This window comes from Streptosporangium sp. NPDC000396 (genome assembly GCF_042898655.1).
Classification (GTDB): Bacteria; Actinomycetota; Actinomycetes; order Streptosporangiales; family Streptosporangiaceae; genus Streptosporangium.
Genome location: NZ_JBIAZA010000009.1, coordinates 1 through 114,057, shown reverse-complemented (window position 1 = coordinate 114,057; position 114,057 = coordinate 1). Strand labels below are relative to the sequence as shown.

The following is a 114,057-nucleotide window of genomic DNA, read 5'->3' as shown; positions in this document are numbered from 1 at the left end:
CCTCCATGTTGAAGTAGAAGGCGCCCTGCAACTGCATGAGGTTCTGGAACAGGTCCATGTCGGGACTGGTGCCCGGCTTGTTCAGCCCGGTCAGGAAGACGCCGGTGGACGCCTTGATCTTCTTACCCGCCTCGATCAGGTCGGCCCAGGTCGCGATGGACTCCGGGTCGACCCCGGCCTTGTCGAAGTAGTCGTCCCGGTAGAACAGGCCGAGGGGGTTGACCTCCCACGGCATCGCGTAGGCGCCGCCGTCCTTGCCGGTGACCGTCGGCCACAGGCCCTTGGAGAAGGCGTCCTTGTGCTTGTCGGCTCCCAGCTTGCTCAGGTTGGCGAGCCCGCCCGGGAACTTCTCCATGTAGCCGGGCAGGTAGTCCACTCCGATGTGGAGCACGTCCGCCAGCCCCTTGCCGCCCGCGGCCATGCCCACCGTGATCTTGTCCCAGATCGCGGGGTTGCCGACGTCCTGGACGTCGACCTTGATGCCGGGGTTGTCCCGCTCGAAGTCGGGCACGACGCCGCGCAGCGCCTCGGCCGCGGTGGTCCAGCTCCAGACGGTGATCTTCGTGGGGCCGCCGCTAGCCTTCTCTTCCCCGGCGCCGCACGCGCTCGCACCGAGCATGACGGCGCCCGCCGCCGCGAACCGCATGAGGTCGCGGCGGCTCATGGTGAAGTCGGTCATTTCCTGTTCCTTTCGAGGGATGAACGCCGCCCCCGACGGCAGTGAACCAAGGTGATTTCTGCTGGTGCTCCCTGCCATCTCGCATGGGCGTGCCGGTGACAGGCGGCGCCCGATGAGAGGAAGCGGTGTTCGACGAAGGGCACCGAAGCCGGAACGGATCGTTCAGCCGGTGAACCGGGCGGTCCCGGTGGGGGCCGCCAGCCGTGGTGAGGAGCGCCGGCGGTTCGCCGGCCGTGGTGGGAGGTGCTGCGGGTCCACCTGCCGCGCACGTGGGGGGAGCGTTCATGACTCACCCACCGTGCGCAGTCCGAAGGCGAGGCGCTGGGCCGCCTCATTCGGGGTGGTGGCGTGCGGGGAGAGACGGACCCAGCCGTTGCGGGCCGTGGTCACGAGCCCCGCGTCGGACAGCGCCCGCTGGACCTCGAGCGGGTCGCGCCCGGGGAGCCGGAAGGAGCCGATGCCGCCGCGTTCGGTGGCGGGCAGGTCGTCCAGCAGCACCTGTGCCCCGGCGCTGCGGGCGGTGTCGAGCATGACGCCCAGGGTTTCCGTGATCTGGTCGCCGATCGCCGTGGTCCCCACGCCCAGCACGAGGTCGATCGCGGTGCCCAGGGCCGCGACGGCGGGGAAGTCGGGGTTGGTGAAGGTGTGGGCGATCGCCCCGGGCAACGGCGGGCGAGGGTGGTCTGCCGTGCCGAGTGGGGAAGGACCTGACGTGTCGCGCGGGGAGTGGCTTTCCGCGCCGGGCGGGAGACCGTCCTGGGCGCCGCCGGTGCCGAACGGATTCTCGACGCCGGACCAGCCGCCGAGCCCCGGCAGGAGCCTGCCGGCCACCCGGTCGCGGATGAGCAGCAGCGCCGCGCCCCAGCCGGCCCGCAGCCATTTCTGCCCGCCGCAGACGAGTATGTCGGCGGCCTCGACCTCCAGCGGTACGGCGCCGAGCCCCTGGATCGCGTCCACGATCAGCAGGCGATCGGGGCCGAGCACCTCCTTCAGGGCGCCCAGCGGGGCCCGGTATCCGGTCAGCGCGTCGACGGCGCTGACCGTGAGAGCCCCCACGGAGTCGTCGAGGTGTTCGGCGATGATCTCCGGGGTGACGCGAAGGGAGTCGATCCAGCGCACCTGCGGGCCGCCGCGTTCCGCCAGGCGTAGCCAGGGGTAGACGTTGGCGGGGAACTCGCCGCGGGGGACGAGGATCGCGCCCCCCGCGGGCAGCGCCGCCGCGGCGGCGAACAGGCCGTGGCTGGTGGAGGAGACGAAGGCCACCTCGTGTTCTTCCGCTCGCAGCAGCCTCGCCGCCGAGGAACGCGCGTCGGCCGTGACGCCCTCGAACCAGGTCAAAGCCACTGACGAGTCGCCCCTGCTCAGCCGGGCGGTCTCGATGACCATCATCGCGACCTCGTGCGAGGTCGGGCCGACCCTGGCGAAGTCGACGTAGCCGGGAGGCTCGCCGAACTGGGCCAAATAGCTGTCCCAGCTGATTTGAACGTTCAAATTCACTGCAGGGGGCACCCTGGAAAACCTCCGGAAGGAGAATGTGTTTCGTGGATTCGGGCAGGTGAGAGCCGCGGCCTTGCCCGGGAACCGGATCTCGATCCTGTCGGGCGCTACTGGCGGCGGGAGAATTTTGTTTGAACGTTCATATCACGCCGAATGGGACTCTCGGCAAGATAGGGACAGGACAAAATTCGATAACGGCACATGAAGGTCACCCCGGATGCGTACGGCGTGCGGCACGCTCCACGCACCCGGGGTGTCATTCACGCGTCGCGCGTCCGGAACAGCAGGCCGCCGCCCAGGAGCGCCGCAGCGGCCCACGCGGTGAGCACGCCGAGGCCTGCCCACGGGCTGAGGGGCAGGGTGTCGAGGTGGGTGGTGGCCTGGACGGCGAGCCCCGCGTTCATCGGCGAGATCCGCCACAGGAGCAGCTGCCAGTCCGGGTCGGAGACCATGAAAGGAAGGGCCGACAGGACATAGACCAGGCCGAACACGACCCCGACGGCCGCCGCCGAGTTCCGTACGGCGGTGGCGACGCCGAGGCTGAGCAGGGCGATCAGCATGAGGTAGAGCACCGAGCCGGCGGCGGCGCGGAACGTCGGCCCGTCGGCCAGGGAAAGGAGCGGGTAGCCGTGCGCGGGAGTGAAGCCGTTGCCGGGCAGGATGAGCCGCCCGGCCAGCACGGACCCGAGTACGGCGACGCTCCCCGCGACCAGCGTCAGGCCGGTGAGGACGGCCGCCTTGGCGGCCAGGACGGTGATCCGGCGCGGCATCGCCGTCAGGGTGGTGCGGATCATGCCGGTGCCGTACTCGCCGCTGATCGCCAGCACGGCGAGGACGGCGACGACCGCCTGGCCCGCCTGGACCCCGATGAGGCTGAGTTTGACGGCGTCGTGATTGCATCCCGTCGACGGGCAGGAAACGGTCGCGGTCGCCGCGGTGCTCGCGGCCGCGGTCAGCGCGACGAGGGCGAGCAGCATCCAGCCGGTTCCGGCCGTGGTGCGCAGCTTGGTCCACTCCGCGTGCAGTCCCCGTCTCATGCGTCCCTCCGGCGCAGTCGGACGACGGCCAGGCCGAGGGCGAGCGCGGCATAGCCACAGGACACGGCGAAGCCGGCCCACGGCGCCAGCGGGTAGTAGCCGCCTTGAGGGGAGTGATAGCCGAGCACGTGCGCGTACTCCGGGATGCTCTGCTGGATCGCGAAGCCGGCGGCCGGGGTGAGCCGCAGCAGCCACTGTGCCACACCCACGGGCAGGACGGAGGCGGTCGCGAGGATCTGGGGCAGGATGACCGCCGCGAGGGCGATGGTGATCGCCACGGGGCCGCGCCGCAGCAGGGAGCCAAGGGCGAGGGCGAAGACGGCGGCGACCGCGAGCAGCGCCGCGACGCCGGCCACCACGCGCACCTCGGTGAGCGTGCTCACCGGAAGGACGTAGTTGCCGTTGGCGCGCAGGATACGTGTGCCGAGCGGGACCGCGACGCCGGCGGCGGCCAGCCCCGCGACGAAGGTCACCGCGGCGATCACCACGGCCTTCGCCACCAGCACCCGGCCGCGCCGCGGGCTGGCCAGCAGGCTGGTGCGGATCAGGCCCCGCCGGTATTCGGCGGTGATGAACATCACCGCTATCACGATCACCACGATCAGCCCGGCCAGCACACCGGAAAGGGTGCTCTCGATGGTCCTGCCCTCGTCGCCCGGCCCGATGTCCCCGACTCCGGTCACGCTGAACGTGCCGCCGGACTGTTCGAACCTGCCTGGATGATGGGATCCCTCAGGGCCTTTGGTGACTCCGATGTCGTCGTGGCGCCACGCATCGTTCGCCGTACCTTCCACGCCGACCTGGTCGAAGACGGCGGTGGCCTCGGCGAAGCGCCCCGCCACGATGACCCCGCCGAAATCGCCCTGGGTCACCTTCAGATCACCCGGGGAGGCGGTGAACATCCCGATGCGCACGGTGGACGGCAGTCCGGGCAGGCGGACCGTACCGACCTTGGCCCATCGCGCACCGTCGGCCGACTCGTAGCCGGTGAGCGTGTCACCGGAGCGGATCAGCCGCAGCCAGCGCGGGGACGCCTTCGAGACGCCGCCCGGGCGGCCGGCCATGTCGTGGACGAAGTTGTGCTGCATCCGCACCCCGTGCTCGGCGGTGACCATCACCGCCGCGTAGGGAGAGCCCTGCCGGGTGCCGTCCTTGATGATGACCCCGGCCTTCGCCCACGGGGTGAGGCCGGAGACCTCGTTTCTGACCCCCGGGGTGACGTCGGGCAGGCGAATCCTGCCGGTCATGGAGGTCACGCGGACGGTGATGCCGCCGTCTTCGGTCAGCGGTCTGTGCACGAAGTAGAACTTGTCGTTCACCGCTCCACCCTCCGGCCCCACCGGAGGGACAGGACAGGCGATCTCGACCGGGCCGTTGCCGCACGATGTGTGGTTGCCTGACGCGGTGACCACCCCGAGCAGCACGGTGACCAGCGCCGCGACCACCATGCCGATCACCCAGCCGCGGACCGTCCGGAACTTGGTCCACTCCGCGTGCAGCAGGTTCGTGAAGCGGTCGCGCCCGGCTCGCAGGTCCGAGCGGTACGGGGTGACGGTACCGGCGGTCATCGCGCCGCCTCCCGGCCCACGGTCGCGCGGAACTCGACCGCGTCCCGGGTGAGGTCCATGTAGGCCTCCTCCAGCGTCGCGCGATGGGCCGCCACCTCGGAGAACGGCACCGCGTCCGCGTTGAGGAGCGCCACGACGCGCTCTGCCGCCAGCCCGGAGACGGTGAGCGTGTCGCGGTCGGCGGTGGCCACGGTGGCGCCGGCGTGCGCCAGCGTCGCCATCGCCTCCGACCGCGCCGTGGTGCGCAGCGTGACCCGGCCGTTGGACGCGGTCGCGATCAGGTCGGCCACGCTGGTGTCCGCGACGACCCGGCCGCGGCCCACCACCACGAGATGGCCGGCGGTGTCCTGCAGTTCGCTCATCAGGTGGCTGGACACCAGGACGGCGCGGCCCTCCGCGGCCAGCGACCGCAGGAAGCCGCGTATCCACACGATGCCCTCGGGGTCCAGGCCGTTGACCGGCTCGTCGAGCATGAGCACCGGCGGGTCGCCGAGCAGCGCCGCGGCGATCCCGAGCCGCTGGCGCATGCCCAGCGAGAAGCCCCCCGCCTTGCGGCGGGCCACCGATCGCAGGCCGACCTGCTCGATCACTTCATCGACCCGCTTGGCGCCCAGCCCCTGGGAGTGGGCCAGCCACAGCAGATGGTCACGGGCGCTGCGGCTCGGCTGCAGCGCGGCGGCGTCCAGCAGCGCCCCGATATGACGCAGGGGGGTGTGCAGGCTTTTGTACGGCTGTCCGCCGATCAGCGCGCTGCCCTCGTCGGCCGCGTCCAGGCCGAGGATCACCCGCATCGTGGTGGACTTCCCCGCGCCGTTGGGGCCGACGAAACCGGTGACCTGCCCCGGCCTCACGGTGAAGGACATCCCGTCCAACGCCGTGGTCTGGCCGAACCGCTTGCGCAGCCCGATGACTTCGATGGTTGCTTGCATGCCAAGCAGATTAGGCAGCGGCAGGGGTGCGGGTCGTCCCGCCGCCGAGCGATCTTCGCCGTCGCTGGCATGAGGGAGACCTCGTCCCTCACGCGAGGGATGCCGGAACGCCGGGCGACCGCGAGAATGTCCTGCGTGGATCAGACGTACGGCCGTCACGGCGGATGGGCCGCCAGATGGCGGCGTGTCGCCGCGGTTCCCCACGTGCCCATGGCGGTCGGCGTACTGCTGGCACTGCTCGCGCTGGCCGAATCGATCGCCCATGCCCGGGGCGCGTCGCCGGCGTATTCGTTCGGGTACGTCGTGAGCGCGCCGGTGGGTGAGACGATTCCGCACGACGGAAGCGCGCCTCCGCCCGGAAACACCGGCACCGCGCTGTACCTCGTGGTGTCCGGTCTGCTGGGCCTGGCCACCACGCTGCCCGTCGCGTTCCTGTGGGGGCAGCCGGCCGCGGCCGCCGCGATCGTCTCCGCGACGAGCCTGCTGTCACTCACGGCCTTCCAGACGCTGACCGTGGCGGGCGTGGCCGCGCAGCTGGTCGCCGGTTACCGGTTCGGCCGCGCCGGCTCGCAGGCGCCCGCCGTGCTTCTCGCCGTGCCGTTCCCGGTGCTGGCGCTTGCCGGTACGGCGGTCGGCGAGACGCGGGTGCTCACCCTGCTCCTGGCCTCCCTGGCCCCGGCGGCGGCGCTGACCGGGATCGCACGGCGGGCGCGCATCGAGGCCCTGGAGAACACCGCCGCCCGGCAGGTCGTCGCCGACACCCTGCTGGAGCACACCGCGCGCGGTGAGCGCGCGCGCATCGCCCGCGAGCTGCACGACGTCGTCGCCCACCACATCTCCATGGTCGCGGTGCAGGCGGAGACGGCGCGGCTGGCCGTCCCGGGGATGCCGGTCGCCGGCGCGGAGCGGCTGTCGGCCATCGGCGACACCGCCCGGGCGGCGCTGACCGAGATGCGGCGGCTGCTCGGCGTGCTGCGCGAAGACGCGGGGGCGGGCGCGGGAGACTGGCGGCCCCAGCCGGGCCTGCGCCTGCCGGAGCTCAACGAACTGCTCGACGCGTCACGGGACGCCTCGGGGACGGGCACCCGTCTCATCCTGAGCGGGCCGCCGGTCACGCTCGACCCGGGCATCGAGCTCGCGGCCTACCGCATCATCCAGGAAGCCCTCACCAACGCCCGGCGGCACGCGCCTGGCGCCGCCGTCGACGTGGAACTGCACTACGGCGGCGACACCCTGCGCCTGCTCGTCCGCGACAACGGACCCGGTCCTCGCGCCGCGGCGCCGGCCGGTGGTCACGGGCTGTCCGGCATGCGAGAACGCGCCGCGGCCGTCGGCGGCGAACTGCGCACCGGTCCCGCCACCGGCGGAGGCTTCCTCGTCGAGGCGCACCTGCCAGGAAAGGGAGAGACGGCCGGATGAACGACCCGTCCCCGGTGATCCGGATCGTCGTCGCCGACGACCATCCGGTGGTTCGCACCGGATTCGCCGAGCTGCTCGGCACCCAGCCGGACTTCACCGTCGTCGGCACCGCCCGCGACGGGGCCGAGGCGGTACGGCTGTGCCGCGAGCTGTCGCCCGACGTCGTCCTCATGGACGTCCGCATGCCGGTCATGGACGGCATCGAAGCCACCAGGCGGCTCGCCGGCTTCGCGACCGCCGGGCCGCGCGTCCTCATCTTGACGACCTTCGACCTGGACGAATACGTCTACGACGCGCTCCGTGCCGGAGCCAGCGGATTCCTGCTCAAGGACGTCACCGCCGAGCGGCTCTTCGACGCGGTACGCGTCATCGCCGCCGGCGAGGCACTCCTGGCTCCCGCGATCACCCGCCGCCTCATCGGCGAGTTCGCCCTCCTGCATCCCAAGCCCGACGCCTCCGCCGCGGCCTCGCTCGCCGCGCTCACCCCTCGCGAGACGCAGGTTCTGCGGCTGGTCGCCGAGGGCCTGTCCAATCCGGAGATAGCCGGCCGGTTGACGGTCACCGAGGAGACCGTCAAGACGCACGTGAGCCGAGTGCTGAACAAGCTCGGACTGCGCGACAGGACACAGGCGGTCGTCGCCGCGTACGAAACGGGTCTGGTCGTGCCGCGTTCCCGCGATCGTGCGTGAGGGAATGTGACCGCGACGCGGGTGAAACCGGCGGCGGGCGAACCTTGGGCGGAAGAATCCGGTCACCGGTTTACGGCTCCGCTTCCTTGTCTCCCTGGCACGTTCCAGCCACAGGAGGGCTTCCACGGTGAAGGCCGGTGAAAGGGATGACCGAAAATAAGGGAACGGTGCTCGATGAAGAGTGCAGAAAAGGGTGTTTTCATCTGACTCGTTCCAAAGGCGTGGGCGCGTGTGAAGGCGTGGAACAGGTGCGGGCATGCGCGTGGGGGCGCGGAACGGTCGTTCCGCGCCCCCACCGTCTATCTGTTCATCTGTTTCAGCAGCTGACCGGCACGTCCACCGAGACGGACGACGGGCCGTAGAAGCCGGCCCCGCCGGGGCCCACCGGGCCCTGCGACAGCTTGACCTCGGAGCGAACCGTCGACCCGCAGGGAGCGGTCGCGGTGACGCCCTCGACGGTCACGCTGTTGTTCCAGATGCTCACCGCCTGCCGCCGGGAGCCGAGGAACAGGCCACCGACGACCTGACCGGACACCTCCACGTCGGCGCGCTGCGGCGTGATGACGCCGCCCGGACCCGGCTCCGCGATGCCGGGAGCGCTGACGACGCCGTAGAACCGCGCCTGGGTGCCCGTGACATCCACGCAGGCCTTGGTGTTCAGGCCCGAGATCAGGACGGTGTTACTGCAGGTGGTCGTAGTCGTGGCGGCGGATGCCGGGCTGCTCACCGCGAGCGCCCCCGCCATCGCCACACCTGCTGCGAGCACTGCGGCGCCACGCTTGACGATCTGCTTCAACGAATTTCCCCTTTGGTGATCGCGAGCGGGCGGCCCCGATGCCGCCCGCTCGGTATTAGTACTATGTCACACGTGACATGTCCTAACGATGATCATCGGGGAAATGGGATGCGAATCACATGGAAAGATTAGAACGTTCTAATTGGACAGCCTAAAACCGGGGGAATGGGACGGGTGGATATAAGAAAGGTGCGGTTCGAGCGCGAAAGGTCGCGCTCGAACCGCACCGGAGAGTGAGGGGTGGATCAGTATTCGCTGGTGATGGTCACACCGCTGAAGTTGGTGACACCGTAAAGGCTGAAGTAGTTCCAGCCGTTCGTGTTGAGATCGGTGACGGTCAGTGTCTCGCTGTTACCGGAATTGGTGGATTTCGCGGTGTGGGAGTTGGTCAGCGCCCAGTTGCCCTTGTTGAAGTACAGGTCGGCGTTGCCGGTGCCGCCAGATGCGGTGATCTTGAGCTGAGTCGTGCCCTGGGGGATCCAGATGTAGAAGTAGGCGTAGTTCTGATCGGTGTGGGAGACGTTGGTGCGCTTGCAGTTCTTGTCCATGGTGCGGGTGTCCTGGCCGGGGCAGTCCGGCAGGGTGGGCGAGCCCGCGCATCCGCCCGCGGCGCAGGCGGTCAGCCAGGTGTCCCAGTCGGCGTCGTGGTTGAGCGAGGTGAGGAAGGTCCTGGCGGCGTTCCAGTTGCCCGTGCGGTAGTGGCCGAGCAGCGTGCCGACGTCGGCCCGCTGCCTTTCGAACATGTAGCGGACCGCGAGGTAACCCCAGGTGTAGATGCGCGTCTCGCCCTGGCCGTAGACGGTGTCGAAGAGCTGGCTGAGCTTGTAGGTGTGCTTGCCGGCCTCGGTGGACGCGGCGGTGTTGGGCTGGTTCCGGTAGGACCAGGACACGTATTCGGCGACGCCCTCGCCCCACCAGACCGTCGGTGTCGTCGATCCGGCGGCGAAGTCGCCGTACATGTCGTACCGGGCGTCGAGGTAGTGGGTGTATTCGTGGTTGAGGTTCCAGATCTCGAAGGCCGGGCGCGCCCAGGTGGCCTCGTAGGCGATGAACCGGGGCTGGTTGCCCGCCGCCGAGGGGTTGCCCTCGAGATACATGCCACCGTTGTTGGTGTCGATGCCGTAGATCGATCCGGCGTAGGTCTGGTAGTCGGCGGGGGAGTTGAAGACGACCACCTCAAGAGTGGTGTTGTTGTCGTCGGCCACCGGCCGGCCACCGGTGGCGAGGAGGTTGTGGAAGAAGGCGTCCTGGTTCTGCAGGCTGGCGCAGGTCGCGGAGAGCTGCTCGGAGTTGATCTCCTGGGCCAGGATGCGGAGGCTGGGGCTGCAGGTGTGGCTGACCGGCAGCGCGGCCGCCTTCAACCGGTTCGCCAGGTCGCAGACGCCGTAGTAGGAGCAGTTCGCCCGGTCGTAGTAGTCGGCCATTTCGGCGAGGCCGACCCAGAGCGGCGCCGTCCTGCCGGTGATGGAGGTCTGGTCCAGCAGGGACTTGACCTTCGGCCGGACCGTGTCCAGCAGCGTGCCGTGCTGCAGGAAGCGGGCCAGTTCGCGGCCGGCGTTCCGGGTGAGGAAGGCCGAATCGGTGCCGAGCAGGTCGAGGTGGCGGGACGCGAACGACTGGAGGGTGTCGAGCACGCTGGGGTCGGACTGCACGGCCGAGACGAACTCCGCGATCCAGTGCCCGCGGAACAGCACCGTGAAGGCGGCGTTGACCGCGTTCCGCATCCACCAGAAGTCGTTGTAGGAGCTGTTGTAGTCGTTGAGCAGCCGCTTGACGACGTCGAGGTAGCGGGCGTTCTCTCCGGCACTGTCGGCCAGGGTGACGGACTCGCCGAGGATCTCGCCGTTGGCGTTGGTGACGTCGCGGGAGTGACCGGAGGCGAAGAACGCGTCGAGGGCGGGCCTGATCGCGTTCCGCAGCGCGTCGCCGTAGGGGCCGACGTCCTCCTTGTGGTACCACTGCACGTAGTAACCGGCGCGCAGGTAGAGCACGAGCTGGGCGATGTTGTTGCTGTTGTCGCCGGTGTAGGACAGCGCGCCGGTCCTGTAGGCGTTGGCCACGGTGACCATCTGCGCCTCGCGGAAGGCACCCGCGGCGTCGGTCCCGGTCAGGGTGAACAGCGTGTTGACGCAGCTTGTGGTGGACGCCTTGATCGCGGCGACCAGGGCGTCACCCGTGTTGCCGGTGAAGTCGGAGACGTTGCAGGTCTCGGCGACCGCGGCCTCCAGCTGGGCCGCCGTCTTGGCCTTCTGGCCGCTGTCCGACGGCCTCTTCTGAGTGATCTTCAGGGTGCCCGGGACGTCGTAATCTCGCCGTAACTCGTCTTTCGACGCGGGCAGGGGCGCGCGTTCCTCAATCGGTTGCGTGGTGCGTTGCTCATGGGCCGGCAGGCCGAGGTCCCTGCCGGTGACGTCACGGGCGGGCGGTGGCTCGACGGCCTTCGGCGTGCTCTTGGGGGAGGTCACGCTGGGGGGCGTCCCGGCCGCGGCGGCCGTCGAGAGCATGCCCTGTGTGCCTGCTCCGAGCCCGAGCATCAAGGCGACAAAAGCCGCTTTCGTCGCTGATCTGCGTAAGAACGCTGTTTTTTGCACTGCCGGCTCCTGGGGGTGGGGGAGCGGCGCGACCGGCCCCCGATTCTCGGCCAGCCACTATTCGCTATATGACATGTAAAATGACATATGTGTCATGCATGTGCAAGGATCATTTTGTGAACGTTCATACAGCGCAGCGTCACGAACAACGTCGCACGAGCCGGTGATCAGGAGAAGTTTCGGACACCGCCACCGGCGTCCCTAAGCCGATCGCCGGGTGCTCCTCCACCGGCCGCCCGCACGATCGCGGCCGGGCGCCGCGGGGGGATCACATCGTGCCGGGGACACCCGCGCGGCGGATCACGCGAACCGCCGGGCTCCCCGGCACGACGCCTCGGACGGGCACGCGGACGGAGCCGAGCATGATCTGCGGGACGGGACCGGCGGTGGCGTCGCGACCGCCGGTCTTCTGATCACGCCGCGCCTGCGGACCTGATCAGAGTCGTCATGCGCTGATGCCAGGCCACGTCGTCCCACATGCCGCGGAACTGCGGGGCGCAGAAGTTACTGGTGGCCAGCGCCGTCCAGCGACCGGTCGCGAGCGCTGTGGCGATGCCGAGCTCGGCCAGTTCCTTGATCCAGCCCCAGTCGAGCCCCGGGCCGTCCTTCCAGTTGATGATCGCCCAGCACTCGGTGGTCATCAGTGGTTTACCGCTGGCGCGTGACCATGCCGCGGCGTTCTCGACCTTGGAGACCAGCTCGGCCTGCCAGCGCTCGCGCTGCTCGGCGTAGAGCGCGGGGGCCCTGTCGCAGAGGATGGCGTACTGCCTCCAGTCGAAGTAGGAGGCGCCGGCGTCGTAACCCAGCTCGGGGTAGAAGCCGGTCTGGCCGCTGTGCGCCATCCACAGGTGCGGCTCCAGCAGGTCGTAGCCGGAGACGTCCTGGTCGGCCCAGCTCGCCAGCTCGTGTGAGGCCGAGAAGCAGAGCGGGATGCCGGGGAACTCCTCGCGGATCGCCGCGAAGGCCTCCTTCGTCCAGTCGCGGATGATCGGGTCGGTCCGGGACAGCCGCTCCGGTTCCCCGCCCGACCAGTCGTACAGGAACGGGGCCCAGTCCATGTCCGGCCACTCGTTGCACAGGTCCAGATAGAACACGTTGTCCAGCAACCCGGCGTCGGCGATGGAGCGCAGGGTGGTGATCCAGACCGCCGCGTGGTCGGCGGCGGTCCGGATCTTCATGCGCGCGCCGGTGGTGTCCTGCCGGAACCAGCTGGACAGGCCGACGCGCACGCCGCGCTCCGCGCAGAGCCCGATGAACTCGTTGAGCGCGGGCTGAACCTGGACGTCGACCGGCAGCGGGCTGCCCCAGTCGTGCTCGGTCCAGATCGGCAGCAGCCGCGAGGTGGCCTCGGGGCCCTCGGCGAGCAGGTGGGGGTAGGCGTCGATGCGCACGGCGTCGTAGCCGCGTTCCACCAGCTCGTCAAGAGCCCGCGCCCAATCCTCGAACCCGGCGCCAGGCCAGCGCCGCTCCAGCCAGCAGAAGGCCCACATAGCGATCGCGTGAGGACGGGTGGAGCCACCGAGACCCATCATGAAGCCCTTCCGGTCTGTCCGGTCAGGCTGGACGCTAGATCATGAAGGGGCGGTGGTCAACGGCCTGGACTATGAACGTTCAATGCCGAGGGTGCGGCGGAGGAAGTCCAGCTCGACGGCCATCAGGTTCTCGGCCACGCCGTCCGGCGTCATATGGCTCACCCCGGGGAGCAGGAGCGTGGAGTGCGGCCGCCCGGCCCTGGTCAACGCGTCCGACAGCCGCAGGGTGTGCAGGGGATAGACGTTGTCGTCGGCCAGCCCGTGGATGAGCAGCAGCGGCCTTCGCAACCCGGGCGCGTCGGAGATCAGCGAGTCGGCCTCGTACCCGGCGGGGTTCTCCGACGGTAGGCCGAGGTAGCGCTCGGTGTAGGCGGTGTCGTACCAGCGGAAGTCGGTGGGCGGGGCGCCGGCGCAGGCCGCGTGATAGACATCGGGCCGCCGGAGTACGGCCAGCGCGGCGAAATACCCGCCGAACGACCAGCCGCGCACGCCGACCCTGGAGATGTCCAGGTCGGGATGCTTGGCCGCCAGTTCCATCAGACCGTCGACCTGGTCGTCCAGGACCACCTGCGAGAACTTGCGGAACATCGCCCGGTCGAAGTCGGCCGACACGTTCGGCGTGCCCCGGTTGTCGATCGTCACCACCGCGAAGCCCTGATCGGCCCACCACTGCTTGCGGATCCACCGGCCCGGCTCCAGGCCGATCGCCTGGTATCCCGGCCCGCCGTACACGTCCACCAGTACCGGGAGCTTTTCCCCCGCCACGTGCCCGCTGGGATAGAGCACGCTGGCGGGCAGGCCGTGCCGGGTCACGCGCTCCAGGATCGGGCGCGGCCGGCAGGGCGGCGTCGCCGACAGGTCGCGCACCTCCGTCGTGGCGGCCTCGCCGTACACGGTCCTGGAGGTCCGCATGGTCTCCAGCGATCCGCTGGTGATCAGGACCGTCGGGCCGCCGCACAGCGCGCTGTGCACCGCCTGCCCGTGGGTGATCCTGGCCAGCGTGCCGTCGGTACGCAGGCGGTAGACATGCTGCTCGGCCGGCTCGCTCTCACTGGCCTCGATCAGCAGGTCGTCGTCATACCACCCGGCCACCTTGCGGACGTACAGCGACGGCGGCGTGATCACGGTGCCGTCCAGGGCGAGGGCGCGGGTGCCGCCCGATTCCACGGTCGTCAGCGCCCGGCCGTCGGGCAGGATCGCGGGCGTGCCGGGGACGTTCTCGATCCAGAGCGGATCGGACAGCTCCAGCAGGGGCGAGGTGGTGCCGGTGACCGGGTTGACGGCCAGGAGGAGGCCGTTCTGCTGGAGCCGGTCCAGCACCGTGATCATCGGCCGGTCGGGTTCGCTCCAGTCCACGTCGGACAGGTAGGGGAACCGGGTGGCGTCCCACAGGATCTGGGTCCGGAAGCCGTCCAGCCCGAGGAGGTGCAGCTCGACGCTCGCGTTGGGCCCGCCCGCCTGGGGGTAGGGCGCCGTCGGCGTGGAGTTCTCGGGATGGGCGGGGTCGGCCAGGTGGCGGCGCGGGATGTGCCGCTCGTCCACCCGGGTGGCCAGCAGCGCGGAGCCGTCGGGCGACCACCAGTGGCCGCGGTGCCGATTGAGCTCCTCGGCGGCGGCGAACTCCGCGACGCCCCAGGTGACATGGGACTCCGAGGCGAGGATCCGGCTGCGACCGCCGTCGATCACGTGCAGCCGTCCGCCGGACACGTAGGCGATCCTGCCCGCCGAGACGCGGGGGTCGAACGCGGGCCCGGCCACGGGGAGCTCCTCGGTCCGGGCCGTGGCGACGTCGGTCCTGAACAGCCGTCCACCCAGGGTGAACACGGCGACCGAGCAGTTCGCGTCGGTGGAGTAGGAGCCGATTCCCGGAGCCCACAGGCGCAGGCGCTCGCGCAGGGCGCGCTCCTCCGGCGGCAGGCCGGCGCGGCCGTCGGCGCCGAGGTTCTCGGGGTCGGCCAGCAACCGCTCGTTTCCGGTGGCGACGTCCATCGCCCACAGCCGTTCGACCGGGTCCTCCGGTCCGGTGGAACGCAGGAACAGCACGAGCGAGCCGTCGGGGGAGACGGTCAGCGCGCGAGGGGAGCCGTAAGTGAAACGTCCGGTTCTCGTGCTCAGGGGGAGAAATTCCATAAAGTGTGAAATATCACATTATATGAAATGTCGCGAGTGGCCGGGTCCGCCGCGGGGGTGGGGCCCGTTGAGCGCGGCGGACCCGGGTTCCTTAGGAGGCCGGACCCACCTTGATGGTGGTTCGCAGGCCCTTGTTCGCTTCCTTCACCACGTCGATCCTGGTATTGGTGTCGGGCGGGATGACGCCCTGCTGGGGGTTGGTGCTGTACCAGTAGACGCCGGTGTGGTCGTTGAAGGAGGAAGCCCCCGGCAGCGCCGGGAAGATCGTCTTCGTGCCGTCCTTGTGCAGCACCACCCGGTCGGTCGGGGTCGGCCCGAAGGTCGCGTCGAACGCCTGGATCCGGCTGTTGACCTTGGTGTAGTCCTTCCAGAGCAGCGGTACGGCATGGGCGTCGATCGGCAGGATCATGCCCTCGCCGACGTGGTTACGGGTGGCGTTGTCGGTGTAGTAGGTGTCCCACAGCCAGACGAGCAGGCCGTCCTGGTAGGGGTAGCGCTCGTAGATCTCCCGTCGCGCGGGGTCGTTGGAGAAGCCCGCGCTGTACGGACCGGTCTTGAGGTAGGCGCCGTAGCCGACGTAACGCCGGTTCTCGGCGATGTAGGCGCGTGGGTGATCTTTCTTGCCGGTCTTTCCGGTACGGCTGAAGCCCACGGCGGTCCAGCCGTTGTCGCCGTTCTCGACGTCGTCCTGGACGACGCCGGTGATGGAGTCGACGAGGAAGCCGTTCTCGGTGGTGTTGGTGTCGGTGAAGTAGCGGAACCGGAACTGGATCTTCTTGCCCACGTAGGCGTCCAGGGGAAGGCTGAGGTCGGTCCAGCCGCTGCGACCGGTGATCCCGGGAACACCGTTGACGGAGGGAATCGGCTGCCCGCCGACGGTGCCGCCGACCGGTTTCCACACCTTGCCGTCCTCGGAGACCTCGGCGTAGAGATAGTCGAAGTCCTGCTCGATCTGGTACCAGACCTTGGCGTCGAGCTTGGCCGTCGTCAGCCCGGTGAGGTCGAGCTCGCGGGTGAGCGTCTCGTTGAGGTAGTCGCCCTTGCCGCTCCACCACTGGAAGGACCCCTGGGCGGGGTCGGCCAGCTCGGTGGTGACCGTGTGCGGCGGCAGGTCGACGATGACGGCCTGCGGATCGGCGGTGTTGTAGGAGCTCACCCCGAGGGTGTGGGTGGAGGCGGTGGCGGCCTTGGCCCTGTCGTAGCTGAGCCAGCCGAGCCGCAGCTTGCTCCACGCGTCCAGGTCCCCGGGGAACTCCCCGGTCTGCCCGTCCTTCTTGCCGAGGTAGGAGCCACTCGACATGAGCGACCAGAACTCGACGCTGTTGGTGCCGCCGCCGTCGTACAGGTCGGGCAGGCCCAGGTCGTGGCCGTACTCGTGGGAGATCAGGCCGACGCCGCTGTTCTCGCCCGCGGTCAGGAACTTGCCGACCCAGATGCCGGTGTCGCCGATCTGGGTGCCGCCGCGCAGGTTGCCCGCGGGGCCTGTGCGCCCGCGCTGGTCCCAGTAGGCGTCGTGGCTGACCGCCCAGAGCGCGTCGGCGCCCTGCGCACCCCCGCCCCAGGTCTGGTCGACGCCGGCGTGGATCACCTGGAAACGGTCGATGTAGCCGTCGGGCTCGTTGAAGTTCCCGTCGAAGTCGTAGTCGTACCGGTCCCAGACGTCGAAGCTCTTGAGCTCCGCCGTGATGTCCTCGACGCTGCGGCCCTTGGCGCGTTCGGCGTCGTACCAGGCGTTGGCGGAGTCCTTGACGAAGTCGAACAGGGGCGTGTCGCAGTCCAGGCCGCTGTCACAGCGCGGCGTGCCGTACCGGGACTCGTTGTAGGGGACCTTCACCCAGTCGGAGACGTAGCCGTCGAAGTCGTAACGGCCCGCGGACTGCAGTTGGTAGAAGTTGCGCAGGGAGTTGGCGCCCTCGGCGTCGTTGAAGTAGATGTCCTGGTAGTAGGCCCGGTTGAAGTCCCGCTGCCAGAGCGTGTGGTTGTCGTAGCTTCGCTGCGGCTTCGGGATCTGGTTGTGCAGCGGGCCGGGCACGCCACCGTAGCGGATCTGGCCGTTGTGCACCGTCTGGTTGTCGATCTTGTCGCCGAACTCGGCGAGGACGGTGAACATCTTGTCCTTGCGTTCGAGGGCGAGCTCGACGTACTCGCCGCCGACCTTCACCTTGCCGGAGGCGCGCGCGCTCATCGTGGGGCCCGAGAGCACCTGCTCCATGGCCTTGTCCCGCAGGGCACGCTCCTGCACGGCGATCGGGTTGAGGGTGTCCTGGTGGCGCCCCTCGCCCGGCGGGGTGGCGGTGACCTTCGTCGAGGGGGTGGGCGTCGGTCTCGGATCGGCGGAGGCGAGTCCGGGCATCGTCGAGGCGCCCAGGAACGTTCCGGCCAGCCCGATTGCGAGCATGGCGGTGAGCTTACGCACGCGGGGGGATTCCTTCCGTAATGGGCCGGAGGGTCCGGCCGCACGGGTGATCGCGCGTAATATGTCACATGTTAGTAATCTTGCGGTAGGGGTGGATGCGAAGTAATTGAACCCTTGGTGACACCCGCAGGCTACGAGTCGGTAACGCCGCTTGCTAGTGCTATTTCACATTATTATGTTACGGGTCACTCAGATCGTTTAAGCGGTCCACTTGGGGTGACATATGGCTGGAACCAAGGGCGGCGTGCGTCTGCTCGCGCTCGCCACCACGCTCGTGCTCGGGCTCGCCGCCTGCTCCGGCGGGGGAAACTCGGGGAAGAACAACGCCGCGGGAACCACGACATCGGGCGAGGGGCCGGTCAAGGGCGGAACCCTTTATGTCCTGTCCAATCAGGACTTCGTGCATCTCGACCCCGCGCGCAACTGGACCATGCGGGACATGGGCTTCGGTGCCCGGCTTCTCTATCGCACGCTGACCACCTACAAGGCGGGCAGCGCGGAGATCGTGCCCGACCTGGCCACCGACCTCGGCACGCCCTCCGAAGGGGGCAAGGTCTGGAAGTTCACACTTAAGGACGGCCTGAAATACGAGGACGGAACGCCCATAAAGGCGCAGGACATCAAATACAACGTTGAACGTTCATTTTCTCCGGAGCTTCCCGGTGGCCCCAACTACGCCATCCTCTATCTCGCGGGAGGGGAGAAGTACAAGGGCCCGCTCAAGGGCGAGCACCTGTCCTCGATCGAGACCCCGGACGACAAGACGATCATCTTCAAGCTCAAACGTCCGGTGGCCGAGTTCGGCCAGACGGTGACGCTGCCGACGTTCTCGCCGGTGCCGCAGGCGCAGGACAAGGGCGTCGACTACGACAGCCGCCCCTTCTCCTCGGGCCCCTACAAGATCGAGAAGTACCAGCGCAAGGCCGAGCTGACCCTGGTCCGCAACGAGAACTGGGACCCCGCCACCGACGAGGTGCGCAAGGCCTATCCCGACAGGATCGTCGTCAAGCAGACGGTGGGCGGCGGCACCATCGACACCCGGCTCATCGCCGACCAAGGTCCCGACCGCTCGGCGGTGGGCTACGTCGACGTCGCGCTCGCGAGCCTGCCCAAGGTCCTGTCCAACCCGCAGATTCAGAAGCGGATGGTCAGCTCGGTGGACGGCTGCACGGGCATGGTGTACCTGAACACCTCGCGCGCCCCCTTCGACAACCCGAAGGTCCGCATGGCCGTGCAGTACGCCGTCGACAAGGAGGCGTTGCAGACGACGTCGGGCGGCCCCCAGATCGCCGAGATCGCGGGCGCGATCCTGCCGCCCGGCCTCACCGGTGGCGTGAAACGCGACATCCTGCGCATCCCGCCGACCGGAGACGTGGAGAAGGCCAAGTCCCTGCTCGCCGAAGCCGGGGTCGCCAGTGGCCTGAAGGTCAAGCTGGTGACATCCACCGGTGGCAAGCCCGGAGCGGAGGCGCTCCAGGTCGCGCTCAAACGGGCCGGCATCGACGTCCAGATCGACCTGGTCGAGGCCTCGGCCGTCGGCGGCATCACCAGCGACCCCACCAAGGCGCCCGACATCCAGTTCGGTGGCTGGTGCCCCGACTACCCGTCGGGCTCGACCTTCCTGCCGATCATCTTCGACGGCCGCACGATCACCGAGAACTTCAACGGCGGCAACAACTCCTTCTTCAAGGACAAGGAGGTCATGGCCAAGATCGATGAGATCAACGCGATGACCGACGCCACGGCCGCGAACAAGGCATGGCTCGGCCTCGAGGATCTGATCATGTCGAAGTCGCCCGCCGTGCCGTACCAGTGGGCCAAGCAGAACAACCTGTTCGGCTCGAACGTCGCGGGCGCCGTGGGCCACCCGATCTGGGAGGGCAACCCCGACCTCGGCGTGATCGGCCTGAAGAACCCGAGCCTTTCCAAGTAACGAGCTTCCAGCAAGAGGACACGCATGCAGACTCCGCTCGACGTGGCGGAGACGGCCGGGGCGGCGGGAGATTCCGCCCCCCCGGCAGGGCGTTCCCCCTGGGGGCTCGTCCTTGACCGTCTCCGCGCGAACCGCGCCGCGATGACCGGCCTCGGTATCGTGATTTTCTTCCTTGTCGTCGCCCTGGCGGCCCCGCTGCTCACCGCGCTGAGCGGCTGGGACCCCGCCCAGCCCGACAAGACCGCCATCGACGCCAACCTCGCCGGGATCCCCAAGGGGGCCCTGGGCGGGATCAGCGCCGAGCACTGGTTCGGCGTCGAGCCGGTCAGCGGCAGGGACATCTTCAGCCGGATCGTCCAGGGCGCCCAGGTCTCCCTGTTCATCGCCTTCACCAGCGCGGCGGTCGTGATGGCGCTCGGCATGTTCTTCGGCATCGCGGCCGGCTACTTCGGAGGCTGGGTCGACACGGTGATCAGCCGGCTCATCGACCTGCTGATGTCCTTCCCCGGTCTCATCTTCATGATCGCCATCATGGCGGTGACCCCGGACGTCAACCGGATCGTCCTGCTCATCGCCGTGATCGGATTCTTCAGCTGGCCCGGAATCGCGCGCATCGTCAGGGGCGAGACGCTCTCGGTCAAGCGGCGGGAGTTCGTGGACGCGGCGAAGACCAGCGGCGCCCGCGACCACAGAATCCTGCTGAAAGAGATCCTGCCCAACGTCGCCGGACCGATCATCGCCTACGCGACGCTGCTCGTCCCCGGCCTGATCAGCGCCGAGGCGGCACTCTCCTACCTCGGCATCGGCATCCGGCCACCGACGCCCTCGTGGGGGGAGATGCTCTCCAACGCGGTGACGTACTACCAGGTCGACCCGATGTACTTCGTCATCCCCAGCCTGTGCCTGTTCCTCGTCGTCCTGGGATTCAGCCTGCTGGGTGACGGGCTCAGGGACGCCATCGACCCCAAGGGCGCCCGCAAATGATCCTCTACCTCGCGCGCCGCCTGGCCGCGGTCGCCGGCGTCCTGCTGGTGATCTGCGCGGTCACCTTCGTCATCTTCTACCTGCTGCCCACCGACCCGGCCATCACCGCCTGCGGCAAGAGCTGCTCCCCCGAGCGGATCGCCGAGATCCGCAACCAGATGGGCCTGGACCGGCCGATCCCCGCCCAGTTCTTCGACTACGTGACCGGCATCTTCGCCGGGCGGACCCTGGGCACCGGCCAGTACGCGATCGAATGCGGCTTCCCCTGCCTCGGCTACTCCTGGCAGAGCGGCCAGCCGGTCTGGGACCTCCTCCTGGAGAGCCTGCCCGTGACCTTCTCCCTGGCCGTCGGGGCCGCCACGCTCTGGATGATCGGCGGGCTGAGCGTCGGCGTCGTGTCGGCCCTGCGCAAGGACACCCTGCTGGACCGGACGCTGGTCGTGTCGGCCGTCGCCGCGGCGGCCCTGCCCATCTACTTCGTCGGGCCGATGCTTCTCTACGTGGTGGTCCAGGTGCTGGAGCTGATGCCGTACCCGGGCTATACCCCGTTCGGCGAGGGCCCGCTGGCCTGGGCGCAGAACCTGGTGCTCGCCTGGATCGCGCTGGCGATCCTGTCCGCCGCCATGTACGCCAGGCAGAGCCGCTCCTCCATGATCGAGACGATGGGCGAGCCGTACATCCGCACCGCCCGCTCCAAGGGCCTGCACGAGCGGACCGTCGTGGTCAAGCACGGGCTCCGGGCCGCGCTCACCCCGATCGTGACCATCTTCGGAATGGACCTCGGCGGGCTGATGGGCGGCGCGATCATCACCGAGTCCATCTTCGGCCTGCCCGGCATCGGCAAGCTGACCGTGAACAGCATCACCGCCCAGGACCACCCGGTGGTGCTCGGCACGACGCTGCTCGCCGCGTTCTTCATCGTCATCGCCAACCTGGTCGTGGACCTGCTCTACGGCGTCGTAGACCCCAGGGTGAGACATGCTTCTTGAGATCAAGGGCCTCGGGGTGGCCTTCGGCGGGCTGCGGGCGGTCGAGGGCGTCAGCTTCCGCCTGGACAAGGGCCACACGCTCGGCATCGTCGGCGAGTCCGGCTCCGGCAAGTCGGTCACCAGCCTCGCCGTCATGGGCCTGCATCGCGGGGCCGAGGTGTCCGGGGAGATCCTTTTCGACGGGCAGCAACTCGTGGGGGCCCCGCCGGAGACCCTCCGCAGGCTGCGGGGCCGCCGGATGGCGATGATCTTCCAGGATCCGCTGTCGTCGCTCCATCCCCACTACACCGTGGGCGAGCAGATCGCCGAGGCCTACCGGCTCCACTTCAAGGCCTCGCGCCGGGCCGCCAGGAAGCGCGCGGTGGAGATGCTCGCCGAGGTCGGCATCGCGTCGCCGGAGGACCGGGCGGGGGACTACCCTCACCAGTTCTCCGGCGGCATGCGCCAGCGGGTGATGATCGCGATGGCCCTGGCCTGCGAGCCGGACCTGCTCATCGCGGACGAGCCGACGACCGCGCTCGACGTGACCGTGCAGGCCCAGATCCTCGAACTGATCAAGAGGATCCAGGACGACCGCGGGCTCGCGGTCGTCATGATCACACATGACCTCGGCGTGGTGGCCCGGGTCGCCGACGAGGTGCTGGTCATGTACGGCGGGCGCGTCGCCGAGCAGGCCTCCGCCGACGAGATCTTCGACGGGTCCCGGCACCCCTACACCCGCGGCCTCCTCGACTCGTTGCCCCGCCTGGACGAAGACGACGACACGCCCATGCGCACGATCCCCGGCTCCCCGCCGTCGTTGCTGACGCCGCCGCCCGGTTGCCCGTTCCACCCCCGATGCCCGCAGCGCATGGAGGTCTGCGAGCGGGACCTGCCGCTTCTCACCCAGACGTCTCCCGGCCACCTCGCCGCCTGCCACCTTGGGAGCTCCTGATGGACGACCTGCTGCGGGTGGCCGACCTGCGCATGAGCTTTCCCCTCAAAGTCCCCTTCGCCCGCCGCCGCGGCCTCGCGGTGCGGGCGGTCGACGGGGTGTCCTTCGAGGTACGGCAGGGCGAGACGCTCGGCCTGGTCGGGGAGTCCGGCTGCGGAAAGTCCACGACAGGCCGCATGATCGTGCGGCTGCTGGAACCCACCGCCGGCTCGATCACCTTCGAGGGCAGGGACGTCACCCACCTGAGCCAGGGGGAGATGCGCCCGCTTCGCCGCGACCTTCAGATGATTTTTCAGGATCCGTACTCGTCGCTGAACCCCAGGCAGACCGTCGGCCAGATCATCGCGAACCCGCTGGTCGTCCAGGGCGTCTCAGGGGTGCGTGCGAAGGTGAGGGAACTGCTGGAACTGGTCGGCCTGATCCCCGAGCACATCGACCGCTACCCGCACGAGTTCTCCGGGGGCCAGGCCCAGCGCATCGGCATCGCGCGAGCCCTGGCCACCCGGCCCAAGCTGGTCATCGCCGACGAGCCGGTGTCGGCGCTGGACGTCTCCGTGCAGGCGCAGATCGTCAACCTGATGGAGGAGCTCCAACGCGAGCTCGGGCTGACCTACATCTTCATCGCCCACGACCTGTCCGTCGTGCGCCGGGTGAGCGACCGGGTCGCGGTGATGTATCTCGGCCGGATCGTGGAGATCGGGGACAAGCACGAGATCTACCGGCGTCCCGCTCACCCGTATACGAAGGCTCTGCTCTCGGCGGTGCCCGTGCCCGACCCGAAGGTCGAGCGCAAGAGGGAACGCATCGTGTTGCACGGAGATCTGCCCTCCCCGGCGAATCCGCCCTCGGGCTGTACTTTCCATCCCCGCTGCCCGAAGGCCACCCGGCTCTGCGCGGAGGAGAGCCCGGTCCTGCGGATCCACGAGAAACGGCAGGTCGCCTGCCACTTTCCCGACTGACCCCGGGAACCCCCCGATCGGGACGAAGGGGCGCTCCCGGTTGGCCCGGGGGCGCTTCGATCGAGATGGGAGGCGCCGCCCCGGTCGGCCCGGGACGGCATTCCCCGCTGAGGCGGGGAGTGCTCCAGGCCGGTCAGGGGCGGGATTCCCGGCCGAGGCGGGAGGGGGTGGACCTGGTCCGGGCCTCACGCTCTCCCCGGCTGCGCGCGTGGAGCCTGCGGATGCCGCCCGCCTCACTCTCAGCGGATGGCGTGCAGATCCGCGGGCACAGGGCGGGCCCAACCGCGCGGGCGCAGGGTGAACCAGCAGTAGATGAAGGCGCCGAAGGCCATCGTGGCCAGCAGCATCAGGCCGATGGCGTAGGAGCCGGTGCCCTGGTTGATCAGTCCCATCACGATCGGCGGCAGGAATCCGCCGAGACCTCCCGCGGCGCCGACCACCCCGGTCGCGCTGCCGACCATGGGGGCGGGCACAGCCCGGCCGAGCAACGCGAACACGGCCCCGTTGCCGAGCCCGAGCGCGGTCGCCATGGTCAGGAAGCCCACCGTCGCCAGCGGCATGGCCGGGGCGAAGGAGACGATGACCGCGCAGACCGACACGGTCCCCAGCGCGCCGCCCAGCACCAGCTCGCCGCCTATCCGGTCGGCCAGCCAGCCGCCGACCGGCCGGGCCAGGGTGGCGAGCAGGACGAACCCGGCCGCCCGGGCCGCGGCGTCGGTGGTGGCCAGGCCGTAGACGGACTTCAGATACAGCGGCAGGTAGACGCCGAACGCCACGAATCCGCCGAAGGTCAGCGCGTACATCCCGGCCAGTTCCCGGGTGTCGCGCCGTCGCGCGGCGGCCAGGAAACGGGTCAGGAACGGCTCGGTGACGGGCCGAGCCGGGGACGCGTCCCGGCCGATCGCCAGGAAGGCCAGGCCGATGGCGATCAGGGCCGCGGCGACCACGAAGAACGGCACCGGGCGGCCGAACCGGTCGGCGAGCCACGGGGTGGCGAACCCGGAGATCGCGGTGCCGATGTTGCCCATGCCGAAGATGCCCAATGCCAGGCCCCGGCGCTCCGGCGGGAACCAGGCATTGACGTACGGCACGCCGATGGCGAAGGTCGCCCCGGTCAGGCCCAGCACCAGGCCGCCGGCCAGCAGCGTCGAGTAGTTCCGCGCGAAAGCGAGGAACACCACGGGAGCCGCGCCGAGCAGGCTCGCCACGCCGAACATCAGACGCCCGCCGTACCGGTCGGTCAGTGCTCCCAGCGCGATCCGGCCCAGAGACCCCACCACGATGGGGACGGCCACCAGGACCGAGACCTCCAGCGGGCTCAGGGCGAGCAGTTCCTTGTACACCGGGCCGAGAGGGCTGAGCAGCGCCCACGCCCAGAAGTTCACCGCGAGGCCCGCGGTGGCCAGGACGAGCGCCGTCGTCCTGCCGCCCCGCCCTGCCGCCGTTCTCGCCTCGGGCACAGACCGTAGCGTTGTCATGCGATTCCTTCGGTTGTCCACATCACTGATCTGCTCCAATCTTTCGTGCGGGCATCCGCGCATCCCAGAGACCTTGGTCCTGAAACGCCTCGGGCCAAAGGCCCCAGGACGCCGTGTTCCATCGACGTTTCATCGACGAGAGGCACCGCGCCGCGCGAGTAGGACCGCGATCCCGGCCGGGGCGGGCGACCTTCCCCACGGCCTGGGGTCCCGCCGGGGTCAGGGGTCTCAGGAACGCCGTGTCCGGACCGTACCGGCCCAGGTCAGCAGGTCCAGATTCTTCTCCAGTGCGAGGTCGCGGGTGGCGAGGATGTCGATCACGTCCTCCTCGGGCAGCGTCTCCACCATGATGGACAGCCCGTCGCAGTCGCTGACGTGCGGAAGGATCTGCCGTGTCAGCTCGATGCCCCGCTCGGCCTGGGGCTGGTCGATCTCCGTGAGGTCGGCGAGTTCGGCGAGCTCGCGAGCGTTGCGGATGGCGCCGTCGTGATCGGCGAGCAGTTTGCCGACATATTCCGCGCCGAAGATGGGAACGAGGCGTGGATACATCGACTCCTCCTCGTAGCGGAAATGCGGTCCGGTGGCCGCGGCCACGGCGGAGACGACACGCCGGGCTCGCGTCGTGTCGAGGTCGGTGAAGGCATTGATCAGCGAGAACAGCAGATCGCGAACTTCGCGGTGCTCCTGGCGGAATGTTTCGGTGAATTGGTCGGAAATGGTCAACGGAAACGCCTCTCCGGTTGATTGAACGTCGAAAGTCGTATTTATCGAATTCCGGCTGCCCGTTAATCGAGGTCGCGCATATTGGAACAGCTGGAGTCCGGCCTTCCTAGTGACGAAAGTCCCGTTGTGGCCGACCGACGGTCCTTCGGCCGGTCAGGGCCGGCAGTCGCCGGCGGCATGTTCCACCGCGCCGGCGGCGGCCCGCGCGGGGCCGTTCGTCCCTGACATTCGTGACGAAGTCCTCGTTCCCCGGGCGCGGCTGGTCGCGAGCATGGCCGCGACGTATCGTCCAACGAAGGGAAGAGTCGATGTCCCGGCCGAGACGAGCCGATCTGCCCGTTGTCTACTCCTGCTCCGGCTGCTCCAGCGCGGCCCAGATGGCCAACGACCTGGCCGTCCGGCTCGACCGCATGGGGCTGGCGGAGATGTCGTGCATCGCCGGGGTGGGCGGAGACGTTCCGTCTCTCGTGCGGGTGGCCACCTCTGGACGGCCGATCCTGGCCCTGGACGGCTGTCGGCTGGCGTGCGTGCTGTCCACGCTCGGGCGTCATGACGTGGTTCCCGACGAGCATGTCGTGCTGGCCACGTACGGCGTGCGCAAGCGGAAGCACATCAACTACAACCCCGAACAGGCCGAGTTCCTGTTGCGGACCGTCGCCGGCGCGGCGCGGCGGATCACTCCGCCCGACGCCAAGCTCATCGACGAGATGGAGTAGGGACGGTGCCCGGTCCGCACGCGATTTCTGCAGAAGCGAGGACTTTAGTCCCGCCGATCGTGGCCTTTACGCCCGCCCGTTACCAAGGCGATGCGACCTAGCCTGCTCATGACCGTTTTGTCGCAATCGAGCGATGCAGCCGAGTCGTGACGGGGCCGTATCCGGCCGCTGTCCCGGCGTTCCCGGGGAGAGATCCGCGTTGCCGCAACAAGTGGGTGAGGCCTCACCCGGGAATGGAGGCGTGGGCGCGCGGTCCGGAGCGCGTTCGCGGGTGGCCTTCTGGCGGCTTCCGTTTCTCGCCGGGGCGGCCCTCGCCTTGCTGGCCGGCCTGTACGGCGGGCTCGCGCTGCTGGTCGGCGAACTTCCCGCTGCCGGGAGGGCGGCCGAGCATCACGGGCCGTTGATGGCGCTCGGGTTCCTCGGCACGCTGATCTGCCTGGAACGCGCGGTGGCGCTCGGCCGGGGATGGGCGTATGCCGCGCCGGCCCTGGGCCTGCTCGGCGGGCTCGCGCTGCTGGCCGCCCCCGCCGGACCGCTCGGCCCGCTGGCACTCACCGCGGCGGCGGGCTGGCTCGTCGCCGTCTACCTCACGCTGCTCCTGCGTCGCCCGGGTTGGGAGTTGCTCCCCCAGGTCGGTGGCGCGGCGGCATGGTACGCGGGCGGGCTGCTGTGGCTCGCCGGAGGCGGAGTGCCGGACCTGGTTCCGTGGCTGGCCGCCTTCCTTGTCCTCACCATCGCCGGCGAGCGGCTGGAACTGGCCCGTGTCGCCTTCCTGACGGGGAAGTCGGCGAGCGTCCTGTCCGTCATGGCCGCGGTGATCGGGGTCGGCGCGGTGGTGTCGGCCTGGAACCCGGACCTGGGCTGGCGGGTCTGCGGGGCGGGCATGCTGGCCACGGCCGTCTGGCTGGCCCGGTATGACGTGGCTCGCCGAACGGTGCGCGGTTCCGGCCTGCCCCGCTACGCGGCTGTCTGCCTGCTGGCCGGATACGCGTGGCTCGCCGTGGCCGGAGTGCTCTGGACGGCCGCGGGCCTGCCGCCGGCGGCTCACGTGTACGACGCGGCACTGCACGCGCTGTTCCTCGGCTTCGTCATGTCGATGGTGTTCGGGCACGCCCCGGTGATCCTGCCCGCCGTGCTGCGGGTGCGCCTGCCGTACCGGCGTGTTCTGTACGCGCCGTTGGCGTTGCTGCACGGGGGACTGGCCGTCCGGGTGCTGGGCGATCTGGCTGGGAGTGATTCGGTGCGCACGGCGGGTGGCCTGCTCACTCTGGCCGCGCTGTTGGTGTTCGCCGGATGTGTCGCGCTTATCGGCGCGTCGCCGGTTCGGAGAAGGAGGTAGCCGGTATGTCACCCGTCGATGTCGTGATCGGGGACAAGACTGTGAACGAGCCGCCCGGTCCGCCGCCGCGGCCCCGCGCGTCATGGCATCTGCGGGCGAACGCGATCGTGGTGGCCTGGCTGGGCCTGACCGTCGTGGTGTCGCTGGCGCAGCCGGAACTGCCGGCGCCGCGCTGGCTGGTGATTCACGTCTTTCTGCTCGGCGCGGTCACCACCGCGATCCTGATCTGGAGTGAACACTTCGCGGCGGCGCTGCTGCGCGCCCGGACGCCGAATCCGCAGTGGAGCGTTACCCGGCTCGGCACGCTCAACGCCGCGGCCGTGGCCGTGCTGTACGGGGTGGCCGCCGGGCCGTGGCAGGTGGCGGCGGTGGGGGCCACCATGGTGGTCGCGGTGGTCGTCTGGCACGCGGTCGTGCTGGCCGGGATGTTCAGACGGGCGCTGCCCGGCCAGTTCGGCCACGTCATCGGCTGGTATCTGGCGGCCGCCGGTGCGCTGGCGGTGGGCGGCACCCTGGGTGGCCTGCTGGCCGCGCACGTGGGGCAAGGCGCGATGCACGAGCGCATGCACGCCGCCCACGCCGAGGTGAACCTGCTCGGCTGGGTGGGGCTGACGGTGCTCGGCACGCTGTTCACGCTGTGGCCGACGGTCTTGCGCACGAGGCTTTCCGGGCTGACCCGTCGCTGCTCCCGCGCCGCGCTGCGGCTGGCGGGGACGGGCCTGGTGCTGGCGGTGTCCGGCCTGTTGCCGGGGATGCGGTGGGCCGCGGTGGCGGGGCTTGCGCTGTACGCGGTCGCCGTGGCGGTCGCGCTGACCCCGCTGGCCGAGACGGTGCGACGGCGCCGCCCGCACACGGCCGCCGCCTGGACGCTCGCGGCCGGCGTGGTCTGGTTCGAGATCGCACTCATCGTCGATCTCGTGCTGGTCGCCACGCATCGCGTCGAAGACGTGGGGCACGCGCTGGAGCCGCTGCTGCCGCTGGTGCTGGCCGGGTTCGTCGGGCAGGTGCTGCTCGGCTCGCTCATGCATCTGCTGCCCGCGGTGCTCGGGGGCGGACCCGCCCGTTTCAAGCAGAACGCGGCGTTGCTCGAACGGGGCTGGCCGTACCGGCTCGGGGCGGCCAACCTCGGGGTGCCGCTGCTCGCCCTGCCCGTGCCGGAACCGCTCGGGCTGCTCGGCTGGGCGCTCGTCCTCGCCTCCACGGTGGCGTTCGTCGCGCTGGCCGTGACCGCACTCATCCGAACCCGTCATCCGGAGGGCCGCCTGTCCCCGGCTTTCCTCGGCACGGTCGTCGGCTGCCTGCTCACCGCCGCCGCCGTGGCGGTCGCGGCCTCCGGAGGGGCCGGGCCGGCCCGGCTCGACATCGCGCCCGGGGCGCAGCGAACCGTTGAGGTGACGCTCTCGGGGATGCGGGTACGGCCCGGCGTGATCACGGCCGCGTCGGGCACCGTGCTGACGCTCCGCGTCACCAACGCCGACGCCCAACGGCACGACCTGCGGTTGTCGACGGGGGAGCGCACCCCGATGCTTGATCCCGGCAAGACCGCCGTGCTGAAACTCGCCCCGCTGGCCGAGACCGTGGACGGCTGGTGCACCGTGGCCGGGCACCGGGCCGCGGGCATGACCATGCGCATCGTGCCCGCCCCGGCGACAGCCACGCGCCCGTCGAACGGCGGGCACGCGAACACCGGACACGCGGGCACCGGGCATGCGGCCGCCCAGGAGGGGCAATCCCCCCTCGATCTGGCCGCGCCGATGTCGCCGGGCTGGAAGCCGTACGAGGCCGCCCTCCGGCCCGCGCCGGGAAGCGCCGAGCACAAGGTGGAGATCCGCGTCAAGGAGACCGACCTGGAAGTGGCACCCGGCGTCCACCGCCGGATGTGGACGTTCAACGGAACGCTCCCCGGCCCCGTGCTGCGCGGCAAGGTGGGAGACCTGTTCACGGTGACGTTCGTCAACGACGGGACGATGGGCCACGGCATCGATTTCCACGCCGGGGCGCTCGCCCCCGACGGGCCGATGCGCACCATCGACCCGGGACAGCGGCTGACGTACCGCTTCCGCGCCGACCGGGCCGGGGCATGGCTGTATCACTGCTCGACCATGCCCATGAGCCAGCACATCGCCAACGGCATGTACGGCGCGGTCATCATCGATCCGCCAGGCCTGCCGCGGGCCGACCGCGAGTACGTGCTCGTCCAGGGCGAGCTCTACCTCGGCCAGCCGGGCGAGGACGCCCAGGTCGCCAGAATCCGCGAGGGACGCCCGGACGGATGGATGTTCAACGGCACCGCCGCCGGTTACGACCATGCCCCGATCGCGGCCAAGGCCGGTGAGCGGGTGCGGATCTGGGTGGTGGCGGCCGGACCCGGCTCGGGAACCGCCTTCCACGTGGTGGGGGTCCCGTTCGACACCGTCTACAAGGAGGGCGCCTACCTGCTGAAGAAGAACGATCCGGGTGGCGCCCAGGTGCTGGACCTGGCTCCCGCGCAGGGCGGCTTCGCCGAGCTGGTGTTCCCCGAACCCGGGCACTATCCCTTCGTCGACCACGCCATGCAGCGGGCCGAGGCAGGCGCTCACGGAACCTTCGTGGTGAGCGCGTCATGACCTGGTGGCCGGCGAGCCCTGCGCGTGGACGGCCGCGCCTGGAGGCGCCGGACAGGGCACAGACGAGGAAATGGCCTACCGGACGTGCCAGAGGGGACTTTGGTCCCTGCCGTAAATCCCCGCGCATCGAAAGGCTGTACCCATGACCGCTGTTACCCCCGTGGCGAGGATGATCCGGTGACCGACGCACGCAAGAAGGGACCTGGTATCGACACGACCCCGGGCATGGGGCCGTTGCTCGCCGCTCGCACGTTCTTCACCAAATCCGAGGTGTCGGCCGACGGCCGTACCCTGCACCAGATAGATCCCAGCGCCTGGGACCGCTTCTACCGGGATCGGTGGGCGCATGACAAGGTGGTGCGCTCGACCCATGGCGTGAACTGCACGGGCTCGTGCTCGTGGAAGGTGTTCGTCAAGGATGGGCTGATCACCTGGGAGCACCAGGCGACCGACTACCCGTCGGTGGGGCCGGAGTCACCGGAGTACGAACCGCGCGGTTGCCCCCGGGGCGCCTCCTTCTCCTGGTACACCTACTCGCCCTCGCGCGTGCGCTACCCCTACGTGCGCGGCGTGCTGCTGGAGATGTGGCGGGAGGCCAAGGCCAGGCTGGGCGATCCGGTGCTGGCGTGGGCGGAGCTGACCGGCGATCCCGAGCGTGCCCGAGCGTACAAGCGGGCGCGCGGCAAGGGCGGTTTCGTGCGCTCCAGCTGGGACGAGGTCGTCGAGCTGATGGCCGCCGCGCACGTGCACACGGTGAAGGCGCACGGGCCGGACCGGGTGGTCGGCTTCTCGCCGATCCCGGCGATGTCGATGGCGTCGTTCGCGGCGGGGACGCGGTTCCTGTCACTGATCGGGGGCACGCTGCTGTCGTTCTACGACTGGTACGCCGACCTCCCCATCGCCTCGCCGCAGGTGTGGGGCGACCAGACGGACGTACCCGAGGCGGCGGACTGGTGGAACTCCCGCTACCTGATCATGTGGGGCTCCAACATTCCGGTCACCCGCACCCCGGACGCCCACTTCATGACCGAGGCGCGTTACCAGGGCACCAAGGTGGTCGCGGTCAGCCCGGACTACGCCGACAACGTCAAGTTCGCCGACGACTGGCTGGCTCCGCATCCCGGCACGGACGGGGCGCTGGCGATGGCGATGGGCCATGTGATTCTGACGGAGTTCTTCCGTGATCGGCAGGTGCCGTACTTCACCGACTACGTGCGGAAATTTACGGATCTGCCCTTCCTGGTGACGTTGGAGCCGCGTGGCGACGCGTATGTGCCGCGCCGGTTCCTGACCGCCGCCGACCTCGGCGACGAGAGCGAGAACGCGGCGTTCAAGACCGTCGTCATGGACGAGGAGAGCGGCCGGACCGTGATTCCCAACGGCTCGCTGGGGTTCCGGTGGGGGCAGGAGGGCGAAGGCCGCTGGAACCTCGACCTGGACGGCGCGCGGCCCGTCCTGACCCTGCTCGAACGGTCCGAACGCGCGGTCGCGGTCGACCTGCCGCGCTTCGACGAGGGCGCCACCGAAGGCGGATCGGTGATACGGCGCGGCGTGCCGGTGACGCAGGTGGGCGGCCAGCTGGTCACCACCGTCTTCGACCTGCTCATGGCACAGTACGGCGTGGCCCGTGACCTGCCCGGGGAATGGCCCGGCTCCTATCTGGACGCCGCCCAGCCGTACACGCCGGCCTGGGCGGAGGAGATCACCTCGGTCGCCGCCGGGACGATCATCAAGATCGCGCGAGAGTTCGCCCGCAACGCCGAGCGCACCGAGGGCCGCTCGATGATCGCGATGGGGGCGGGCACCAACCACTGGTTCCACTCCGACCAGATCTACCGTTCCTTCCTCACCCTGGTGCTGCTGACCGGCTGCCAGGGAGTCAACGGCGGCGGCTGGGCGCACTATGTCGGCCAGGAGAAGGTCCGCCCGGTGACGGGCTTCCAGCACCTGGCGTTCGCGTTCGACTGGCAGCGCCCGACCAGGCACATGGCGGGCACGGCGTTTTGGTACCTGGCCACCGACCAGTGGCGTTACGAGCGGATCCGAGCCGACGAGCTGGCCAGCCCGCTCGGTTCGGGCGCGTTCGCGGGCCGGGCGTTCGCCGACTGCAACGCCCAGGCGGCGCGGCTGGGCTGGCTGCCCTCGCACCCGACCTTCAACCGCAACCCGCTGACACTCGCCGACGAGGCCGCCGCCGCCGGGGTTCCCGTGGCCGATCACGTGGTGAGCGAACTGGCCGAGGGACGGCTGCGGTTCGCCGCCGAGGACCCGGGAGACCCGGCCAACTTCCCCCGCGTGCTGACCGTGTGGCGGGCGAACCTGCTCGGCTCCTCCGGCAAGGGCAACGAGTACTTCCTGCGGCATCTGCTCGGCACCGACGCCGAGGCGCGCAGCGAGGAGACGCCCGAGGAACTGCGGCCCGCCGAGGTGACCTGGCGCGAGGAGGCGGCCGAGGGCAAGCTCGACCTGCTCACCGCGATCGACTTCCGGATGACCTCCACGGCGCTGTTCGCCGACGTCGTGCTACCGGCCGCGACCTGGTACGAGAAGCACGACCTGTCCAGCACGGACATGCATCCCTTCGTGCACGCGTTCAACCCGGCGATCGCGCCGCCGTGGCAGGCGCGTACCGACTACGACGCCTTCCTCGCCCTGGCCGACCGGTTCTCCGAGCTCGCCGCCGACCACCTCGGCCGGCGCACCGACGTGCTCGCCGTACCGCTCACCCACGACACCCCCGACGAGCTGGCCCAGCCAGGAGGCCGGGTGCGCGACTGGAAGAGCGGCGAGTGCGCGCCCGTCCCCGGGCGCACCATGCCGAAGATCGTGACGATCGACCGGGACTATCCGGCCGTCGGCGAGCGGATGCGGTCGGTCGGGCCGCTGTTCGCCGAGCTGGGGCTGACCACCAAGGGCGTGACGTACCGGGTCGAACCGGAGCTGGACTACCTGCGCAGCCAGAACGGTGTCACCGCGACGGGACGGATCTCGCTGGCCACGGCGGACCGGCTGTGCGAGGCGATTCTCACGCTGTCGGGCGCCACCAACGGCCGGCTGGCCACGCAGGGCTTCGAGACCCTGGAACGGCGTACCGGTACCCGGCTGGCCGACCTGGCCGCCGAGCACGAGGGCAAGCGGATCACCTTCGCCGACACCCAGTCACGGCCGCAGCCGGTCCTCACCTCGCCGGAGTGGTCGGGGTCGGAGACAGGCGGACGCCGCTACTCCGCCTTCGTCATCAACGTCGAGCGCAGCAAGCCCTGGCACACCCTGACCGGGCGCCAGCAGTTCTTCCTCGACCATGACTGGATCATCGAACTGGGCGAACAGCTGCCCGCCTACCGCCCCCCGCTCAACATGCGGCGGCACTTCGGCGAGCAGGGGAGCGGGAACGGGGCCGAGGTCACCGTCCGCTACCTGACCCCGCATTCCAAGTGGTCCATCCATTCGGAATACCAGGACAACGCCTACATGCTGGCCCTGTCGCGGGGCGGGCCGACCATCTGGATGAGCGTGGCGGACGCCGAGTCGATCGGCGTCGCCGACAACGACTGGATCGAGGCATACAACCGCAACGGCGTGGTCGCCGCCAGGGCGGTCGTCTCACACCGCATGCCCACGGGAACCGTGTACATGTACCACGCCAAGGACCGCAACGTGAACGTGCCGCTGACCGAGATGTCAGGGCGGCGCGGCGGCGTCCACAACTCCCTCACCCGGCTGCTGCTCAAGCCCAGCCATCTCATCGGCGGGTACGCGCAGTTCACCTATGCCTTCAACTACTACGGTCCCACCGGCAACCAGCGTGACGAGATCACGGTGATCCGCCGCCGCACTCAGGAGGTGACTTACTGATGCGCGTGATGGCTCAGGTGGCCATGGTGATGAACCTGGACAAGTGCATCGGCTGCCACACCTGCTCGGTCACCTGCAAGCAGACCTGGACCAACCGGGAGGGAGTCGAGTACGTCTGGTTCAACAACGTCGAAACCAAGCCCGGCGTCGGCTACCCCAAGCGGTACGAGGACCAGACCCGCTGGCACGGCGGCTGGCGACTCGACCGCCGGGGGCGGCTCAAGCTCCGCTCCGGCGGCCGGGTCAAGCGGCTGGTCAACCTGTTCGCCAACCCCGACCTGCCGAAGCTGGACGACTACTACGAACCGGCGACCTACGACTACGACACCCTGATCAGCGCGCCCGCAGGCCCGCACACCCCGGTCATCCGGCCCAAGTCCGCCATCACCGGGAAAGACATGGCCATCACCTGGGGCGCGAACTGGGAGGACGACCTGGGAGGCGCCCCGCAGCACGCGCCGGCCGACCCCAACCTCGCGGCGATGGCGGACAAGGTGCGCCTGGAATTCGACAAGACCTTCATGTTCCACCTGCCGCGCATCTGCGAGCACTGCCTCAATCCGGCCTGCGTCTCGGCCTGCCCGTCCGGGGCGATGTACAAGCGGGAGGAGGACGGCATCGTCCTGGTGGACCAGGACCGCTGCCGCGGCTGGCGCATGTGCGTCTCGGCCTGCCCGTACAAGAAGGTCTACGTCAACCACAACACGGGCAAGGCCGAGAAGTGCACGTTCTGCTTTCCCAGGATCGAGGCGGGGCAGCCGACCGTGTGCGCCGAGACCTGCGTCGGGCGGCTGCGCTACATCGGCCTGATCCTCTACGACGCCGACGCCGTGCTGGACGCGGCCCGCGTCATCGACCCCCGCGACCTGCTTGAGGCGCAGCGCCGGGTCTTCCTCGACCCCGAGGATCCCGAGGTCATCGAAGCCGCCCGAGCCTCCGGCATCAGCGACGACTGGATCGAGGCGGCCCGCCGGTCCCCGATCTACCGGCTGGCCATGCGCTACCGGGTGGCGCTGCCGCTGCACCCGGAGTACCGCACCCTGCCCATGGTCTGGTACATCCCGCCGCTGTCGCCGGTGCTCGACGCGGTGACCGGGACGGGCGCCGACGCCGACGACCCGGACAACGTCTTCCACGCCATCACCGACCTGCGCATCCCGCTGGAATATTTGGCCAGCCTCTTCTCGGCGGGAGACACCGAGGTCGTGGCCGGGGTGCTGATGAAGCTGTCGGCGATGCGCGCCTACATGCGGGCTCGCACGATCGACGGCACCGTCACCGGTGACCTGCTGGAGGCCACCGGCATGACGGCCGGCGACATGGAGGAGATGTACCGGCTGCTGGCCATCGCCAAGTACGACGAGCGCTACGTCGTGCCCGCCGCGCACCGTGAGGACGCCGCCGCCCTGTCCGCGCAGGCCGACGGTTGCAGCCTGGACGGTGACGGCGGCCCCGGCATGAGTGACTTCCACCCGGCCGGTGTCACCGGCCGCCGCGCCGACGGCCGCACCGCCCTGCGGCTTTTCGTCAACCGGGGGGAACAGGCATGAGGCTGCTCGCACGGCGGGAGGCCGGGACGCCGCACTCCCACCAGTCCCAGGAACACAGAACGGCGCTGCTGCGGCTGGTCTCGTTGCTGCTGCAATACCCCGACGCCGAGCTGCTCGCCGCCCGCGCCGAGCTGAGCCGGGCCGTGGCGGCGCTGCCCGACTCGGTCTCGCGCGAGTCGCTCACGCGGTTCATGCGCTGGTTCTGCGATGCCGAGCCGATGGGGCTCGCCCGCGCCTATGTCGAGACCTTCGACCTGCGCCGCAAGTCGAGTCTCTACCTCACCTACTACCTGCACGGCGACACCCGCCGCCGCGGCATGGCGCTGCTGACGCTGAAGCAGCGTTTCCGGGTGGCCGGGCTCAATCCACCGGACGGCGAGCTGCCCGACTTCCTGCCCGTGGTCTGCGAGTTCGCGGCGCTGGCCGGGCCTTCCACCGGGGAGGCGCCACTGCGTCAGCACCGCAAGGGGCTGGAGCTCATCCGCACCGCGCTGCGGGATGCCGGCACGCCGTACGCGCTCGTGCTCGACGCGCTGTGCGCGGCGCTTCCCGACCTGTCGGCGGCCGAGCGGGCCGCGGTCGCCGACCTCGCGCTGGCGGGCCCGCCCGCCGAGGAGGTCGGCCTGGCCCCGTTCGCCCCGCCCGAGTACCTCACCGGATTGGAGGTGCGCCCGTGAGCGTCGCGCTCTGGGTCGTCGTCCCCTACATCGCTCTCACGATCTTCGTCGTCGGCCACGTCTGGCGGTGGCGCACCGACCAGTTCGGCTGGACCACCCGCACCACCCAGCTGCTGGAGAGCAGGCTGCTGCGGCTCGGCTCCCCGCTGTTCCACCTCGGCGTGTTCGCGGCGATCGGCGGCCACGTTCTCGGCCTGCTGGTGCCCAAGAGCTGGACGGAGGCTCTCGGCGTCTCCGAGCACCTGTACCACCTGGTCTCGGTGGGCGCCGGCACCGTCGCCGGGGTGATGGTCGTGGCGGGCCTCGCGCTGCTCCTGGCCCGCCGCTTCACCAACCCGCGGGTACGGCGCACCACCACCCGGATGGACAAGGCCCTGTTCGCCGTCATGGCGCTGGTGATCCTGCTCGGCATGGGCGAGACGGTGGGACGCAACCTGCTCGGCGGCGGCTACGACTACCGCGCCACGGTCGCCGTCTGGTTCCGGGGTGTCCTGACCTTCCAGCCCGATCCCGGCACGATGGTGAACGTGCCGCTGGTCTATCAGCTGCACGCCCTGTCGGCGTGGGTGTTCGTGGCGATGTGGCCGTTCACCCGGCTCGTCCATGTCTGGTCCGCTCCCATCGCCTACCTGTGGCGGCCCTACGTCGTCTACCGCCGCCGCACCACCCGTCCCCGGGCAGGCGCGCGGCACGTCGCGCCCGCGCCCTTGGGCCGGGCGGCCGAGGACACCGGGCAGGCCGTCACACAGGCTCACCAGCCCACGCCGTAACGGTCCTGCCCGGCGCCACCGCCGCGTTCAGGCCGGGCCGAACGGCACGCACCACCGCAGCCGGGTGCCTCCGTCGCCGGCGGGCCCGGCGGTGAACTCCCCGCCCAGCCGTTCGGCCCGATCCTGGAGGTTGCGCAGCCCGCTGCGGCGTCCGGCTTCCGGAATGCCGACACCGTCGTCACACACCTCCACGTTCAGCTCGCCGCCGGCCGCCTGGAGCAGCACGTCGGCGCTGGTGGCCTTGGCGTGGCGGACCACGTTGGACAGCGCTTCACGCAGGACGGCCAGCGCCTGCTCGGCGAGCTCGGAGGGGACGGCGTTGTCCAGCGGGCCCTCCAGGCGGATGCCGGGCATGAAGCCGAGATGACCGCGGGCGCCCTCCACCAGCTCCATCGCCCGGCCGCGCAGGCCCTGCTCACCGCCGGAGGACGGCATCTGGAGCGCGAAGATCGTGGAGCGGATCTGCCGGATCGTTTCGTCCAGCTCGTCCACGGCGTGCTGGAGCCGGCTCGCCACGGGCGGGTTGTCCACCAGCCGCACGGTGCTCATCAAACCCATGGCGATCGCGAACAGCCGCTGGATCACCACGTCGTGCAGATCCTTGGCGATGCGGTCGCGGTCCTCCAGCAGGCTCAGGCGCTCGGCGTCGCGACGGGCCTCGGCCAGCTCCAGCGCCACGGCGGCCTGCCCGACCAGCGCCTCCACCATGCGCAGGTCAGAGCCGCTGAACGGCAGCCGCGTGGCGCGCTTGGCCAGGCGCAGCACGGCGCGGACCCGTCCCTGCGGGCCCAGCGGCACCACCAGGGCGGGCCCCAGGGGCAGATCCTTCATCAGCGGCACGTCCGCGGGGCAGGCCTTGATGTCGAGCACGCTCTGCGGTGCCCCGGTCCGTACCGCGTTGCCCGCCAGCGTGTCCTGGATCGGCTCCAGCCGGCCGCGCAGCACCTGTTCGCCGTGTCCTTCGGCGATCTCCACGCACAGGCTCTCCTCATCGTGCAGGAAGCTGATGGTGACGGTGTCGGCGCCGGTCATCTCGCGGACCCGGCGGGCCATCGCGGCGAGCACCTCGTGCGGGTCGGTGCCGGACAGCAGGCTGGTGGTGACCTCCGAAGACGCCTGAAGCCACGTTTCACGGCGCCGGGTCTCCTCGAACAGCCGGGCGTTCTCGATGGCGACACCGGCCGCGGTGGCCAGAGCCGTGACGATGGCCTCGTCGTCCTCCTCAAATGGGCGGCCACCGCTCTTCTCGGTCAGGTAGAGGTTGCCGAACACCTCCTCGCGCACCCGGATCGGCACACCGAGGAAGGTTCGCATCGGTGGATGGCCGGGCGGGAAGCCGTACGACTCAGGGTGCTCGGAGATGTCGGCGAGCCGCAGTGGATGCGGGTTCTTGATCAGCATGCCGAGCAGGCCCTTGCCGTGCGGCCAGTGGTCGATGCGAGCGAGCTCCTCCTCCGTGATCCCGACCGGCACGAACCGCACCAGGACGCCTTCCTCTCCGATCACGCCCAGCGCGCCGTAGCGAGCCTCCACCAGCGTCATCGCCGCCTCGACGATGCGGCGCAGCACGGTCTCCAGGTCCAGGTCACGACCGATCGAGACGACGGCCTCCAGCAGCGCGTGCACCCGGTCCCGGGTGGCCAGCACGGCTTCCAGCCGGGTCTGCAGCTCCGACAGCAGCTCATCCAGCCTCATGTTCGGTATGAGCAGTTGTCTTTCGTCGTCCGCCATGTCTTCCTCAGTCTGTGTCCTGATACGTACCACCACGCCCCTGGTAGTGCTTCTGGGGAATAAATGCACCCCTTTGAGAGGGTATGTGGTGTTCTCGCCGGTCCTTGCGTTGCGGTGGCCCGGTTGTGGCGGCTGGAGAATGGCGGAAAGTGCACTTCCCGCGCAAGTGACCTTTTTACGGAAATCAAGGGACTTTAGCCCCTGTCGTCAACAATCCGGAAGGCCGCAGAATGCTCGGGTGATTCTCGGTACGGCGGGCGGCTCGGTGGGATGAGTTCCCGAGACCTCAAGGAGTTGTCCGAGGCGGACGCCCTCCGGCTGCTGGCCGGCGCGCCGCTCGGACGGATCGTCTTCACGCGTCACGCGCTTCCGGCGGTACGGCCGGTGAACCATATCGTCGACGACGGGCAGATCGTCATCCGCACCAACCCGGGCACCGTGCTCAGCACGGAAGTGGCACCGTCCGGGGCCGTGGTGGCCTTCGAAGCCGACGAGCTGGACATGGACGAGCACCTCGGCTGGAGCGTGATCGTCACCGGCATGGCCCAGCTGGTGGACGACCCGGAGGAGGCGGCGCGGTTCAAGGCCCGTCTTCGCCCGTGGGTGGCGGGTGAGATGGACCAGGTGATTCGCATCCGCCCGGAGATAGTCACCGGCTTCGCGCTGGTTCCCCGCTCCACCCCGGACGGCGACGCCTCGGCTCAGTGAGGATGGGGCTGCTCGCGGCTGTCCGATATCCGCGCGAGCGCGAAGGGATCCGCTCCCCGCCGCGCTCGCGCGTCACCCGAAGAGCGCGAGATCCTCCTGGTAGGGGAAAGTGCCCGGCTGGTAGGCGCACCAGGGTTCCTCCCCGAACACATCGCCACCACAGGCGTAGGCGCGGGATCGGGATCCGCCGCAGATGGCCCGGAACTCACACGACCCGCAGCGCCCGGCCAGCCGGTCGGGGTCGCGAAGCGCGGTGAACAGCGGCGCGGACCGGTAGATCTCGGTCAGCGGCCGCTCTCGCACGTTGCCGGCGGCCAGCGGGAGGAAGCCCGACGGGTGCACGGTTCCGGTGTGGGAGACGAACACGAAACCGCGGCCGGCGTTGACGTCGATGGGCGGGCGGCGGGCCCGCGATTCCCTGATCAGTCCAGCGCGCCGGGCCCGGCGGCGCAGGTCGCGGTAGACCGGCCCGAGCTCAAGCGCGTCGATGTGACTGATCCCGCGCTCGGCCAGGATGAGCCGCTGTACGGCGACGCGGCGGAAGTGGTGGGCCTCGGTGGTCTTGACCGGGACCGCGGTGCCGACGTCGTAGACGAAGTTCAGCACGTCCTCGGCCTCCTGGGGAGTCAGCGCGGCCAGGGCGCGTCCTCGGCCGGTGGGCACGAGGAAGAAGACGCTCCACAACAACGCGCCCCGATCCCGGACCAGCTTCGCGATGTCCGGCAGCTCCCTCAGGTTGTCGCGGGTGACCGTGGTGTTGATCTGCACCTTGAGCCCGGCCTCGCGCGCCGCCCGCCATGCCGCCAGCGTGCGGGAGAACACGCCGTCGTAGCCGCGGAAGTCGTCATGCCGGGCGGCCGTCGCCCCGTCGAGGCTGAGCGAGATCGCCACGGCGCCCGCGTCACGCAGGCGGGTGAGGTTGCCGGGGGTGAGCGCGGGGGTGCCCGAGGGGGACACGGCCGGGGCGAGGCCGAGTTCGCGGCCCCGCCGTACCAGCTCGAACAGGTCGGGCCGTTCGAAGGGGTCGCCACCCGTGATCACGAACAGCGGCGCGGGCCGGCCGAACGCCGCCACCTGGCGCATCAGCCCGGTCGCCTCGTCGGTGGTCAGCTCCAGAGGATGGCGCTTCGGCACGGCTTCGGCCCGGCAGTGCAGGCAGGCCAGCGGGCAGGCCCGCGTCGCCTCCCAGATCACGATGAACGGGCTGGTCGCCACGTCGCGCCGGACCCGGCGCACCGGGCCCGGTCCGCGCGATGGGCCGTCGCCCGCGGTGGTGCGGCGCTCTTCGGTCATCTCGTTGCCCTCGCCCCCAGCAGAATGCGGTCCACGACGTCGGCGGCCGAATGGTCGTCGGGCAAGCCGTCGAGGAAGCCGGTGTCCTGGCCGAGCGTGAGCAGTGGGGGCTCGACGTAGCCGTCCGGGCGGTGCTGCCCGAGGCCGATGGCGGCGAGCAGCCCGTTGCACAGGCAGCGGCGTTCGGCGGCCTCCTCGGCGGGCCGGCCCTTGCGGACGTAGGTCTCGACCGGTTCTGCCGGGCAGCGGTAGCCGATCGCGCCGTCCGGCTTCGTGTACGGCGTGCGCAGGTAACCCAGATCGCACAGGCGTGGCCGCTCGGCGTAGACGCCCGGATCGGACAGCGTGCCGGGCACATCGGCGACCTTGAAGGGGAAACCCGTCGGGGAGGCGTGCGGATCGTTGCGGACCTCCAGCACCTCGCCGGCGGCCCGCCGAAGCAGGCGCCGCCGGAGCTCGTCGTCGAGTCCCGACTCCCGGCACAGCGCGAACGCCGACCCCACCTGGATCCCGGCGGCGCCCGACTCCAGCGCCCGCGTCAGCCCGTCCGGCGTGCCGTACCCGCCGGCCAGCCAGAACGGCAGGCCGAGTGCCGCGACCTTGCCGGTGTCGGCCTCGTCGCGCGGGCCGTACACGGGCTCACCGGCGGCGTCGAGCCGCATCGGGCCCCGCGGCGGCGCGCTGTGCCCGCCGGCCACCGGCGACTCCAGCACGAACCCGTCCGGCCGGGTCCGCGGGGAACGAGCCAGGTAGGCGGCCAGCACGTGCGAGGAGACGATCGCCAGCAGCCGTGGCCGCGTCAGCGGCGCCACTGATCGGCCGAGCAGCGTCCCCGGATCGAGGGCGACCGCGTGCCGGGCGTCGTCGGCGCCCGCCACGGTGACCGTGACCTCCGCCGGCCGGTGCGCGGCGAGTTCGTCGAGCAACCGCGGGATCTCCGCGGGAATACCGGCGCCCATCAGCACGTAGTCGACCCCGGCCAGCATCGCCCCGTAGACCGCGGCGGGCGTGGCCATCTGGATCTTCTCCAGGTAGTTGATCCCGACCGGGCCGTCGTGTCCCTCCTTGGCGAGGAAGACCTCGGCGAAGTTGGCGACCACCGCCAGCTCGTCGCGGGCCCGGTTCGGCCGCAGCCCCAGCCGGGGAACGGGCCGGTACGGCAGGCCCCGCGCGGTCCCGCCGGGCACGAAGTAGCGGCCCAGGACCCGCCCGGCCATCTCCGCGACCGGAAAGTGGGCCAGTGCCCGGCGCAGATGCCCGCCCGGGTCGCCCAGCTGCAGCCGCCGCGCCAACGTGACGTCCAGCGCGGTCCCGGACACCACGCCGAGCTGCCCGGTCCGGGCGACGGCCCGCGCCAGCCGCCACCCGGACACTCCCACGCCCATTCCGCCCTGGATCAGGATGGGCGGCGCGGCCTCAGACATGCCGAACCCGGGCGGTATCGGCCCAAGCCACCGACATGGCGGGCACCAGGCCTCTGTTCCGTGCGGTGTCCCCCTCTCGGAAGACATCGATCGGCGAGAACAGCAGATCACGAACCTCGCGATGCTCCGCCCGGAAGGCGGCGGTGAAGCGGTCGGCGATGGACAACGCAACATCCTTCAGATTTCGGCAAGCCCTGGCTTTCGGCCCATCCCCAAAAGCGGATAGCGGGCCGATGAGGAGTCCATCACCGCGGGACACGCGGCTGTAGTGACGAAAGTCCCTAACCGCATGGGCGGCAGTCCTTTCCGGCCACGCGACCAAGCCCTAACTCCCGGAGACGAGGGCGGTGCTCGCCGCGAGCAAGGCCGCGCCGGTCGCGGTCAGCAGCGCGCCCAGGCCGATGACCAGCGAAGTGAGCTGCCAGGCCTGGTAGGCGTTCAGCAGCGAGGCACGCAACGTCTGCCCCATGAAGGCCATCTGCCGCAGCGCCGCCAGCTTCTCGTCCTCACCACCGGCGGCCATCAGCTCGGCGCTCACCTCCGCGTAGGACCGGCCGCCCGTGGCCAGCCGCACGTTGTTCCCGATCAGCTCGGCGTAGGCCCGGGCCTGGGGGCCGGTCCGCACCTTCTGACCCGCGTGGACGGCGAGTTCTCCGGGCAGCCCCGCCTGCGGGAAGCTGATCGCCTGGCTGCCGAGCTCCGTACGGATCTCCGCACGCCCCTTCCTGCCCCGGGCCGTCATCACCGGACCGGCCACCAGCATCGCGGCACCCGCCGCGCCCAGCAGCACCACCGCCGCCCCTCGGGTGAGGCTCATCTCTCGCTCCTTTCAGCGAACAGGGAACAGGCCCGCACCGGGCCTTTCCCGTCGAGCCTGTAGCCTCCCGGCGGAGGCCGGGAGGGCCACTCGCCGCTAAAAGCCGGTCCGAAAGTCCTGAACTCGCTCGCGTGTCCACCCCGGAGGCGAGCGGGGCGCACGGCCGGTTCCAAACGGTCACGGCCCGGCGCGCCCCGGCGGGCCGCGTCGGTTGCGGGCGGCTCCGGCTGATCAACCAGACGGCCAGCAGGAGCGCGACGCCCAGCTCTGATGTGATCTACGCATATATCTTGAAAAGACATATTTAGTAGTTCCATATCTTCATGGAATAGCTCGAAGAAGGAGCTGGGCTGTGGCGCGCAGGCGCGAGGCGGCCACCGGGCCTGTGCGGGTTCTGGTGGTCGGGGACATCCACGGCGAGTTCGAGTTGCTCGCCGAGTGGTCGGAGTCCGTCCGGCAGGCGCACGGTCCTCTGGACGCCATCCTCGCCGTCGGCGACGTCGAGCCCAACCGCGACGAGGCCGAGGCCGCAGGGGTGCACGGCCCGGCGAAGTACCGCAAGGTCGGCGACTTCCCGCTGGTCCACGAGGGCCTGCTCGACCTGGGAGCCCCGCTGTACTTCATCGGCGGCAACCACGAGCCCTGGCCCGCCCTGGATGACGCCGGTCCCGGCCGGTGGAGCGACGGAACGTACTTTCTCGGTCGTTCGGGTGTCGCCGACGTCGCGGGCCTTCGGGTGGCGTTCCTGTCGGGCATCCACTCGCCCCGCGTCACCGACGTTCCCGGAACACGCCGGAAAACGATCAAGGAGCGCACCTACTACACCGCGGAAGAACTGGAGCGGGTGGGCCGGGCGGCACGCCGGGCAGGGCAGATCGACATCCTGCTGACCCATGACTGGCCGTCAGGCATCGCCGGACCGCATCGGGGAAGCCCGGTCGGCCGTCCCGAGCTGCGCGCGCTCTCCGAACGCGTCCGGGCACGGTGGCACTTCTGCGGTCACATGCACCGGCCGCACCGGGCGGTCATCGGCCCGACGGAGATCGTGTGTCTCGGTCACATCCGGTCGGGGCGAGACGCGCTCGCCCTCCTCGAACGGACCTCCGGTGGGCATCTGACGCTGGTCGAGCAAGCCGCCGACCTGGACGGTGCCGTCCACGGCGCGCCTGCCTGAACGGTGCGGCTCTCAACGATGCCGGTTTTGACGGCGCCGGTTTTGACGGCGCCGGCCCGCAGGGCGTATCGCAGAGTGTTGGGCTCACCCTTGCGCGTCCGGGCATCGGGGCAGGCGCCGCCGCCAGCCGGACCAGGGCATAGGGGCGAGTCCGGCGATCTCGCCGGATGATGCTCGGGAGTCGAGGACGGCGCTGTCGGAACCGGTCATCCGTGTTTTCTGTTTCGCGAGGCGTGGCGGGGCTGATCGGTGCTGCGGGGCGGCGCCGTACGAGGTGATCTCGCCGATCGTCTCCTCCCGCCCGGTCCGGGGGAGGGAGTACGGGGTCGCACTCCCTCCGGGCGGAGGGATCGAGGGGAAGCCCCCTCGATCCGGTGAACGACGGCCGTTCATCGCTCGGAATCGAGCCGTATGGACCGCTATGGTGGCCCTGGGTCAGTACGGCTCGGTGTTGTGGTTGCAACTGCCGCCGCTGCAGCAGGAGCTGCTGCCGCAGGAACAGGAGCAGTCGGACTGGGACGCGCCGGTTTCCGGCAGTGCCGCGGAGTCGCGGATCGAGACCACGGTCAGGTCCTTCAGGTCGAGTTCGTTCCTGCTCGTCCCCGTGCCAACCGTGATCATCGTCAAGCTCGGGCGGTCGCCCGGTCATCAGCAGGAATGCGTAACCGGCATACGTAACCAGACGGCGGGTTCTGCCGGGGGTGTTCGTCAGTAGGTGAATACGCCGTTCTACGAATGTCCCGCAGGCCACGGGATGTGATCATCGGCAACGCCGATGATCACGGCGAGCCCACCGGCATCCCCGCCGGTGGGAAGGGGCGTGGCTCTTCGCCGGTCATCGGTGGCTGACCACGTTGACGACGCGTCCGTTGGGGTCGCGGACGAAGAAACGGCGGACGCCCCAGGGTTCGTCCTGGAGAGGGTGGACGATCTCGGCGCCGGTCGCCGCCACGGCCGCGTGCACCGCGTCCACGTCCGCCACCTCGACGCTGAAGTCGGGCTGCACGGCCGCCGATGCATCCGGGCCGGTGAGCGTGACCTGCGCCGTCGGGTTATCCGGCGAGGCCATGGTCACCACCCATCCCAGGTTCATGACCTCCTCGAAGCCGAGCAGCTCGTAGAACGTGCGGCTCTCGTCGATCGCCTCACTGCTGATGTCGGGAACTACCCGGCGAATGCTCATGTGATTCGTCCTCTCCTGCCTCGGTGATCGCGGCCTGGTGCCTGGTCGCGCGTAGGAGCGGCCGCCCGGCGGCGATCGAGGTCGTCGAGAACCGGCGGATCCCGCGAGCGGCCATGAAGATCATTGTGCAGGACGTCCCGGAAGCCCGTCAGCTCGCGCCGCGGGCCAGCCACGCGGGATAGGCGTCGTTGCGCCTGCTCGCCTCGTTGTAGGCGCTCCGGGCGCGCTCGACGATCTCGGAGGCCTCCGCGGTGAGCGGACCGTCGCGGTGCCAGGCCAGCAGGTGGCGGTACCAGAGGGGGTTGTCGGCGATCGGCCTGATCACGAGGCCGGGGTACTGGCGGGAGGTCGCCTGGCACAGGCTGACGCCCCGCCCGGCGAGCACGAGGTCGAGCAAGACGGGTCCTTCCACCTCGTGCCGCACCCGCATGGCCAGCCCCGCGCCGTGGAAGACCGTCGCCCAGTACTCCCTGATCCGGTCGTCGTCGGGCGGCGGGACGATCCAGTCCTCGGCGGCCAGCTCCTTGAGGGTGACCTCGGGTCTGGTCGCGAGCGGGTGACCGGCGGCCATCATCGCGAAGACGGGTTCGGTCGCCACCGGTTGCAGCACGACGCTGGGCCGGGCCGCGAGCTCGAAGCCGGGGCAGTCGCCCACCACCGCGAGCTCAAGCTGGGTGGCCTCGACCAGCTCGACGAGCCGGGTCGAGGCCCCCCGGGTGACGGTGGTCACCCTGGCCTCGGGGTGGGCCGCGTCGAGCCAGGTCACGAGCCCGGCCAGCAGCGGAGCGTTGACCGTGCCGATCCGCAGCGTCCTGTGCTGGGCCGGCGCGCGGAGCCCGAAGACGAGATCGTCGATGGCGGGCAGTACGGCTCGCGCCCTGACCAGCACGAGCTCGCCGAACGCGGTGGGCCGCACGCCTTGCGAGGCCCGCTCGAACAGCGCGCCGCCGAGCATGGTCTCGATGCGGCGGAGCTGGGCGGTGAGGCCGGGCTGGGACAGGCGGAGCGTCTTGGCGGCCCGGGTCAGGCTGCCGGACTCGGCGATGGCGCAGATGACGCGCAGGTGCCGGATCTCCAACTCCATAGCCCAATGTTAAGAGGGTGATCTCGGCGGTTCGAAGCCACCGACAACCGCCTTGTCAGCCGTGGTCAGATGGGGTCCGGCGGCTCGGAAACCGTCTCCTGCAACTTTTTCCCGGCTTGGACGTAGGTGAAAGAGCCAATAATCGGCCTTCCCGCCATCTGGGAGCGGGCCGTCATGATTAAAGCGGGTCGAAGTAGCGCAACTGGTCGGTCGAGATCAACGGGATCTCCGCGGCCAACCCCGCTGTGTCCCCGGCGCCCGTGATGTCCGACCACCCGCCGGGTATCCACGTGTAGCCTGATCACAGATGCTTTTGTCGTTCTAGCGGCCCAGGACACCGAGCGCCCCTTGGGGACTCGGAAACGCCGGTTCGAATCCGGTCGAGAGCTCCACGGGGTCGAGTCGCCTTCGGGCCGCTCGGCCCTTTGATCACCTGACAGACTGGCGTGAAATGGCAGCAACCGGGAGATCAGCATGAGTGGCAGGTTCACGGGTTCGGACTTCTAGGTCCACGCCGGAGAGCCCGGCGGGGCCGGAAGGTCACCGCATGTCCAGGACGGACAACACGATGCCGGCCCGTATCCAGGAGGAAGACGGCAAGACGTTCTTCACCCGAGGCGGCGCGTACGCCGGAGTCGGGGAGGACTGCAACATCTACGAGCGCCGTGCCCGCCAACGGGTGCGGCTGATGCTCCTTCGTGGTGAGGAGCCGGAGCCGACCCGGCACCGACGTAGCGCGAAGTGGATGTACTGATGACGCCCCTGTCTGTTCCCATCTGTTCCCAGCTCTGGGAGATGCTGGGAGCAGACTTGGGACTTGATCACCTCGCGTGTCGGCGAATCGAACCACTCAACCCCATGGTCGATCCACGCGATGCCGTACGCGACCTGACCGGGCTCGTTGTACCTGATATCGGACGGCTCATCGAGACAGGCGAACAGGCGGTTGGTGCTCGGCCTGCTCTCGGATCTGCCCCGCAAGAACTGCTGGACCATCGCCGAGTGGGCTGGGGAAGCCAGCCCGGACGGCATGCAACACCTGCTAAACCGGGCCAAGTGGGACGCCGACGCCGTCCGCGACGACCTGCGCGACTACGTGGCCGAGCACCTACACGACGACCAGGCGATACTTGTGGTCGACGAGACCGGCGACGTGAAGAAGGACAGCCATACGGTCGGCGTCCAGCGCCAGTACACCGGCACGGCAGGGAGAATCGAAAACTCCCAAGTCGCCGTCTACCTGGTCTACGCAGGCCGACGCGGACACGCCGTGTACATCCCGCGCTCGCGGACCGACCAGCCCGACCGCTGCCAGGCGGCCGGGCCCTCCCCGGACACCGCGTTCGCGACCAAACCCGAACCGGCCGCCCGCATGATCACCCGGTTTCTGGGTGACCGGCGACGAGGTCTACGGCGGCAACCCGAAACTGCGCACCGCCCTGAAGACACGCGGTACCGGCTACGTGCTCGCGGTAGCCCGCAACCACAGACACAGCATCGGGCGGCCCTCGATTTCCACGGCGGCTGCCGTGCCCGCGCCGAGTAGTTCGGCGGCTGCGGCCAGCAGACCCGGGGACTGCTGAAGGCTGCCGACGCTACGCCGCGATGCCGGCCACTCCAGCAGGTAGTTGAACCCGGCGACAAGGGGGCCTTCCCCCTGCGTGAACAACGCACCGGCTGCGGGGAGAATACCCAGCCCCTGGGAGTCTCCCCTCAGACGGGGGCGACTCAGACGGGGGCGACCGTCACCCCATTTGCTGAGCACGTCCATCTGCCACAGTCCCCGGTCGCCCACCTGCCCCAGGCGCACCGCCCAACGGCCGTCCTTCACCCAGTTGTACTCATCCGCGGCTGCCGATCAAACCGGCAGGGAATCAGGGGCGCAGCAGGGGACGTCCTTCAAGCGCGGCTTCCCAGAGCTTTTCCGAGGCATCTTCAGTGTCGCCGTCTAGGAACTCGGGCAACAGGATGTCAGCCGCATCATCCGCGTCGGAGTATTCGAGGTGATCGCCCTCGGACAGGCGCAGCCGACGGGCCTTCAGATCATCGACAAAGGTGACGTCGCCCCTGTCCCATGTTTCGAGCCACGCGCCCGCAGATGCAGCACCGTGTACGACGAGCATTCCTGTGTCGGAGAGTTCCGTCATCAGCAGGCCCTCGACGGTGAGCGAGCCGCCGATGAACAGATTGCTGTCCATGAGGCACATCAGGTGCTGCGCGGTGACCGAGCCGGTGATATAAAGCGGCGTGGAGACGTCTGCGTTCAAAAAACGCATCGGCCCGTTGACCGTCAGATCGCCATCGATGACGTAAACGGTGTCCTGTGCCAGACCCGGGTCGTTCCCTATCGACAAAGGCCCGTCGATGGTGAGGTCACCCTGATGAACGAAGAAGCACTCTGGTTCGTCCCCGAAGAGGTCTTCCAGGTCCTCCACGTGGTTGTCGCTGGCTTTGCAGATGTCGTAGCGCTCTGCTGCCTCGGACAGCGGTACTGATTCCCAACGTGTGCTCCACTGCTCGAAGGACACCTGACTCCTCGCGTTCTGTCCGATCCCGGTTGCTGTGCTGCGGCCCGCAGCACAGCAAAGGCCATCCAACGAGCCTTGCACACGCCGTCACGGGCAGCATCGGTAGAACTACGTAATCCAGTGGGAGACAGGTGCCCGGCGTGTCAGGCGGGCTGCGTCGGTTTGTTTGGTGTGGACGAAGGTCAGGGTCATGTCGATGCCTTCGATCTCGCCGAGCCACTGCTCTTCCTCGGCTCGCTCGCGGCGGAGGATCAGGTCTGTCTCGATCTCCGCGAGTCGGGACAGCATCTTCGGGTTGACCTGCAGCATCGGACATCGGATGCCCCGCGGTGGCGACGGTCCGCTCTTACGGCATGGACCTTCTGCGGTGGTGGCGCTTCCTTCTCTGCACTTGTCAAGCGAGCGGCTGTGAGTCCGTTGGATCTTGCTGGCTGAGCGTGACCGCCTTCGCGGCGGGCCCCGGAGCCTTCGCAAAAACCTGTTGGCGGACCACGGTGACCACTGCTACTTTTCCGGAGGCCGTGCGAGAGACCGAGGAGGTGGTACCCGTGAACGTATCGACATGGGTGCTCCCCTCTGGGGTCACGGTCGGGCGATAGGTCGTCCGGGAGCGCCGTTCACCAGCACTCCCGAAAGGCACGACCGTGCGATTCACTTCCGAACAGCGCTTCGACGACGGTGTCCTCGAGCGCGAATTCATCCTCGGCGAGATCCCCGGCATTCTGTGGACGCCCGCATCCGCATCCGCACCGGCGCCGCTGATCCTGGTCGGTCATCCCGGCGGACTGCACAAGATGTACCCCCGACTGGTGGCCCGGGCCCGGCACTCCGCGGCGGAGGGCTTCGCCGCGGCCACCATCGAGCTCCCCGGGAGCGGTGACCGGCCCCGTTTCGCCGCCGTCGAGGAGGCCCGCGCCGACCTGCACCGGGCGCTGGAGGCCGGCGAGCCGGTCGACGACGAGATCGTCGACCGGCTCGTCCTCCCGCTGGTCGAAAAGGCGGTCCCGGAATGGCGGGCCACCCTGGACGCCCTGCTTGAGCTGCCCGAGATCGGCGGCCCGGTCGGGTACGCGGGAGGGGTGATCGCCGTCGGCATGCGGCTGGCGGTGGTCGAGCCGCGCATCTCGGCCGCCCTTCTGTTCGCCGGGAGTTTCGTGCCGCGCACCATGTTCGAGGAGGCCCGGCAGGTCACCATTCCGCTGCAGGTCCTGCTGCAGTGGGACGACGAAGGAAACGACCGGCAGCTGGCCCTGGACCTGTTCGATGCCTTCGGCTCCAGGGAGAAGACGCTGCACGCCAATCTGGGCGGGCACACCGGCGTCCCGCAGTTCGAGGGGGACGACGGGAACCGGTTCTTCGCCCGGCACCTGAAGTGAGGCCGGGCCGTCGGGCCGGCAGCAGACGAGCGGCGCCGTTCGACCGCCATGCCGCGTTCCCGCAACCACGCGACGACGAGCGGGACGGCGAGGCGGAAGACGAACTCGGCGGGGCTGCTGGCGTCCATGTCGGAGAGGATGTCGCCGGGTTGCAACACGGTCATGCGGGTCCCTTCTGGGCCGCCGCGGGTCAGCGTAGGCAACGTGGAGGGCCGTGGCCCGGATCAGCTGAGAGCGGCATGCCCGGGCGTCACCAGCCCATGTGCCGGTGGCCACGACGCATCCAGCCGGTGATTGAGGCCGGCGGCAGACAGCAGCCGCTCGACCTGGGCGGACGGGGTGGACAGGGTGAGAGTGCCGCCCCGGTCGCGAAGGCGCCGCTTGGCCCGAAACAGCACGCGCAGCCCGGAGCAGTCCATGAACGGCACCTGGGCCAGGTCCACCTCCACCCAGGGGGCGCCTGCCGAGACGGCCCGGTCGAGCGCGACGCCCAGCGACTCGGCGGTGACCATGTCGACCTCACCGCGTACGCGCACCACGGTGCGCCGACCTTCGGTTTCCACGCTGACATCCAGCCGCTCCAGCCGTTTCAATGGCATCTCCTGGGATGGATCGACTGCCCCCCAAAGGGGGCATTTGGAACATGTCTCTGCAGATCAGCACATTCACGGCCCGCCGTCACTCCCGCCGGACAAACCCCCACCCAAACTTTCCTCCCTGATGCCGACGTCTATGGGGCACCATGACTGATCACACCCCATTGGCGCCGTGGACCGTCGGCCGGCTGCGAGCCACCCTCGCCGGCCTGCGCGCCAATACGCCGCTGGCCGCGCCGGCTCGGCTGGCCCGCCCCGGCGGGGTGGCCGTGGTGGCCAGCAGAACGCCGCTGCGCCTTCAAGCCATGAGGCTCTTACTGCACGGTTAGAGACAGGCCACATTTCAACTCACTACTTTGAGTTATCAATCGCGACTCTTAGTGATGGTTGAGGGGATTCCCGCTTGCGGGCCGACTATGACCAGCGCCGTCCAGCGGGGACGTGCCTGCCCGTCGCGAACAGATGTGTCCGTAAACGGCCCTCCGCCGTAACGGTGAAAGCGATCGTCCGACTCGACAGTCGAGACTCACACGACCGGAGTTGATGCTGGGTGACAGAGCGTGAGGGACGAATCGCTCATGAACTGTGCGCGGCGGTCGGTCAGGCCGGCAGGCCCGCCGAAGTGGGTGCGGTGATTTCTCGGATCGTTGGACGCCGGGTGGCGCACGACGCGCTCCGGCTGGTCGGCTTGAATCCGGCGACCGGCATCGGCCTGGGAGCGTTCAGCTTTTGGCACGGATACGAGCCCGCGCTGATCAGTGCCTTGGTGCTCAACCGGCATCTGCACAGCGGTGACCCATGCCCGCCGTCAGACCTCGCCCGGCAGAACGTGCCGCTGAGCGTGGTGGGAGCCGGTGGCGGCGACGGCCGGCGCAACACGCTGATTCGGCGGGTGCTGGCCTCCCATGGGGTGGGCAGCGAACTGCGCCTGCTGATACGGGACCGCCATGGCGTGTGGGGGCTGCTCGGCCTGCTTCGCGCCGAGGGCGGCAAGCCCTTCAGCGAGGAGGACTTCCGCCGGGTGCAGCAGCTCGGCCCGGCGCTCCTGGTGGCGCTGCGCGGGTATGTGACGGCCGGCCCGCTGACGCCCACGGTTCCGGAGCTGCCGACGGGGATCATCACGATCGGCCCTGATCACACGGTCCGGTCGATATCTCCCCAGGCGCGGGCGTGGATGCGGCAGATGTGGCCGGCCGCCGGGAGCGGGGCACCGGATTGGATCACCAACCCGCTCTGGGCCGGCCTGTCACTGCACGTACGGGCACACGCGCGTGATCCGCGCGCCTGGCCGCCGCTGATCTGTGCACCAGCGGCGAATTTCGGGCGCTGGGTGTTGATCCACGGCCAGCCGCTGGATGAGAACGGAGACAGTGACGTGGCCATTCTCATCCAGGCGGCCAGCGGCAAGCTGCTTGTGCCGTCATTTTGCGATTGGTACGGCATCACAGCCGGCGAACGCCGCGTCATCGAGTGCCTGTATGCCGGGGCCGCACCGAAACAGATCGCCCGAGCCCTGGACCTATCCGCCTACACCATCAATGACCACCTGAAATCGGTGTACCGCAAGACCCAGGCCCAGGGCCGGGACGAGCTCATCGCGGCGATCGCCGGCTGACCGCCGTTTCCGAGCCGGCCGTTCCTGCCGGGTCAGGCCACGATCGAGACGACCTTGCTGATCGCCTGGCCGGCGGCGACCACTTTGATGATGGCATCCAGGAAGACCCCGAAATCCGCGTTGACCCTGGCCTCCCAGCGCCAGGACCAACGCCGGGTCAGGTCAGCCCAGCCGTCGTGCAGGGCGGGCAGGATCTCGGACTTTCCCCAGTCGTCATCCCGCGAACCGGGTTCGAAGGTGCCGTGCACCCGCCCGGTGTGCGCGAAGGTGTAGACGGTGGCCGGATTGAGAGAGTCCTTGACCGCCCAGACGAAGGCCGTGTCGTAGCTGATGGCACCGGACACATGGAAGTGCCCGCTGAAGTTGTAGGAGCCGGTGTCGTGCAGGGCCAGGTTGGCGAAACCGCCCACGGCGACGCCGTCCTTGAACCCGATCTTCGCCTCCCAGGGGCCGAGCGTTCCGGTGGCCATCGGCGTCACCGGCAGCCCGATCCCGGCGGCACTGGCGACGCGGTGGCCAAGGCCGGCCAGGCCGGGCGACGATGGCATTTCCAGCGAGGCACCGACCGACGCACGCACGTTCGGCGCGGAATCCAACTCGTGCAGGACGGTGGCCAGTCGGCTCTGCTCTTCGGTGGTGAATTGAGACATGGAGGTGGGTCTCCTTACTCCCGTGGGGTCTCCCGGCCCACCCGTCGGTGGGGGTCGTGTCTTGCCTTTTCAGAATGGGAAATCCGGTGACGGAGAGAAATCCCTAACGTTGGGGATTGCCGTGAATCTCAGTGGGGAATGCGGGTATCGCGTCCGGCCGGCTGGCAATGCGGCGCCACCGCCGGCGGTACGGGCGCAGTACATCGGGAAGAACACCACGCCCCCCGAGGGCCTGCGCCTTGTCGTAAGAGAATGATCACAGCCGGGGTTGATCTCGCAGCGGAGGCGATCCGGACGGCGCTGGCGAGGGTTTCCGCCGATCGCATCGGGCACACCGCCATGCGTTGCGCTGCTTTACCCGCCGATCTCGCGCGGCAAGGCCGACCGGTCGACCGTAGTGGTGGCGGTGTCGTGGTGGAGGTTTATCCCGCTGTGCAGGCTTGGCCTGCATGATCCATGACGAGACTCCCGGCGGAAGGCCGGATCGTGCCCGATGAGCGGTGCGGATCGGGATCTTGTGAACGCCGACACCGATCCTCTATAAGGAGTAGTACTACCGATTGTAGAGTTGATGTGGAGGCCGCCGGTGCGAGTGCTTGTGGTGGGGGCGGGGATCAGCGGGCTCGCGGCGGCGCGGGGATTGATCGCCGCAGGGCACGAGGCGGTGGTGCTGGAGCAGGCGCCGGGCCTGCGCCTTGGGGGCGGGGCCGTCACCCTGTGGTGCAACGGCACGGCGATCCTCGGCGACCTGGGTGTTGACCTGGAAGGGACAGGACAGCGGCTGACGACGTTGTGCCTGCGGACCGCCAGCGGCCGTCAGGTGCTGGAGTTCGACCTGGAAGCGCTGGCGGAACGGTTCGGGTCGGCGGCGCGGGTGATCCCGCGCGGGTCGCTGATCACCCTCCTGGAGAACGGGCTGCCGGAGGGAACCGTACGGTTCGGCGCGCGGGTCATGAAATTGCAGGCCGATGGTGACGGCGTACGGGTGTGGACGCAAACAGGTCAGGAGTACAGCGGCGACTTCCTGGTGGGAGCCGACGGTGTGCACTCGCAGGTGCGTGCCCTTGTCCTGGGCGGTGACCCCGCGGCCTTGACCGGTGTGGCGGTCTGGCAGGGCTTGACGCCGGCCCCGTTCGATCCCGGGTCGGTCACGACGATGATGGTCGGCCGACAGGGCCATTTCGGGTTCATGGGTGCGGGTGACGGGCTCATGCAGTGGTTCTTCGACGTGCCGTGGTCGCCGGGCGCGCCACCGGAGGGCAGGCCGTTGGAGATGCTGCGCCGACGGTTCGTGGGATGGGGCTCGCCGGTGGAGCAGGTTCTGGCGTCGCTGGGGGACGGCGACGCCGAAATGTTCCCGCACACCCGGCACAAAGTGCCGTGCCGTTGGGGTGCCGGGCGGTGCGCGCTGCTCGGGGACGCGGCGCACGGGATGCCGCCCGTCATGGCGCACGGCACGAACCAGGCGCTCGAGGACGTGGCAACGCTGGTGGATTGCCTGGGCGCCGTACCCGATCCGGCCGCGGTCGTACGCGTGTACTCGTCCAAGCGGAGGCGGCAGGCGGCCCTGGCCTCCACGGTCGCCTCGCACAGCCTCGCAGTGTCCGGCCCGAGGACGTTGATGCAAAGCGAGTACCTCATGCGCATGAACGGTGCCACACCGCCGCGTCTTGCCACTCGGGGATTCGGACGTCTGCTGCGCACCCTCAGCAACCGGATCTGAAACCGGTGTCCTTGCCATCGGACGCGCTATCGGGACGCGGTGCCACGACGCCACCGGTACGGATCCCGGGATCCGCTGCTGCCCAGCATTACGGAACGACTCTTACGATATTTCGTATGATCTTCGCCGGACGACATCCAGGTTGCCTATGAGCGGGCGCGGTCTGCCCGTCACGATCGTCCGCGCATGCCTGCGTGAAGGCGAAGGCGGCAGCCCCACAGCGGTGATGGACGAGGCGCCGCTGGATGACGACGACCGCCGTCGCGTGCCGATGCTGATGGGAACGTCGCACGCCGTCTTCATCTCCGTGGATGACAGCCGGCCCGGCGATCCGTCGGTTTCCCTGCGCTTCTTCACCGCCGAGGGCGAACTGCCCGCCTGCGGCCACGGGACAGTGGCCGCTCTGGCCTTTCTCGCCGTTCGCGCCGGGGAGGAGGAGTACCGGGCCACCCTCCAGGCCTCGGGACGTGTCTTCGCCGGCTGGTCCGTCCGAGAGAAGACGCACGTCAAGGCCTTCTTCGAACCCGGTCCCGTCGACTTGCGCGAGCCCACTGCGACCGAACGCGACCTCGTCCTGCCCGCACTGGGCATCGCTTCGGACACGCCCGTTCCCGGTATCCGCGTTGCCGCGATGGGGCGGTCGCGGCTGCTGGTCCCCGTTCCCACGCGGTCCGCTCTCGCCGCCCTCGTCCCAGACCTCGACCGGCTCCGTGCCGCCTGTGACCGTCTTGGATTCCTGGGCTGCTACGTCTACTCCGCGCCGACGGGCACCGGCCATGTCGCGGCCCGCATGTTCGCCCCCTCGATCGGCGTCCCGGAAGACATCGCCAACGCCAACAGCACGGCCTGTCTCGCCGCTCACCTGGCCGGTCAGGGCGTCACCGGCATCGCCGTCGACATGGGCGACTCCCTCGGCAGTCCCTCCACGATCACCGCCACCACACGGCACAGCCCGTCGGGCCCGCTGATCCAGTTGGGTGGCACCGCGGAGGTCGCGCGCATCGTCCGCCTGCCTTGAACCCGCGTGGGTCGTCATCCACGGCGGCCCCGCTTCGCCAGGGCCTCGTCGCGGCCGCACGCGAACCTGACGTGGTCGCTGGCCGCCAGGGTGCGCAGGTCCGGGTATCGGACCCGGGCCTAGACGGTCAAGCCAGTGTTCATGTCCTGGCATGAACGCGCCCCCGGCCCGGAGCATCCGGCCGCCGCCTTCACCGCCGCCTCATCAGTGGAAGAACGTCCGATGTGGGTGGCTATCCCATAACCCGATGTTATGGGGAAATAGGGGGTTTCGTCCTGGTGAACGGATGGACCACTATCTACCCACCTGGAGGCCCATAACGATGTGTGCCATTTCATATGGCAATGACATTTAACGGAAGGTGGAGCGACATGTCAGGAAAACGTGCCCTGGTCGCCCTCATGATCGGCCTCGCCGGCGCCGCGAGCGGCTGCGGTCAGGGTGGCGGTACGGCCGCGGCTCCACAGAGCACGGCAGGCGCTCAGGGCGGCGTGCTACATGTCCTGGCCAGCATCGACCTTGAGCACCTGGACCCGGCCCGCAACTACGTCACCTCGTCGATGGACGTCAGCAGGCTGATCTACCGCACGCTCACCACCAACGCCGCGGCGCCCGGTCCCGCGGGCGGTGAAATCGTCCCCGACCTGGCCACCGACCTCGGCACTCCCAGCGACGGGGCCAGAACCTGGACCTTCACCCTCAAGGAGGGCGTGAAGTTCGAAGACGGGCGCCCGATCACCAGCAAGGACGTCAAGTACGGCGTCGAGCGCACCTTCGCCCCCGAGTTTCCCGAGGGCCCGCCGTACGCGCGGATATGGCTGCGGGGCGGTGACAAGTACAAGGGCCCGCTCACTGGAGAGGAGCTGAAGTCGATCGAGACGCCCGACGACCGGACGATCGTGTTCCGGCTCAACAGGCCGGTCGCCGACTTCGGCTCGGCCGTCTCGATGCCGTTCTTCGCGCCCGTGCCCAAGGACAAAGAGGCCGGGGTCGCCTACGACAACCGGCCCTTCTCCTCGGGCCCCTACAAGATCGAGAGATTCGAGCCGAAGAAACGGATCGACCTTATCCGCAACGAGCACTGGGACCGTTCCACCGACACCGTGCGCAAGGGACTGCCGGACCGCATCGTCATCGACCTCAACCTCGACCCCGCCGTGATCGACCAGCGGATGATCGCCGGGCAGGGCGAGGACGCCGACGCCGTGCAGTTCGAACCGATCGGCGCCGCCTCCGTCGCCCAGGTGCTCACCAACCCGGCGCTCAAGGGCCGCCTGGTGACCGGCGAATCGACCAACACGAGGTTCCTGTCGCTCAACACCAGCAGGAAGCCGCTCGACCAGGTGAAGGTACGGCAGGCGATCGCCCACGCACTGGACAAGGAGGCGCTGCGGACCGTGCGCGGCGGGCCCGTCGCGGGCGACATCGCGACCACCCTCCTGCCGCCGGCGATCCCGGGCCACCGCAAGGAGGACCCGTACCCGGCGGACGTGGCCAAGGCCAAGGCGCTGCTCGCCGAGGCGGGATTCGCCTCCGGCGTCGACCTCACCCTCGACGTCCCGGCCACGCCCGGCGGCAAGGCTCAAGGCGAGGCGATCCAGGCGTCGCTCGGCCGGGCCGGCATCCGGGTGAAGATCAACGAGATCAGCTCCTCAGCGTTCTGGAGCACGGTCGGCAACGCCAGCCAGCAGCATGACCTGGTCATCGACGGCTGGACACCGGACTGGACGGGAGCCTCGACCTACCTGCCGAACGTCCTGGACGGGCGGCTCATCGTCAAGCAGGGCAACCAGAACCGGGCGCACTACGACTCGGCCGAGGTCAACAAGCGCTTCGACGAGATCACCGCGATGACGGACGCCGGCGCCGCCGCGGCCGCCTACGGCGAACTGGCCACGCGGATCATGCGGGACGCGCCGCTCGTGCCGTTCCTGTGGGACAAGTCCGCCTTCCTGACCGGGGCGAACGTGACCGGCGCCTACGGGCACGTCGCCTACGTCGGGCGGGTCGACCTCGCCACGGTCGGCCTCAAGAGCGCCCGATGACGCTCACCCAGGCGGCCGGCCTGCCGGTGGACGAGCCCGGCGCCGCCGTCTCACCGGCACGCCGGCTCGCCCGCCGCGTCCTGTCCGACCGCGCCGCCACCGCCGGCGCCACGGTCATCGCGCTCCTGGTGCTCATGGCCCTCGGCGCGCCCCTGATCACCGCCCTCACCGGCCAATCGCCCACGGAGTTCCACCCCGAGGCGATCGACCCCGCCCTGGGAGGCCTGCCGAAGGGCCCATGGGGCGGGATCAACGCCGAACACCTGCTCGGCGTCGAACCCGCCACGGGCCGCGACGTGCTCGCCCGCGTCGTCTGGGGCGCCCGCGTCTCCCTGCTGATCTCGCTGCTGGCCACCCTGCTGGCCACCACGCTCGGCACCGTGCTCGGCCTCGTCGCCGGATTCCGTGGCGGCTGGGCCGACATGCTGATCGGCCGCCTGATGGACCTGCTGATGTCCTTCCCGAGCCTGATCTTCATGATCGCGCTCATGTCCGTCGCCCCCGACGGCAACCGCGAGCTGATGCTCGTCGCGGTGCTCGGCCTGTTCGGCTGGCCGTACATCGGCAGGATCGTCCGCGGCCAGGCCATGGCACTGGCGGGCAGGGAGTTCGTCGAGGCGGCCAGGGTGCTGGGCGCGACCCGCAGGGCGATCCTGTTCAGGGAGATCCTGCCCAACCTCACCGGGCCGATCCTGGTCGTGGCGACGCTGTCCATCCCCGGTTACATCGCCACCGAGGCGGGCCTGTCCTTCCTGGGCGTCGGAGTGCGCCCGCCGACCCCCTCATGGGGCCAGATGATCGCCTCGGCCGTGCCCTGGTACGCGGCCGATCCCGTCTACTTCCTCATTCCCGGCCTGTTCCTGCTGGCCACCGTGCTGGCGTTCAACCTGGTCGGCGACGCGCTCGGAGACACCCGATGATCGCCTACCTTCTCAAACGGCTCGCCGCGGCCGCCGCGATCCTGGTCGTCATCTGCGCGCTCACCTTCGCGATCTTCTACATCGCGCCGGACGACCCCGCGCAGAAAGCGTGCGGCAAGGCCTGCACTCCCGAGCGGATCGAGCAGATCCGCGGCCAGCTCGGCCTCGACGCGCCGATCCCCGAGCAGTTCGCCGCCTACCTGCGGGGCATCTTCGCCGGGCGGACCTACGGCACGGGGCCGACCGCGGTCGAGTGTCCCTTTCCCTGCCTCGGCTTCAGCTTCCAGACCAATGTGCCCGTGCGGGAACTGCTGGTCAGCAGGTTGCCGGTGAGCGCGTCCATCGCGGTCGGCGCCGCAGTGCTGTGGCTGCTCGTCGGCGTCGGCGCCGGGGTGGCCGCCGCGCTGCGCAAGGGCTCGTGGTGGGACAGGGCGGCGATGGGAGCGGCGCTCGGCGGCATCTCGCTGCCGATCTACCTCACCGCGCTCGTCCTGCAGTACCTCCTCGTCGTCGTGCTCGAAGTGCTGCCGTATCCGAGGGCGGTCGGCCTTGTGGAGGATCCGGCCGGCTGGTTCGCCTCGATGCTGATGCCGTGGATCGCGCTGGCCGCGCTCTACGCGGGCATGTACGCCCGGCTGACGCGCACCGAGCTGATCGGCGCGCTGAACCAGAACTTCGTCCGCACCGCCCGGGCCAAGGGCCTGCCCGAGCGCACCGTCGTGCGGCGGCACGCGCTGCGGCCCACGCTCACCCCGATCGTGACCGTCTTCGGCATGGACCTCGGCGCGCTGCTCGGCGGCGCGCTGATCACCGAGTCGGTGTTCGGCCTGCCCGGCGTGGGCAAGCTCGCCGCCGACGCGATCAACAGCTCGGACCAGCCGGTGATCCTCGGGGTGACGCTGTTCGCCGCGGCCTTCATCGTCTGCGCGAACGTGGTCGTGGACCTTCTCTACGCGGTGCTCGACCCGCGGATCAGGCTGGGGGCCGCATGACACTGCTCGACGTCAGGGACCTGAGGGTCTCCTTCGGCGGCACCAGGGCCGTCGACGGCCTGTCCTTCGGCCTGGAACGAGGCCGCGTGCTCGGCCTGGTCGGCGAGTCCGGCTGCGGTAAGTCGGTGACCAGCCTCGCCGTGATGGGCCTGCTCAACGGCGCCACGACCGGCGGCGAGATCTGGTTCGACGGCCAGGAACTGCTCGGGGGCGACCGGCGGGCCGTCCGCAGGCTGCGCGGCGACCGGCTGGCGATGATCTTCCAGGATCCGCTGTCGTCGCTCAACCCCTACTACCCGGTCGGTTTCCAGATCGCCGAGGCCTACCGGGCGCACCGCCGCGCCGGCAGGAAGCAGGCACGCGCGATCGCGGTCCGGATGCTGGAACGCGTCGGCATCCCAGAAGCGGAGCGGCGTGTCCGCGACTACCCGCACCAGTTCTCCGGCGGCATGCGCCAGCGCGTGATGATCGCGATGGCGCTGTGCCTGGAGCCCGAACTGATCATCGCCGACGAGCCGACCACCGCGCTCGACGTGACCGTGCAGGCGCAGATCCTCGCCCTGCTCGACACGCTGCGCGAGGAGTACGGCACCGCCGTCCTGCTGATCACGCACGACCTCGGCGTGGTCGCGGGAACGGCCGACGAGGTCGTCGTCATGTACGGCGGGCGGGCCGTCGAACGGGGCGAGGTGCACACGCTGTTCGAGAACCCCCGCGAGCCGTACACCCGCAGCCTGCTGGCCGCCGTCCCCCGGATCGACCGGCCCGTGCCCGACCGCCTGGAGACCCTGTGACCCCCCTGCTGGAAGCCGAAGGCCTGGTCAAACGCTTCCCCGTGCGCCACCCCCTGACCCGCCGCGTCACCGGCCACCTGACCGCGGTCAACGACGTCTCGCTTGCCGTACGGCAGGGCGAGACGCTCGGCCTGGTCGGCGAGTCGGGCTGCGGGAAGTCGAGCACGGCCAGGCTGATCACCCGGCTGGCCGAGCCGACCGGGGGCACGATCCGCTTCGACGGGCGCGACATCACCACGATGGGCGAGGCCGCCCTGCGCCCGATCCGCCGTGACCTTCAGATGATCTTCCAGGATCCCTTCTCCTCGCTGAACCCTCGCATGACCGTCGAAGCGATCCTGTCGGCGCCCTTCCGCTACCAGGGCGGCAGGCCCGAACCGGGTCAGATCGCCGAGTTGCTGCGACGGGTGGGGCTGCGCCCGGAGCACGCCGGACGGCTGCCGCACCAGTTCTCCGGCGGCCAGGCCCAGCGGATCGGCATCGCCCGCGCGCTGGCCCTTCGCCCGAAACTGGTGGTCTGCGACGAGCCGGTGTCCGCGCTCGACGTCTCGGTGCAGGCGCAGATCCTCAACCTCCTGCGCGACCTGCAGGAGGAGTTCGAGCTCAGCTACGTGTTCATCGCCCACGACCTCGGCGCCGTGCGCCAGGTGTGCGGCAGGATCGCGGTGATGTATCTCGGCACGGTCGTGGAGATCGCCGACCGCGACGAGCTGTTCGCCCGCCCGGCCCACCCGTACACGGCCGCGCTGCTGTCGGCGGTGCCGATCCCCGACCCGAGGGCCGAGCGGGCCAGGTCCCGCGTCGTGCTCTCCGGCGACCTGCCCAGCCCGGCGAACCCGCCCAGCGGCTGCCCCTTCCGCACCCGGTGCCCGAGGGCGGCCGAGAGGTGCGCGCTGGAGCGGCCCGCGCTGGCCGAAGGCGCGCCCGGCCATCGGGTCGCCTGCCACTTCCCTCTCGACCCCCTTCCCTGACCTCTCCCGCGACGATCTCTCCCGCGACGGAGCCCGGCGAGCGGGCCCGCACCCGCCGAAAGGATCCCCGTGACCAGGCTTCACCTGGCCGACCACGTCTTCCCCGTCCCGCTCGACCACACCGACCCCGCCGGTCCCTCGATCGAGGTGTTCGCCCGCGAGGTGGCCGATGCCGCCCGGGCGGGGGAGAACCTGCCGTGGCTGCTTTACCTGCAGGGCGGCCCCGGTGGCCGCTCACCCAGGCCGCTGGGCGCCGACGGCTGGCTCGCGCACGCGCTCAGGACACACCGGGTGCTGCTGCTCGACCAGCGCGGCACGGGCCGCAGCACCCCCGTCACCCCGCGCACCCCCGGGCGGGTCGGCGACCTGGCCGCGTACCTGCGGCACTTCAGGGCCGACTCGATCGTGGCCGACTGCGAGCTGATCCGCCGGAGGCTCGGTGCCGAGCGGTGGGAGACGCTGGGCCAGAGCTACGGCGGCTTCCTGACGATGACGTACCTGTCCACGGCACCCGAGGCGCTTTCGGCCTGCTACGTCACCGGCGGGCTGCCCGGCCTGACCGCCACCGCCGATGAGGTCTACGCCCGTACCTACCCCAGGGTCGCGGCCAAGGTCAGGCAGTACTACTCCCGCTACCCCGCCGACACCGGCAGGGTCAGGCGCATCCTCGACCGGCTGCACGAGGGCGGGGTCAGGCTGCCCGACGGCGACCTGCTCACCCCGCACCGGTTCAGGACACTCGGCCTGGCCTTCGGCATGGGCAACGGGTTCGAACGGGTGCACTGGCTCATCGAGGACGCCTTCGACGGCGACGAGCTGTCAGATGACTTCCTCTACCAGGTCATGCAGCTCACCGGCTTCACCGGCAACCCGCTCTTCGCCGTGCTGCAGGAGAGCATCTACGGCCAGGGCGCCAAGCCCACCGCCTGGGCGGCCGAGCGGGCCCTCGCCGACTTCCCCGACTTCGGCCGCGACGCCGACTCCCTGCTGTTCACCGGAGAGATGATCTACCCCTGGATGTTCGAGGAGGTCGCGGCGCTGCGCCCCTACGCCGAGGCCGCCGACCGGCTCGCCCGCGTGCAGGACTGGCCCCCGCTCTACGATCTCGGCCGCCTGGCGGCCAACCGGGTGCCCGTGGCCGCGGTGGTCTACCACGACGACATGTACGTCGACGCGGGCCTGTCGCTGGAGACCGTTCAGGCCGTCGGCAACGTGCGCGCCTGGGTCACCAACGAGTGGGAGCACGACGGGGTCACCGCCTCGGGCGAGCGCGTGCTCGCCCGTCTCATGGAACTAGCGATCTGAAAGGACACCCCCCATGTTGCGCCGATCAGTGCTGGCGGCCGCGCTCGCCGCGTCCGTCCTCACCGTTCCCGCGGCCGCCCGCGCCGCCGAGGCTCCCGCCGCCGGGACCCCCGCCGCCCGGTGCGCGCTGCCCGGCCGTACCGGCTGGACCGACGAGGGCCACGACACCGACCACCGGCAGTTCCGCGCCGCGACCGGCCGGATCAGGGCCGTCATGCTGTTCGTCGACTTCCCCGACGCGGTCGCCGAGGGCGGGACGGAACAGTACGCCGACCACTTCGCCCCCGCCCCGCGGTGGCTCGCCGCCGCGTCGTACGGCAGGGCGCGGCTGAGCGTCACCCCGGTGCGCAAGTGGTTCAGGATGCCGCAGGACAGCACCACCTACGGCTTCAACCGGGGCATCAGCTACGAGCAGCACCGGCTCTACGTCCAGCAGGCGGTGGCCGCGGCCGACGCCGAAGTGGACTTCTCCGCCTACGACATCGTCTACATCGTCCCCTCGAAGAACGCCACGGCGGTGACCTTCTCACCCACCTACCTGTGGGACCCGGCCCAGAGCGGCGTGGTCGCCGACGGCGCCGAGGTGAAGTGGAGCGTCACGTTCGGCCAGGACATGTGGCGCTGGGGGCACAAGGTGCTGGCGCACGAGACCGGCCACATCTTCGGCCTGCCCGACCTCTACTCCTTCACCGGGCCCGACTACCACCGGTTCGTCGGCGGCTGGGACGTGATGGGGCTGATCAGCGGCCCGTCGCCGCAGCCCTTCGCGTGGCACGCGTGGAAGCTCGGCTGGATCTCCGACGGCCAGGTGGCGTGCGTGCCCGCCTCCGGCGGGACCTACCGGCTCACCCCCGTCGAGCGGCCGGGCGGGCGCAAGCTCGTCGTGGTCAGGACCGGCGAGACGAGCGCCTACGCGATCGAGTCGCGCGGGGGAAGCGCGTGCTCGGGCGGGATGGTGATCTACAAGGTCGACTCGGCGGTGGCGACGGGGGAGGGGCCCGTCCGCGTGATGGACGCCAGACCCGACGCCGCCGCGCCGGCCGGCTGCCACGCCCTCGACGACGGCGCCTACGGCCCCGGGGAGGTCTTCACCGACGAGGCGGCGAAGGTGCGCATCGAGGTCGGGGGAGACACCGTGCGGGTCGCGCGGCGCCCCGGCCGCTAGGACACCGGCGGAGGCGGAACCGCGTCCGCGCGGGGTGCCGGGCCGGCCCGAGGGGCCGTCTGCCGGCTCCGGCACCCCGCCGGCGGGGGACCCGGGTGGTCAGGATGTGGTCAGGATTCAGTACGGCAGCGGCCGCCCCGACGGGGTCCGCAGGTCCGGCATGACGCTCTTGAGGCGGGGACGGGATCTGCTGATCCGGATTCGGCGCATCTGGTGAGACTCCTTCTGAATCCATCAGGTGTGGTGCGGTGACCGGTGGGTTTACTACGGTTCCTCTGTTTGAAACGGTCAGGGCCTGGCCGTCGCCTGCCTCAGCCGAGGGAAGCGAGAAGCCGCTCTCTTCGGGGAGCGGAGGAGTCACTTCCTGTGTGATGAGCATGTCGTCGGCCGTACGGGAGTCGACACGGGATAAACACCCGTACCCCTACCTGTTTCGTGTGCGTAGCCGCCCCTGCCCGGTCGCGCCACCGCCTCCGCCCGGGGTGGCGCAAGGCTTATCGTTTTGGTGTTTTCGCACGTCAGACGCCTTATATGGCCGCCGGTGGCTCCGCCTTCGGTGTTAGCCTGGAAGTGCCATGGGGGGGCAAAGGCGGCGGGTGGGAAACCTGCCGGTCGAGGTGACGAGTTTCGTTGGCCGTCGGCAGGAGCTGACCGAGGCCAAGCGGTTGCTCGCGGCTGAGCGGATGGTGACGCTCACCGGGGTCGGCGGAGTGGGCAAGACCCGGCTGGCACTGCGGGTCGCCGCGGCGGTGTCGGCCACGTTCCCCGACGGGGTGTGGCTGGTCGACCTGGCTCCGCTGGGAGCGGGGGAGCTGCTCGAGGAGACGGTGGCCGGCACGCTCGGCTGCCAGAACCAGGGCGATCTGGCGGCCTTCGCCGAGTTCCTGCAGGACAAGCGGCTGCTCCTGGTGCTGGACAACTGTGAGCACCTGCTGGACGAGTGCGCGGTCCTGGCCAGCAAGCTTCTCGGTATGGCGCCCGACCTGCGCATCCTCGCCACCAGCCGGCAGGCGCTCCACGCCGAGGGCGAGCATCTCCTGGACGTGCCCCCGCTGCCGGTGCCGGAGGTGACCGAGGAGATATCTACCGACTCCGAGACGCGCTACGAGGCGGTGCGCCTATTCGCGGACCGGGTGGCGGCCGTCCTGCCGGGTTTCGCGATCACCGCCGCCAACAGCGGGGCGGTGACGCGGCTGTGCCAGCGGCTGGACGGGATCCCGCTGGCCATCGAGCTCGCGGCGGTGTGGATGCGGGCCCTGTCGGTGGACCAGATCCTCGATCGGCTGGACGACCGCTTCCGGTTGCTGACAAGGGGAAGCCCGGTGGTGATGCCGCGCCAGAAGACGCTGCGGGCGCTGGTGGATTGGAGCTACAACCTGTGCTCGCCCGAGGAGCGGATGCTGTGGGAACGCCTGTCGGTCTTCTCCGGCGGCTGCGATCTGGAAGCGATCGAGCAGGTGTGTTCCGGGGACGGGATCGCCCCGGAGAACGTCTTCGGGGTGATGACGGGGCTGGTGGACAAGTCGATCCTGCTGCGGAAGGAGCACGACTCCGGCGTGCGCCATCAGATGCTGGAGACCCTGCGCCAGTACGGATGGGAACGGCTCGTCGAATCCGGCCAGGAGACGGCGCTCCGGCGGCGGCACCGCGACTGGTGCCGTGACCTGGCCGCGCGGGCGGAGATCGAGTGGTTCGGCGAGCACCAGATGAGATGGCTCGTCCGGATCCGTGACGAGCAGGCCAACGTGCGGGCGGCGCTGGAGTTCTGCCTGAACGAGCCGGGTGAGGCGTGGGCCGCCCTGGAGATCGCCGCCGCGATGTGGATCCACCGGCTTTCGTGGAGTTCCCCGAGCGAAGGTCACCACTGGCTGGGGCGGGCGCTGGCGCTGGAGCGCGGTCCCGGCGTCGCGCGGGCCAAGGCGCTGTGGGTCGACGCGTGGCTCGTACTGCTGGGAGGCGACGCCGCGGCGGCGAAACCACTGATAGAGGAGTCCCGCGTGCTGGCGGAGCGGCTGGGGGACGAGGCCCAGCTCGCCGGTGCGATCAATATCACCGGCTTCGCCGCGCTGCTCGCCGGAGACTTCTCGCGGGCCTTCCCCCTTCTGGAGGAGTCGCTGGCCCGTTACCGCGCGCTCGGTTACCGGGGACGCGCATGGACCGCCCTCTTCCAGCTGACCATGACCGCCGTCCTCATGGGCGACCTCCGATCCGAGGCGCTCTGCCAGGAATCCCTGGAGATATGCCGGCGGGAGAACGCCCGCTGGTCGGGCTCGTACGCGCTGTGGATCGCCGGCCTCGGCCGGTGGCGGCGCGGGGATTCCCGGACCGCCGCCACCATGCTGCGAGACGCGCTGCGGTTCAAGCTGCCGTGGAACGACCGGCTGGGCATGGCCCAGTGCCTGGAGGGGCTCGCCTGGATCGCGGCCGATGAGAGGCAGGACAGGCGCGCCGTTCAGCTGCTGGGCGCCGCCCACATGGTCTGGCGGTCGATCGGGACGTCGCTGCCCGGTCTCGGGCATCTGGCGGGTTTCCACGACCGGTACGAGGCCCGGCTACGGCAGGATCTCGGAGACGAGGTGTTCACCCTGATCTTCGATCACGGATCGAAGCTCACGCTCGATCGCGCCGTCGCCTACGCGCTGGGTGAGGAGCCGGTGAGGGAAACCCGAGACCACCGGCCGGAATCCGACGTCGCATCCGCCCTCACCCGCAGGGAACGGGAGGTCGCCGGGCTCGTCGCGCAAGGTCTGAGCAACAAGCAGATCGCCGAGACCCTGGTGATCGCCCAGCGCACCGCCGAAGGTCACGTCGAGAACATCCTGCGCAAGCTCAGTTTCACCTCGCGGGCGCAGATCGCCACGATCTGGGGCTCGCGGCGGCAGACGGGCGAGAAATGAACCGGGTTTCACCGGTGGCCCGTCACGCCCCGGGGATGTGATCAGCCCGCCGGGGGCGTGTCCTCGTGGGGAGGCGCGCCGAAGCCCGGCAGCCGCCGGAGAACGTCGAGGACGACGCTGTTGTCGAGGTCTCCCAGGCCCCGGGTGACGGCGGCCCGGTAGAGCCGCGCGGCCGCCGCGGTCACGGGGAGCGCGACGTTGCGGGCGACGGCGCTGTCCATGGCGAAGTCAAGCCCTTTCACCAGGTTTTCCACCGAACCCGACCCGTGGAAGTCTCCGGACAGCAGATGCTCCCGCTTCTGCGTCAGCACCTCCGACGCCGCGAGCCCGCCGTCGAGGATCTCCAGCAGGACGGCCACGTCCAGCCCGCCGCTCTCGGCGAGCAGCACGGCCTCGGCCAGAGCGGCCAGGGTCCCCGCGACGACGATCTGGTTGCACGCCTTGGCCAGAGCCCCCGCTCCCAGCGGGCCCACGTGGCGCACGGTGCTTCCCATCGCCTCCAGGTACGGCCAGACCCGGGAGACCGCGGCCGGTTCCCCTCCCGCCATGATCGACAAGGTGGCTTCCCTGGCGCCCTTCTCACCCCCGCTCACCGGCGCGTCGACGAGCTTCACGCCGCGGAGGGCGAGCGTGTCCCCGAGGCGGCGCACGCCGTCCGGCGCGACGGTCCCCATCACGACGAGCGTGTCCAGAACCGAGTCCGGGGAGAGCAGGCCTGCCGGCCCGTCGAGAACCGCCTGGACCTCGGGCAGGCCGGGCAGCATCGTGATGACGGTCGGCGCGCCCGCCGCGACCTCGCGCGGGGTGGCCGCCGCGGCGCACCCGTTCCGGACGGCGGCGTCGAGCATCGCCGGGCCGCGGTTCCAGGCGAGGACCCGTAAGCCGCTCCGCGCGAGGTTGACGGCCATCGGCAGGCCCATCACACCGAGCCCGACGAAACCGACGGTCTCGCCGTTCACGGCTCGCCCCCCACGCGCTCGCGGCCCCGTACGTCACGCCCGTCCAGGCCGGGGGAGTCCCCGCCGCCACCGGTCCGGCAACCTTCCACGGACCCCGTCCTCTCAGAGCACCGCGACCGGATTGACCGGTGACCCGGTGCCTCCGGGCACGTTCAGGGGCGAGACGATCAGCAGGAACTCATACCGCCCGGCGGCGGCGCACGCGGCGGACAGCGCCTCGAGATCGAGGTTGTCCAGGAGCGGCACGCCCATCGCGGTGATGGCCAGCACGTGGATCGGCGAGTGGACGCCGTGGACGGGCGACGGGCGGACGTCGCTGTCGCCGTCACCGCCGAGCAGGGCGATGCCGCGCTCGGCGAGCAGGGGCATGGCGTCCACGTGCAGGCCGGCGCTGGCGGCGGAGGAGTCCCACGCGCCGAGCGCGCGACGGCGACCGGCGTGCCCCGAGCGGAGCAGCACCGCATCGCCCTCGCCCACGCGCACGCCGAGTCTCTCCTCCGCCGCCAGGACGTCCCCGGCGTGGACGGCCTCGCCGGGTTCGAGCCAGCCGACACCCCGTACGGCGGGCACGTCCAGCAGCACGCCGCGCGTGGCGAGCACGCCGAGCGCGTCCACGGCGCCGAACCTCACGCCGCCCGCGCCGACGACGTCCGAGGCGACCCTGCCGCCGAAGAGACGGCCCTCGTAGGCGATGTGAGCCAGCGCGTCCAGGTGGCTGACGGCCTTGCCGTGGTAGTCGGCGGCGAGGAAGTCCTTGTGGGCCGAGGGCTCGGGCACCTCGACGTCCCCGAGGTCGGACATGTAGTGCAGGGCGGGCTTGGGATTGTCGGGGCCCGGAACGGTGTTCCACGGCAGGGCCATCGGCACCGTCACGCCCGAACGGACCAGCCTGGCGGCTTCGCGCACGTGCTCCGCGGTCACACGGCTCCACGCCCCGCGATCGGCGGGCGCCCACCGGCCCCAGGCATTGAGCTCGCCGAACACGCGGTCGAACTCCTCACGGCTGAGAAGCGGGCCGTTCCGCAGCGCGGAGGTGAGGCTCTCCATATCGCGCTCCATCCGAAAAGTCTCGGCGACCGGGTGAAGTCATCGCGTCTTATGCATTATGCGCATGGCGGTGAACGGCGAACAAAATAACGGGCTGTGAACCCGCCACCGCGAACGACCCTGACGGACGGTTCACCTGCGGCGACATGGGAGACCTCCGGGCCGGACGCCGGACCGGCCGGCCCCCCGCTGAAACCGGGGAAAGAAAACGAAGATCCGCCTCCCGCTCCCGTGAGAACGGCGTACGCGGCTTTTCCGCCACTGATGGGCATCTGCGCGGAACATGCTCCAAGCAAATCTTTATCTTTATTGACCAAAATTCAGAACTACGTTCAATATGCTGTACAGCTAACCAGGGTGGACCTGGCCACTCGGTTCGTCTGGAGGGCTCTTTGGAGCGCATCTCCACCGCCACCGCCGGACTGAGCCGTGATCCCGCGCGAACGCCGCTCGTCACGATCCGGGGGCTGCGAAAGCGGTTCGGCGGAACCGTGGCGCTCGACGGCGTCGATCTCGACATCCGGCGAGGCAGCGTGCTGGCGCTGCTCGGGCAGAACGGTGCCGGCAAGTCGACGCTGATCAAGATCCTCGCCGGGGTCCACCGCGCCGACGAGGGCGAGGTGACCGTCGAAGGGCACCCGCTGGGCAGCGAGGCCGCGACCCGCCGCATGTCGTTCATCCACCAGGACCTCGGACTCGTCGAGCACATGACCGTCGCGGAGAACGTCGCCCTCGCCACCGGATACGCGCGCCGGGGCGGCCTCATCTCCTGGCGGCGGGTACGGGAACGCTGCGTGGCGGCGCTGGAGGTGGTGGCTGCTCACATCGACCCCGAGTCCCGCGTCGCCGATCTCACCCGAGCGGAGCGTTCACTGGTGGCGATCGCCAGGGCACTGTCGGCCGACGCCGGTCTTCTCGTCCTCGACGAGCCGACGGCCAGCCTGCCCGCGGCCGACTGCGCCCACCTGTTCGACGTGCTTCACGCGCTGCGCGAGCGGGGGCATGCCGTCGTCTACGTCAGCCATCGGCTGGATGAGGTCTACGCGGTCGCCGACACCGTCGCCGTCCTGCGTGACGGGAGGCTTGTCGCCTCCGGCCGGGTCGCCGGCTACACGCCGGGCCGCCTGGTCGAGGCCATCGTCGGGGGCGAGACCAGGAGCCACCACCCCGGCCGGAGGCGCGGGGACGGTCCCGTGGTCCTGCGGCTGCGCGAGGCGCGCGGCGAGAACGTGGGCCCGGTCGACCTGGAACTCCACAGGGGTGAGGTGCTCGGCATGGTGGGGCTGACCGGTGCCGGGCACGTGGAGCTCGGCCGCCTCCTCGCCGGCGACGGACGCCTCACCGGCGGATGGATGCTGATGGACGGCCGGCCGTACCGGCCCCGCTCCGTCGCCTGCACGGTCGGCCGCGGAGTCGGCTTCGTCCCCGGCGACCGGCAGGAGGAGGGGTGCGCTCTCGATCTGACCGTGCGTGAGAATTTCCTGGCCAACCCCCGGATCCGCGGGTTCTCCCCGCTGAGCGTGATCCACCCGCGCTACGAGCGGTCCACCGCGGCCGCCCTGATCTCCCGGTTCTCGGTACGGCCCGCCTCGCCCGAGGCCCCCGTCTCGACGCTGTCCGGCGGGAACCAGCAGAAGGTCGTGGTCGGGCGGTGGCTCGGAGTGCCCCGGCGGGTCGTGATCCTGGAGGACCCCACCGCGGGCGTGGACGTCGGGGCCAAAGCCGAGATCTACCGCCTGCTGGACGACGCGACCGAAGCGGGCCTGGCCGTCCTCCTCATATCCACCGACTTCGAGGAAGTCGCGAACGTGTGCCACCGGGCACTCGTGTTCGTGGACGGTGTCGTGGCGGCCGAGCTGGACGGCGGCGCGCTCACCGTCACCCGGCTCGCCCACACGGCCTCGTCCGCTTCCACGATCACGGGGGAGGCGGGCCCATGACCATGGCGCGACCTTCCCGGCGCAGAGCCTTCCCGACTCGGCCCGTCGCCCATCTCGTGGGCAGCTACGGGCTGCTGGTGCTGGCGATCGTGCTGTTCGCGGTGTTCTCCCTCGCGCTTCCCGAGACGTTCCCGACCTTGACCAACATCAACTCGATCCTGTCCAACCAGGCCATCCCCGCGATCCTCGCGCTGGGGGCGATGATCCCGATCGTCACCGCCAAGTTCGACCTGTCGATCGGTTACGGCCTGGGGCTCGCCCATGTGGCGGTGATGCAGCTCATCGCCGGATCCGGGTGGCCGTGGCCGCCGGCATGCCTGGCCGTCGTCATCGGCGGCGGAGTCGTCGGGGTCCTCAACGGCCTGCTCGTGGAGTTCGCCCAGATCGACTCGTTCATCGCGACGCTCGGCACCGGCAGCATCCTCTACGCGATCACCGGCTGGATCACCGACGGCGCCCGGATCGTTCCCGGCCCCGAGGGCCTGCCGGCGGGGTTCACCGGGATCTACGACTCAAGGGTTCTCGGCCTGCCGATCGTGGCCTGCTATGTGCTGACGCTGGCGATCGCGCTGTGGCTGCTGCTGGAACGGCTCCCGCTCGGCCGCTACCTCTACGTCATAGGCTCCAGCCCGCGGGCCGCGAGCCTCGTGGGCATCCCGACCCGCCGCTACGTCGTCTACGCCTTCGCCGGCTCGGGCCTGGTCACCGGCTTCGCCGGGGTGCTTCTCGCCGCGCAGCAGCAGATCGGCAATCCCAGCGTCGGCCTCGACTACCTCCTTCCCGCGTTCGTCGGGGCCCTGCTCGGCTCCACCGTCATCAAGCCGGGACGGGCGAACGCGCTCGGCACCGTCGTCGCCGTCGTGATCCTGGCGATCGGCCTGGCGGGCCTCGGCCAGCTGGGCGCCCATTTCTGGGTCACCCCCCTGTTCAACGGAATCACCTTGCTGGCGGCCATCGGCCTGGCGGGCTACTCCTCGCGGCGCCGGATGAGGGCGGGGGCGGACGCCACGCGGCAGGCTCTGGCCGGGCTCCCGTCCTCGGACGGGAGAGGCCAGAAACGGGCCGCTCCGGGCCCCGAGTCGGCCGCATCGGCCCCAGCCCCGCCCGACGCCGGCCGATGACCCACCGGAGACGGCGCGCCCGATCTCCCTTTCCCGCCTGGAGGAGCGGCCTTGTACGTCACCCGAAACACCATGGTCCGCGTAGTGGTCCTGGCCGTCACCGCCACGGTCGCCGTGACGGGATGTTCGGGCGAACCGACCGGAGCCCTTCCCGTGGGTCAGAGCTCGGCCGGGAGCTGCCCCCGGACGCTCGCGAACGCCACGGCCGCCGTCCGCACGGCCGCCGCCATCGGCGCCCGGTGGACCGGCCCCACCAGCGGGCCGCCGGCCGCCACGGGCAAGACCGTCGTGTTCGTCGCCCATGACATGACCAATCCGGGTGTCGCCGGGGTCGCCAAGGGGGTGCGAGACGCCGGTCAGGTCATCGGCTGGAATGCGCGCGTCGTCGACGGGCAGGGCACGCCGGCGGGGATCCAGGCGGCGTTCAGCCAGGCCGTCACGCTGAGGCCGGACGGCATCGTCATCGGTGGATTCGACCCGAACTCCGCGTCCGGGCAGACCGAGCAGGCCAACGCGGCCGGTATCCCGCTCATCGGCTGGCACGCCGTCGGCGTCCCGGGCCCCAGCGAGAACCCCAGGCTGTTCACCAACATCACGACGAAGGTCGAGGACGTGGCGAGGATCAGCGCGGACTGGATCATCACCACGTCCGGAGGCCGCGCCGGCGCGGTCATCCTCACCGACTCCTCCATTCCGTTCGCCGAGAACAAGTCACAGCTCATCAAGAAGGAGCTGGAGACCTGCCCGAGCGTCAGGCTGCTGTCCTACGAGAACATCCCGATCGCGGACGCCAGCATCCGCGTCCCGCAGAAGGTCTCCTCGCTTCTGTCGCGGTTCGGGGACCGGTGGACCCACTCTGTCGCGATCAACGACCTCTATTTCGCCGCGGCCGCCCCGGCGTTGCGCGCGGCGGGCAGGCGGGGTGACGCGGAGCCGTTCAACGTGGGAGCCGGGGACGGTGATCCTTCGGCGTTCCAGCGTATTCGTGACAGGCAGTTCCAGTCCGCGACGGTGCCCGAGCCGCTGAACGAGCAGGGCTGGCAGATCATCGACGAGTTCAACCGCGCTTTCTCGGGGAGGCCTGACAGCGGCTATGTGGCGCCGGTCCACCTGACGACCGTGGACAACGTCGGGACCACGACCGCGTGGGACCCGCTGGGATACCAGGAGGCGTACCGGAAGATCTGGGGCAGGTGACGACCTCGGCTTATTGATCTACATTGTAAAGGCGCCCGGCGAGGTTCAAAACCACCCAAAACGGACTAAAGGCCCAATCTTCAAAAAACAAGGGCGGCCCTCCGGCCGTGACCCGCCCCTTCATCGACCGCAGCCCAGGGGAGAGGACCCACCACAGAGCCGGTCCCCGTGTTTTGTCGGTTCCCCCTGTGAGACTGCGGGAATGGCGGCATGGGAGCAGTTCGAGAAAGAAGCCGGTGAGCTCGCATCCGAGGTGAGGGCTCGATTCGAGGCGGCTGAAACCCACATACTGGCGACGCTGCGCAAGGACGGCTCGCCCCGGGTGAGCGGAACCGAGGTCGACTTCATGGGGCCGGATCTGTCGTTCGGCTCGATGCTGAACGCGGTCAAGGCCTTCGACTTCCGGAGAGACGGCAGATGCGCGATCCACGCCCACCCGGGCAAAGCGGGGTGGTGCAGGGCGGCGGCGGTTCTGGCCGCCGTCTCACCTTGGGCGGCGGCGTTCGCATAATCTGGGTTGTGTCGGCGCGGTTTCGGCGCGTGGTGATTCGCCGGCCGTGGTCGGCGCGAGGCGCTGATGAATGCGGTGGTGCTGAACACCTCGCCGCGGCAGCGGGCATCGGGGTTGCCGGTTGAGGTGACCGATTTCGCGGGGCGTCGGCAGGGGGTGGCCGAGGCCGGAAGCATCCTGTCCGGGGCTCGCGCGGTGATCCTGATCGGTGTGGGCGGGATCGGCGGGACCCGGTTCGCTGATGATCGTCTTGTGCGCCGCCGGGGGCATGTCGAGCGCATCCTGAGCGAGCTTGGTCTCACCTCGCGTGCCCGCATCGCCGCCGGGGTCGGCGGGTAGGGCGGGGTCGCGGATGACGGGTGTGGTGATCGTGGGTAACTCGCCGGGGGAGGTTTCCAGTTTCGTCGGGCGCCGGCGTGAGGTGTCGGCTGTGCGGCGTTTGCTGTCGAAGACGCGGTTGCTGACGTTGACCGGTGCGGGTGGTGTCGGTAAGACCCGGCTGGCGTTGCGGGCCGCTGAGACTTTGCGGCGGTCGTTTCGGGACGGGGTCGAGCTGGTGGAGCTCGCCACGTTGGAGGATGGGGATCTGCTGGAGCCGACCGTGGCGGCGGCGCTGGGACTGCGTGACGCGGGATCGCGGCCGATGACCATGCTGGTGGACTATCTGCTGGACAAGCGGGTGCTGCTGGTGCTGGACAACTGTGAGCATCTGCTGCAGGAGTGTGCTCGTTTGGTGGACGGGCTGCTGCGTGGCGCTCCCCGGCTGCGGGTCCTGGCGACCAGCAGGCAGACGCTGGGGGTGGCGGGGGAGCAGGTGATGTCGGTGCCGTCGATGTCGGTGCCGCATCCCGGCGATGCCGTACGTGATATCGCCCGGCGGGAGGCGGTGCGTCTGTTCGTGGAGCGGGCGGCGAGTGTGCGGCCGGGGTTCGCGGTGGATGCGGCCAATGCCGCGGCGGTGGCGCGGTTGTGTCAGCGCCTGGATGGGATTCCGCTGGCGATCGAGCTGGCCGCGGTGCGGTTGCGCACGTTGCGGGTGGAGCGGCTGATGGAGGAGCTGGACGGGCGTTTCGAGGTGCTGACCGGGGGGAGCCCGGCCGCGTTGCCGCGTCATCAGACGCTGCGGGCGACCATGGACTGGAGTTTTGAGTTGTGCTCGCCGGCTGAGCGGCGGTTGTGGAGCCGGTTGTCGATCTTTGCGGGTGGTGTCGGCCTGGAGACCGTCGAGGCGGTCTGTTCCGGGGACGGGATTGATCGCGATGAGGTGTTCGATCTGGTGGCCGGGTTGGTGGACAAGTCCATCCTGTCCGGTGAGCGGCGGGAGACGGAGGTTCGGTATCACATGCTGGACAGCGTTCGTGCCTATGGGCGCGAGCGGCTGACGGTGTCCGAGGAGCGGTCGTTGCGGCTGCGGTACATCGATCACTATCGGCGTCTGGTTGAGCGGCACCGGCTGGATCGGCTCATTCCTGAGCAGCTTGAGCGGTATCGGACATTGCAGGTGGAGCTTCCCAACGTGCGTGTCGCGCTTGATCTGTGTCTTGTGGTGCCGGGGGAGGCGCCGACGGGGTTGGAGATCGCTTCGATGTTGTGGGCCAACTGGATTCTCGCCGGTTCGTTCACGGAGGGCCGGCATTGGCTGGAGCGTGGTCTTGGGCTTGTTCCGGAGGGGAACGCCGCCCGTGTCAAGGCTTTGTGGGTGGACGGTCTGCTCGCTCTCCATCAGGGGGATTTGGCCGCGGCGGGGCCGCGGCTTGAGGAGTGTCATGCGCTGGCCCGGTGGCTGGGGGATGAGCCGGCTCTCGCGTTCGCCGTTCAGACCACTGGTATCGCGGCTTTCTCGGCTGGTGACACCTGGCGTGGGCTGATGCTTCTGGAGGACGCGCGGGCCCGTCATCGGGCCTGTGGTGATCTGGACGCCGTTGGTGTCAATCTTTTCTACGCCGCCACTTACGGCTCGGTTGAGGCGCCGGACCGTGCGGCCGCGTTCGGGGAGGAGTTCCTGGCGATATGTGAGGCCGGTAATGCGCAGGTGTCGCGTGCTTACGCTTTGTTCGCCCTTGGTGTCGCCGCGTGGAATCAGGGGGACTGGTGCCGGACGGAGGTTCTCATGCGGGAGGCCGCCGCGTTCAGAAGTGCGATCAACGACAGGTGGGGGCTCACCCAGTGTCTTGAGGTGCTGGCGTGGACCGCCGGGGCGCGGGGGCGGCATGAGCGGGCTGCCCGGATGCTCGGTACGGCTCATGCGTTGTGGCAGACGATGGGGGCCTCTCCGACCCGGTTGTGGCCGCATGTGCGGGCGCATGAGCAATGTGACGTGCAGGCGCGTCGGGCGCTGGGGGAGCGGGCGTTCGCCGCGGCGTTTCGTGGTGGGGCGCAGCTCGGGCTGGATCGCGCCGTCACATACGCGATCGAGGATGATCAGGGTTGCTGAGTGGTCTGCTGGGTCGTGTTCTTGTCGTTTCTGCGCTGGGGCCGGTATGGCAGCGGGTTCATGCTGCTTGCCCGCATGGGGTGCGGTGTGCGGGGATGCTGCTTCCGTCCGGAAGTAGTTCGCCGGTGTCTTCGAAGAGCACCACGCCGTTGCAGAGCAGGCCCCATCCTTGCTCTGGGTGGAAGGCCACGAGTGCGGCGGCCTCGCGGTTGGGGGCGTTTGCGGGCGGGCACGTGGGCTGGTGCTTACACATGGCTTGTACCTTCGATCTTCGCTGGGTTCGGCAGGGGCTGTTCAAGAATTCAGCATGCCTTCGGGGGAGTGCGAAGAAGACGGGATAAACCCCCGTATTCATACCCGTTCCGCAGTAGGTAGTGCATCCGGTCCATGGCAGGGTGCGTATCCGGGGTGGGCGGCTTGGGCCCGGTAGTGCTCGCGCAGGGCGTCGAGCACTGAGGCTCCGGGTGGCCGCTCGGCGACCGCCTTGGGGCTGTCGTCCTCAATCGCCGGCGGCGGCGTTGGCGTAGCGGCGGGCCAGGTGGGCGAAGGCGTCCTTGAGCTCGGCCGGGCCGACGACCTCGATGTCGGCGCCGAACCTGCCGATGGCGGCGGCCAGGCCGACCCATGACCACGAGCCCAGGACGATCCGGCAGCGATCCGGGCCGACCTCCTCGACGACCCCGTCGCGGGTGTAGCCGGACACGGTGGCGGCGGGCAGGTCGAGGATCACCTCACCGACGCACGGCCAGTCGCCAGAGCCGTCCGCGCCCCGAAAGCGGCCGGCCACGAAGGCGGCCACCTCGCCGCCGGGCAGCTCGCGCGGGGTGAAACGGGGTCCCGCAGGGGTGCGCGGGCTGATCCGGTCCGCACGGAAGGTACGCCAGTCCTCGCGATCGAGATCCCAGGCGACGAGATACCATCGCCCGCCCCAGGTGACGAGATGGTGGGGCTGCACCCGGCGCGGCGGAGCCTGCGCGCCGTCGTCGTCCGCCGCTCCTCTGGATGCGGGGGTGTAGTCGAAGCGCAGCACCTCGCGGGCGTGGACGGCGGCGCTGAGTGCCGTGAGCACACTGCTGTCGGCCTGCGGGGTGGGCCGGATCGCGGGCTGTTCGACGGCGGTGACCTGGAGGGCGTCGATCCGGTGGCGCAGCCGGGCGGGCATGACCTGCCGTACGGTGTTCAGCGCACGCGCCGCGGCTTCCTCGATGCCCGCCCCTGCGGTGGTGGCGAACTGGAGTGCGATGGCCAGAGCCACGGCCTGCTCGTCATCGAACAACAACGGGGGCAGTTCGGTGCCGGCATCCAGCCGGTACCCGCCGTCGGGGCCCTTGATCGCCACGATGGGATAGCCGAGCTCGCGCAGGCGGTCGACGTCACGCCGCACGGTACGCGGGCTGATGCCCAGCCGCTCGGCCAGCAGCACCCCCGGCCAGTCCCGGCGCACCTGGAGCAACGAGAGCAGCGCCAGCAGCCGCGCTGAAGTTTTCGGCATGGCCCCATATTGCCCCAGGTAGCGGCCACATCCTGTCCGCTTCTCCTGTCACTGTAGTCACGAGCAGAGGCCGGGCGGGCCGATCCCCGTGATCGTCATCGGCGGCGGGGGAGCAGGTTCCCGCTGTCACAGCGAACCGGCCCTGCGGTCAGCACGGGCCGCCGGACGACGACGGCGACGCGTAGGACCGCCCAGATGACAGGAATCGAAAGGACCGCATGATGTCCGTCAATGTTGTGACCCATCTGAACTTCCGGGGTGACGCCCGCGCGGCACTCACGTTCTACCAGTCCGTGTTCGGCGGGGACATGGCCGTGGTCACGTACAAGGACGCCGGTAACGTCCAGGAGGCGTCCGAGGCCGACCAGGTGATGTGGGGCCAGGTGGCCGCCGGCAACGGCTTTCGCGTGATGGCCTACGACGTGCCCTCGCGCCTGCCCTGGGATCAGGGCGAGAACGCGTTCTTCGTCTCACTCCGGGGCGAAGCGGCTGAGGAGATCACCGCGTACTGGGAGAAGCTCTCCGAGGGTGCGATCGTCCTGCAGCCGCTGGGGCCCGCGCAGTGGGCGCCCCTCTACGGGATGCTGAAGGATCGGTTCGGCGTCACGTGGGTCGTGGACGTCGTTGGCGAGGACAACGCGTCCTGACCTCCGGGTCCTGGGCGGGCAGCCGCCCCACTACACAAAGCGCGGGAGGGCGGATGCTGAATGCAGCATAAGTAAAATTATGCATGAATCAGCCCATAAGGCGCGGAGGGGAGGGGGAAGCAACGCCGCAAATGCGTGCTTCCCGCCTCTGCCCTGACCAGGAGCCCTGGTTGCCGCCGTTTTATTCGCGGCTGTGGCACCGCGCCACTGTCTCAGCCCACCGCGCGGGATTCCGAAGCAGCCGAAAATGTCGGCGCGGCTGGTTAGCGTCCTCGCCATGGATCACTGGGGCGAGATCAGGAAACTGATCGAGGCGCGGCACGCCGACCGGCTCGCCAAGAAGGTCAAGGCGCTGGACCATGAGAGCCGCAAGGAGGTCGCGGCTCGATTACCGGAACTGTTGAAGGAACTGCAAGGCCGGTTCGACCCATGGGACGACGGCTTGGTCGACTACGGGGTCGCGCTGCGGGTGGCGGGCGCCGCCACCTTCGGCGGCGCGGCGGCCGTGGCATCCTGGCTGTACCGGCGCGACTTCGCGCCACAGTGGGCCGGCCCCGACAACGACGCGGACCTCATCTTGGCGGTGCTCGCCGACCGGCCCGCCGCCTGGCGCGCCGACCTGGCCGAACGGCTGGTGCTGCGCATGCGTGTCTTCGACGACCGTGGCATGGCACTCGCCCTGGCTCTGCTCCGCGAGACCGGCATCGAGCCGCCACCGCACGACCCGCTGGTAGCCGGTTGGGTGGACCGCGAGCCGTCGCGCCTCGGCGACGACCCGCTGCTCGACCACCTGCTGCCGCGCCTGTTCGAGGCCGAGGGCGTGGGCCGGATGCTGCAGAGGGAGCCGCTCGAGGGCTGGCTGGGCGCGCTGCTGAGGCTAGTCAAGGCGGGCCGTGTGAAGCGCGAGGTGCTGATCGAGGGCTGCGTACGCCGCTTCCTGCTCGGTGGCACGGCCAACGACCTGCGGTTCTTCGTGCGCCTGCATGAGGCGCTGGACCCCTCGCCCGCCGAGGTGACCTCCCACGCTCGCGACTACCTGCGCCTGCTGGCCGCATCCCCCGGCCCGGTCGCCGAGCTGGCCATGAAGCGCCTGCGCGCATGCGACGATCTCACCGCCGACGACCTCGCCGAGGTGTGGGAGTCGCTGCTGTTCCGCTCCGAGCGCAAGCTGGTGCGCGCCGGGCTGTCGTGGCTCGACCGTTCCGTACGGCATACGCCCGCGCTGGCCGACGTGATCGCCGCACCGCTGGCCCGGGCATTCGCCACCGACTCCGCCGAACTTCAGGAAAGGGCCGTCGAGTTGGCCCTCGCCCACGTGGGCGGCATGAGCGAGGAGGGGCGCGCCGCCGTACGCGAGGCGGTCGAGTTGCTTGCGCCCCATCTTGGCCACCGGGCCGCCATGGCATTCGCGGGCGGCACGGTGGCCAAGGCCGAGCCCGCGTTCGTGCCGCCGCCACTGCCCACCGCGCCCGAACGCGCCCACAGCCTCGCACCACCGATCGAGTCCGTCGAGGATCTCAATCAGCTGATGTCGGAGGGGGCACGCTCCTGGCACGCGTGGGAGCGGCTGCTCGCCGGCTTCGTCACACTCGTCGGCCGCGACCGGGCGGGCGTGGTGGCGGTGATGCGCCCCCTGCTGCTCGATGGGCCCGACCGGCCGGAGTATCGCCAGGAGGCTTGGGGCTGGGGGCAGGCCGACCAGTGGCTCTGGGGCGCCGCCCGCTCCCTGACCGCGACCGCGCCCATCCGGGGCGCCTGGCGGCGTTTCATGCCGAAGGGTACCCTGGCCGCCCCGCATCGGCTCCTACTGCACCGCGCGGCCGAGATCCTACGGGCCGTCGAGGAGGACACCCTCCCGCCGCTGCTGCTGGCCACGCCCACGCACAGCACAGGGCACGTGGCGGCGGCCGAGCTGGTCCGGCGACTGGAGATCATCGAGGCGGCCGGGACCAAGCCGCCGGCCGCCGACCTCCAACAGGCGCTGCTGCGCCTGCCGCGCACCCCAGACCCCGAGGCCGAGAAGAGGGCGGCCCGCCTGACGTCCGCAGCGGGCAGGATCCTCGCCGCATGGACCTGCCCGGAGGTCGAGATCAAGCTGGAATGGACCTGCGGAAGCGACGGCGGCGACCACGACTGGCACGACCGGAGCCACCACCATAATGTTCGCCTGGTGCCGACGGCCACCACCGCACCCGTCGGCCTGCCCCTGGTCGACCTGATACTCGGCGTCCCCCAGCACTGGGCCCAGGCCGAGCACCGCGAATGGTGGCCCTCGATGCTGCCCTCACACCGCGAGGTCGCCGCCGCGTACCTCATGCCGTACGTGCTCAGGCGCTTCTGGCGCGAATCCCCCGTCGGGCCGGAGCCGGCCCGCGCTCTGGCCCGGGCCGAGGGGCCGGCCGGAGCGGCGTTCTCGGCGGTGCTCGCCCGCGTCCTGGGCGACCCGCAAATGCCCGAGTCGGTCGACGTACTGCTGGAAGTCACCGCACGGGACGAACTTCCCGCAGCCGAGATCGGCCGCCAGATCGGGCTCCTCGTGGCCAGCGGCGAGGTCAGAATGATCGACATGGTCGCCGCGCTCGACGCCGCGGCCAGGCAAGGCGCCCACGCGCAGGTGTGGCGGATCGCCGCCGCGGCGCTGCCCGCACTGCTGCCCGCGCCGGGCGAGCGCCCGCGCAACGGCCTGGCCGGATTCGTCACGCTCGCCATCGCGGTCGCCGAGTGGTGCGACGCGCGCGGTGAGATCCCCGAGGTGCGCGCCATGGCCGCCCGCAAGGGAAGCAGCGGGCTGCTCCGCGAGATCCGCCGGCTGCACGACCGGCTCACCGACGGCACCGACAAGAAAGGGTGATCATGGAGTCCGAGCGAACCAGGCACTGGCGCTCTCGGCACGACGAGGGTCACGACATGCGGATGGCGATCGGCGATCTCGCCCGCGTCGCCGCCACGCCGGGCTGGTCACGGCTCGTCGTACGCCGTGCCCAGGTCGGCACGCACGCGCTGACCACCGTCACCCGCGACGGTCGCGAGATCGCCGCCAAGGGCATGGAGGAGCCGTTCCAGCGCCTTCGCGAGCTGTCCTGCAAAGCCGACGCAGGCACCTGGTTCACCTGTGAACTGGTGTTCTCACCCGGCAGCAGGGGCTACACCGGCCGCGTCGATTCCTCCGCACCGCCGTTCGAGGACGTGCCGGCCCTGGCGGCGCTGGCAGAGCTGACCACATTCCCCCGCGAGGAGCCGCCCGGCTGGCTGCTGGCCGCGCTGCCGACCGCCGCACCCCTCGGGCTGCCCACCACGTACGGCGACCACTACGACCGGTGGCACGACCACCCCGGCGACCGCCGGCCGCCGCCGCTGCCGATCACCGGAGAACTGGCCTACCTCCCGGCCACGACCATGACCGCCCGCGCCTTCTACCAGGAACAGGACCAGGAGCACGGCCAGCATATGGTCTACCTGGTGGAGCAGGTCGACGAGCCTGAGGCCGAGCACCTTGTGGTGACGTGCTACCAGGGGGTCTACTGGGTGGCACGCCGAGACATGCACGGCACCAGCGAGGGCGTGCGCTCCATCACGCTGGACGGCGCAGCGCTCCGGCTGGAGCTGACCCCTGAGGCCGCCGACACGCTGGAGACCGAGATCGCCTTTGAGGTCCATCTTGACCTGCCGCCCGAGACGATCAGCGAGCTGCGCGCCGCCCTGCCCAGCATGCTGCGACCCGTCGCCCAGGCACCGGAGCTGATCGGCTTTTAAACCGATAGCCGCACCCCACCGGAGCCCGGAGCCTGGTGCCCTTGGCATGCGATCGCCGGAGCAGACAAGCGTTGACAGGGACCTCACCGGGGCTTGGATCGAGGTTGCCCACATCGTCCGTCCACCCGGCGAGGTCGTGGTCAGCATGTGCCCGGCCAGCGTATTCGCCAACGATCCGACCACTGGAGGCTCTTAGAGGCTGGTCGTCGCCTGGGCACAGCGACTCCGTGGACAGGCCCTTCCGGCGCCTTTCGGTACTACCGCTTCGGGAATCCGATCACGATCATCTCGGTGGCGTCCGTCTTGCCCGGGACGCGGCCGGCGCTGTCCGGGAAGTTGTTGTCCTGCATGACGGCGATCCTGTTGCCCGGCAGGGGAAGCAGGGCCTCCACGGACTGCAGGGGGAACATGAAGGGGTCACCGAGACCGTAACCCCCGGCGGGATCGTCCGAGCCGATGTGAGCGGGGTTGCGCAGGTTCAGCAGGTCGGCGACGTCGGTCTTGACGAGGTAGCCGTCCGCGTCGGTCTTGCGCCGGTCGATCAGGTAGACGCGCTTGAAGGTGGCCTTGGGCCCCTCGTCGTCCTCACGCTCGATCAGGATGGCCCGGTTGGCGTCGAGGGATTGCATGTCGGCGATGCGGTAGTCTTCGCCGTCCGTCCGGTACTGCCAGGAACGACCGGTGTATTGGTTCTTCTGGGTGTCGAACTCGTAGATGTAGCGCCGGAACGGGTTGGCGTCGTTGGTCAGCCGGCCTTCCACCGCGGGATACAGGAAGCGTCCGTCGGGGGAGGAGGCGAGGGCTTCGAAGCCGCGGCTGCCCTGCACCGTCGTGGGCTCGCCGTTCGCCAACGTCGGGTTGTTCGGGGATTTGAGCGAGGGGTGGGCGATCGGGGCCTGCAGCAGCTTGCCGGTGCTGTCGAAGTGCAGGAGGAACGGCCCGAACTCGTCGCCGACCCACATTGACCCGTCGGGGGTCCGGGTAACCGACTCCGTGTCGAAGTCGCCGCCGGTGAGCAGCCGATCCGCGGTGTTCTCGTTGACGATCTTGAATGGGATCTTGTGGTCCGGGTCGGCGAGCGAGAGGAACCGGCCCACGTCGATGGTCCCGGCTCCGCCGCGGGCCGTCTCCCACTGCGGCGTGAAGTGGTAGAGCCGCAGCAGGAAGTCCACCGAGTTGCCCTTGGTCCCGAAGCCGTTGTCGGGCATGGCCCAGAACGAGCCCTTGCCGTCGGGGAGCATGGACGAGATCCCGAGCACCAGCTGGCTGGGGTAAGGAGGCGTCATGCCGTTGTTGGGGTCGCTGAAGGCGCCGGTGGGCGGGCCGGGGACCGGCGTGTAGGCGGGCAGCGTGGCGCGGGCGAGCAGGGTCGCGCGAGCGGGGTCATCGGCGGGCGGGGCCGCCTGGCCGGCGGCGAAGGCGGGGGTACCGACCAGCATGAGCGCCGCGGTGGCCAAAAGAACGAGAGGACGACGTCGCACGTTTTCTCCTGAGGAGCGGACCAGTGATGGGGCATTGGCGAGTCGGATCAAATCGGTCGACCATTAACTGCGGTTACGGACTTGATGGCGGCAGGCCGTAGCGATGGCGAAATGCCGATGACATCCGCTGGTCGCGCCGTCCGCCTTCGTCCCCGCGAGAGCCTGACCACCCACCCGTCAGGGACCGTCGCCGTCCACGTGGTCTCGTCGAGGAGCGGGTCTTCGCGTGCCGTTAGCCCAGCTCCTGAGGCGGGTGTTCCCAGGCGGTGCCGGTGTGCGGCAGCCGCTGCATCCCGTCCGGGCTCACCCGGCCGGCGAATTCGGCCGGCGTCCACCCATTCTTGCGCCTCAGGCCTGCCGGCAGGCCCCGCACATGGGCCGGCACCTGATCCCGCGGCTCAGCCTGGGCAAACCGTCCCGCGAAGTGCTGATGCAGCGCCGCCGGCCTCGACGGCCACGCCTCGAGATCTACAGTCGCCACGAGACATAAATGATCAGTAGCAGTACTAAGGGAATCGCCATGGGCGGCCTGGTACGGCACACGCACCTTCGCGGCCTTCTCGTGATCATGAGACAGGACAACCGGTCGGCGGTGGGCATATCGGGACAACAAAATCCTTAACCGGACAGAAGGTGAATTCTGTTTGGTTAAATTTTCCCGGCCTTGACGTGCCTTCGAGCCTCACTTGTCCCGGCTCACCGGCACCGACTCCTATCGTCCGACTCGGACCCGCGCTCGCGCCCAAGCCACGACCACCAGTTGAGTCGCGATCCGGGCAGGCAGGCCCCCGCTCGCATCGCCGTGGAAGGCGGAGCGGCGGGAACGGACCAGGAGCGCGTTGCTGGAGGCCGCGGCGCGCGGGTTGTCCCGAAACGCCTACGCCGGCTTGAAGCTGGAGCAGGTGGCCAGCGAGGCGGGGTACACCCGTGGCGCTCTGTATCATCTGTTCGCCAACAAGGAAGAGCTGGCTCTGGCGGTGGTCAAGTGGGTCGAGCAGACCTGGACCGCCGAGGTCGGACGCCCTGCGGCCGACCAGGCCGAACCGGTCGATGCGCTGCTGGCAATGGCCCGCGGCCATGCCCTCTACTGCCGCCGCGGCGTGGCCTCGGTCATGACGAACCTGAGCGTCCAGTTCGCCGGGCAAGACCACCCGGTCGGCCAGGCGATCTCGGAGATCTTCGACCGGCTCGTCGCCGACTGCGCCGGCTGGATCGAGGCCGGACGCGAAAACGGCTCGATCCCACCGGGGCCGCCGCCCCAAGAGACGGCGCTGGCCTACGTGGGCGCCCTGGAGGGACTCGTAGGCCAGCTCGCCGGGCACACGCCCTTCGACGTCGAACTCGCCGAGCGGGCAGTGCGCGGCGTGCTGGGTCTATGACCACCTCTCAAACAGGCCGGCCGCCTACGCGCCACGGTCGCCGTCGACGGCTCCGTAGGTTCTGACATCCGGCCTAGTACCCCCATGGTGATGACCGCCGGACCGTCCGCGTGAACCGCATCCCGGCCGGCGTCATCTCGCCTTCAGGTGCACGTTTTGCCGCGGTTCGACCCGGCGGGCCTCTCCCCCGGTCCGCCCGGGGCGCGCTTTGTGAACCCGCCGGCCCTGGGGTGTTTCCTGTACCGGTGTCTGGTGTGCGCCGCCCAGGGCGGCGGTCGCCGTCCTCCGTTTTACGGCCGGATCTCGTAAACCAGGTTGAACGGCGTCTGCGCGGCACGCCGGAATCGGGTGAAGCCCGCGTCGGTGATCACCTGGCGGATCGCGGTCTCACCGGCTTGCGCGCCCAGGGGGTGGCCGCCCGGCTGGGACAGGCCGTTGGGTACGCACAGGAACGTGGAGGCGCTGTAGTACAGCCGTCCTACCGGGGTGAGGTTGTCTTCGACCTTGTCGGAGGCGAACGGCTCCACCAGAAGCCAGGTGCCGTCGGGGGCCAGCGCTTGGCGTATCCGCCGGGCGGCTCCGAGCGGGTCGCCCAGGTCGTGCAGGCAGTCGAACATCGTTATCAGGTCGTAGCCGGTGCCGGTGAAGGTCTGCGCGGTGGCCGTCTCGAAGGTGATCTGGTCGGTGAGTCCGGCGTCTGCGGCCTGTTCGCGGGCCAGAGTGATCGATTCGGCGTGGTAGTCGGAGCCGGTGATCGTGGTGTGCGGGTAGGCCTTGGCCAGGAGTATCGATGACGAGCCGAGGCCGCAGCCGACGTCGGCGACTCGGGCCCCGGCGGTGAGTTTCGCGCTGACCCCGTCCAGTGCGGGGATCCAGTTGGGGATCAGCTCGGCGGTGTAGCCGGGCCGGAAGAACGCGTCGCAGCCGATGAAGACGTCCTGGTCGTGTTCGTGCCAGGCGATTCCGGCGCCGGTGCGGAACGCTTCGGTGATGCGTGGTTCGGCGCGTAGCATTCCCAGGGCGATGAGGAATGCCGCCGGTACGTTGGGGCCGTTCGGGTCGGCCAGGCAGAAGGCTTGTTCGGCGGTGAGTGAGAACTGGCCGGTTTCCGGTTCGTAGTCGACGTATCCGCCGGCGGCCTGGCCGCGTAGCCATTCGGTGAGGTAGCGCGGGTGGCATCCGGTGCGTTCGGCGAAGTGTTCGGGTGTCGCGGGGCCTTGTGCGAGTGCGCGGTAGAGGCCGAGTCGTTGGCCGATCACGACCGAGCCGGCGGCGTCGGTGGCTGCCAGGTCGGTCACGAAGCGGTTCATGAACTCGGTCACCTTGTCGTGGTTCATTTCTTGTCTCCTTCCGGCCGGACTGGTGTGTGCCGGTTACAGGAGAAAGGGTCGGTGTGGGGCCTTTCGTGGTGCTCGCACGCGCTATCTTCGTGCTAACAGGCTGGTGTTTGTCCTGGTCGTGGGCGTGGGTGTGCGCGGGGGTGCCATGGCAGTTGGGCGTGCGCCGCCGTCGGTTCGGGTGGAGGTGCTCGGGCCGTTGCGGCTTGTCGTCGATGGTGGCCCGGTGGAGGTGCCGGGTCCGAAGCGGCGTGCGGTGCTTGCGCTGCTTGCGCTCGCCGAGGGCCGGGTCGTGACGGTTGATCGCCTTGTGGATGCGTTGTGGCCGTCGGAGGTGCCTGAGTCGGGGCGTCAGGCGTTGCACAATCATGTGTCCCGGTTGCGCGGGCATCTCGGCCCGGTGGCGGGGCGGCTTGAGACGCGGCGTGACGGTTATCGGCTTGATCTTGGGCGTGATGAGCTGGATGTGGCGCAGGCGCGGGCGTTGCTCGCGGCGGGGCGTGCGGCGGGGCGGCGGGATCCGGCTGGTGCGCTGGTTTTGCTGCGGGAGGCGCACGGGTTGTGGCGGGGGCCGGTTCTGGCTGACCTCACGGAGGTCATGCCCATCGCGGTGGCGGTCGAGGAGTGTGCGCAGTTGTACCGCGAGGTGGCCGATGCGTTGATCGCCTGCGCCGTGGCGGCGGGGCGGGCTGATGAGGTGGTGGGTCTGGCTGTCGCGGCGTCGGCCGCCGACCCGTTGCGGGAGCCTGCGGTTGTCTTGCTCATGCGGGTGCTGGCGGGCAGCGGGCGGGCGCCGGAGGCGTTGCGTGTGGGGCGTGAGTTTCGGCGCCGGTTGGCCGATGAGACGGGTCTGGATCCTTCGCCTGTGCTGGGTGAGCTTGAGCGTGACATCGCCGGTGGTGTTGCCGGTCCGGTGCCGGTCCGGTCTGAGGTGCCTGCCTGGCCGGTGGCCCGGTTGATCGGCCGTGAGGGGCAGGTGGCGGCTTTGCATCGGTTGCTGGCGGCCGAGCGGCTGGTCACGCTGGTCGGGCCTGGTGGTGTCGGCAAGACCCGGGTTGCCTTGGAGGTGGCGCGGCAGCGCGGTGCGGCGGTGGTGTTGCCGCTGGCGCCGGTCACCGATCCTGTGGCGATTCCGCATGCGCTGGCGGCGGCGCTGAATTTGAGGGTTGTTCATGGTGATGTTCTGTCGGCGTGTGTTGCCGTGCTGGGTGATCGTCCCGGTTTGCTGGTGATCGATAACTGTGAGCACCTGCTTGGCGGGGTCCGGGACGTGGTGGATGTGATCTTGTCGTCGTGTCCGGGGATTTCCTTGCTGGCCACCAGTCGTGAGCCTGTCGGCCTGGCGGTGGAGCACGTCTCGCGGCTGGCGCCGCTTGCGCTGCCCGGTCCTGGTGAGGATCCTTCGCGGGCTCCGTCCGTGGCGCTTTTCCTGGATCGGGCGGGCCGGGTTCGTCCTGGTCCCCCGCCGGGGCCGGCGGAGGTGCGTACGGTCGCCGACATCGTGTGCCGGCTTGACGGGATGCCGCTGGCCATCGAGCTCGCCGCGGGTCGGCTGTCCACGTTCTCCTTGGCCGATCTGCGTGGGCGTCTTGACCGTTCGCTTGATCTGCTTGGGGGTGGCAGGCTCGGTGCGGATTCCCGGCATCGGACGTTGCGTGCGACCATCGAGTGGTCGTATGAGCTCCTCACGGAGGACGAACGGCGACTGTTTCGGCATCTGTCGGTTTTCGTTGATGGTGTTGATCTTGATGTCGCCGAGTGGGTGGCCGCCGATCTGGGTCTGGAGGGCGATTCGGGGAGTGCGCTGGCGCGTCTGGTCGACGCCTCCATGATCGACGCCCATTTCGAGGGGGGCACCCGGTACCGCATGCTGGAGACGCTGCGGGCGTTCGGGCTGGACCGGCTTGCGGCGGCCGGTGAGGAGGAGGCCGCAGCCGGGCGTATGCTGCGGTGGGCCGTGGAGCTGACCGCGTGGATCGGCGCCGCCATGACCACCGAGCGGGAGCCCGAGGCCGATGCCGTCGTGCGCCGGGAGCTGGCGAACCTGCGGGCCGCGTGGCGGCTGGCCCGCGACCGGGGATCTTTGGACGCCGCCGCGGCGATGGTCGTCGCGTTGTTCGACGCGGTCACCTACCGCGACCTCGTGGAGATCCGGGACTGGGCCGAGGAGCTGGCCGGTGATCCGGCGCTGGCCGGCCATCCGTGTGCGGCCGCCGTTCTCGGGGTCGCGGCGGAGGTGGCCTACCACCGCGGCGCCTACAACCGGGCCGACCGGCTCGCCCGCGCGGGGCTGGAGAAGGCGGCCGATCGCGCCGGGTCGTGGCATTGCCTGATGGCGCTGTCGGTGGCGGATCTGGCTCGCGGTGCCTACGGTGACGTCGTCGAGCACTCCCTCGCCGCGGCGGTTCTCGCCGACCGGCCCCGGGAGAATCTGGGGATCGCCGCCCTGGCGGCGGCGTATGCGGGTGATCTCGAGCGGGCGCGGGAGCTGAACGACCGGGGGCTGGCCGGAGCGGTGTCGCCCACGATGCTCTCGTGGGGCGCCTACGTCGCCGGGGAGATCGAGAGCATCGCGGGCCGCAGTGAGCCGGCCGAGCGGCATTACGTGCGTGCTGTCGACCTGGCCCGCGCGTCGGGGGCGACTTTTCTCGTCGGCGTCGCGACCGTCGGGCTTCTTTCGGTGCGTGCCGCCGCCGGGCGCGTCCACGAGGCGCTGGGCGGCTACCGCGACGTGATCGATTATTTCGCCCGCAACGGCAACTGGACTCACCTGTGGGTGACGTTGCGTAATCTGGCCGGGTTGCTGCGCCGGCTCGGTGACGGGGAGCCGGCGGCGCTGATCGACGCCGCGGCCGATCAGGCTCCGGATGCTCCCGCCGGCAACCGCTCCCCCGGCGCCAGACCACCCGCGGGCGCCGGACCACCCGTCACCGTTGCGGCTGGGCCGCTCCCCGACCGGGTCGCCGTTCTCGGGGTGGCCCGGCGGGCGATCGAGCGGAACCTCACCCGGTCATGAGGGTGGCCGGGAGCGGCCCGGTGGCGGCCGGGTGCCGTGTCCGCTCGGTGAACGACTCGTCGCCGACCCATGCCGTGTAGCGGTCGACGCCCATGCCGGCGATGAGTTCGGCCGTCTGGGTCTCCTGTGCCGCCAGGGCGCGGACCTTGCGGGCCGCGGTTGCGGCGTCCAGCACGAGGTCGACCGCCAGCCGGTGGGCGGGTGTCGTGACCGGGTGTCCCGGGGGGAAGATGCCCAGGCTCTCGTTGAGGGTGTTCCAGCGTGGTGCCCGCCGCTTGGCGAAGGTGGCGTACAGCAGCCGTGCCCCGGGTGGGGCGGCGTGGTCGAAGGCCGTGGTGGTCCAGGCTGAGACCGCCTGGTGGTCCGGGTGGCCGGTGATGCCGTCCGGGCCGAAGGTCAGCACGGTGTCGGGGCGGACCTGGTCGATGATGGCGCACAGTTGCGCGACCGCGTCCGGGGTGCGGGCCGCCGCGCATGTCCCGTCCCGGTGGCCGAGCCAGTGATGCTCGGTGACTCCGAGGATTTCCAGGCAGCGTGCCAGTTCGCCGGTGCGCGCCGCGGCCAGGCGGTGTGGCGGCCATGCGGCCGGGTTGGGTGTGCCGAGTTCGCCGCGGGTGGCGGTGACGCACACCACCCGTGATCCGTTGCCGCGGGCCATCGCCATCAACCCGCCGGACAGGTAGGCCTCGTCGTCCGGGTGTGCCCAGATTCCCAGGATGGTGCCCAGCCGGGCGACGTCAGCCGCAGTCTTGATCATGATGGGGCCTTTCTGGTGAGGATCTCGTGCACGGTCAGCCCGGCGACGCAGCACGCGACGGCGGGCATCCACAGCCGGCCGGCTCCGGCGGTGTCGACCACGAGGCCGCCGAGCAGCGCGCCGGCCGCGGATCCGAGGTGGATCGCGGAGCTGTTCAGGGCGAGCAGCAGTGGCGCCGGCCCCGGTCCGAGGCCGATCAGGTGGTGTTGCTGTGCGGGAACGAACCCCCATGCCGCGATCCCCCACCCGATCACGACGGCCAGCGTCCCGGTCACGGTTGTCGCGAGGTGCGGGAGCGCCGCGAAAGCGGCGGTCAACATGGCCACGGCCGGCACGATCACGCGGCGGGTGCCGTTCCGGTCGGCCGTGGTCGCGCCCCACCAGAGGCCGGCGAGGCCTCCGGTTCCGAACGCTCCGATGAAGAACCCGGGCCCGGGTGGTCCGGCCGTGGGGGCCAGCAGCAAGGGGAGGTAGGTGTACATGCTGTATGAGGCGGTCATCACCAGGAAGGTCACGCCGAGCACTCCGGCGACGGCCGGGGAACGCATCGGGTGGAGTCGTTCACGCACCGTCGCGCGCATCAGCGGGCCGGATCCGGCGCCGGTGAGCAGCAGGCCGGTGACGGCGATCGCCGCGAGGACGGCGACCAGCCCGAACGCCGCGCGCCAGGAGAGCGCTGAGGCCAGGAGCACACCCAGCGGGGCGCCCAGCACCGTGGCGGCCGACGTGCCGCCCAAGATCACGCCTAGTGCGCGCCCGCGGTGGCTTGCGGGCACGGCGGCGACGGCCGCGGCGCCGGCGGCCGGCATGTAGACCGACGCGGCGAGTGCTCCCAGCAGCCGGGTGGCGAGCAGCGCGGGGAGCGTCGGTGCCGCCGCTGACAGTGCGCTCAGTATTCCGAACAGCGCCACCGAGCCGATCAGCGTCTGCCGCGGCGGCCGCGACCCGAGCAGGGCGCTGAGCAGTACCGCGCCCGTCGCGCACGCCAGTGCGGACACCGTCGCGGTCAGCCCCGCGGCGCCGATCGTGACGCCGAGGTCGCGGGCGATCTGGCTGAGTATGCCGGCGACGACGAACATGTCGGTGCCGATCGCCAGGGCGCCGATCCCGAGTGTCGCGACCGGGAGCCATCTGCGCTGGTCCCGTTGCCGGTCTCGTTCCGGTGTGCGGGTTTTCCGGTCCAGCACCGCCGTGCCGGCCACCTCGTCGTGCATCTCGTCCTCCAAGGTCCGAACGACGGTCCGAACGACGGTCCGAACGATTCGATCCTCGGAGCACGGCCTCGCAGTGCGCTGTCGCGGCACTGTCGTGGGGCTGTCGTGGGGCTGTCACGGCGGTGTTGCGGGCCGTTTGGTCATGGAGGCGGGCCGGGTGTGGTCCGGCCGGTCACGATCCAGGCGGTGACGACGGGCGGCGGGGCCGTCCTTGCGGTGTCCGCCCGCCTGCCCGGGCCGGGGTGCGGCCGGGGTGTGGTCGTCCTGCCGCCGGGCAGCGTCATGGGGGCGTCATGTGGCCGACAGGGGGGCCAGGCAGCTTTGGCGGCGCCAGTGGTCGAAGACGATGGTGGTGTTGGTGCGGCGCACCTGCGGGAGGGCCTCCAGGGGGGTGATCACGCGTTCCAGGAGCTGGTCGGTTGAGGTGGCGTAGACCTGGAGGAGGAAGTGGTGGTCGCCGCTGACCTGCATCACGGCCATGACGTGGTCGAGGGTGCGGCAGGTGGCCAGGAGGCGGCCGGTGGCCTGCTGGGACTGTTCGGCGAGTTCGACGGCGACCAGGACCTCCAGGTGGAGGCCGAGCGCGTGGCGGTCGACGTGGGTGTGGAAGCCGCGTATCACGTCGCGCTCGCGCAGGTTCTGCACGCGCAGCAGGCAGGTGGACGGGGGGATGTCCACCGCTTCGGACAGGGCCGCATTGGTCATTCTCGCGTTGCCGGCGAGGGTCGCCAGGATGCGTTTCTCGTGCTCGGACAGGCCGGTGGCGTCGTGGAGGATCTGCGGCTCAGGGGTCATGCGCCACTCTCCTTTTGAAGGAAGTTCAGGATTCTGCGGATTATGTGGTTTATCAGCAGGATTCTTGTCGGGATGTGGGTTGATCTGCAAGGTTTTGGAGGGAGCAGAGCAACCTGGAGGGGACATGCTTGAGGACTTCCGCAGGCATCTGGGGCCTGCGGGCCTGGCGGTGCGGCCGGATTTCACCGACCGATACGAGCTGGCGGCGGCCGACTGGCTGCGGCCGTGGGACTTCGGTCTCCCGCTGGAGGTGGGCATCATCGGCGCGGGACTGCGCGGTGGCTCGCTCACGCCGACGAGCTGCTACGCCGCACCCGACGCGTTCCGCGCCTCCCTGGCCGGGTTCTCCACCTACAGCCCCGACTTCGACGTGGACCTCGCCGAGATGGCCGCCGGGGACCTGGGCAATATCACGATGCCGGTGTTCGACCCGCTGGAGGGACTGCGGCGCATCGAGGAGTCGATGACGGCGCTGCACTCCCTGCCCGAGAACATGTTCCTGGTGCTGCTGGGCGGCGATCACGCGGTGACGGCCCCCTCGGCGCGGGCGTTCGCCCGGGCGCATCCGGGAGAGCGGTTCGGGCTGATTCACTTCGACGCGCACAACGACGTGCGGGTGATGGATCACGGCCCGACGAACGGCACACCGATCCGCCAGCTTCTGGAGTCGGGGCTGGGCTTCGAGGGGCGCAACCTGGTGCAGGTCGGCATTCACGGTTTCATGAACGCCAGCTACTACAAGCGGTGGGTGGAGGGCAGGGGCGGCACCATCTTCACCGGGCGCGAGGTGCGTAGGCGCGGTATCGACGAGATCATCGCCGCGGCGCTGGAGCTGGCCTGCGACGGGGTCGACGCCGTCTATGTCACCGTGGACGTCGATGTGCTGGAGTCGGCCTACGCGCCGGGCACGGGGGCCTCCACCGCGGAGGGCATCCATCCCATGGACCTGTATGAGGCCTTGTTCACGCTGGGGCGCCATTCGAAGGTCGGCGCGATCGACTTCGTCGAGCACGACCCGGCGCGGGACGTCGCCGCCGTCACCGGGCGGACGCTGACGTCGGCGGTGCTGACGTTCCTGTGCGGCTACTTCCTGCGGGTGCGGGGTTCTGGCGGCTGGCGCGGGTATGACCCCTCCCCGGTCACGGACTGAGCGGTGACCATGGGCGGACTGTATCCGGAGATCGAGCCGTACGAGCACGGCATGCTGGATGTAGGCGACGGCAACCTCGTCTACTGGGAGACCTGCGGGAACCCGGCGGGCAAGCCCGCGCTGTTCCTGCACGGCGGGCCCGGCGGCGGCTGCTCGCCGCGTCACCGCAGGCTGTTCGACCCCGACGGCTACCGGCTCGTTCTGTTCGACCAGCGCGGCTGCGGGCGCAGCACGCCCGGTGCCGCCGGGCCGGAGGCCGACCTGGCGGGCAACACCACCGCCCACCTGCTCGCCGACATCGAGCTCCTGCGTGAGCGGCTGGGCGTCGAGCGGTGGCTGGTGTGCGGCGGCTCCTGGGGCAGCACGCTCGCCCTCGCCTACGCCCAGCGTCACCCTGGGCGGGTCAGTGAGCTGGTCGTGGCGGGGGTGTTCACCGCGCGGCGCAGCGAGATGTACTGGTCCTACGGCGGTGGTTGCGGTTTCCTGTTCCCCGAGGCGTGGCATCGCTTTCGCGCCGCCGCGCCGCCGGGGACGGCCGACGGCGATCTCATCGAGGCCTACCACCGGTTGTTGTACGATCCCGACCCCGCCGTGCGTGAGCGGGCCGCCGCCGCGTGGTGCGCGTGGGAGGCCGGGACGCTCTCCTTGCGTCCCGATGCCGGGCTCGCCGACGAGTACGCCGACCCCGTTTTCGCGCTCGGGTTCGCCCGGATCGTCACCCACTACTTCCGTCACGCCGCCTGGCTGGAGGAGGGCGTGCTGCTGCGCGAGGCGGGCAGGCTCGCCGGCATCCCCGGGCGTATCGTGCAGGGCCGCTGGGACTTCCAGACTCCCCCGCTGGCCGCCTGGGAGCTTCATCGGGCATGGCCGCGGGCCGAGCTGGTGATGGTGGAGGAGGCGGGTCACAGTGCCGCCGAACCGGCCGTCGCGCAGGCGGTGATCGACGCCACCGACTTCTTCCGCTGATTCTGAGCTTCCCCGGCGGCGCCGGGCTCAGGTGAGGTCGAAGCGGGCCCTGGCCGAGCTCACCTCGGGGGCGTTGAGGTCCGCGCCCAGTGACTGGGCCAGTTCGGCGTACTTCCCGATCACCTGGGTGGCGCTCTGGCCGGTCAGCATGATCCCGGCGGTGGGCGCGACCGGCTCAATCGTGTCCTTCGACTTTTCCGGGACGTACCAGAGCGCGCCCTTCAGGTACATGCTGCTGACCAGGAGCTGGGGTTGCAGCCCGATGTACTGTTCCACACCGCCGGTGGCGTGTCGCCTGATCATTTCGCCCGTTTGGTGCAGGTGTTTGATGCATAATCACACTTATGTGTCGCTGTGAATTCTCCCCTTTCGCCGGGCGGAGGGTCTCATGACGAGTGATCGTGACCCCCTGGTGCTGATGCGCCTGCCGGAGGCCGCCGGGGAGTTCTTGTCCTCCCTGCGCACCAAGAAGCTCTCCCCCCACACCGTCTCCGGCTACGAGAGCGACGTGCGGATCGTCGCGGAGATCGCCGCGGGCCTGGCGGGCGTCCCGGTGGGCGATCTGGAGGTGCGCCACCTCAGCGGGCGCCTCATCCGGGGCGCGTTCGCCGAGTTCTCCGATCCGCGTTCGGCGGCGAGCGTCAATCGCGCCTGGAGCGCGTGGAACCAGTTCCTTACCTTCTGCGTCGCCGAAGGCCTGCTTGAGGGCAATCCGATGGCGGCGGTTCCCCGGCCGAAGCAGCCGGCCAAGGCGCCCAAGCCGCTGCTCGGCGACGGCAGCGCCTCGGCGACCCTGCTGGAGCGGATCGCCGCCGGCGCCCGCAAGGCCCGCGATCCGTGGGTCGAGCGCGATCTGGTCGTCCTGGCGCTGGCCTTGGTCACGGGGATGCGCTCGGCGGAGCTGCTGGGGGTGACACTGGGCTCGATCGGCGGATCCCCCGGCGAGCGGCGGATCCAGGTTCTCGGCAAGGGGGGCAAGACGCGTTCGCTGCCGATCGAGGCGCCGATCGAGCATCTCATCGAGCGCTACCTGGAAAGCCGGCTCGCCCGTTTCGGGCTTGAGGCGCTCCCCCGTTCGGCGGCGCTGCTGGTCGACACCGAAAACGAGCCGCTGCGGCGGGGCGGGCTGCAGTATCTGGTCCGCCAGTGCTACCGCTACGCCGGGATCCATGACCGGGTGCAGAAAGGAACGCTGGTGCACGCCCTGCGGCACGAGTTCGCCACCCGGCTGGCCGAGCGGGGGGCCTCGGCGCACGAGCTGATGGAGCTGCTCGGCCATTCCTCCATCGTCACCGGCCAGGCCTACGTGGCGTCCACGGCCCGTGAGCTGCGCCGGGCCGCGCAGGGCAACCCGGCGTACGGCGTGCTGGACCGGCTGCGGCCCGAAGACGACCCACCAGGCATACCGTGAGCGCGACCAGCCTGGGAGCAGCCGTACCGGGCACTGGACGCACAGCGCCGGCGGGAGACGAAAGAAGCTCGGCTACCCGTTCGTTCCCCAAGGCGGTGTGCGCCAGTGCCATGTCGCTCCACCCGCCTCCCTGAAGGCTCAGCCCGGGGGCGCGGGCCGTAGCTTCCTGACGAAACGCGAGGCGGCCCGGTGGCTCATCCCGGTTTCGCCGCGGACGAGGAAGACGGCCTGGTCGAACTGGTCCGCGGCTTTGAGCTCCAGGACGCGGCCGACGAGTTCGGGGCCGATGCCGCCGCCGACGAGGGTGTTGCGGGGGCGTTGCGTCATCCGTACGGCGAACACGATCAGGCCGATGATCGCTGCTGTGAGGAGCGCCGCCAGGAGCAGCATGACGATCGGATTCGACATGGGCCGAGCGTACCGCCGGGAGGGCGCGATGCGGCGGTGCCGGAGAAGGAGGTGTGTCGGAGAAGACGGGTGTCCTGCCGGTTCGGCGACGGCGGCCGGTGCTTCGCGGGGTGGCCTTCACTCCGGTTCGCGCAGCAGGAAAGCAGCAGGAAAAAGGTGCAGGCGTATCGGTCACGGCAGCCGCAATAACCCTTTGCGAAACTGTCAGGAGGCTCTGTTACGGTCCTGGCGTGTCGAAACAGCCCCTTATCCACGCGCGCGGTCTGGTCAAGCGCTTCGGTGACTTCACCGCGGTCAACGGCATCGATCTGGAGGTGGCACCGGGCGAGGCGTTCGGGTTCCTGGGGCCGAACGGCGCCGGGAAGTCCTCGACGATGCGCATGATCAGTTGCGTGTCCATGCCGACCTCCGGCGAGCTGCGCATCCTGGGCATGGACCCGGTGCGTGACGGGTCGAAGATCCGCGGCCGGCTGGGGGTGTGCCCGCAGCTGGACAACCTCGACCCGGACCTGACCGTGCGGGAGAACCTGACGACCTACGCCCGCTACTTCGGGCTGTCGAAGGCCGAGGCGCGGCGGCGGGCCGAAGAGCTGCTGGAGTTCGCGCAGCTGCAGGACAAGGCCGCCAGCCAGGTGGAGCCCCTGTCGGGCGGCATGAAGCGCCGGCTGACGATCGCGCGGGCCCTGGTCAACGAGCCGGATCTGGTGCTGCTGGACGAGCCGACGACCGGCCTGGACCCGCAGGCGCGCCACCTGCTGTGGGAGCGGCTGTTCCGGCTCAAGCAGCAGGGCACCACGCTGGTGCTGACGACGCACTACATGGACGAGGCCGAGCAGCTGTGCGACCGGCTGGTCGTGATGGACGGCGGGCGGATCGTCGCCGAGGGTTCGCCCCGGTCGCTGATCACGACCTACTCCACGCCCGAGGTGGTGGAGCTGCGCTTCGCCGACGAGGTCGACTACACCGGCAAGCTGGAGGGGATCGGGCGGGTCGATCCGCTGCCCGACCGGGTCCTGCTCTACGCCGACGACGGCGACGCGGCGGTGGCGGAGGTGCACCGGCGGGGCCTGACGCCCTCCAGCGTGCTGGTGCGCCGCTCCTCCCTGGAGGATGTGTTCCTCCAGCTGACCGGCCGGACGTTGGTGGACTGAGATGGCTCATCCGACGGTGGCGGTGCTCGAGCGGCACCTCATCCTGTACCGGCGGCTGTGGCGGGCCTCGGTGTTCTCCTCCTTCGTCCTGCCGGTGCTGTTCCTGATCAGCATCGGGATCGGGGTGGGCGGTTACGTCGGCCAGATCGGCGGGGTGGACTACCTGGCGTGGATCGTGCCGGGGGTGATGGCCTCCACGGCGTTCCAGATGGCGATCGGCGAGTCGACCTACTCGGTGATGGGAGACTTCAAGTGGGTGCGCTCGTATCACGCGATGCGCGCCACCCCGGTGGAGATCCGCGACATGGTCGCGGGCCGGTTGCTGTACATCCTGCTGCGGGTGGAGATCGCGGCGCTCGTGTTCCTGGGAATCACCGGGCTGTTCGGCGCCCTGCACTCCCCCTGGGCCGTGGTGACCCCGCTGATCGCGGCGCTCGTGGGGCTGTCGGCGGCGGCGCCGGTGACGGCGTTCTCGGCGAGCATCGAGCACGACAGCTACTTCGCCCTGCTGTTCCGGTTCGTGATGATCCCCTCGACGCTGTTCGCCGGGGTGTTCTTCCCGGTGGAGCAGCTGCCGTCCCTGGTGCGCCCGCTGGCCTACCTCTCGCCGCTGTGGCACGGGGTGGAGCTGAGCCGGTCGGCGACCTTGGGGGTGGCCGCCCCGTGGCCGGTGTGGGCGCACGTGGGCTACCTGCTGGTGTGCACCGCGGCCGGGCTGGTGTGGGCGGTCGCCGCCTTCCGTAAACGACTTCAGGACTAGGGTCATGGTTTCTGCGATGCTGACCGCCCGTATCTCCCCATGGCGGGTGGGCGCGGTGGTCAACCGTAATGTGGGGGCGCTGCGTTCCGGCCCGTCCTACTGGCTGGTCCTGGTGTCGGGGTTCTTCGAGCCGGTGCTGTACCTGCTGTCGATCGGCGTCGGTGTGGGGGCGCTGGTCGGGCAGCTGACGCTGCCGGGCGGCCGGGCGGTGGACTACGCCGCGTTCGTCGCCCCCGCGATGCTGGCGGTCTCGGCGATGTCGGGGGCGCTGGCGGAGACGACGTTCAACTTCTTCTTCAAGATGAAGTACGCCAAGACGTTCGACGCGATCCTGGCGACGCCCGTCCAGCCGTTCGAGGTCGCGCTGGGCGAGCTGACGTGGGCGATGGCGCGCAGTTCCCTGTACACGGGCGCGTTCCTGGTGGTGATGGTGGCGCTGGGCCTGGCCGGGCCGGGCTGGGCGCTGGCGGCGTTCCCGGCCACGCTGCTGGTGGCCCTGGCGTTCGGCGCCGTCGGGATGGCGATCAGCACGCTGATGCGGGGCTGGCAGGACTTCGACCTGCTGAGCACCGGCCAGTTCGCGCTGTTTTTGTTCTCGGGGACGTTCTCGCCGGTGCAGGACTACCCGCCGGTGATGGAGATCCTGGTGACGCTGACCCCGCTGTATCACGCGGTGGAACTGGTGCGCGGGCTGGTGCTCGGCGACCTGGGCTGGGGTCTGCTGGGCGACACGGCATACCTGCTGGTGATGACGGCCGCGGGGCTGACGTTCGCGGCGCGGCGCATCCGGCGGATGCTGTGCGTGTAAGGGGTCACGGCCGCGGATGACCGGCCGGACCCGGGCCTTTCCGGGACGCCGGCCGCGACGCAGGTCAGGCGGGGGCGGCCGGCCGCGGCACGGGTCACGGGTCAGGCGGGGGTGAAGGCGGTCGCGGAGATGACCGCGGTGACCGGGAGCGGCTGGTAGATGTGCGGGAAGGCCTCGGCCGAATCGCCGGGGACCTCCAGGCGGACGTCCAGACCGGCGGGGTCGATGGTCAGCAGCACGAGCGGGTCGGTGACGTCGCGGTAGAAGCGCTGGAAGACCCCGTGAAGCTGGGCGAGGTCGGCGCAGGCGTGGATGAAGCCCTCTTCTTCGAGCGTGCGCCCGAGGGTGGAGATGCGATACTGCCCGGCGGCCTGGGCGTGCTCCCAGTCGGCGGCCAGGGCCAGATGCAGGACGGTCATACGGCGTGTGCCTCCACGGCGGGGTCGACGTCGTCGCCGATGGTACGGGGTGGCGCCGCGGGTGAAACCGCGGGGGGTCTTCCCCGCCCGTAGGGCGCGTATCACGGCAGGGCTGGGAGGAGAGCCATCCGCGCCCGGTCGTCGGCGCCCGGAGGCCGGGCCGTACGGGCGCCGACGACCGGGCGCGGGACGTCCGCGGGATGCGCGTCCTGGACGGTCTCGCGCTGGGCGTAGACCGCGGGACGTCCGCGCGTGTGCAGGCCGGGTGCGGGCACGTCGCGGCCGTGGGACCGGCGGCCCGGGAGCGGGCTCAGCGTCGGGCGCGCCACTCCCGCTGCAGGATCGCGTAGACCAGCTCGTCGGTCCACTCGCCCTTGACCATCTCGTTTTCCACCAGGTGCGCCTCGCGCCGCATCCCCAGGCGCTCCAGCACCCGGGCCGATGCGGTGTTGCGGCCGTCCAGGCGGCCGGTGATCCGGTGCAGGTCCAGGCCGTCGAAGCCCAGCTCCAGCAGGGCCCTGGCCGTCTCACCGGCGTAGCCCCTGCCGTGGTGGTCGGGGTGGAAGACGTAGCCGATCTCCCCGCTGCGGTGCAGGCTGCTGTGCCAGAACAGCATGCCGTCGCCGATCAGCTCGCCGGTGTTGGCCAGCTCCACCGCCAGGCTCAGCGCCTGGCCCTCCTCCGCCAGCGCCGACTGGCCGATCTTGGTTTCCAGCACCTCCCTGACCTGCTCAAGGCTCCGGTGCTCCCAGTACAGGTAGCGAGCCACCTCGGGCAGCGACTGGATGGCGTGCAGGCCGTCCAGATCGTCGTGGGTGAACGGGCGCAGGGTCAGGCGTTCGGTACGGATCGGGTAGGACGGCTTCAGCATCCGGCCAGGCTAGGTCACTCCGAAGACGGCATGCCACGCATTATCGTCAGCGCGCGGGTGAGCAGGGCGTGACCCTCCTCGGCCGAGTCCGGGCGGCCCTCCACCAGGTGCTCCACCCACAGCCCGTTCAGCAGCACCGCGACGAGGCGGATGTCGGCCGGGGCCAGGGCGTGGCCGGCCGAGCGCAGCGCCTCGGCGATGACGGCGACGCAGCCGTCGGTCCAGGCCCGTGCCACCCGCTGCAGCGCGGGGTCACGGCCGGCCTGCAGATACAGCTCCCACAGGCCGATCTGACGCAGCCGGTCGTCGGCCGCCGCGCCCAGGAGCGTGCCGAGCGGGTCGGCGCCGCCGGCCACGGAGCCGACCGCATCACGCAGCACGGCCAGCTCCCCCTCCACCAGCAATGCGAACGCCTCGGCCAGGAGCTCCTCACGGGAGGTGAAGTAGTAGGTCGTGGCGGCCAGCGGAAGGGCGGCGCGCTGGGCGACCGCCCGGTGGGTGACGGCGACGAAACCGCCCTCCCGCAGTAGCTCCACCGCCGCAGCCAGCAGGGCCTCGCGCCGCCGGCGGCCCCGCTCCTGGGACGGCTGCCGCCCTGGCGGCTGCTCCTCCGGGGCGGGGCGGCCCGGGGCCGCGGGACCTCGTGCGGCGGCGTCCGGCACCGCCCGGCCTTCGCGCGGGCGGCTCAATGAGCACCGCCCGCCAGGTTGAGCACCGCCACTCCGCCGATGATGAGCGCGATGCCGCCGAGCTTGGCCAGGCTGAGCGTCTCGCCGAGGAACAGCACGCCGATCGCGGCGATGATCGCGGTGCCGGCGCCGGACCAGACGGCGTAGGCCGTACCGACCTCCATCTGCAGTTTCAGGGCCCGGGCGAGCAGGATGAACGCGATGGCGTAACCGACCGCGACCACCAGTGACCATCCCTTGTGCGTGAATCCCTCGCTCAGCTTCAGCGCCGTGGTCGCCACGACCTCGGCGATGATCGCTCCCGCCAGAACCAGCCACGCCATGACCCACCCCCAGAAAAACCGGTACGGTTGTACCAGTTTAGCGGGTGAGGCGTTCCAGCAGGAGGGGGTGGCCGGCCAGCGCGGTGGACATCGTGTTGGTGATCAGGGACGCGTGGGCGGCGCGGTCCACGTTCGGCCAGTCGATGGGGCCGTGCGGCGGCTGCGGGTCATACTCGATCATCAGCTGGACGGTGCGGGCCATCTGCTCCCCCGCCAGCCGCCCGGTCAGCAGCAGCGCCATGTCGATGCCCGCCGAGACCCCGGCCGCGGTGATGAACGGGCCGTCTTCGACGACGCGTTCACTGACCGGGACGGCGCCGAGCTTGGCCAGGAACTCCATGGCCGCCCAGTGGCTGGTGGCGCGGCGGCCCTCCAGCAGCCCGGCGGCGGCCAGCAGCAGCGACCCGGTGCACACCGAGCCGACCACCTCGGCGGTCGCGGCGGCGGTGCGCAGGCGCTCCAGCAGCCTCTCGTCGGCCATGGCGGCGAAGGTCGGCTCGCCGCCACCCGGGACGATCAGCGCGTACGGCTCGGGGACCTGGTCGAAGGTGTGGCTGGGGACCAGCCGCAGCGGGGTGTCGGTGCCCAGCGGCTCCGTGGTCTCGGCGACCACCACCGCCTGGTAGGTGGGGTCGAACATGGCGAGCACGGACATCACCTGAAGCGGGCCGACCATGTCCAGGGCGGTGATCCCCGGGTAGAGCACGAACGCGATGGTCTTCACGAATCTCTCCTTGGAAGCAGGGTGATCCCACCGTCGCCGGGAGGGGCGGGGCGGGCCAAGCGACCCGGCCAGGCATGTCCGGTTTCTTGGGAACCTTGTCTTTACGGACCGGTAGGGTCGAGGCGTGGAGGATCGCCTGTTCGTGATCGTCGCCTATGCCGACGCCGAACTGCTGGACATCGCCTGTGTCTCCGACACCCTGGAGGCGGCCAATCACGGGCGCGCCCGCCCGCCGTACCGGATCCGGCTGGCCACCATGGGCGGCAAGGCCGTCACCTGCCGTTCCGGGCTGGTCCTGCGCGGGCAGGAGACGCTGGAGCGGCTCAAGGGGCCCCTGGACACGCTGCTGATCGCGGGCGGGTACGGGCATGAGGCGGCCGCCGGTGACACCCGGCTGGTGGGGCACGTGCGGCGGCTGGCGCGCGAGAGCCGCAGGGTCGCCTCGGTGTGCACCGGGGCCAGCGTGCTGGCCGCCACCGGGCTCCTGGACGGGCGGCGCGTCACCACGCACTGGGCCTACGCCGACGCCCTCGCCGCGCGCTATCCGAAGGTGACGGTGGATCCGGCGCCGATCTACATCCGCGAGGGCCGGTTCTACACCGCGGCCGGGGTGACCAGCGCGATGGACCTGACGCTGGCGCTGGTCGACGACGACCACGGCGCCGAGCTGGCCCGGTGGGTCGCGCGCGGGCTGGTCACCTACCTGCAACGGCCCGGCGACCAGCGGCAGATGAGCATGTTCGTGGCCGCGCCGCCCCCCGAGCACGACCTGGTGCGCGACCTGGCCAGCTACGTCGGCGCCCACCTGGACGCCGACCTGTCGGCGGCGGCGCTGGCACGCCGGGCCGGGATCAGCGACCGCCACCTGACCCGGCTGTTCGCCGAGCACCTGGGCCAGAGCCCGGCCCGGTTCGTGCGCCACGCGCGCGCCGAGGCGGCGGCGCACCTGCTCACCTCGACCTCGCTGCCGGTCGCGGCGGTGGCGCGCCGGTGCGGTTTCGGCTCGGCCGAGACGCTGCGCCAGGCCTTCACCGGCCGGTACGGCGTGACGCCCGGCCGCTACCGCCAGGCCGCAGGGGCGGACCGCTGAACCACCGCCGGACGGTCACGGCGCGGTTCACGGTGTGGCTCACGGTGTGGCTCACGGTGTGGCTCACGGTGTGGCTCGCGCGCGGTGCCGGCGTACCGCGTCGCGGTTGGCGCACCGCTGGGAGCAGTAGCGTTGCCGCCCGGTGCGGGAGGTGTCGGCGAAGATCGTGGCGCATTCGGTCACGGCGCACCGCCGGAGCCGGTGCATGCCCCGCCCCACCAGGTGCAGCGCGGTACCGACGGAGATCAGCGAGAACAGCAGGGAGCCGAGCGGCTGCCGGTCGTCGCGGTAGTGCAGGTGCCAGCCGTCGCCGGCGTGGTCGGTCAGCCGCGGGTGGGCGGCGGCGGCCGCCAGCATCCGGTTGAGCAGCTCGGCACGCTCACGCTCGTCGGTGGCGTCGACGACCTTCTCCCACGCCTCCAGCGTGGCCCGGGTGTGGTCCAGGTCCTGAGGCGTGACCGGGCGCTCCAGCACCAGCCCGGCGGCGCGGCAGCGGTCGGCGAGCTCCTCGGCGCTCGCCGGACGCCGGTTGGCCAGGTCCGCGGCCAGGTTCACGGCATCCTCGCCGTAAGGGTTAAGGTGCATGAACCTATTACATCAGCCTGGCCGGCATGAGACAACGCACCGCACGCCGTACCGGGCGGCCCAGGCTCCGCCCGGGGAGCGGTGCGCTTCCACTTGCGGGCGCCGTCGAAAACGTGTTCCACTGATCGGCATGCGATGGGACGCGCCTGCCCTGCTCGCCGAGCCGCCCGAGACCCGGCCGCGGATCGAGCGCACCGCGGTGACCCGCGTCCACGGCACGCTGACCTGCTACGAGGTGCGGGCCCGCACCGCGCTGGAGCGCACCGCCGCCGGCTGGACCGTCAGCCCCTACCGGGGGTGCGCCCAGGCCTGCCGCTACTGCTCGGCCCGGCGCGGCCACCGCTACCTGGGACTGAACACCGGCACCGACTTCGACTCGCAGATCGTGGTGCGCACCGACATCGCACGGCGGCTCCGCGCCGAACTGGCGGCCCGGTGGGACGGCGAGCACATCACCGTGGGCGTGACCGGCGACTGCTACCAGGGGGCCGAAGACATCTACCGGCTGATGCCCGGGATCGTGGCCGCCCTGCGGGAGGCCGGGGCGCCCTTCACCGTGCACACCAAGAGCCCGCTGATCCTGCGCGACGCCCCCCTGCTGGCCGCCGCCCCCGGTGTGGGCGCGGTGGTCTCGATCGCGTTCGTCGACGACCAGATCCGCCGCACCGTGGAGCCCGGCGCGCCCAGCGCGCAAAAACGCCTGGAGCTGGTGGCCGAGCTCAATGAGCGCGGCGTGCCCTGCGGGGTGGCGATGGCGCCGATCCTGCCGCTGCTGACCGACTCCCCCGACCAGCTCGCCGCCACCGTGCGGCGCGTCGCCGACGCCGGTGCCGTCAGCATCACCCCGCACGTGCTGCGCCTGCCGCCCGGCGCCCGGGAGTGGTACCTGGCCTGGCTCGGCGAGCGCTACCCGGCGCTGGAGGCCCGGTACGGCGAGCTGTACGGCAAGGGCCCCGACGCCGACCCCACCTACGTGCAGCGCATCACCGGCCAGGTCCTGCAGCTGGCCGCCCGCTACGGCATGGGCCCGACCCGGCCCGAGCAACCCCTGCCGCTGGCGCTGCCGGCCCATCATCGCCAGCTCACCCTCCTGTAAGGCCGCCCAGGCAGGGCGGAGGTCACGCCGGGGAGCGCCGTCGAACGCGGGGCGTGAACGGCACTCACCCGGCAGAGCCGCGCGGGAAAACCATTCGACGGCACTTTCCGCGAACCCCTAGCGTTCGGCGCATGAGTGAGATCGAGCGGTTCATCACCGAAGGCTTCGTCAAGATCGAGGGCGCCTTCCCCCGGGAGATGTCCGACCGGGTCCGCGCGCTGCTGTGGAAGCAGATCGGGCTGAGCCCCGACGATCCGTCCGGGTGGACCCAGCCGGTGGTGTGGACCTACGACCAGACCGGCGACCCGGTGTTCGCGCAGGTGGTCAACACCGAGCGGCTGCACGGGGCCTACGACGCCCTGGTCGGGCCCGGCCGGTGGAGCAGGCCCTGGGCCGGCACGTTCCCCATCCGCTTTCCCCATCAGTCACCGGACAACGACCGCGGCTGGCACATCGACGGCAGCATCCAGCGCGACGACGGCACCTACGCCGTCAACCTGTGGTCGCAGAACCGGGCGCTGCTGATGCTGCCGCTGTTTTCCGACGTCGGCGAGGACGACGCGCCCACCCGCATCCGCGTCGGCTCCCACCTCGACGTCCCGGCGGTGCTCAAGCCCTTCGGGCAGGAGGGCGCGGAGTTCTTCGCCCTGGGGCCGCTGGTGGACCAGGCCAGCGCCGGACGCCCGGTGACGCACGCCACCGGGCAGGCGGGCGACGTCTACCTGTGCCATCCGTTCCTGGTGCACGCCGCCCAGGAGCACAACGGCACCCGGCCGCGCTTCATGTCCCAGCCCGCCCTGGCGTTGAACGAGCCCCTGGTGCTCCAGCGGCCCGACGGCGCCTACTCCGCCGTCGAGCAGGCCGTACGGCTCGGCCTGGGGCATTCCGCGTGACGACGTTTCCCCCCGGGGCGGTCGCGGACCCGGGGAGGCGGTCACGACGGCCAATGAGCGCGAAACGGTTCGCGGCTTCACCTCTGCCGTGACAGGTGCCGGTGGGACGCAACGCCGGTGAAAGGAACAGGGTGCGATGGGATCGATCGTCGTCTGCGGTGGCGGTGTGGTGGGCCTGTCGGCGGCCCTGCTGCTGGCGCGTGACGGGCACGCGGTGACCGTGCTCGAAGCCGATCCCGCCGGTCCGCCGCCCGGGGCCGCGCAGGCATGGGCCTCCTGGCAGCGCAAGGGTGTGGCCCAGTTCCGGCAGCCGCACAATCTGCTCCCGCGGTTCGGGCAGATCCTGAGCCGCGAACTACCGGAGATGATCGACCGGCTGCTGGCGGCCGGCTGCGTCTGGGGGGACGCGCTGGCACCCCTGCCGCCGGGGATCACGGATCGGGCACCGCGTCCCGGTGACGACCGCTTCCGGTTCATCACCGGCCGGCGCCCCGTCGTGGAGTCGGTGTTCGCCGCCGCCGCCGAGGAGGAGGCCGGTGTGACCGTACGCCGCGGGGTACGGGCCGCGGGGCTGCTCGCCGGGCCCTCCGCGGTGGCGGGCACACCCCATGTCGCCGGTGTGCGCACGACGGACGGGCAGCGGATCCACGCCGACCTCGTCGTGGACGCGATGGGCAAGCGGACGCCCAGCGCCGACTGGCTGGCCGAACTCGGTGCCGGCGAACCCCGGACCGAGGTGGAGGACGGGGGATTCGTCTACTACACCCGCTACTTCACCGGGCCCGAGCCGCCGGTGCGCAGGGCCGCGCCGTTCACCCCGATGGGCACCTTCTCCCTCCTGACGATCCCCGGTGACAACGGCACGTGGTCGGTCACGGTCGTCGCCTCCACCGGCGACGAACCGCTCAGGGCGCTGCGCGAGCCCGGCTGTTTCACGCGGGTCGTCCGCGCCTGCCCGGCGCATGCCCACTGGCTCGCCGGGACGCCCGTCACCGGGGTGCTGGCGATGGCGGGGGTCCTCGACCGCTACCGGCGGTTCGTCGTCGACGATCGCCCGGTGGTCACCGGCTTCGCCGCCGTGGGCGACGCGTGGGCGTGCACCAACCCCACGGCCGCGCGAGGGCTGAGCATCGGGCTCATCCACGCGCAGGTGCTGCGCGACGTCGTAGGCGCGCACCTGGACGAGCCGGCGCTGTTTCCCACCGTGTGGGATGAGCGCACCGAGCGGCTCCTCACCCCGTTCTACCGGGACCAGATCTCCGCCGACCGCGCGCGGATCGCCGAGATGGACGCGCTTCGCCAGGGCGTCCAGCCGCCGCCGCCGGACCCGGCGGCGGCCCGCTTCGAGGCGGCCGCTTTCCACGACGCCGACGTCTTCCGCGCGCTCGTCGAGACGGCGGCGTGCCTGGCCGTACCCCGGGATGTGCTCGCACGGCCGGATCTCCAGGCCAGGATCGACGCGCTGGGCTCATACGAGTCTTTTCGGGCTCCCGGGCCCGATCGCGGGCAACTGCTCCGCCTGCTCGCGGAGTGAACCACGTTTTCACAGGTCAGGCGCGTTCTGTGGTGCCATGAATCCTGCGGCGCCCCTGCCGGCCGGGCGTGGCCCGTCACCGGGGCGCCGGCGGACGGCTATGGCGGTCATCGAAAAACGCGATAACCCGTGGAGTGTTTGTTCATCTCCATGTCTTTACCAGATCATCTGGGGCGGAGATCCTCGCGCAGAAACCGGATACCCGGCGCGAGCGAGGAGGACGTTGATGCGCTTACGCATCGCCCTGACGATGATCGCCGTACTGATCCCCCTGACGGTGGCAGCCGCCGACCCCAACCCCGAGCCCACGGCCGAGCACAAGGTTCTGAACAGCCGCACGGAGGCCGCCGCCCCGGTGCCCGTCCCGGCCGTGCCCAACGGCATCAGCGCCGACAAGGTCCTGGTCATCGGCCTGGACGGCCTGCGCCACGACCGGATCGCCCCTGCCGACGCACCCAACCTCGACACGCTGATCGCCGGCGGTACGCTCGGCACCAGCCTCCTGTACACCAACCCGATGGCCGCGACCTCCAGCGGCCCGGGCTGGTCCACGATCGCCACCGGCGTCTGGCCTGACAAGCACAAGGTCAGGGACAACAGCTTCACCGGCAAGCGCTACGACCTCTACCCCGACTTCATGACCCGGATCGAGGGGATCAACCCGGCGTACTCGACCTACGCCGCCGTCGACTGGAAACCCCTGGGCGACCAGGGCACCTTCGGCGCGGGCATCGACGCGCGGGTCGTGCTCGACGGCGACAGCGCGGGCTATCCGGCCGAGGACGAGCGGATCACCCAGGTCTCCGAGCAGGTCCTGCGCGACCGCAACCCCGACGTCGCCTTCGTCTACCTGGGCCAGATCGACATCGCCGGGCACAGCAGCGGCGCCGGCAGCCAGGCCTACCTGAACGCCATCAAGAACAACGACGCCCAGATCGGCCGTCTCCTCGCCGCCGTCCGCGCCCGGCCGACCTACGCGAGCGAGCGGTGGACCGTCGTGGTCGCCACCGACCACGGCCACACCGACACCGGCGGGCACGGGGGCTCCACCATCGAGGAGCGCCGCACCTTCGTGCTGGCCAACGGCCCCGGCATCGCGGCGGGGGCCAGGCCCGGCGACACCCGCCTGGTCGACGTCGCCGCCACCGTCTTCGCCCGGCTCGGCCTGCCACGGCCGGCCGGCCTGGACGGCACGTCCGTCGCGGTCCGCGCGAGCGACCCGTTCGAGACCGTGAGCCTGTCGCCGCGCGTCCACGAGACCGGCATCCCGGCCCAGGTGCTCGGCTTCACCCACACCCCACCGGCCGGCTGGGCCGTCGACAACACCGGCCTGCCCTCCGGCGGCACGGAGGAGTGGCGCGGCTGGTCCTTCACCACCGACGAGTTCTGGTCGCGCGCCCAGCGTGACCAGTGGCGCGAGCTGTTCGTCCGTGGCCGTGGCGTCTTCGCCGTCGCCGACTCCGACGAGTGGGACGACCGCTCCCACGGCAGCGGAACCTACGCCTCCAGCCTGGTCTCGCCCGCCTACACCGTCGCCGGCCGTACCTCGGCCGTGATCGGCTACGCCACCCTTTACCGCCCGGAGGGCAACCAGAAAGCCCAGGTCCAGGTCTCCTTCGACGGCGGTGCCTTCACCACGGTGAAGTCCTACAGCGCCGAGGCGATCTCCGTGGTGGAGGCGCTGCCCGTCTCCGTGCCGGCCGGCGCCACCACGATGACCGTACGCTTCCGCTACTTCGACGCCGCCAACAACTGGTACTGGGCCGTCGACGACCTCCGCGTGTCGTGAGACGGCTGTGGGCCGTGCCGGGCTCGGCCCGGCACGGCCCACAGCGACGAGGAACGCGATCGCCGCTCAGGCGATCACTTGGTGACTTCTCCGCTCCCTTGAAGAGAGCGGCTTCTCGCTTCCCTCGGCTGAGGTGGGCGACGGCCGAGCCCTGACCGTTTCGAGCAAGAAAACCGTGACAGGGAAGCGATTCCCCTGCCGGGTGAACCCGGCAGTCTCCTCACTAGGCAAATCACTTGATGGCGCTGCCCTGCTTCCACTGCTTGAACGGCATCTGCCAGAAGCCCCAGCCGTTGTTCCACTCCAGCTTCCGGGTCGTTCCGGTGATGGTGATCACATCGCCGCGCTGGACCTGGTTGTAGAACCACTTGGCCTGGTCGGGGCGGGAGTTGACGCAGCCGTGGCTGACGTTCTGGCGGCCCTGGGCCCAGACGTTGTTCTTGGCGTGGACGTACTCGCCGCTGTTGGAGAAGCGCACCGCGTGGTTGATCATCACGTCGTAGTAGCCCGGGTCGCCCTTCTTGCGGCCGGGGGAGATCATCCGCTCGGGGTTGGACTTGCCCATCGTCAGGTGGACACCGCTGGTGGTGGTGTACTCCCGGGTGCTGGCGTTGCCCGCGCTGATCAGCATCGTCTGCACGACCTTGCCGTCCCGCTTGACGATCATCTTGTGCTTGCGGGTGTCGACGGTGGAGATCTGGGCCGCGCCGATCTGGATGATCTTGGTGAAGTCCTCCACCCCGTACATGTCCCTGCCGCCCTGCACGCCGTTGATGCGGGCGGTGAAGGTCACCTTCTGGTGAGGCTTCCAGAACTTGGCGGTCCGGTAGATCACGGTCGTGTCGTTGATCCACCGCCACGCCCCCTGGGTGGGCTTTTCCGCCTCGACCTCCAGGGCCCGCTCCACCGAGGCCTTCTCGGTGACCGGCTGGTTGAAGGTGACGATGATCGGCGCCCCCACGCCGACCTTCTCCCCCTTGACCGCCGGGGTCACATCGGCCACCGCCAGCTCGACCTTCGGCTTGAGCGTCTTGAACGAGCTGCTGGCGGTCGTGCCGCCCACCGCGCGCGCCGAAACGGTGTAGGCGCTGGAAGGCTTCAGCGGAGCCTTGGACACCCACTTGGTCCGGCTCGCGTCGAAGGTCCCCTCCAGCGGCTTGCCGCCGCTTTCCACGACGACCTGCTCAAGTTCCCCGTTGGCCGCGGTGACGACGACTTTCTTGTCAGGGCGCACGGACGCGCTGCCCTCGGCGGGGCTGATCTTGATCACCGGCGCGGCCGGCGTCGTCTCAGCGCCGGCCTTTCCTCCCTCGGCGCCGGGCGCCGTCCCGGCCGATCCGGCCGATCCGCCGGAGCAGGAGGTGACCAGCACGGCGGCGGCCGCCACGGCCAGCCCGGCCATCGGCGTCCTCAAGCCTCGACGTTCCACGTTTGACACAACCTTCTCCCCCACAGCAGCAAAGCGCGTCTAAAGACCTTAATAGGTGATGCGTCAGAAGTGCACCTGGTTCATGCGGTTTCAGTCACGTTTCGGTCACTTCTTGGAGTCAATAAAACGCCAACTGTGAGTAAAGAAATCCATGTGGCCGCCCCGACAGGCTCCCCAGTCGGCCCAGATGGGCCGCCCTCATGGTGACGGCGGCCCGCCTCGCGGATGGGCGGCCTGACGACGCTCACGTCGCGAGGGCCACCATCGGGCCGGGCGAGTCAGGCGAAGGCCGCCAGTTCCTGGGCGTCGTGGGCGCTGAAGACGCGGACGCCGGGCGGCAGCTCGCTCAGCCGCCGCACGTTGGCCAGTCGCGAGCGGTGGTCGGTGGCGACGGACCATTGCGCCAGCCGAAGGTGCGGGGGGCATTGCGGCGGGCTGGCCAGCTCTCCTCGCGCATAGTAGGCGTCACCGGCGTGCAGTAGCCAGCCGTCGCCGTCACGGACCGCCACTCCGGAATGGCCCCGGCTGTGCCCCGCCAGCGGCACCAGCGCCACGCCGTCGACCCCGTCCAGCGGGCGGGCCTCCAATCCGAGCCACGGCTCGCCCGCCTCGCCGTACGTCACCCAGGACGGGCCGTGCTCCCACTGGACGGTCCGGTAACGGCGCCGCTCACCCGCCGTCTGCGGGCGCAGCGCCACCTCCAGCTCGGCGGCGTGCAGGTGCACTCGCGCCCGCGGGAAGTACCGCAGCGCGCCCGCGTGGTCGACGTCCAGGTGGGTGAGGACGATGTCGCGTACGTCATCGAGGTCGTAGCCGAGGACGCGCAGCCGGGCGGGCATGGTCTCTGACACATCCAGCGCCGCCCCGGTCATCATCGTGAACCCGAGGAAAGCACCGACGCCGATCCCGGTGTCGACCAGGGTGAGACCGCTGCCGGTCTGCACGATCAGGCAGTGGCAGACCATCTCCGGCCCACCGAGCGGACGCATGGTTCCACAGTTAACGTGATGTACAGTCACACGCCGATTATGTGTTGATCTAACGCGATGTGACGGAGATTCACGACACCTACCCGTACGGCAGTGCCTCCGTGACGAAACGATCAGCTTGAGCGGTGCGGTGAGCAGGCGGGGCGTGGCCGGTAGCCGGGAAGCCGGTGGGGGGTGGGAGGCGGCCACAGGACGTCCCGGCAAGTGCGTCGGCAGACGGTACAGCGGCATGACCGGCCCGCTCCGTGCGCCCAACGCACACGGACAGGACGACTCCCCCGCCAAAGGAATCGCCGTCAAGTGGCTACGCAGTGCCACCGGCATCGAAGCGATGATCGCCCGAGCCGGTCTTGGTGATAAGACCCGCGAATCACGACCGGGGAGCCTCGCTCCACCCAGCTCCGGCCGTGCCGCCCGGCTCCCCGCCGACGCGCCCCGGCGTCCTGTCCACCGCGCGCCTACCTGCCGTCTCCGGCCCACCGCGCCGCCCGTCCTCTGGGGCGCGGGGAGGAGAGCCGGGTCTCGGACGGCCACGCGCCCGCGGCGGCGCGCGACCATGCCGGCGCCCGCGGCGAAGGCGGTGCGCATCGGCCTGGAGGACGGCGCCTGATGGTGACGGCGTTGTTCCCGCGTGTCCCGCCGGCCGGGCCGGCCCACTGGGGTGACTGACGCGACGGCCGTCCGGCGTCGGAGTCCTGGCCGGTCAGGGCAGCGTGATCCCGCTGATGATCCTGTCGAGCTCGCCGACCAGCGGCTGGCCGGCCATCACGGTGACGATGACTCCCTTGCGCTCGACCCAGCCGACATACCGCCCGGCGCCGAGGGCGCCGTCGCCGACCTTGGTAAGCACCTCGCGTCCGCCGATCTTCGCGGCCTCCACGTTGCCCGTGAAGGTCCCCAGGGAGATCGGGACCTTCTTCAGGTCCGTGAGCCTCCGCGCGCCGGGCCAGCAGACCACCCGAACCCACAGGAAACGGTGCTTGCGGTCGATTTCGCTCCGGTCGTCGGCCCACTGGTAGCCGTATTCGGTGGTGCCGTCCCGCTTCTCGGCGACGACCTGGCCGTCGATGAACCCTTTGGGGATGTGATCGACGCGAACCCCTTCGATGGCGGTGGCGCCCCTGGGCGGCTTGTCGGTCTCGGAGTTGTAGGAGCGCTTGATCTCGGCCTTGCTCGGAGCGGGGCAGGCGGGCCGGTTCATGGTCGTCGCCGCATTTGCCGCTGGCACGTACAGCGTCGCGGCCGATACCAGAGTCAGGGCGGCCAGGGTCAGAGTCTTCTTCGTGGCTGTCACATAAGGGTTTGATGTCACGGAAGGGGTGAAGGTTCGATCTTGTGCGCGCAAGCGGACGACGACGTCCACACGCTCGCCCGTAGGAACTGGTCGCATCCGGTTGTAGCCGTCGGCAGCCGGGAGCCGGCCGTTGCGAGCCTGGAAGCATCTGGCGAAGAGCCTGGTGAGCTCAGCCGGATCCGCAGTGGCCAGCGACTCGGGAACTCGCCAATGGTGCTGCGCTGCCCAGACCAGGACGACGGCGCTCAGCCGATAGCCCGTGACGCCGACGTGAGCGCCGTCGCGATACCGCCAGTGGGCCATCCAGGCGAGCTCGACCCGAAGGTGCTCGGGGACTCCGGTCATGTTGAGTCCGCGGTGACGGCCGGAGTCGCTTATTCGCATGTCCAGGGCCTCGCCCAGCCGCATCCCGGTCTCCGCCGGCAGGGCGAACAGACGATGACAGGGCGTGGTCATCGGCGCTCGTTGAAGACATAGATGAGAGCGGCTGAGCTACCGGGGATGACTTCAGGAGGGGAGGATGCCAAGCCGAAGCAGAGCAGCCGAAGGGGTGCGGCGTCCGGCACCGGGATTCGGCGCCGACCGGAGCGGATTTTCTGGGATGCTGGGGCGGAAAGTCGCACCCCTATATACGTATATACGCCGGGACTGGTGTTTGAATCCCGGTGGAGAGGATCATCATCGTGCCCCTCCCTTTCCCCTACGCCGATGACGTCGAGCGGGAGCACGCCGAGCGGCTCGCCGTGGCGCGCCAGCAGCTCGCCCATGAAGGCGCACTTCATCCGGCGTGGGAGGAGTTGACCGAGGAGGAACGCGAGGGGGCCACGGTGGAGGCGGTCTGGTATCTGCGGGCTGGGCGCCGGGCCGGGCTGTACGACGCCGAGGCGTCCCCGCCAGTCACCGCCATGGTCCGCGATACCAACGGGCAGCCGATTCCCCGCGACGAATACGAGACTTTCCTGCGGACCTGGATCGAGAAGAACGGAACCGGGGACCGGCTTGCGCTGCTGGACAGTGCGGAGACGTTCGTCGTGGCTGCGCTGCTGGACGAGCTGTGTGGCATCTACCCCAAAGAACGGCTCGGGCAGCTCGCTCGGGAGGTGGTTACGGAGCTGAACGACCGGCGTGGCGTCTGACAGGTCTGTCGAGAGCGCCGCAGCGGCGGTAGCGATGATCCTCGATCACCGTGACGGACATGCCCCGTCGCTGCTGGAGCCGGCTCGCGGCTGCGCTTCCTACGGCGGCTATGTCGAAGACGGCCAAGGGGCGATCAAGGGCCTGCACACCGAGGTGTTCGAGGCGTTCTTCGGCGGCCGCGGCATCGCCCTGACCGTGCGATAGTCCCATCAACGCGAGTCCCGTCAACGCGACCCTCACCGTCCGGCAACCCACCATCAGATGCTGCCCGGCCGGACAGCTGGCCGAGGCCGCGTTCGACCGTGACCAGTGCCATATCAGGGAACGTTCGCCCTGTGGTTCGTCACGCTCTGAGCGCCGCCGTACGGACCCCGCCGTTAGAGTGATGCGGTGTGACGTCTGACTCCAGCGGACTGGTCGATCCCGCCTCCTTGCCCAAGGCCGAGTTCGCCTTCCCCGGTCCGCTGCGCGATGCGCTTGTCGCAGCGATCCTTGACGGCCGCAAGATTGCTACGACTGGTCTGACCGCTGGGTACGAGCATGAGGGCGAGCCGCTGCCTAAGTGCCCGTGTGCAGGCTGATCCCTGAGCCCGCTGCATGAGGCGGCAAATGGGCAAAATGGTGACGTAGCACGGATCTTCAGCGACATAGAGCGA

General features: G+C 70.1%; 99 protein-coding genes, 1 tRNA gene and 1 pseudogene (1 of these 101 only partly in view). 56 read left to right on the top strand and 45 right to left on the bottom strand.

Annotated elements, in window-relative coordinates:
* The 5 genes from ACFY2X_RS16485 to ACFY2X_RS16465 form a co-directional block, all read right to left on the bottom strand.
* On the bottom strand, positions 1-679 hold the 5' portion of the coding sequence (locus ACFY2X_RS16485) for an ABC transporter substrate-binding protein (protein WP_389938835.1). The gene continues 641 nt to the left of window position 1, outside the view; 679 of the gene's 1,320 nt are visible here — the first part of the coding sequence; its start codon is at positions 677-679; its stop codon lies off the left edge, out of view.
* A 282-nt stretch (positions 680-961) separates the two neighbouring features.
* Complete coding sequence (locus ACFY2X_RS16480; protein WP_389938833.1) at positions 962-2,176, bottom strand: aminotransferase class V-fold PLP-dependent enzyme; 1,215 nt, start codon at positions 2,174-2,176, stop codon at positions 962-964.
* Between the two features lie 260 nt (positions 2,177-2,436).
* Entirely contained in the window at positions 2,437-3,213 is a 777-nt protein-coding gene (locus ACFY2X_RS16475; protein ID WP_389938830.1) for an ABC transporter permease, read from the bottom strand.
* Positions 3,210-4,781: an ABC transporter permease subunit gene (locus ACFY2X_RS16470; RefSeq protein WP_389938827.1), complete on the bottom strand. Its 1,572-nt coding sequence runs from the start codon at positions 4,779-4,781 to the stop codon at positions 3,210-3,212. The genes ACFY2X_RS16475 and ACFY2X_RS16470 overlap by 4 nt, the downstream gene beginning before the upstream one ends.
* On the bottom strand, positions 4,778-5,710 hold the full coding sequence (locus tag ACFY2X_RS16465) for an ATP-binding cassette domain-containing protein (RefSeq protein WP_389938824.1): 933 nt from the start codon (positions 5,708-5,710) through the stop codon (positions 4,778-4,780). The genes ACFY2X_RS16470 and ACFY2X_RS16465 overlap by 4 nt, the downstream gene beginning before the upstream one ends.
* 135 nt (positions 5,711-5,845) lie before the next feature.
* Between ACFY2X_RS16465 and ACFY2X_RS16460 the strand changes: the two genes are divergently transcribed.
* Both ACFY2X_RS16460 and ACFY2X_RS16455 read left to right on the top strand, forming a co-directional pair.
* On the top strand, positions 5,846-7,129 hold the full coding sequence (locus ACFY2X_RS16460) for a sensor histidine kinase (protein WP_389938821.1): 1,284 nt from the start codon (positions 5,846-5,848) through the stop codon (positions 7,127-7,129).
* Positions 7,126-7,818, top strand: a complete 693-nt coding sequence (locus ACFY2X_RS16455) for a response regulator (protein WP_389938819.1) — start codon at positions 7,126-7,128, stop codon at positions 7,816-7,818. Before ACFY2X_RS16460 ends, ACFY2X_RS16455 begins: the two co-directional genes overlap by 4 nt.
* Before the next feature lie 316 nt (positions 7,819-8,134).
* Here ACFY2X_RS16455 and ACFY2X_RS16450 read toward each other — a convergent pair whose 3' ends face one another.
* The 5 genes from ACFY2X_RS16450 to ACFY2X_RS16430 form a co-directional block, all read right to left on the bottom strand.
* Positions 8,135-8,614, bottom strand: a complete 480-nt coding sequence (locus ACFY2X_RS16450) for a hypothetical protein (protein ID WP_389938817.1) — start codon at positions 8,612-8,614, stop codon at positions 8,135-8,137.
* Positions 8,615-8,859: 245 nt separating this feature from the next.
* A complete protein-coding gene (locus tag ACFY2X_RS16445; RefSeq protein WP_389938814.1) occupies positions 8,860-11,148 on the bottom strand; it encodes a M9 family metallopeptidase in 2,289 nt (762 codons plus the stop codon).
* Positions 11,149-11,618: 470 nt separating this feature from the next.
* Positions 11,619-12,737 (bottom strand): cellulase-like family protein, encoded by a 1,119-nt coding sequence (locus ACFY2X_RS16440; protein WP_389938812.1) that lies wholly within the window; start codon positions 12,735-12,737, stop codon positions 11,619-11,621.
* A 69-nt stretch (positions 12,738-12,806) separates the two neighbouring features.
* The gene (locus ACFY2X_RS16435; protein ID WP_389938809.1) at positions 12,807-14,867 is read right to left on the bottom strand and encodes a prolyl oligopeptidase family serine peptidase; all 2,061 of its coding nucleotides are present in this window, start codon (positions 14,865-14,867) and stop codon (positions 12,807-12,809) included.
* A gap of 91 nt (positions 14,868-14,958) precedes the next feature.
* Entirely contained in the window at positions 14,959-17,283 is a 2,325-nt protein-coding gene (locus tag ACFY2X_RS16430) for an immune inhibitor A domain-containing protein (protein ID WP_389938806.1), read from the bottom strand.
* 223 nt (positions 17,284-17,506) lie between these two features.
* Between ACFY2X_RS16430 and ACFY2X_RS16425 the strand changes: the two genes are divergently transcribed.
* From ACFY2X_RS16425 to ACFY2X_RS16405, 5 genes are read left to right on the top strand one after another with little or no spacing between them, the layout of a single operon-like run.
* Positions 17,507-19,216 carry an ABC transporter substrate-binding protein gene (locus ACFY2X_RS16425; RefSeq protein ID WP_389938803.1) on the top strand — a complete coding sequence of 570 codons (1,710 nt, stop codon included), beginning with the start codon at positions 17,507-17,509 and terminating at the stop codon, positions 19,214-19,216.
* Positions 19,217-19,240: 24 nt separating this feature from the next.
* Entirely contained in the window at positions 19,241-20,200 is a 960-nt protein-coding gene (locus ACFY2X_RS16420) for an ABC transporter permease (protein ID WP_389938800.1), read from the top strand.
* A complete protein-coding gene (locus ACFY2X_RS16415) occupies positions 20,197-21,189 on the top strand; it encodes an ABC transporter permease (RefSeq protein WP_389938797.1) in 993 nt (330 codons plus the stop codon). The genes ACFY2X_RS16420 and ACFY2X_RS16415 overlap by 4 nt, the downstream gene beginning before the upstream one ends.
* Positions 21,179-22,123 (top strand): ABC transporter ATP-binding protein, encoded by a 945-nt coding sequence (locus tag ACFY2X_RS16410; RefSeq protein ID WP_389938794.1) that lies wholly within the window; start codon positions 21,179-21,181, stop codon positions 22,121-22,123. The genes ACFY2X_RS16415 and ACFY2X_RS16410 overlap by 11 nt, the downstream gene beginning before the upstream one ends.
* Positions 22,123-23,082 carry an ABC transporter ATP-binding protein gene (locus ACFY2X_RS16405; RefSeq protein WP_389938792.1) on the top strand — a complete coding sequence of 320 codons (960 nt, stop codon included), beginning with the start codon at positions 22,123-22,125 and terminating at the stop codon, positions 23,080-23,082. Before ACFY2X_RS16410 ends, ACFY2X_RS16405 begins: the two co-directional genes overlap by 1 nt.
* Before the next feature lie 239 nt (positions 23,083-23,321).
* Here the strand turns inward: ACFY2X_RS16405 and ACFY2X_RS16400 are convergent, their stop codons facing one another.
* Both ACFY2X_RS16400 and ACFY2X_RS16395 read right to left on the bottom strand, forming a co-directional pair.
* The gene (locus ACFY2X_RS16400; RefSeq protein WP_389938789.1) at positions 23,322-24,560 is read right to left on the bottom strand and encodes a nitrate/nitrite transporter; all 1,239 of its coding nucleotides are present in this window, start codon (positions 24,558-24,560) and stop codon (positions 23,322-23,324) included.
* Positions 24,561-24,788: 228 nt separating this feature from the next.
* Entirely contained in the window at positions 24,789-25,283 is a 495-nt protein-coding gene (locus ACFY2X_RS16395) for a hemerythrin domain-containing protein (RefSeq protein ID WP_389938787.1), read from the bottom strand.
* A gap of 308 nt (positions 25,284-25,591) precedes the next feature.
* On the opposite strand from ACFY2X_RS16395, the gene ACFY2X_RS16390 reads away from it, so the two are divergent.
* From ACFY2X_RS16390 to narI, 7 genes are all read left to right on the top strand, one after another.
* Complete coding sequence (locus ACFY2X_RS16390) at positions 25,592-25,999, top strand: putative zinc-binding protein (protein ID WP_389938784.1); 408 nt, start codon at positions 25,592-25,594, stop codon at positions 25,997-25,999.
* 241 nt (positions 26,000-26,240) lie between these two features.
* Entirely contained in the window at positions 26,241-27,338 is a 1,098-nt protein-coding gene (locus ACFY2X_RS16385; RefSeq protein WP_389938781.1) for a hypothetical protein, read from the top strand.
* Between the two features lie 5 nt (positions 27,339-27,343).
* Positions 27,344-29,944 (top strand): multicopper oxidase domain-containing protein, encoded by a 2,601-nt coding sequence (locus ACFY2X_RS16380; protein ID WP_389938778.1) that lies wholly within the window; start codon positions 27,344-27,346, stop codon positions 29,942-29,944.
* Between the two features lie 225 nt (positions 29,945-30,169).
* A complete protein-coding gene (locus ACFY2X_RS16375) occupies positions 30,170-33,799 on the top strand; it encodes a nitrate reductase subunit alpha (protein WP_389939214.1) in 3,630 nt (1,209 codons plus the stop codon).
* A complete protein-coding gene (narH, locus tag ACFY2X_RS16370; protein ID WP_389938775.1) occupies positions 33,799-35,349 on the top strand; it encodes a nitrate reductase subunit beta in 1,551 nt (516 codons plus the stop codon). Before ACFY2X_RS16375 ends, narH begins: the two co-directional genes overlap by 1 nt.
* On the top strand, positions 35,346-36,026 hold the full coding sequence (narJ, locus tag ACFY2X_RS16365; RefSeq protein WP_389938772.1) for a nitrate reductase molybdenum cofactor assembly chaperone: 681 nt from the start codon (positions 35,346-35,348) through the stop codon (positions 36,024-36,026). The genes narH and narJ overlap by 4 nt, the downstream gene beginning before the upstream one ends.
* Positions 36,023-36,796 carry a respiratory nitrate reductase subunit gamma gene (gene narI, locus ACFY2X_RS16360; RefSeq protein WP_389938769.1) on the top strand — a complete coding sequence of 258 codons (774 nt, stop codon included), beginning with the start codon at positions 36,023-36,025 and terminating at the stop codon, positions 36,794-36,796. Before narJ ends, narI begins: the two co-directional genes overlap by 4 nt.
* Positions 36,797-36,823: 27 nt before the next feature.
* Here the strand turns inward: narI and ACFY2X_RS16355 are convergent, their stop codons facing one another.
* Positions 36,824-38,491, bottom strand: a complete 1,668-nt coding sequence (locus tag ACFY2X_RS16355) for a GAF domain-containing protein (protein WP_389938766.1) — start codon at positions 38,489-38,491, stop codon at positions 36,824-36,826.
* Between the two features lie 306 nt (positions 38,492-38,797).
* Between ACFY2X_RS16355 and ACFY2X_RS16350 the strand changes: the two genes are divergently transcribed.
* Entirely contained in the window at positions 38,798-39,235 is a 438-nt protein-coding gene (locus ACFY2X_RS16350; protein ID WP_389938763.1) for a pyridoxamine 5'-phosphate oxidase family protein, read from the top strand.
* Positions 39,236-39,307: 72 nt separating this feature from the next.
* Here the strand turns inward: ACFY2X_RS16350 and ACFY2X_RS16345 are convergent, their stop codons facing one another.
* The 4 genes from ACFY2X_RS16345 to ACFY2X_RS16330 all read right to left on the bottom strand — a co-directional run bounded on the left by ACFY2X_RS16345 (position 39,308) and on the right by ACFY2X_RS16330 (position 42,769).
* Positions 39,308-40,528, bottom strand: a complete 1,221-nt coding sequence (locus ACFY2X_RS16345) for a TIGR04053 family radical SAM/SPASM domain-containing protein (RefSeq protein WP_389938760.1) — start codon at positions 40,526-40,528, stop codon at positions 39,308-39,310.
* Positions 40,525-41,952: a nitronate monooxygenase gene (locus ACFY2X_RS16340; RefSeq protein ID WP_389938757.1), complete on the bottom strand. Its 1,428-nt coding sequence runs from the start codon at positions 41,950-41,952 to the stop codon at positions 40,525-40,527. Before ACFY2X_RS16340 ends, ACFY2X_RS16345 begins: the two co-directional genes overlap by 4 nt.
* Positions 41,945-42,118, bottom strand: a complete 174-nt coding sequence (locus ACFY2X_RS16335) for a hypothetical protein (RefSeq protein ID WP_389938754.1) — start codon at positions 42,116-42,118, stop codon at positions 41,945-41,947. The genes ACFY2X_RS16340 and ACFY2X_RS16335 overlap by 8 nt, the downstream gene beginning before the upstream one ends.
* A gap of 159 nt (positions 42,119-42,277) precedes the next feature.
* Positions 42,278-42,769, bottom strand: coding sequence for a hypothetical protein (locus ACFY2X_RS16330; RefSeq protein ID WP_389938751.1), 492 nt, complete (start codon positions 42,767-42,769; stop codon positions 42,278-42,280).
* 352 nt (positions 42,770-43,121) lie between these two features.
* Here ACFY2X_RS16330 and ACFY2X_RS16325 point away from each other — a divergent pair, with 352 nt between their 5' ends.
* Positions 43,122-43,943, top strand: a complete 822-nt coding sequence (locus ACFY2X_RS16325; RefSeq protein ID WP_389938748.1) for a metallophosphoesterase — start codon at positions 43,122-43,124, stop codon at positions 43,941-43,943.
* A gap of 435 nt (positions 43,944-44,378) precedes the next feature.
* Here ACFY2X_RS16325 and ACFY2X_RS16320 read toward each other — a convergent pair whose 3' ends face one another.
* The 3 genes from ACFY2X_RS16320 to ACFY2X_RS16310 all read right to left on the bottom strand — a co-directional run bounded on the left by ACFY2X_RS16320 (position 44,379) and on the right by ACFY2X_RS16310 (position 46,210).
* On the bottom strand, positions 44,379-44,564 hold the full coding sequence (locus ACFY2X_RS16320) for a thiazolylpeptide-type bacteriocin (protein ID WP_389938745.1): 186 nt from the start codon (positions 44,562-44,564) through the stop codon (positions 44,379-44,381).
* A gap of 214 nt (positions 44,565-44,778) precedes the next feature.
* Entirely contained in the window at positions 44,779-45,126 is a 348-nt protein-coding gene (locus tag ACFY2X_RS16315) for a VOC family protein (RefSeq protein ID WP_389938742.1), read from the bottom strand.
* A 148-nt stretch (positions 45,127-45,274) separates the two neighbouring features.
* Positions 45,275-46,210, bottom strand: coding sequence for a LysR family transcriptional regulator (locus tag ACFY2X_RS16310; RefSeq protein WP_389938739.1), 936 nt, complete (start codon positions 46,208-46,210; stop codon positions 45,275-45,277).
* 309 nt (positions 46,211-46,519) lie between these two features.
* Here ACFY2X_RS16310 and ACFY2X_RS16305 point away from each other — a divergent pair.
* From ACFY2X_RS16305 to ACFY2X_RS16295, 3 genes and pseudogenes are all read left to right on the top strand, one after another.
* Positions 46,520-46,602 (top strand) — tRNA-OTHER (locus ACFY2X_RS16305).
* Between the two features lie 155 nt (positions 46,603-46,757).
* A complete protein-coding gene (locus ACFY2X_RS16300; RefSeq protein ID WP_389938736.1) occupies positions 46,758-46,964 on the top strand; it encodes a hypothetical protein in 207 nt (68 codons plus the stop codon).
* Positions 46,965-47,111: 147 nt separating this feature from the next.
* Positions 47,112-47,712, top strand: a pseudogene (locus ACFY2X_RS16295) (IS701 family transposase); the annotation flags it as partial.
* 372 nt (positions 47,713-48,084) lie between these two features.
* On the opposite strand, the gene ACFY2X_RS16290 reads toward ACFY2X_RS16295, so the two are convergent.
* Complete coding sequence (locus tag ACFY2X_RS16290) at positions 48,085-48,738, bottom strand: hypothetical protein (protein ID WP_389938733.1); 654 nt, start codon at positions 48,736-48,738, stop codon at positions 48,085-48,087.
* A gap of 108 nt (positions 48,739-48,846) precedes the next feature.
* On the bottom strand, positions 48,847-49,047 hold the full coding sequence (locus ACFY2X_RS16285) for a recombinase (protein WP_389938730.1): 201 nt from the start codon (positions 49,045-49,047) through the stop codon (positions 48,847-48,849).
* A gap of 335 nt (positions 49,048-49,382) precedes the next feature.
* On the opposite strand from ACFY2X_RS16285, the gene ACFY2X_RS16280 reads away from it, so the two are divergent.
* Complete coding sequence (locus tag ACFY2X_RS16280; protein WP_389938727.1) at positions 49,383-50,114, top strand: alpha/beta hydrolase; 732 nt, start codon at positions 49,383-49,385, stop codon at positions 50,112-50,114.
* A gap of 224 nt (positions 50,115-50,338) precedes the next feature.
* Here ACFY2X_RS16280 and ACFY2X_RS16275 read toward each other — a convergent pair whose 3' ends face one another.
* Entirely contained in the window at positions 50,339-50,707 is a 369-nt protein-coding gene (locus tag ACFY2X_RS16275; RefSeq protein WP_389938724.1) for an STAS domain-containing protein, read from the bottom strand.
* A gap of 149 nt (positions 50,708-50,856) precedes the next feature.
* Here ACFY2X_RS16275 and ACFY2X_RS16270 point away from each other — a divergent pair, with 149 nt between their 5' ends.
* A complete protein-coding gene (locus tag ACFY2X_RS16270) occupies positions 50,857-51,039 on the top strand; it encodes a hypothetical protein (RefSeq protein WP_389938721.1) in 183 nt (60 codons plus the stop codon).
* A gap of 329 nt (positions 51,040-51,368) precedes the next feature.
* The gene (locus ACFY2X_RS16265) at positions 51,369-52,325 is read left to right on the top strand and encodes a helix-turn-helix transcriptional regulator (RefSeq protein WP_389938718.1); all 957 of its coding nucleotides are present in this window, start codon (positions 51,369-51,371) and stop codon (positions 52,323-52,325) included.
* A gap of 32 nt (positions 52,326-52,357) precedes the next feature.
* Here the strand turns inward: ACFY2X_RS16265 and ACFY2X_RS16260 are convergent, their stop codons facing one another.
* The gene (locus ACFY2X_RS16260) at positions 52,358-52,975 is read right to left on the bottom strand and encodes a hypothetical protein (protein ID WP_389938716.1); all 618 of its coding nucleotides are present in this window, start codon (positions 52,973-52,975) and stop codon (positions 52,358-52,360) included.
* A gap of 586 nt (positions 52,976-53,561) precedes the next feature.
* Between ACFY2X_RS16260 and ACFY2X_RS16255 the strand changes: the two genes are divergently transcribed.
* From ACFY2X_RS16255 to ACFY2X_RS16210, 10 genes are all read left to right on the top strand, one after another.
* A complete protein-coding gene (locus ACFY2X_RS16255) occupies positions 53,562-54,698 on the top strand; it encodes an FAD-dependent oxidoreductase (protein ID WP_389938713.1) in 1,137 nt (378 codons plus the stop codon).
* Between the two features lie 148 nt (positions 54,699-54,846).
* On the top strand, positions 54,847-55,716 hold the full coding sequence (locus ACFY2X_RS16250) for a PhzF family phenazine biosynthesis protein (RefSeq protein ID WP_389938710.1): 870 nt from the start codon (positions 54,847-54,849) through the stop codon (positions 55,714-55,716).
* A 371-nt stretch (positions 55,717-56,087) separates the two neighbouring features.
* Complete coding sequence (locus ACFY2X_RS16245) at positions 56,088-57,761, top strand: ABC transporter substrate-binding protein (RefSeq protein ID WP_389938706.1); 1,674 nt, start codon at positions 56,088-56,090, stop codon at positions 57,759-57,761.
* On the top strand, positions 57,758-58,681 hold the full coding sequence (locus tag ACFY2X_RS16240; RefSeq protein WP_389938703.1) for an ABC transporter permease: 924 nt from the start codon (positions 57,758-57,760) through the stop codon (positions 58,679-58,681). Before ACFY2X_RS16245 ends, ACFY2X_RS16240 begins: the two co-directional genes overlap by 4 nt.
* Positions 58,678-59,673 (top strand): ABC transporter permease, encoded by a 996-nt coding sequence (locus ACFY2X_RS16235; protein ID WP_389938700.1) that lies wholly within the window; start codon positions 58,678-58,680, stop codon positions 59,671-59,673. The genes ACFY2X_RS16240 and ACFY2X_RS16235 overlap by 4 nt, the downstream gene beginning before the upstream one ends.
* Positions 59,670-60,467 carry an ABC transporter ATP-binding protein gene (locus ACFY2X_RS16230; RefSeq protein ID WP_389938697.1) on the top strand — a complete coding sequence of 266 codons (798 nt, stop codon included), beginning with the start codon at positions 59,670-59,672 and terminating at the stop codon, positions 60,465-60,467. The genes ACFY2X_RS16235 and ACFY2X_RS16230 overlap by 4 nt, the downstream gene beginning before the upstream one ends.
* Complete coding sequence (locus tag ACFY2X_RS16225; RefSeq protein WP_389938695.1) at positions 60,464-61,438, top strand: ABC transporter ATP-binding protein; 975 nt, start codon at positions 60,464-60,466, stop codon at positions 61,436-61,438. The genes ACFY2X_RS16230 and ACFY2X_RS16225 overlap by 4 nt, the downstream gene beginning before the upstream one ends.
* A 69-nt stretch (positions 61,439-61,507) precedes the next feature.
* Entirely contained in the window at positions 61,508-62,743 is a 1,236-nt protein-coding gene (locus ACFY2X_RS16220) for an alpha/beta fold hydrolase (RefSeq protein WP_389938692.1), read from the top strand.
* Positions 62,744-62,756: 13 nt separating this feature from the next.
* Positions 62,757-63,908 carry a M6 family metalloprotease domain-containing protein gene (locus ACFY2X_RS16215; RefSeq protein WP_389938690.1) on the top strand — a complete coding sequence of 384 codons (1,152 nt, stop codon included), beginning with the start codon at positions 62,757-62,759 and terminating at the stop codon, positions 63,906-63,908.
* A 596-nt stretch (positions 63,909-64,504) separates the two neighbouring features.
* Complete coding sequence (locus tag ACFY2X_RS16210; RefSeq protein ID WP_389938687.1) at positions 64,505-66,805, top strand: ATP-binding protein; 2,301 nt, start codon at positions 64,505-64,507, stop codon at positions 66,803-66,805.
* A 41-nt stretch (positions 66,806-66,846) separates the two neighbouring features.
* Here ACFY2X_RS16210 and ACFY2X_RS16205 read toward each other — a convergent pair whose 3' ends face one another.
* Complete coding sequence (locus ACFY2X_RS16205; RefSeq protein ID WP_389938684.1) at positions 66,847-67,764, bottom strand: NAD(P)-dependent oxidoreductase; 918 nt, start codon at positions 67,762-67,764, stop codon at positions 66,847-66,849.
* 102 nt (positions 67,765-67,866) lie between these two features.
* Positions 67,867-68,811, bottom strand: coding sequence for a cyclase family protein (locus ACFY2X_RS16200; protein WP_389938681.1), 945 nt, complete (start codon positions 68,809-68,811; stop codon positions 67,867-67,869).
* A gap of 392 nt (positions 68,812-69,203) precedes the next feature.
* Between ACFY2X_RS16200 and ACFY2X_RS16195 the strand changes: the two genes are divergently transcribed.
* From ACFY2X_RS16195 to ACFY2X_RS16170, 6 genes are all read left to right on the top strand, one after another.
* Complete coding sequence (locus tag ACFY2X_RS16195; protein WP_389938678.1) at positions 69,204-70,751, top strand: sugar ABC transporter ATP-binding protein; 1,548 nt, start codon at positions 69,204-69,206, stop codon at positions 70,749-70,751.
* Entirely contained in the window at positions 70,748-71,872 is a 1,125-nt protein-coding gene (locus tag ACFY2X_RS16190; protein WP_389938675.1) for an ABC transporter permease, read from the top strand. Before ACFY2X_RS16195 ends, ACFY2X_RS16190 begins: the two co-directional genes overlap by 4 nt.
* 51 nt (positions 71,873-71,923) lie before the next feature.
* Positions 71,924-73,069, top strand: coding sequence for a substrate-binding domain-containing protein (locus tag ACFY2X_RS16185; RefSeq protein WP_389938672.1), 1,146 nt, complete (start codon positions 71,924-71,926; stop codon positions 73,067-73,069).
* Between the two features lie 202 nt (positions 73,070-73,271).
* On the top strand, positions 73,272-73,580 hold the full coding sequence (locus tag ACFY2X_RS16180) for a hypothetical protein (RefSeq protein WP_389938669.1): 309 nt from the start codon (positions 73,272-73,274) through the stop codon (positions 73,578-73,580).
* Between the two features lie 75 nt (positions 73,581-73,655).
* Positions 73,656-73,919, top strand: a complete 264-nt coding sequence (locus ACFY2X_RS16175) for a hypothetical protein (RefSeq protein ID WP_389938666.1) — start codon at positions 73,656-73,658, stop codon at positions 73,917-73,919.
* Positions 73,920-73,932: 13 nt separating this feature from the next.
* Positions 73,933-76,014, top strand: coding sequence for an ATP-binding protein (locus ACFY2X_RS16170; RefSeq protein ID WP_389938663.1), 2,082 nt, complete (start codon positions 73,933-73,935; stop codon positions 76,012-76,014).
* A gap of 58 nt (positions 76,015-76,072) precedes the next feature.
* On the opposite strand, the gene ACFY2X_RS16165 is transcribed toward ACFY2X_RS16170, so the two are convergent.
* On the bottom strand, positions 76,073-76,267 hold the full coding sequence (locus ACFY2X_RS16165; protein WP_389938662.1) for a DUF5999 family protein: 195 nt from the start codon (positions 76,265-76,267) through the stop codon (positions 76,073-76,075).
* Positions 76,268-76,513: 246 nt separating this feature from the next.
* Positions 76,514-77,506 carry a helix-turn-helix transcriptional regulator gene (locus ACFY2X_RS16160; RefSeq protein ID WP_389938659.1) on the bottom strand — a complete coding sequence of 331 codons (993 nt, stop codon included), beginning with the start codon at positions 77,504-77,506 and terminating at the stop codon, positions 76,514-76,516.
* A gap of 221 nt (positions 77,507-77,727) precedes the next feature.
* Between ACFY2X_RS16160 and ACFY2X_RS16155 the strand changes: the two genes are divergently transcribed.
* From ACFY2X_RS16155 to ACFY2X_RS16145, 3 genes are all read left to right on the top strand, one after another.
* Positions 77,728-78,153, top strand: coding sequence for a VOC family protein (locus ACFY2X_RS16155; protein ID WP_389938656.1), 426 nt, complete (start codon positions 77,728-77,730; stop codon positions 78,151-78,153).
* Between the two features lie 277 nt (positions 78,154-78,430).
* Positions 78,431-81,004 (top strand): DUF6493 family protein, encoded by a 2,574-nt coding sequence (locus ACFY2X_RS16150; protein WP_389938654.1) that lies wholly within the window; start codon positions 78,431-78,433, stop codon positions 81,002-81,004.
* Positions 81,005-81,006: 2 nt separating this feature from the next.
* Entirely contained in the window at positions 81,007-81,906 is a 900-nt protein-coding gene (locus tag ACFY2X_RS16145) for a hypothetical protein (RefSeq protein WP_389938651.1), read from the top strand.
* Positions 81,907-82,163: 257 nt separating this feature from the next.
* Here ACFY2X_RS16145 and ACFY2X_RS16140 read toward each other — a convergent pair whose 3' ends face one another.
* Positions 82,164-83,387, bottom strand: a complete 1,224-nt coding sequence (locus ACFY2X_RS16140; RefSeq protein ID WP_389938648.1) for an esterase-like activity of phytase family protein — start codon at positions 83,385-83,387, stop codon at positions 82,164-82,166.
* Between the two features lie 839 nt (positions 83,388-84,226).
* On the opposite strand from ACFY2X_RS16140, the gene ACFY2X_RS16135 reads away from it, so the two are divergent.
* A complete protein-coding gene (locus tag ACFY2X_RS16135) occupies positions 84,227-84,766 on the top strand; it encodes a TetR/AcrR family transcriptional regulator (protein ID WP_389938645.1) in 540 nt (179 codons plus the stop codon).
* Between the two features lie 290 nt (positions 84,767-85,056).
* Here ACFY2X_RS16135 and ACFY2X_RS16130 read toward each other — a convergent pair whose 3' ends face one another.
* On the bottom strand, positions 85,057-86,103 hold the full coding sequence (locus tag ACFY2X_RS16130) for a class I SAM-dependent methyltransferase (protein ID WP_389938642.1): 1,047 nt from the start codon (positions 86,101-86,103) through the stop codon (positions 85,057-85,059).
* Between the two features lie 199 nt (positions 86,104-86,302).
* Between ACFY2X_RS16130 and ACFY2X_RS16125 the strand changes: the two genes are divergently transcribed.
* Positions 86,303-89,119 carry a BTAD domain-containing putative transcriptional regulator gene (locus tag ACFY2X_RS16125; RefSeq protein WP_389938639.1) on the top strand — a complete coding sequence of 939 codons (2,817 nt, stop codon included), beginning with the start codon at positions 86,303-86,305 and terminating at the stop codon, positions 89,117-89,119.
* On the opposite strand, the gene ACFY2X_RS16120 is transcribed toward ACFY2X_RS16125, so the two are convergent.
* From ACFY2X_RS16120 to ACFY2X_RS16110, 3 genes are all read right to left on the bottom strand, one after another.
* Positions 89,106-89,876 (bottom strand): PIG-L deacetylase family protein, encoded by a 771-nt coding sequence (locus ACFY2X_RS16120; protein ID WP_389938636.1) that lies wholly within the window; start codon positions 89,874-89,876, stop codon positions 89,106-89,108. The two genes, ACFY2X_RS16125 and ACFY2X_RS16120, sit on opposite strands and share 14 nt — an antisense overlap.
* On the bottom strand, positions 89,873-91,090 hold the full coding sequence (locus ACFY2X_RS16115; RefSeq protein ID WP_389938633.1) for an MFS transporter: 1,218 nt from the start codon (positions 91,088-91,090) through the stop codon (positions 89,873-89,875). The genes ACFY2X_RS16120 and ACFY2X_RS16115 overlap by 4 nt, the downstream gene beginning before the upstream one ends.
* 291 nt (positions 91,091-91,381) lie before the next feature.
* Positions 91,382-91,885: an Lrp/AsnC family transcriptional regulator gene (locus tag ACFY2X_RS16110; protein WP_389938630.1), complete on the bottom strand. Its 504-nt coding sequence runs from the start codon at positions 91,883-91,885 to the stop codon at positions 91,382-91,384.
* Positions 91,886-92,009: 124 nt separating this feature from the next.
* On the opposite strand from ACFY2X_RS16110, the gene ACFY2X_RS16105 reads away from it, so the two are divergent.
* Both ACFY2X_RS16105 and pip read left to right on the top strand, forming a co-directional pair.
* Positions 92,010-93,035 carry an agmatinase family protein gene (locus ACFY2X_RS16105; protein ID WP_389938627.1) on the top strand — a complete coding sequence of 342 codons (1,026 nt, stop codon included), beginning with the start codon at positions 92,010-92,012 and terminating at the stop codon, positions 93,033-93,035.
* 9 nt (positions 93,036-93,044) lie between these two features.
* The gene (gene pip, locus ACFY2X_RS16100; protein WP_389939212.1) at positions 93,045-94,001 is read left to right on the top strand and encodes a prolyl aminopeptidase; all 957 of its coding nucleotides are present in this window, start codon (positions 93,045-93,047) and stop codon (positions 93,999-94,001) included.
* Between the two features lie 27 nt (positions 94,002-94,028).
* On the opposite strand, the gene ACFY2X_RS16095 is transcribed toward pip, so the two are convergent.
* A complete protein-coding gene (locus ACFY2X_RS16095) occupies positions 94,029-94,304 on the bottom strand; it encodes a hypothetical protein (protein ID WP_389938624.1) in 276 nt (91 codons plus the stop codon).
* 85 nt (positions 94,305-94,389) lie between these two features.
* On the opposite strand from ACFY2X_RS16095, the gene ACFY2X_RS16090 reads away from it, so the two are divergent.
* Entirely contained in the window at positions 94,390-95,412 is a 1,023-nt protein-coding gene (locus ACFY2X_RS16090; RefSeq protein WP_389938621.1) for a tyrosine-type recombinase/integrase, read from the top strand.
* Positions 95,413-95,550: 138 nt separating this feature from the next.
* Here ACFY2X_RS16090 and ACFY2X_RS16085 read toward each other — a convergent pair whose 3' ends face one another.
* Positions 95,551-95,820 carry a hypothetical protein gene (locus ACFY2X_RS16085; RefSeq protein WP_389938618.1) on the bottom strand — a complete coding sequence of 90 codons (270 nt, stop codon included), beginning with the start codon at positions 95,818-95,820 and terminating at the stop codon, positions 95,551-95,553.
* A 230-nt stretch (positions 95,821-96,050) separates the two neighbouring features.
* On the opposite strand from ACFY2X_RS16085, the gene ACFY2X_RS16080 reads away from it, so the two are divergent.
* Genes ACFY2X_RS16080 through ACFY2X_RS16070 form a run of 3 tightly spaced genes read left to right on the top strand, consistent with a single transcriptional unit; the run spans position 96,051 to position 98,539 of the window.
* Entirely contained in the window at positions 96,051-96,971 is a 921-nt protein-coding gene (locus ACFY2X_RS16080; RefSeq protein ID WP_389938615.1) for an ABC transporter ATP-binding protein, read from the top strand.
* 1 nt (position 96,972) lies between these two features.
* Entirely contained in the window at positions 96,973-97,731 is a 759-nt protein-coding gene (locus ACFY2X_RS16075; RefSeq protein WP_389938612.1) for an ABC transporter permease, read from the top strand.
* Positions 97,732-97,747: 16 nt separating this feature from the next.
* Positions 97,748-98,539, top strand: a complete 792-nt coding sequence (locus ACFY2X_RS16070; RefSeq protein WP_389938609.1) for an ABC transporter permease — start codon at positions 97,748-97,750, stop codon at positions 98,537-98,539.
* 101 nt (positions 98,540-98,640) lie between these two features.
* Here the strand turns inward: ACFY2X_RS16070 and ACFY2X_RS16065 are convergent, their stop codons facing one another.
* The 6 genes from ACFY2X_RS16065 to ACFY2X_RS16040 form a co-directional block, all read right to left on the bottom strand.
* Positions 98,641-98,958: a DUF952 domain-containing protein gene (locus ACFY2X_RS16065; protein WP_389938606.1), complete on the bottom strand. Its 318-nt coding sequence runs from the start codon at positions 98,956-98,958 to the stop codon at positions 98,641-98,643.
* A gap of 101 nt (positions 98,959-99,059) precedes the next feature.
* Positions 99,060-99,233: a hypothetical protein gene (locus ACFY2X_RS16060; RefSeq protein ID WP_389938603.1), complete on the bottom strand. Its 174-nt coding sequence runs from the start codon at positions 99,231-99,233 to the stop codon at positions 99,060-99,062.
* Between the two features lie 35 nt (positions 99,234-99,268).
* Positions 99,269-99,829: a GNAT family N-acetyltransferase gene (locus ACFY2X_RS16055; protein ID WP_389938600.1), complete on the bottom strand. Its 561-nt coding sequence runs from the start codon at positions 99,827-99,829 to the stop codon at positions 99,269-99,271.
* 14 nt (positions 99,830-99,843) lie between these two features.
* A complete protein-coding gene (locus ACFY2X_RS16050) occupies positions 99,844-100,518 on the bottom strand; it encodes a TetR/AcrR family transcriptional regulator (RefSeq protein ID WP_389938597.1) in 675 nt (224 codons plus the stop codon).
* Entirely contained in the window at positions 100,515-100,841 is a 327-nt protein-coding gene (locus ACFY2X_RS16045; protein ID WP_389938594.1) for a DMT family transporter, read from the bottom strand. Before ACFY2X_RS16045 ends, ACFY2X_RS16050 begins: the two co-directional genes overlap by 4 nt.
* 37 nt (positions 100,842-100,878) lie before the next feature.
* Positions 100,879-101,565: a DJ-1/PfpI family protein gene (locus tag ACFY2X_RS16040; protein WP_389938591.1), complete on the bottom strand. Its 687-nt coding sequence runs from the start codon at positions 101,563-101,565 to the stop codon at positions 100,879-100,881.
* A 124-nt stretch (positions 101,566-101,689) separates the two neighbouring features.
* Here ACFY2X_RS16040 and ACFY2X_RS16035 point away from each other — a divergent pair, with 124 nt between their 5' ends.
* A complete protein-coding gene (locus ACFY2X_RS16035; protein ID WP_389938589.1) occupies positions 101,690-102,655 on the top strand; it encodes a GlxA family transcriptional regulator in 966 nt (321 codons plus the stop codon).
* Between the two features lie 63 nt (positions 102,656-102,718).
* On the opposite strand, the gene ACFY2X_RS16030 is transcribed toward ACFY2X_RS16035, so the two are convergent.
* Positions 102,719-103,240: a CGNR zinc finger domain-containing protein gene (locus ACFY2X_RS16030; RefSeq protein ID WP_389938586.1), complete on the bottom strand. Its 522-nt coding sequence runs from the start codon at positions 103,238-103,240 to the stop codon at positions 102,719-102,721.
* Positions 103,241-103,370: 130 nt separating this feature from the next.
* Between ACFY2X_RS16030 and ACFY2X_RS16025 the strand changes: the two genes are divergently transcribed.
* The 4 genes from ACFY2X_RS16025 to ACFY2X_RS16010 all read left to right on the top strand — a co-directional run bounded on the left by ACFY2X_RS16025 (position 103,371) and on the right by ACFY2X_RS16010 (position 108,552).
* Entirely contained in the window at positions 103,371-104,336 is a 966-nt protein-coding gene (locus tag ACFY2X_RS16025) for a radical SAM protein (protein WP_389938583.1), read from the top strand.
* Between the two features lie 131 nt (positions 104,337-104,467).
* On the top strand, positions 104,468-105,229 hold the full coding sequence (locus ACFY2X_RS16020; RefSeq protein WP_389938581.1) for a phytanoyl-CoA dioxygenase family protein: 762 nt from the start codon (positions 104,468-104,470) through the stop codon (positions 105,227-105,229).
* Between the two features lie 136 nt (positions 105,230-105,365).
* Positions 105,366-106,763, top strand: a complete 1,398-nt coding sequence (locus ACFY2X_RS16015; protein WP_389938578.1) for an FAD-dependent oxidoreductase — start codon at positions 105,366-105,368, stop codon at positions 106,761-106,763.
* A 226-nt stretch (positions 106,764-106,989) separates the two neighbouring features.
* Entirely contained in the window at positions 106,990-108,552 is a 1,563-nt protein-coding gene (locus ACFY2X_RS16010) for an alkaline phosphatase family protein (protein ID WP_389938576.1), read from the top strand.
* Between the two features lie 232 nt (positions 108,553-108,784).
* Here the strand turns inward: ACFY2X_RS16010 and ACFY2X_RS16005 are convergent, their stop codons facing one another.
* From ACFY2X_RS16005 to ACFY2X_RS15995, 3 genes are all read right to left on the bottom strand, one after another.
* Positions 108,785-109,966, bottom strand: a complete 1,182-nt coding sequence (locus ACFY2X_RS16005; RefSeq protein WP_389938573.1) for an Ig-like domain-containing protein — start codon at positions 109,964-109,966, stop codon at positions 108,785-108,787.
* A gap of 293 nt (positions 109,967-110,259) precedes the next feature.
* Complete coding sequence (locus tag ACFY2X_RS16000) at positions 110,260-110,970, bottom strand: MBL fold metallo-hydrolase (RefSeq protein ID WP_389938570.1); 711 nt, start codon at positions 110,968-110,970, stop codon at positions 110,260-110,262.
* A 703-nt stretch (positions 110,971-111,673) separates the two neighbouring features.
* A complete protein-coding gene (locus ACFY2X_RS15995; protein WP_389938567.1) occupies positions 111,674-112,720 on the bottom strand; it encodes a hypothetical protein in 1,047 nt (348 codons plus the stop codon).
* Between the two features lie 227 nt (positions 112,721-112,947).
* On the opposite strand from ACFY2X_RS15995, the gene ACFY2X_RS15990 reads away from it, so the two are divergent.
* Together ACFY2X_RS15990 and ACFY2X_RS15985 are read left to right on the top strand one after the other, a co-directional pair.
* Positions 112,948-113,400, top strand: a complete 453-nt coding sequence (locus ACFY2X_RS15990) for a hypothetical protein (protein WP_389938564.1) — start codon at positions 112,948-112,950, stop codon at positions 113,398-113,400.
* 34 nt (positions 113,401-113,434) lie between these two features.
* Complete coding sequence (locus ACFY2X_RS15985) at positions 113,435-113,605, top strand: hypothetical protein (protein WP_389938561.1); 171 nt, start codon at positions 113,435-113,437, stop codon at positions 113,603-113,605.
* Positions 113,606-114,057: the final 452 nt, after the last annotated feature.

What these genes read in the sequence shown, in the direction of transcription:
- ACFY2X_RS16315 (WP_389938742.1), bottom strand. Translation starts at nt 45,126, where the DNA reads ATGAGCATTCGCCGGGTAGTTCCCGACATCAGCAGTGAGGCGATCGAC.
- ACFY2X_RS16455 (WP_389938819.1), top strand. Translation starts at nt 7,126, where the DNA reads ATGAACGACCCGTCCCCGGTGATCCGGATCGTCGTCGCCGACGACCAT.
- ACFY2X_RS16375 (WP_389939214.1), top strand. Translation starts at nt 30,170, where the DNA reads ATGGGGCCGTTGCTCGCCGCTCGCACGTTCTTCACCAAATCCGAGGTG.
- ACFY2X_RS16120 (WP_389938636.1), bottom strand. Translation starts at nt 89,876, where the DNA reads ATGATCAAGACTGCGGCTGACGTCGCCCGGCTGGGCACCATCCTGGGA.
- ACFY2X_RS16465 (WP_389938824.1), bottom strand. Translation starts at nt 5,710, where the DNA reads ATGCAAGCAACCATCGAAGTCATCGGGCTGCGCAAGCGGTTCGGCCAG.
- ACFY2X_RS16130 (WP_389938642.1), bottom strand. Translation starts at nt 86,103, where the DNA reads ATGAACCACGACAAGGTGACCGAGTTCATGAACCGCTTCGTGACCGAC.
- ACFY2X_RS16400 (WP_389938789.1), bottom strand. Translation starts at nt 24,560, where the DNA reads ATGACAACGCTACGGTCTGTGCCCGAGGCGAGAACGGCGGCAGGGCGG.
- ACFY2X_RS16180 (WP_389938669.1), top strand. Translation starts at nt 73,272, where the DNA reads ATGGCGGCATGGGAGCAGTTCGAGAAAGAAGCCGGTGAGCTCGCATCC.
- ACFY2X_RS16425 (WP_389938803.1), top strand. Translation starts at nt 17,507, where the DNA reads ATGGCTGGAACCAAGGGCGGCGTGCGTCTGCTCGCGCTCGCCACCACG.
- ACFY2X_RS16070 (WP_389938609.1), top strand. Translation starts at nt 97,748, where the DNA reads ATGCTGACCGCCCGTATCTCCCCATGGCGGGTGGGCGCGGTGGTCAAC.
- ACFY2X_RS16045 (WP_389938594.1), bottom strand. Translation starts at nt 100,841, where the DNA reads ATGGCGTGGCTGGTTCTGGCGGGAGCGATCATCGCCGAGGTCGTGGCG.
- ACFY2X_RS16090 (WP_389938621.1), top strand. Translation starts at nt 94,390, where the DNA reads ATGACGAGTGATCGTGACCCCCTGGTGCTGATGCGCCTGCCGGAGGCC.
- ACFY2X_RS16300 (WP_389938736.1), top strand. Translation starts at nt 46,758, where the DNA reads ATGTCCAGGACGGACAACACGATGCCGGCCCGTATCCAGGAGGAAGAC.
- ACFY2X_RS16440 (WP_389938812.1), bottom strand. Translation starts at nt 12,737, where the DNA reads ATGATGGGTCTCGGTGGCTCCACCCGTCCTCACGCGATCGCTATGTGG.
- ACFY2X_RS16110 (WP_389938630.1), bottom strand. Translation starts at nt 91,885, where the DNA reads ATGACCCCTGAGCCGCAGATCCTCCACGACGCCACCGGCCTGTCCGAG.
- ACFY2X_RS16270 (WP_389938721.1), top strand. Translation starts at nt 50,857, where the DNA reads ATGACTGATCACACCCCATTGGCGCCGTGGACCGTCGGCCGGCTGCGA.
- ACFY2X_RS16165 (WP_389938662.1), bottom strand. Translation starts at nt 76,267, where the DNA reads ATGTGTAAGCACCAGCCCACGTGCCCGCCCGCAAACGCCCCCAACCGC.
- ACFY2X_RS16285 (WP_389938730.1), bottom strand. Translation starts at nt 49,047, where the DNA reads ATGCTGCAGGTCAACCCGAAGATGCTGTCCCGACTCGCGGAGATCGAG.
- ACFY2X_RS16030 (WP_389938586.1), bottom strand. Translation starts at nt 103,240, where the DNA reads ATGCACCTTAACCCTTACGGCGAGGATGCCGTGAACCTGGCCGCGGAC.
- ACFY2X_RS16115 (WP_389938633.1), bottom strand. Translation starts at nt 91,090, where the DNA reads ATGCACGACGAGGTGGCCGGCACGGCGGTGCTGGACCGGAAAACCCGC.
- ACFY2X_RS16240 (WP_389938703.1), top strand. Translation starts at nt 57,758, where the DNA reads ATGACGCTCACCCAGGCGGCCGGCCTGCCGGTGGACGAGCCCGGCGCC.
- ACFY2X_RS16000 (WP_389938570.1), bottom strand. Translation starts at nt 110,970, where the DNA reads ATGCGTCCGCTCGGTGGGCCGGAGATGGTCTGCCACTGCCTGATCGTG.
- ACFY2X_RS16145 (WP_389938651.1), top strand. Translation starts at nt 81,007, where the DNA reads ATGGAGTCCGAGCGAACCAGGCACTGGCGCTCTCGGCACGACGAGGGT.
- ACFY2X_RS16235 (WP_389938700.1), top strand. Translation starts at nt 58,678, where the DNA reads ATGATCGCCTACCTTCTCAAACGGCTCGCCGCGGCCGCCGCGATCCTG.
- ACFY2X_RS16010 (WP_389938576.1), top strand. Translation starts at nt 106,990, where the DNA reads ATGCGCTTACGCATCGCCCTGACGATGATCGCCGTACTGATCCCCCTG.
- ACFY2X_RS16170 (WP_389938663.1), top strand. Translation starts at nt 73,933, where the DNA reads ATGACGGGTGTGGTGATCGTGGGTAACTCGCCGGGGGAGGTTTCCAGT.
- ACFY2X_RS16025 (WP_389938583.1), top strand. Translation starts at nt 103,371, where the DNA reads ATGCGATGGGACGCGCCTGCCCTGCTCGCCGAGCCGCCCGAGACCCGG.
- ACFY2X_RS16020 (WP_389938581.1), top strand. Translation starts at nt 104,468, where the DNA reads ATGAGTGAGATCGAGCGGTTCATCACCGAAGGCTTCGTCAAGATCGAG.
- ACFY2X_RS16260 (WP_389938716.1), bottom strand. Translation starts at nt 52,975, where the DNA reads ATGTCTCAATTCACCACCGAAGAGCAGAGCCGACTGGCCACCGTCCTG.
- ACFY2X_RS16155 (WP_389938656.1), top strand. Translation starts at nt 77,728, where the DNA reads ATGTCCGTCAATGTTGTGACCCATCTGAACTTCCGGGGTGACGCCCGC.
- ACFY2X_RS16085 (WP_389938618.1), bottom strand. Translation starts at nt 95,820, where the DNA reads ATGTCGAATCCGATCGTCATGCTGCTCCTGGCGGCGCTCCTCACAGCA.
- ACFY2X_RS16420 (WP_389938800.1), top strand. Translation starts at nt 19,241, where the DNA reads ATGCAGACTCCGCTCGACGTGGCGGAGACGGCCGGGGCGGCGGGAGAT.
- narH (WP_389938775.1), top strand. Translation starts at nt 33,799, where the DNA reads ATGCGCGTGATGGCTCAGGTGGCCATGGTGATGAACCTGGACAAGTGC.
- ACFY2X_RS16380 (WP_389938778.1), top strand. Translation starts at nt 27,344, where the DNA reads ATGTCACCCGTCGATGTCGTGATCGGGGACAAGACTGTGAACGAGCCG.
- ACFY2X_RS16215 (WP_389938690.1), top strand. Translation starts at nt 62,757, where the DNA reads ATGTTGCGCCGATCAGTGCTGGCGGCCGCGCTCGCCGCGTCCGTCCTC.
- ACFY2X_RS16355 (WP_389938766.1), bottom strand. Translation starts at nt 38,491, where the DNA reads ATGAGGCTGGATGAGCTGCTGTCGGAGCTGCAGACCCGGCTGGAAGCC.
- ACFY2X_RS15995 (WP_389938567.1), bottom strand. Translation starts at nt 112,720, where the DNA reads ATGACCACGCCCTGTCATCGTCTGTTCGCCCTGCCGGCGGAGACCGGG.
- ACFY2X_RS16065 (WP_389938606.1), bottom strand. Translation starts at nt 98,958, where the DNA reads ATGACCGTCCTGCATCTGGCCCTGGCCGCCGACTGGGAGCACGCCCAG.
- ACFY2X_RS16470 (WP_389938827.1), bottom strand. Translation starts at nt 4,781, where the DNA reads ATGACCGCCGGTACCGTCACCCCGTACCGCTCGGACCTGCGAGCCGGG.
- ACFY2X_RS16350 (WP_389938763.1), top strand. Translation starts at nt 38,798, where the DNA reads ATGAGTTCCCGAGACCTCAAGGAGTTGTCCGAGGCGGACGCCCTCCGG.
- ACFY2X_RS16415 (WP_389938797.1), top strand. Translation starts at nt 20,197, where the DNA reads ATGATCCTCTACCTCGCGCGCCGCCTGGCCGCGGTCGCCGGCGTCCTG.
- ACFY2X_RS16075 (WP_389938612.1), top strand. Translation starts at nt 96,973, where the DNA reads ATGGCTCATCCGACGGTGGCGGTGCTCGAGCGGCACCTCATCCTGTAC.
- ACFY2X_RS16190 (WP_389938675.1), top strand. Translation starts at nt 70,748, where the DNA reads ATGACCATGGCGCGACCTTCCCGGCGCAGAGCCTTCCCGACTCGGCCC.
- ACFY2X_RS16230 (WP_389938697.1), top strand. Translation starts at nt 59,670, where the DNA reads ATGACACTGCTCGACGTCAGGGACCTGAGGGTCTCCTTCGGCGGCACC.
- ACFY2X_RS16320 (WP_389938745.1), bottom strand. Translation starts at nt 44,564, where the DNA reads ATGATCACGGTTGGCACGGGGACGAGCAGGAACGAACTCGACCTGAAG.
- ACFY2X_RS16410 (WP_389938794.1), top strand. Translation starts at nt 21,179, where the DNA reads ATGCTTCTTGAGATCAAGGGCCTCGGGGTGGCCTTCGGCGGGCTGCGG.
- narJ (WP_389938772.1), top strand. Translation starts at nt 35,346, where the DNA reads ATGAGGCTGCTCGCACGGCGGGAGGCCGGGACGCCGCACTCCCACCAG.
- ACFY2X_RS16345 (WP_389938760.1), bottom strand. Translation starts at nt 40,528, where the DNA reads ATGACCGAAGAGCGCCGCACCACCGCGGGCGACGGCCCATCGCGCGGA.
- ACFY2X_RS16055 (WP_389938600.1), bottom strand. Translation starts at nt 99,829, where the DNA reads ATGCTGAAGCCGTCCTACCCGATCCGTACCGAACGCCTGACCCTGCGC.
- ACFY2X_RS16435 (WP_389938809.1), bottom strand. Translation starts at nt 14,867, where the DNA reads ATGGAATTTCTCCCCCTGAGCACGAGAACCGGACGTTTCACTTACGGC.
- ACFY2X_RS16310 (WP_389938739.1), bottom strand. Translation starts at nt 46,210, where the DNA reads ATGGAGTTGGAGATCCGGCACCTGCGCGTCATCTGCGCCATCGCCGAG.
- ACFY2X_RS16245 (WP_389938706.1), top strand. Translation starts at nt 56,088, where the DNA reads ATGTCAGGAAAACGTGCCCTGGTCGCCCTCATGATCGGCCTCGCCGGC.
- ACFY2X_RS16015 (WP_389938578.1), top strand. Translation starts at nt 105,366, where the DNA reads ATGGGATCGATCGTCGTCTGCGGTGGCGGTGTGGTGGGCCTGTCGGCG.
- ACFY2X_RS16200 (WP_389938681.1), bottom strand. Translation starts at nt 68,811, where the DNA reads ATGGAGAGCCTCACCTCCGCGCTGCGGAACGGCCCGCTTCTCAGCCGT.
- ACFY2X_RS16445 (WP_389938814.1), bottom strand. Translation starts at nt 11,148, where the DNA reads ATGCTCGGGCTCGGAGCAGGCACACAGGGCATGCTCTCGACGGCCGCC.
- pip (WP_389939212.1), top strand. Translation starts at nt 93,045, where the DNA reads ATGGGCGGACTGTATCCGGAGATCGAGCCGTACGAGCACGGCATGCTG.
- ACFY2X_RS16160 (WP_389938659.1), bottom strand. Translation starts at nt 77,506, where the DNA reads ATGCCGAAAACTTCAGCGCGGCTGCTGGCGCTGCTCTCGTTGCTCCAG.
- ACFY2X_RS16105 (WP_389938627.1), top strand. Translation starts at nt 92,010, where the DNA reads ATGCTTGAGGACTTCCGCAGGCATCTGGGGCCTGCGGGCCTGGCGGTG.
- ACFY2X_RS16390 (WP_389938784.1), top strand. Translation starts at nt 25,592, where the DNA reads ATGTCCCGGCCGAGACGAGCCGATCTGCCCGTTGTCTACTCCTGCTCC.
- ACFY2X_RS15985 (WP_389938561.1), top strand. Translation starts at nt 113,435, where the DNA reads ATGATCCTCGATCACCGTGACGGACATGCCCCGTCGCTGCTGGAGCCG.
- ACFY2X_RS16095 (WP_389938624.1), bottom strand. Translation starts at nt 94,304, where the DNA reads ATGATCAGGCGACACGCCACCGGCGGTGTGGAACAGTACATCGGGCTG.
- ACFY2X_RS16150 (WP_389938654.1), top strand. Translation starts at nt 78,431, where the DNA reads ATGGATCACTGGGGCGAGATCAGGAAACTGATCGAGGCGCGGCACGCC.
- ACFY2X_RS16405 (WP_389938792.1), top strand. Translation starts at nt 22,123, where the DNA reads ATGGACGACCTGCTGCGGGTGGCCGACCTGCGCATGAGCTTTCCCCTC.
- ACFY2X_RS16330 (WP_389938751.1), bottom strand. Translation starts at nt 42,769, where the DNA reads ATGAGCCTCACCCGAGGGGCGGCGGTGGTGCTGCTGGGCGCGGCGGGT.
- ACFY2X_RS16340 (WP_389938757.1), bottom strand. Translation starts at nt 41,952, where the DNA reads ATGTCTGAGGCCGCGCCGCCCATCCTGATCCAGGGCGGAATGGGCGTG.
- ACFY2X_RS16475 (WP_389938830.1), bottom strand. Translation starts at nt 3,213, where the DNA reads ATGAGACGGGGACTGCACGCGGAGTGGACCAAGCTGCGCACCACGGCC.
- ACFY2X_RS16250 (WP_389938710.1), top strand. Translation starts at nt 54,847, where the DNA reads ATGAGCGGGCGCGGTCTGCCCGTCACGATCGTCCGCGCATGCCTGCGT.